Source organism: Paenibacillus phyllosphaerae, assembly GCF_014192105.1.
GTDB classification, from domain to species: domain Bacteria; phylum Bacillota; class Bacilli; order Paenibacillales; family Paenibacillaceae; genus Paenibacillus_Z; species Paenibacillus_Z phyllosphaerae.
On sequence record NZ_JACHXK010000002.1, the window covers coordinates 68,784 to 183,281 of the forward strand.

Below are 114,498 nucleotides of genomic sequence, written 5' to 3' on the forward strand. Positions count from 1 at the left end.
TTTGGTATCAGGTGCTCGACCAGGGCGGGCGCAAAGGCAACTATTTGGAAGCTTCCGCTTCCTCTATGATCACGTTCGCCATTGCCAAAGGGATCCGGCTCGGCGTGCTCGACGCTTCGTGGAACGAGACGCTGAATCAAGCGTTTAACGGCCTGATCGCGGAATTCGTGATCGAGACGCAGCAAGGCTGGATCAACCTGAACAAGAACTGCCAGGTTGCGGGCTTGGGCGGCGAAGACCGCCGGGACGGAACATACGCGTACTATCTGAGCGAGCCGATCATCGTCAATGACCAGAAAGGTCTCGGCGCATTCCTGCAGGCGTGCGCGGAGGTTGAACACGGTCAGGTGTTGCGGCGTCCGGCACAGGAGGCTGGCCAGGCATGAGCAGGTACTTGATTACCGATTACGGCGCCGCCCCGGACAGCGAGGCGCTGGCGACGGCAGCTATTCAAGCGGCGGTCGAGGCTGCTTCGGCCGCTGGCGGCGGTACGGTCGTCGTCCCGGCCGGCGTGTTTCGGACGGGGCCGATCCGCCTGCGCAGTTATATCGAGCTCCATCTTAGTCCCGGCGCGGTCCTTGCGTTCAGCTCGGACCCGGCCGATTACGCGCCGGTTGATTCCAGGTGGGAAGGCGTACGCCGCCAAGTCTATATGTCTTGCATCTACGGCGAGAATCTGGAGCATATCGCCGTCACCGGCTTCGGCAAGCTCGATGGAGGCGGTGAGCCTTGGTGGCAGCTTCAACGCGACCACCTCGAGCGGCTTGCTTACCCGCGGCCGAAGCTGATCAGTTTCGACCGCTGCCGCCATGTGACGCTGCGCGATCTGACGCTCGTGGACTCCCCGAGCTGGACCGTCAATCCGATCGCGTGCGAGGATGTCACGATCGATAATTTGCGGATCTTCAACCCCGCGGATTCCCCGAATACGGACGGCATCAATCCGGAATCTTGCCGGAATGTGCGGATCAGCAATTGCCACATCGACGTCGGCGACGATTGCATCACGATCAAATCGGGCACCGAGGATACGGAAGAGCGCATCCCGTGCGAGAACATTACCGTCACCGGCTGCACGATGCTGCATGGCCATGGCGGCGTCGTCATCGGCAGCGAGATGAGCGGCAGCATCCGGCGCGTGACGATTGCCAATTGCATCTTCATGGGGACCGACCGCGGCATTCGGTTGAAGTCCCGGCGCGGACGCGGCGGCGTCGTGGAAGATATACGGGTGAGCAACGTCGTGATGGAGGACGTCATCTGTCCGTTCGTCCTTAATCTCTACTACTTCTGCGGGCCGAAGGGCAAGGACCAGAAGGTGTGGGACAAAAGTCCGTATCCCGTCGATGAAGGTACGCCGAACTTCAGGCGCATCCACTTCAGCGGCATCACGGCGCGAGGCGTGCAGGCCGCAGCTGGTTTCCTGTACGGTCTAGCCGAGCAATACATCAGCGAGATTACCTTCGATCATATCGACATCTCGATGGCGCCGAACCCGGAGCCGGCCTACCCGGCCATGATGGACGGAATCGAGAAAATGAGCCGCCGCGGCTTCTATCTCGGCAATGTCCGGGATATTCGCTTCAGCCATGTTACGATCGAGGATCATGACGGGCCGGCGTTCTACCTTGAGCAGGCCGAAGGGGTGGAACTGGAGGGCTGCCGCTCCGTTCGGATGCGTACGCCGGAGCAGCTCGTGTATCGGGCAGAGGCGGCGAAAGGATCGGTACGGGAGTTTGCGGAACAGGGACATGAGTAGAGGGGGGCCTGCGATCCAACAGGATGAGCGGCTGGAGAAGCATACTGCCCATGCAGGAGGGGACTAACGCATGAATACACGAATGGAGCTGCTACGGCTGCTTGGCATCGAGGAAGAGCTGCGGTTAGCGGGCTCGCCGATAGTCGGTGCTGCTGGTGTTGACAGTGGCGAGGGCCTGCGCGTACCGCCGCGTCTTGAGCTGCTGCGCAGCGAAGAGCGAGCTGGGTATCGACTGGAGACGCTGCTGATGGACGTCGGCGACGAGCTGGCCCCGGTTGATTTGGCGCTGCCGCTTGAAGGCGATGGTCCGTACCCGCTCGTCATCGTGAATCATTCCCATGGCGGCAATTACGACCGCGGCAGACGAGAACTGACGGATAGCAGCTCGTATTTGCAGCAGCCTTCTTTCGCCGAGGCGTTAACGTCGATGGGCTATGCGGCATGCTGCATGGATATGCGGCTGTTCAACGACCGGAGCGGGAAGACGGAGAGCGAGCTGTTCAAGGAGCTGCTGTGGCACGGGAAAGTGCTATGGGGCCAGATGGTGAAGGATACGATTCGCTTAGTGGATGCGATGGCGGCCAGGGAGGATATCGATGCCGCGAGGATCGGCACGCTCGGCATGTCCATGGGCGGCCTCATGTCCTGGTGGTTGGCGGCGTTGGATGAGCGGATTCAGGTGACGGTCGATATATGCGGGCAGGTAGAGGCCGCAACGCTCATCGCGATGCGGGGACTTGATCATCACGGTCTGTATTCGTACGTTCCCGGACTGTTGCGATCGTTCCGGACACTCGATATTCAGCGGCTTATCGCGCCTCGGCCGCGCATCAGCCTGAACGGGCGGAGCGACCGCCTCTGTCCGATCGAAGGCGTGCAGCTGCTCGATGAAGGCCTAAGCGAAGCGTATGCCTCGCTTGATGCGGCGGCAAGCTGGCAATCGGTGCTGACGGGCGCCGGTCACCGCGAGACGGCGGAGATGCGAGCCGCCTGGGAACGATTCCTCTCGCGGCGTCTGTAATTCAGGCAAACGAAAGGAGTCGTGCAAGTGATTGTTGTAGGTCCATACCCCGGCTGCGATTATGCCCGGATTCAAGAGGCGGTTGATGAATTGGAGCGCCGGGAAGTGCAGCAGGCGGAGCAGCTCGTTATTCTGCCCGGCGTCTATGAGGAGAATGTCCGCATCTTCCGGTCCGACCTGCATATCGTCGGCCTCGGGCAGGTGGAAATTACGGGATGCCTGTCCGCGAACATGCTGGATGAACACGGCGAACCGCTCACCACCTTCGGAACGCCGACGTTGTTCTTGGGCGGCAGAAGGCTGCTCGTAGAGCATGTAACGATTACGAATGCGGCCGGCTGCGGCGATCTCGTCGGTCAGGCGGTCGCGCTGTATGCCCATTGCGATGAGGCGGTGTTCCGGCACTGCACGTTCAAGGGCTACCAGGATACGCTCTGCACCGGCCCGCTGCCGCCGGCCCAGATCACCGGCGCGCCATTCGGGGGCATTCCGATCCGCGAGCGGCATGAGCGATGCCGTCAGCGCTATGAATACTGCTCGATTGAAGGCACGGTCGATTTCATCTTCGGCGGCGCAATGGCGATGTTCGAGCAGTGCCAGCTGCATGCGCGGAAACGCATGAACGGAGGGCCGATCTACGTGACGGCCGCCTCCACGCCGGAAGGGCAATCGCATGGCTATCTGTTCCGGGATTGCATCGTGACTGCGGATACAGGCGCGGAGCCGATCTATCTCGGCCGGCCTTGGCGGGATGCGGCCAAGACGGATTTTGTCCGCTGTACCTATGCCGCATCTGTCCATCCTGCAAGGTGGGATGATTGGGAGAAGCCGCATGCGCGGCAGACGGTCCGTTACCGGGAGTTCGGCTGCAGCATCTTGGGCGAGGCTCAAGGCGATAACGAGGCAGGCAGCAATTGGGGAGAGCAGCATGCGTACGTTCCGGCCGGGCTGGAGGCGGAAGCGTTGTTCGAAGACAGTGAATTCGTAATGACGAGAGGAGAGGGGTTCCGACATGGCTGAACCGAATGGGGTAACAAGGAATGACAGCGCCAAGGCACAAGGCGTGATCGTCAATCCGGTGCTTCGCGGCTTTAATCCCGATCCTTATATGCTGAGGGCGGAAGGCAAATATTATATCGCGGTATCTTCCTTCGAATGGCTGCCTGGCATCCGCGTATATGAATCCGATGATCTGGTCAGCTGGCAGCACTGCGCCGATCTGCTGACCGACCAGGTGAACCTGCGCGGCAATCCGAAGAACTGCAGCATCTGGGCGCCCCAGCTCAGCTGGTCGGATGGACTGTTCTATCTGGTCTATACCGATGTGAAGAGCACGAAACGACCTTTCAAGGATAGCCACAATTACGTCATAACGGCCGCTAGCCTGCAGGGGCCGTGGTCCGAACCGGTCTACCTGAACAGCAGCGGATTCGACCCTTCGCTGTTCCATGATGACGACGGACGCAAGTGGCTGCTGAACGAGCTGTGGGATTACCGGATCGCAACCGGCAACAAGTCGGTCGGGGTCGTCATTCAGGAGTACGATTCGGATCGGCAGGAACTGATCGGCGAGGCTGTCAAGCTGTTCGACGGCACGCATCTGGCGAAGACGGAAGCGCCGCATATCTATAAGCGCGGCGGCTGGTATTACTTGATTACCGCTGAAGGCGGAACGGGAGAGGGCCATGCCGTTACGATCGCGCGGTCGCAGCAGCTGCTCGGTCCGTACGAGGTAGACCCGCGATTCCCGATGATGACGGCGAGCGATACGCCGGATTGGCCGCTGCAATGCGCCGGGCATGGAAGTCTGGTCGAGTCGCCGGAGGGCGAATGGTATATGGCGCATCTCTGTACGCGCCCGGCGGAAGGGGAGTATGCCATACTCGGCCGGGAGACCGCCATTCAGAAGGTGGAGTGGACGGAAGACGGCTGGCTGCAGCTGGCTGGCGGCGGGAAGCTGCCGCTACTGGAAGTTCCGGCTCCTGGAAGGAATGCGCACAATTCTGCAGATGCCGAAGCTTGCGTGTCTCCAGATGCAGACGGATTAAGCTCATCTGCACCAGGGGCAGCCGTTTTCGAGGACCGCTTCGATGGTCCTGAACTTGCCCGTAACTGGAATACGCTGCGTATTCTTCGGGATGAAAGCTGGTGTTCCTTGCAGCAGCGCCCCGGCTTCCTGCGGATGTCGGCGGGCGAGTCCCCGCAGACGCTGTTCGAGCATCATATGATCGCGATCCGGCAGACCGAGCTGGCCTTCCGGGCGGAGACCGCGCTTGATTACCGTCCTGTCTCTTACTTGCAGATGGCGGGTCTGCTGCTGTACTTGAACGATGAGAATTATTTCTATGCCTGCGTCACTCAAGACGAAGACCAAGGCCGCGTCGTCAGACTCATGTATTGTGAGGAGAACACGTTCACGCTGCTGCCGGAGATCATCGCGGTGAACGGTGAAGCGGAGGTGCAGCTCGCCGTAGAGGCTGACGGTACGCGAGCCCGGTTCTTCTGCCGGGCCGGCATCGAGCAGGAAGTATGGCAACCGCTTGGCAAAGAGATGTCCATCGCGTTCTTGAGCGGCGGATTCACGGGCAACTTCATCGGCATCGGGGCGCATGATATGTACCGCACGGCCGGCAGTTTCGCGGATTTCTCCTTCTTCCGGTATGAGGGTCGGAATTGAGGACAGCAGCCAGAGCGATATTCTCGAGCTGGCGCTAATGTTCGTCGTATTTTGAACGGGTAATGTCATCGGATTCATACGATTGAGGAGCAGGCCGTTCGGCTTGCTCCTCTTTTGTTATGCTTATTCGCGGAATGCCTTAATGGACATGATTTCGTTTATGTAGCGGTACACGCCGTTTAATGTCAAAGGATTAGGTATGGTTTGTTGCAGGCGAGGGGACATTACAACCAGAATTTTGAAGAGGGGAAGGATAAGGATGGATTTCAAGCAAGTAACGGTAGCCGGCAGCGGCGTATTAGGCAGTCAAATTGCGTTCCAAACGGCTTACAAAGGATTCCAGGTGACCGTGTACGATATTAACGATGCAGCGCTCGACAAAGCAAAGGAAAGAATTCAGGCGCTGAAGCCGCATTATGTGCACGATCTGGGCGCAGCCGAAGCAGATCTGGAAGCAGCTTATAATCGCATTGCTTTTAACAGCGATTTGGCGCAAGCGGTATCCCAGGCGGATCTCGTCATCGAAGCGATCCCCGAGGTCGTCCCGATCAAGACGGAATTCTACGCGAAGCTGGGACAGGCGGCACCGGCGCATACGGTGTTCGCTTCGAACTCGTCGACGCTGCTGCCAAGCCAATTCGCGGAAGCGACCGGCCGTCCGGCGAAGTTCCTGGCGCTGCATTTTGCCAACGAGATCTGGAAGAACAACACGGCTGAAATTATGGGCCATCCGGGAACGGACGAGCAAGTTTTCAATCAGGTCGTCGCCTTCGCCAAGGCGATCGGCATGGTCGCGCTGCCGCTGCATAAGGAGCAGCCAGGCTATATCCTGAACTCCTTGCTGGTACCTCTGCTCGAAGCGGCCCAACAGCTGCTGGTGAAGGAAGTCGCCGATCCGGAGACGATCGACAAGACGTGGATGGTCGGCACCGGCGCGCCGCTTGGTCCGTTCGCGATTCTCGACGTCGTCGGCATCAATACCGCCTATAATATTGGCAACGCCAAAGCGCAGGCGACAGGGAATCCGCTCTATGAAAAAGTGGCCAACCTGCTCAAGACCGAATATATCGACAAAGGCAAGCTCGGCCGGGAGACCGGAGAAGGGTTCTACAAGTATCCGAATCCGAGCTTCGCGAGCCCGGATTTCTTGAAGCCTTAATGAAATATAAGAATGACCATGCCGGTAAACAACCAGCATGGCCATTTTATTTTTTAATCTTTAAGTTAAGCGTGTCCACAAAGTGGACGTCAAGCGAGAGTCAGCACGTTGCTCCGCATTCACCTTCTAAACTCCAGGTCACCACCAAGAGGCATCAAAGCCGCGAACGAAGCTCGAACATGAGCTTTGTCCCTTTTGAGGATTGCATCAAGCAATCCTCAAAAGGGACAAAAGCGGGCCCAGCTCGAAAGGACCCATCAACGACGGCCGCGTCACGTATTTAGCCCCTTACGGGTGTCCAGAGGGCGGTTGCCCTCTTGTTCCCCTCCGATGGAGGGGGAAGGGGCGAGGCGACAGTGACGTTAAAGGGTGGTAGCATCATTGGGGGGTGGATAAAAGCGGTTCGTGAAGGGCGCAGCCCTTACAACTTAAACCTCCCCATATGTTCATCCAACTCAGACGCAATCTGGCGCAGCTCGCCGGCGCTGCTCGCAATATCCTCCATCGAAGCGGCCGTCTGCTGCACGGCGCTCGACGTCTCTTGCACGCCGGCCGCGGACTGCTCGGAGACGGCCGCAATGTTCTCGATTGCCGCGTTCATCGTTGCGCCGGTCGAGGAGATGTGGGCCAGGTGGGAAGAGATGTCCTTCACCTGCTGCGTCATCGAGACGATGGAGCGTTCGATATGCTCGAAGGCTTCGCTGGTCGACTTCATCTGCTGCGCGCCGTGTTCGACAACGTGGTAACCATGGCTGAGCGAATCGCGCATGAGCGTCGTTCCGTCCTGCATATCGCTGACGATGCGCGTAATATCCGTTACGCTGCTATCAACCTGCCCGGCCAGCTTGCGGACTTCGCCTGCGACGACCGCGAATCCTCGGCCGCTCTCTCCTGCCCTTGCCGCTTCGATCGAAGCGTTAAGCGCGAGCAAGTTCGTCTGTGCGGCGATGTCGCGGATCGTCTGAATCAATGCGGTAATTTGGCTGGATTTTCGGTCAAGCTCCTGGCTTTGGCCGACTGCGGCTTGCACCAGGTTCGAGATCTGCGCCATTTGCGACATCGACTGCGCCATCTGCTGCGCGCCGTCTTCAGTGATCTCGAGGATTCGATCCGAATGGGCAGACAGATCCGCGCCGCCTTGGGCCGCTTCAGCAAGCTTGCCAGTGAAATCGTTCATGAGCGTTGCAAGCTCGGTTGCGCTGCCTGCTTGCGATTCGGCGCCGACTGCCAGTTCATGCATCGTACCCGAGGCCGTCAAGCTGGCCTGCTTCACTTGATCGGCCGTATCCCGGAGCGTCAGGCTTTGATCATTCACCTGCCGTGACGCTGCCGCAAGGTTGCCGATGATGCCGCGGAGGCTTATTTGCGTCCGAATGACGGACTCCAGCAGCTGCCCCAGCTCATCTTGGCGCTTGCCCCGTGCGACAGTGGTGCTTAAATCGCCTTCAGCCAGATCGCTCATCGCCCGTCCGGCATTGCGGACGACCGATACGATGCTGCGGCTAATGAAGGTGGAGACCAGTCCTGCAACCAGCAGCGTGACGGCGGCCAGAATAACCGCGGCTATGACCGTATTCCGATTCGCTACATTCACCATGCGGGTATCCTGATCGATCTCGATGGCGCCGATCACTTCTTGCCCGGTCGGGTCGTACATCGGAATATAAGATTTCTCGGCTTCTTGATGAGAGAGGAGGAATTGCTCGCCGCGCATAAGGCGTTCCAGCACGGACGGGGCGAGCTGCTGGGTCTCGGTCTGCTGAACGGAGGAATACGCGAGTTTGCCTTCGCCGTCGTATAGCATCAGTTGGACGCCCGACAACGTTTCGGACAGCTCTTGCAGGAAATCGCCGTTCACGCCGGTTTGCAGCGTGCCGACCACTTCATTGCCTACGCGCAGCGGGGCGAAGGCCCGTACTGCCAACCCGCTGCTGCCGAATTCGAAGCCGGCGACCGTCTCGCCGTTCAGCGCGGCTTGAATCGACGGCTTGCCGCTCTTGTCATCGCCGAATTTCTCAGGATTATGGCCGCGGTAGAAGACCACGCCGTCTTGACCTCCGAATTCGAACACCTCCAGATCATGCTCACGGGACAGCCGTTCATATATAGGGGCTGCGGCAGCGCTGAGCTTGTCACGATCTCCGCTTTGGTAAGCGCGGATAAGATCGGGATTCTCGCTGTACATGGCCGTTATATCCTGCAGATCGCCGGCAACCTGCTTGATCTGGGCTTGTACGGTCTTCGTGACCGAATCGTGGCTGTCGCGGAGCAGGGATGTGAAGCCTTGATTCGTAATGGATAATAGAATGACAACCGTTGCGGCTACGGGAACGATCGCGAATAACATAAACAAAACGAGCAGTTTTGCGTGTAAGCTACGCCTCATGTTGAATGTGCACCTCTGGAGTATTGGAATGGTTAACGGTTCCAGCCAAAACGCTATGCCATCAAAGACGACGCAGCACTTTACCAGGATTATCGGTACCTAAGCCCTATTTTATTAACGAAAAATTAACATAGCGTTCGACAAATGTTAAGGGAATGTAAATTATTGCGGTGCAGCGAAGCAGCAGCAGGGGGATTCTGCATGAAGTGGAAACGATTAGGGGAATCTAGCGTTGTGAATGAGGATCGTGGAGGGAACAGCCGTGGAGTTTTTCAAAAGCCAAGAGTCCTTGACCACGCTGCAGTGGATCTTGCGCAGCATTGTCGGATTCGTATTCCTGCTCATTGCGGCGAAAATGCTCGGACAGCGTTCAATATCGCAGCTGCGCTTTTTGGACTTTATTATCGCGCTGACGCTCGGCAATATTATCGCCCACCCGTTGTCCGATGAGCATCTCGGCTTGAAGGGATCGATGATTACGACCGTCGCGCTCGTCATTCTGTATATATCGGCGATTTGGCTCAGCTTGAAAGTTCCGATGCTGAAGCAATTTTTCGATCCGCCGGCGCTCACGCTGATCCGCGGCGGCAAGCTCGATTACCGCAATCTCGCAAAGGCGAAGCTGCCGATCGAGTTCCTGTATGCGGAGCTGCGCAAGTCGAACGTCGAGGACATTACCAAGGTCGCTTTTGCCGCATGGGAGCCGGGCGGGACGCTCTCCGTGTTCGTGGACACGCCTTATCAGCCGGTGACGCCGTCAGATTTGAAGCTGCCGACGCAGACCTTTAATTTAACGAGGCCGATCGTGACGGACGGACATATCGATCATGATATATTGCGTGAGATTGCCCAAGATCGTGCTTGGCTGGAGCGGGAAATTCAGCCTGCTGACTTGCATGACGTCATACTGGCGACCGTCGACGGCAAGCATACGGTGCAGGTGCATGCGGTTAAGGAGAACAACCGCGATTAGTCGCCTTATAAAGAACAAAACACTGCTCCTTAGGCTAAGGAAGCAGTGTTTGTGTTGTTAATGCGCGCTCTCCGTATAAACCTGGAACGTAACGCCGAACTTGTCGGTGACGATGCCATAGCCGGGGCTGAAAAAGGTTTCTTGCAGCGGCATCACGACTCTGCCGCCTTCTTGCAGGGCCTCATAGAACTGCTGCGCCTGCTCCTTGTCATCGGTCGACAGGCAGATCGTCACCAGCGACCCGCTCTGATACGGCTGGCCGGGGAAGGTATCCGAGAACATGATATCCGTCTCGCCGACTTTGATCGTGGCGTGGGATACCCGGTCTTTGGCCTCGGCCGGCAGCGGGAATTCCGGATTCTCCGGCATCTCGCCGAACGTCTGGCAGAAGAGCAGCTTGCCGCCGAGCGCCTTCTCGTAGAAGTCGATCGCTTCCTTAGCGGTGCCGTCCAGCATCAGGTAGGGAATACAGCGCAATGTCATAAGTCTTGTTACAGCTCCTTTGAGATTGAAGTTTCACTGCCAGTATAGCCCGGATCGGCATCAGCGAAACGGTGATCTTCGATCAAATTGAACGACCCGTCTCGAGGCACATGCCGACGGGAGTTAGCTGCCGGCGAGTTCCCTTCGCCAGAAGTCCCCGCTTGGGCTAAAGCCCCACAGCTCTTCTTCCGATGTCGCATAGGTATGCTTAATCTCCAGAATCTCCAGTTTGAGCGGGATCCATGGTTTCTTGCCATCGGTATTGTTGTTGTCGTTGTTCATCGCTTCCATCTCCTTGTTCGCTTCGTTTATGAAGGGCTGTTAATAGGAGCCTGCTCCAGTGAAGGTTCCTTGCGCGAAATCCATGACGTTCATCGAAGTCTCCGTATTCCCGGCGCGGTCTGTGCTGTAATATTCCAATTTCAACGCATTCGCGGCATAAATCTCGAACGGCTTCGTATATTCCGTCCATGCGCCGCTGTTGATCCGATATTGAAGCGAGCGAATGCCGGATAGATCGTCGGCCCCTTGCAACGATACGGTGAATCCTTTTATGTAAGCGCGTCCCTTAGGCGTCGTGCCGTTGATCGGGTCAAAATGATACTTGGTTACGGGAGCCGATACATCCCTCACCGCCTGTACTTCCTGATCGGACAGATAGCGGTTGTAGATCCGCAGTTCGTCCTGAACGCCTTTGAACAGACCGTCAGAGCTCCAGTTGCTCTTGGCGATAGTAGCATTCGACCTGGTGATCGCGCGCGGAAGGTTCGTGCCGTCGCTGGCGTTGCCGTAGCCGTCGACCGTCTGCTGCTTGATGCCGTTAATATAGAACTCGGTCTTATAGCTGCCGCCATCCGGCTTCGCCCGAACGAGAATATGATTGAGCTCCCCGTATTTGATCCCGCTGCGCACTTCTACCTTCTGCGTATAGGTGTTCCGCGTGCTTGAAGGGCTATAGACCTCGAAGCAAAGAGTAGAGCTGTAGCCGTCCCTGGCGAGCAGAATGTTGTCGCTTCCGGCGCCGTTGCCCAGATCGACGATGCGTGCCCAAGAACCGGAGCCTTGATCGAAGCTGGCCCATACGCTGATCGTAATGCCGGCCGAGAAATCCTCCGTGAATTTGTCGAGCTTCACATAGCCATCGGTTCCATTCAGTTGCAGGGCTTGGCCCGAAGCGCCTTTCACATAGGCCAGCTTGCCGTTTGCAGTGCCGTCGTGGCTATTAGCTGAACTGTCCTCGAGATGCCCGTCGAATGTATAGTGGGCGACAAGTCCTTCGTTCAGATCAATTGCCGGCGCAGCCGACAAGTTAGAGCCCAGGAGCAAGCTCGCCGCTGCGACAGCGGTTGTCAGATTACGTTTTACAGTTGTCACGATAAAGACCTCCGATAGATGGCACGACGAATAAACGCGCGTTTTTAGTCATGCGCAATAAGATAGGATGTTGGAGTGGGAATGCAGCATTGAGGACAGACAGTGGTTTGCGTTCACAATCGTAAGGGATTTCGGAATGAGAAGAGAGGTGAAACCGAAGGAAAAGCGTCAGAATGCGGTGATGATGCGGGAAAGTACGTCGAGACCTCCTATTCGAGAGCGTGGTCGATATATGGGAGAGGAGAACGATTTTTATTATAGGGATTTAGATACATTTTGTAAACTTAAATTTTGGAAGTAGGATACGTTTCGTTTTAAATCGCCCCATACTTATTTTGCGCTCCTTATGTTGACTTAATCCTCCAAATTCCGATGGTAATTATAGACTATAGGCGGGATTAGCGCTATAGTTAGGTTAATAAGGCTTAGCAGAAATGATAGGCGCATAAGCGGGAAGGAGAGCGCGAATGAATGTAAATACGAGAAGCTGTTGCTCGGTCAGCCGGAATGAGCAGCCTGCGGATATCGCGCAGGTTGATGAGCGAATCGTCAGCGGGGACAAGGCTATTGCCGACGCTGCGGTCTCCGGCATGGTGTATTTGTCTGGCGGGACATTCCTGATGGGAACGGAAGATGAGGAGGGTTTTGCCGCTGATGGAGAAGGCCCGATCCGTCCGGTGACGATAGATCCGTTCTATATCGATGCCTATGCGGTGACGAACCGGGAATTCCGCGCCTTTACGGATGCAACGGGCTACAAGACGGAGGCCGAACGGTTTGGCTGGTCTTTTGTGTTCCACCTCTTCGTATCTCCGGAAACGGCGGAGCATGTGACGCAAGTGCCGCAGCAAACCCCGTGGTGGTGGAAGGTCGATGGGGCGAATTGGGCGCATCCCGAAGGTCCGGACAGTTCGATTGATGAGCGTCTCGACCATCCGGTGATCCATGTGTCCTGGCATGATGCCATGGCGTATTGCGCTTGGAGCGGCAAGCGGTTGCTGACCGAAGCGGAATGGGAGTACGCTGCTCGAGGGGGACTCGTCCAGAAGCGGTATCCTTGGGGCGATCTGCTGAAGCAGGACGGCGAGCACCGATGCAATACGTGGCAAGGCAAGTTCCCGGTCAAGAACAATGCCAGCGACGGCTATGAAGGCACAGCTCCGGTGAACGCCTATGCTCCGAACGGTTTCGGTCTGTACAATATGTCCGGCAACGTCTGGGAGTGGTGCTCCGACTGGTTCAGCCCTACTTTTCACGTGAAAGGTCCTCGGGATAATCCAGCAGGACCGCCGAGTGGACAGGCAAGGGTTATCCGAGGTGGTTCTTATCTGTGTCATAAGTCCTATTGCAACAGGTATCGCGTCGCCGCGCGTAGTTCCAATACGCCGGACAGCTCGACAGGCAATATCGGCTTCCGCTGCGCGAAGTCTGTCTAACCAGTTTCATACCTTCTTAGTGCCAGATGTTCGGTGGTTGCCGGCAGCTGGCACTTTTAAATTTACGCTAGAAGTTAGCGTATTTACTAAATTTTGCTTGTTTATATGGAACCATTAAAATAGTACAATATACCCATAAGACTCGAAAAATGTCACATTTGTCATCAAGAGATCTTCTGATTGCGATTAGCGGAGGAATACACGATGAAAGGACAACAGATCACGAGCAGAAGCGCCACGCTGTTGGAGGATAAGGAGTATAAGCATCTTGTCTGCCGGCTTCGTCTCCAGGTGGACGAGAGGCTGAGATTCTCGATGCGGCTATGCCGGAACATTGTCATGGAGAGTCTTTGTCTGCCGCTGCAGTTCACCTATTCCGAAGAAATGAACGATTTAAGCATGGGGATTGTTGAAGTTACGAAAGCTGTTCCTTATGATCAGCCGCTAGAGACGTTCAAGCAGGAGGTTGAAGCTTCGCTCCGCTCGAACTCGAAGCTGGCTTCCTACGAGATTCTCTTATTCGCAGCCTACAGAAGAGAATACTGGCTGCTGGAGCTTGGAGGAATGGGAACGATCGTGAACCGGTTTAATCCATTAGAAATGGTGGAATAAGCCTTGCGCTGATACCGGCAGCGCGCAGAGATGGCGTGACCCCATTGGCGGTCGCGCCATTGTTGCGTATATAACGTATTTTGATTAAGTTTGTAGCGAATTATTCGCTGATTGAATTCCGCGCGGAGTTTCTGTCGGATGCATATTTTTCAAACGCCACCTAGCCGGGTATAAAAACGGGGACGAGAAGGGAAGTTAAGAACGTTCAGGAAACGTCTCACCATTCAAACGAAACGAGAGGTGGTTCGTATGGGTAAGATCGCGTTAACGTTAGTCATCATCGGAGCCGTGAACTGGCTGCTTGTCGGCTTGTTCGAGTGGGATCTTGTCTCGGCACTCCTTGGCGGAGAGGTTCATCGCGAGTCCTCGATGCTTAGCCGAATCGTTTATGCTTTAGTTGGCTTATGCGGGATTTACTGCATCAGATATCTCGTGGCGGACGACAGACGCGCCAGGGTTTAGCGAACGTGTCTGCTTTTTCGATCGTACGCGAAAGAACGGCTTTGGACATCCAGAGCCGTTCTTTTTTTTGTTTGTCGAAGCAAGCTACGATATTCGATACACGTACGGTTCCTCGGGAGTTTCAATCTCTTTCCAATCGGCCACTTTGAGAACCGGAATGGTCTGCTTGAAAGGCTGATAGAATTCGAGCGCCATCGTACCGGACACCTCGACCCAAGTGTCGTCCGCTAGCGATACGTTATCCGGGAACTGCACCCGCATCCCGAACACGCCGGAATCGGCGACGCAATGGATGAAGCCGAACCGGAACACGAAGGCGTGGTAGGCTCCGGCTTGTTCGCCTTTATAGACGAAGCCATTGAAGCTGATCGTTCGGCCGACGAACAAATTCGGGTTGTTGTAAATCGACTCCAGCGCCTTCAAATAATTATCGTCGTTCAGCTTAACGTCCGCCAGCTGCTGAATATCATTCAAATCTTGCTTGGCGACTTCCATATAGCCTTCATCGCTGTAATAAACGCTCATATCCGGTTTTAGGAATTGGTGGAATCCCGGATTATCCGACGATATATCGATCTCGGGGAACGAGAAGCCCTTCGCTTTGACGAAGCTGGAATCCAACGTCTGAATCGGCAGGAAAATGCCCGTTGCGACCGGGAACAACAGAATCGCATAGGTGAAGGCGCGAGACATATTCGAACGTCCGCCATGGTTATGATCATGCCCATGTTCGTGATTATGATCATGTTCGTGCTCGTAATGACGCTCATGCGGATCCGCGTTGTGAGCCTGCGGATGCGCCGCTTCGTCATCGTGCCCGCAGCAGAACTCATCTGCCGATGACCAATTCCGTCGTGACTATGCTCGTCGTTAGAGCTCTCGCTCTCCTGCTGTTTCTTCCGGTCGAGCGCGTACTGCCGAATGAATTCGAAGATGAAGAGCACCAGCAAGAGGACGATGGCGATAATCGAAAGATAGGCATATTTCAAATTAATATATTTGTTCAGATTGCCTTCCAGATGAATGAGCGTGAACATTAACGCCAAACCTGCCAAGATGGCCATGCGAATCATCCGAATAACCTCCCGACTGCCAGCGAGGTGCCAAGCGTGCACAGCACGGTAAGCGCAATGAGCGCGATAACGAATTTGGCACGGAAGACGCCGAGCAGCATTAAAGTGTTCTTAATGTCGATCATCGGGCCGAAGACAAGAAAAGCGGACAGCGGGCCGACGGAGAACGTGCTACGGAAGGAGGAGGCAATGAAAGCATCCGCTTCCGAACAGAGCGACATGACGAAGGCAAGGCCGATCATAATGAGCGTCGCGGTCACCGGGCTTCCGCCCAGATGAAGCAGCGTCGAAGTCGGGACGAAGATTTGCAGGCAGGCCGCAATAAAGGCGCCGAGCACGAGAAATTTGCCTGACGAGAAAAACTCTTCGATCGCGTGCAGCATCACCTCATAGACCCGCATATACCAAGGCTGGCGCGGTTGCTGCGCAGGCGCGCTCATCATAGCTGCCGCGGCATGAGGGGCATTCGCGGCTTCTTTGAGCGGCAGCTCGCGGAACATATAAGATAGCGCCAATGCTACAATCGTAGCGACCACGACCGCCGAGCCCGCGCGAATGAGCGCCATCTCCCACGTGTTGCCGAAGGCGATGAAGGAGGCGTACAACACGATCGGGTTAATGATCGGTCCGGTCAGCATGAACGAGATCGCGGCTTGCAGCGGAACGCCTTTATGCAGCAAACGCTTCGTGATCGGTACAATGCCGCATTCGCAAGCCGGGAAGAACAAGCCGATGAAACAGCCGAGCAAGGTAGACAGGAAGCGATTCTTCGGCATGATGCGCGCGATGAACCGATCGGAGACAAAGGCCTGGATAAGTCCCGAGATGATGGCGCCGATCAGGATGAATGGGATCGCTTCCATGACCATGCTGATGAAGACGGTGTTCAATTGCAGGAATGTGGTCATCTCATCTTTCACCTGTTAGTTATAGAGTAGAAGATTTTTGTGCTTATGGTTAACTCTTCTATTATCCTCGATCTCCCTCTCAAACTCTAGCAGCAAGGCCATGACAAATTTATGAACCGGTTAACAGCTGACTGTATCGGCGGCTGATCGGACGGCTCTCGAATCCGGCCGCACGCTTCGCTTTTTTTGGCTTCGATACCCGTGTAGAATAGATACCAGCGCAAGCAACCTTAATCGAAAGTGAGGCTGTGACGGATGGCGGCTACAGAGAAGGATCTACGAACATGCAGCAATGTACATTCCTATTACAAAAGCAGCGACTGTCCGACCTGCCCGGACTGCGAGCAGGCGCGCAAGCCGGAATCCGGATTTCTGGCGAGTCTCTCGGCTCCGGCAAGGCGAGCGCTAGAGGGGCTGGGAATCTCTTCAATTCAGCAGCTAGCTACGTATATGGAGAAGGAAATTCTCCAGCTGCACGGCATGGGTCCTGCTTCGATGCCGAAGCTCAGGGCCGCTCTGCAGGAGGAAGGACTGTCGTTCAGAGGTGAGTGATTCCGCGGGCGTAGCCTATTAGAAGGAAGCGGGCAGTAATAGTTATGCCTAATTCAATTTCCTTTTAGTTCCATATTCCTGATTTCCCGGGAAATTGGTTTCCATATAGGCAATTATAGTAGAATATTGTCTGATTAGTAGAGATGCAAGTAGGAGAGAGGAGGATGCGGCATTGAACGAGAACCAAACAGACAACGAGTATCGTCCTAGATCGATGCGCAAGAACAAAAACCAAAACCAGAACAAGGTGCCGGTCAAAATGCTGCTGGCCCTGGTGCCGCTGCTGCTGATAATTGCCGCTGGAGCATATAGCTTGTTTTACGGACAGAACAGCGCTGAGCAACGGCTGACGTTGAGTGGGAATAGCCAAACCGAGGGTAATGCGGCGAATTCCGGCGAGGTTGAGGGATCCGATACTCCGAATGCCGATGGACAGGCAGCGACGGATGGGGATACGCCGGTTGTCTCGAATGATGAGCCGTCGAATGCGCCGACAGAAGGATCGGATCTGACTGAAGACGGGGCTTCCTCTGGTTCCGCCGTCGATTCCGATGAGGCAGGCGAGCAGGGACAAGCTTCTTCCGGAGCTGGGGCCGGTTCGGCGGCAGAACCGAGCGACGAGCCGAAGCAAGAAACATCGAAGCCGCAAGGGGAGAAAACGAGCAGCGGATCATCCTCTACAAGCAGCAAGACAACGGTGAAGCTTCCGACGACCTATAAGGTGCAGGAAGGGGATACGTTGTCGACCATATCCGAGAAGTTCTATCATTCGAAGGAACAAGTTTCTCTGCTGGCAGAGAAGAATAATCTCATCTTCATCAATGATCTGAAAGTTGGCGACACGATTACGATTCCTGCAGTATCGTCGGGTTCGGGAACCAATAGTCAGCAACAGATCGATTATTCCAAAATTTCGCTGCCGGCTTCTTATCTCGTGCGTTCCGGCGATACGTTATACCGGCTGTCGAAGCTCTTCTATAACAGCAGCGATTATGCCCAGTTGATTTCGGATGCGAATAAGCTGGATGCCGAAACGGCGCTCAAAGCGGGTATGATCTTGACGATTCCGGCTCGCCCGGCTAGCAATCAAGGCGATAGCGATAAGAGCAGCCAGCAGAAGGTCGTCGAGCATACGGTGAAGGAAGGCGAGACGCTGTCGAGCATCTCCCGCAAATACTACAAGTCGAGCGGTTATGCGGACAAAATCGCGTCTTACAATCATATCGCCGATGGCGATTCGGTGAAGGTCGGCGATGTGCTGCGTATTCCTCCGATAGCTTAATATCACGATAACAGAGCTGCTCGATTCAGAGCGGCTCTTCGTCAATGCGATGAAAGACGGTTTCAGCCGGTTCACCTTGTTCCGGTTACTAGCTTGGGGAAGTGGAAAAGCAGTCCCTCGAGGTGTTATGATGGGCACATGCGGCGGATTATGCCTGGTGCGTCCCGTCAAACATCCGATCTCAAGAGGAAAGAGGGAATGCGTATGCGACAGCGGCTCGAGGAATTCAAAGCACAGCTGATTGAGGAAAATCTTCTGGAAGGGCACGAGGATGTGCTTCTGGCGTTCGAACATTTGCTCGACGAGGTCGATGCCCACGAGAAGGAACATATCATTACAAGCGCTAAGCTCGGCATTGCCGGGTATAAGACGGACCGCAGCGCGGAGGAAACGTTCCGGGAGGACATGTCTTGGCTTAGGCAGGCAGCCTATCGCGTTATCGAGCGGACAGTAGCGGATCTGATCAATAAAGGGAATAAACATTGGCAGAAGTTTTATGACCAAGTGGAATAATAACAGCATATGGACCGCAGTAATTCGCAATCAAACTGCAGTGTAATACGCAAGAAGGCCGACTCATGGGACATGAGATCGGCCTTCTTGTCGTGGTTACGATTCGAACAAAATATCGCCAGTTCGCGTTAGATCATAGCCGGAGATGGCTCGCAGTTCACTTCGGAATGCTTCCGAACGCAGTATGGCAAGCAAAGTCGGGAGCCATGCGCGGGTGGACGCATTCTTCATGATGACAAGATCGTATCTCTCCTGAATTAAGGGAATGAATTCGACCTGGCCGACGATGGCGGCTGCCTTCTCGATGCCGACGCCGACATCTGCCTCGCCCGAAGCAACCTTCGAAGCTACGCCGAGATGGTTCGTCTGTTCGAAGTCATAGCCGGTCAATTGCTCGGACGCAATACCGTGCAGCCGAAGCTGCTCGTCCAATAGGACGCGGGCGCCGCTGCCGCGCTCCCGGTTGACAAGGCGTAAGCCCGGTTGGGCAAGATCCGACCAGGTGTGGAGCTTGCGGGGGTTCCCCGGCTGCACATAAAGGCCCGCTTGCCTTGCCAACAGATGGACGACAAGGTAGGAAGAGCCAATGAACAGTCTCCTAATATAAGGAAGGTTATATTCGCCGCTGTCGCCATCGAGCAGATGCGTACTGACGATATCGGATTCGCCGCGGTACATAGAGACAAGGCTGTCCATACTGCCTGCATGCGAGCGAAGAGGGCGGATGCCGGTCAGCTGCTTCTCCAGATGGCGGGATAGAATATCGAGGCTAATATCCTGCCCCGTAATCACGAGGGAGCCGGAATGAGCCCGGGCGCTTGGCGGCATGACGGGCTGCGCCGCTGCCGGAGACGGTATTTCGATTTGCGTGAGCCCCTTGGCCCGCTGCTTGTAGCGTTCCAGATCCGAGGCGTCCACGCGCATCTGCTTGCCGACGCGGTAGGAGGGCAGTTCGCCTTTCTTGATGAGGTCGTAGACGGTTAACTTCGATATTTTGAGCAGCTTGGCGATTTCTTCGGTCGTGTAGGACATATCGCTGGACATCAGCATCCTCCTAGTGGCAGTTCAATTAGATATTTCGGGTCAGCCGGTGTTACACCACGGCGCCAATTCCCCCATCGTATCATAGCGCTGCTGAATTGAGTAGCGTATCGTTCGATTGCGTATGGTTTCGTTATAACTGGCAGGCGGCATACAGTCTGCATGGACGAACGCCGACACCGCCTGTCATGTGCTGCTCATATAGTAAACCACCGAATACGAGCGTAAAGCGTGGTGATCATTTTGGGCCGAACGATTAGTAAGCCCGGTGTCTCGATTGTTGTGTGCACCAACCGGCCGCAGTTCTTCGATAATCTGATCGCGAACTTTCGGACTCAGCAATACAGTCGCAAAGAGCTCGTCATTATTTTGAACAAGGACAACATGAGCTTGAGCCATTATCGGGAGCGGACAAAGGACGATGGCAATATTGCCGTCTATCAAGTGCCGGAACGAATTTCGCTCGGGCAGTGCTTGAATGCGGGAATCCAGCGTACCCAATATCCTCTGATCGCCAAATTCGATGACGATGACTACTACTCGCCGTTCTACTTGAACGAGCAGGTGGAGGCGCTTATTCGGACGAAGAGCGATGTGGTCGGCAAGCATGCCTGTCTGGTCTACCTTGGGGCGAGCCGCCGTCTGATCATCCGTTCGCCGAAGGAGCAGCGCAAGCGCGTCATCTTCGTGCAAGGCGGTACCCTTCTATTCCGCCGGCATGTGCTGAGCAAGGTTCGATTCACAGACCGATCCGTAGGCGAAGATACGACCTTCTTGTGGCAATGCCGCAAAAAAGGGTTCCGTGCCTACGCGACCTCCCCTTATAACTACGTGTACCACCGTAGAGGCGACAAGAGCAGCCATACTTGGCGGGCGAAAGATGCTTTCTACTTAAAGGGGAGCGTACCATTAGCGGTGACCGGCGATTATCGGCACTATGCCGATCGGCGATCATAGCAAGTCCGACAAATCCGTGCGTGAGACACGGATTTTTATTTTTGCACCTGGCCAGACAGACGGTTCGCACAGATGTGGCCGGTACGCTTCCATTGCCGAAGGGGTTCACCGATATGGCAGGGCTTTTCAACGGCTTCTTCAAGAACTCGCCCGATCTGGCGAAGAAAGAATCATAGATGGATGGTAAGCGGCCCGTGCGAGCGGGCTTTTTTCGTATTCTTCATGCTATAATCGGAATAAATGTGTAGCGATCAAGCATGAAGAAGGGAGCGGGCGCCGTGCCGACGGTTACCTTTTATCGCGATGAGGCGATGCCTTTCCTGGAGGGCAAGCGTTGTCTGGCGAACGATTTCGCCTATCATAAGCATTTTCACGAGGAATATTCGATTGGCCTCATTGATTCGGGGGCAACGAACGCTTGGTGCGACGGGACGATGCTGCGCGTCGAGGCTGGGAATGTCATCAGCTTCCCGCCGCTTATGCTGCATGCCTGCCATCCGGAAGAAGGCGTTGAATGGCAGTACAAAATGCTTTTCGTCAAGCCGGACTGGTTCGAAGGGTTGGAGCAGCGGACGATCGATCAACTGCATATTCCGTATTTACTCGGGGGATTGAAGAATGAGTCATGCCGCATTCGGTTGAACCGGGTCATGGAGGCGCTCTCCGGGCATGCGGATCCGCTTGAGACGGAGACGGCATTGGTCGAGCTCATTCAGGCGCTGGTCCTCACGGATGCCGACGATCTGCGGCATGAGCGTCGCAATCGGCAGGATCGCAAATACGTTACTCTGATGCAAGAGTATATCCATGCTCATTATACCGAGCGCATTACGCTGGAGGAGCTGGAGCGGATCGCCGGCATCAGCAAATTCCACCTCATACGCATGTTCAAGCAGTGGAGCCATCTGCCGCCTCATGCTTACCAGAACCTGCTGCGCATCAACCATGCCAAGACGCAATTGGCCAAACAACGTCCGATCGCGGAGATCGCGGACGAAGCGGGCTTCTATGATCAGAGCCACTTCTCCCGAACGTTCTCGCGCATTGTCGGGACGACGCCTAACCGTTACGCAGCCACCAACTGAGCATAGAGCAATTTTGTACAATACGTACATTCCCGCGTGCAGGTATGCTAGAGCTACTTGAACGTTAGGAGTGGGTCTTGTGCTGCATGAGGACAAATCAATTGAACCGTTGTTCGCGGAGACGATGAAGTCGATCGCGCGCCGCGCCGATCTGAAGGCATACGTCGAACATAATCCGCAGCTCTATCAGCTGCTCCGCCGCGCCGCCGCCCGGTATGTGACCGGCGATGATCGCCGGGACGGCCTGGAGGCTGCCGCTAGTCTGACAGCTCAAGGCTATGACGTCTCGCTCGAATATATCGGGGAGAATACGGCGACGGAAGCGGAATGCGAAGCGGCGGTGCGAGAGCTCTCCGGACTGATTGCGGAATTGGCCGGGAACAGGAGAAAGGCGCGGGTGTCGTTCGACCTGTCGCATATCGGACTGTCGCTTCATACCGATCTTGCCCTGCGGAATCTGCTGCAATTGGCCGAGCAGGCTGAGCCTGCGGGGATCGAGCTGTTCATCAGCATGGAGGAATCGGCCAAGACGGACCGGGTCTTGGACGTATATGAGCGGTCGGTCGCGCGCTATCCGTCGTCGATCGGAATCACGCTGCAGGCGCAACTGCATCGGACAGCCGCGGATCTTGCGCAACGACTGCCGGGGAATTCGCTTGTCCGGATCGTCAAAGGAGCTTACCAAGAGTCCGAGCAATCCGCGCTGCCTCGTTCGGAGCAGCTCAATAGGCGGTATCTCGAACTGGTCGAGCATGCCATCCTCCAAGGCCACCGCGTATCGATCGCCACGCACGACCAGCAGATCATCGATACGATCCTTACGCGCGGCTGGCTGTCGGAAGGGGCAGCCGAGTTCGAGATGCTGTATGGCATTCGAACGGAGCTGAGCCGCAAGCTGAAGGCGGCAGGACATCCGGTTCGCATCTATTTGACCTATGGCTCGGAATGGTATCTGTACATCTGCCATCGAATTGCCGAGCATCCGCCGAACTTGTACCGCGCGGTGATCGATATGGCAAGCGGGGAGTCGGTCGATCCGGTGAATAGTTATGCGGTATCGCGCGATCGTTAGCAGATTGCGGGTATCAGGATTTAGGAGAACATAAACAAGCCCAGGGAGCGTCATCTCCCTGGGCTTGTTATGCATATGCCCTTGCATATGTTTCGATTAACGCCGGCGTTCGAGCACGTCCTTGATCCGGCGGAGATCCTTCTCGTTCGCCCGCCGCATCATGATCGCCATGAAAGGGGAGACGAAGGCGGAGAAACCGCTCGGATTGCCCCTATTGCGCAGCGTCATGCGCGTGCCTTCCTCCGCATCTTCCCACGTATAGGTCGTTTCCATCGGAAAAGGGCCGTCAGCCGTTCGCATCACCATCCGTTCGCCGGGCGTATAGTCGGAGATCTCGTACACGTAAGCGAGCTCGCGGCCTAGAAATTTTGCCTTGAAGGCGATCGTGGCGCCAAGCTGTACCGCATGACCGGATATCCATTCCGCCGAATCGATATTGGCGTACCACTCCGGGGCGTTCTCGGGATTGGCGGCGTAGGCAGCCGTTACATCCCGCGGACAGCGGATGACGATTTCGGTAAACACATTAACCATGGCCAAACCTCCCGTTCCTAGCATTCAAGCCATCGTTAAGGCTACTGTTAGCATGAGCGATCGCTGAATGCCGTATTCCCCATCTTACGATTGTGAACCCAAACCAATCCCCGAGGCGATTTGCTGGACAAGCTTGCTCTCATGCGGCATGCCTATCTTGCGCGCATACTGCATGGCGCGTTTCCTGTAATGTTGCGCTCGTCGACTATCGCCTTCTTGCAAAGCGACTGCTCCGGCATAAGCGTAGTAACGCGGGTACGCGATCGGGAATACTTTGGCAAAACTACGGAGCGCCTTCATGGCCTGCACAAGCTGCGTGCGATGAAGATCGCGATCCCTATCCTTCTGTGCTAGAAGCGTTAGCAGCGCTTCGACCAATGCGGCATATCCGTCGAACGCGTAATACGTGGTTGGCGACGATTGATCCATCAGCGTAAGGCCGAGCTGCACATAATGCTGCGCTACTTGCGTTTGGCCTAGCTTGCTATAGGCCAGCGCCAGCAAATTATAGGAACGAATTTCCTCGATCCGTCCGATCCCAATCGGGATGAGCGTCTCTGCTTCCTGGAGCAGACGAAGGGCTTCGTCGACGTGACCGGTATACAGTGCATTCTCCGCTTGCGCCAGCAGTCCCCAAGATTGCGCCTGCGCGTTGCCGCTGGATTGTCCGGAGCGGTAAATCGCCAATGCCAGCTCGCTGCTGGCCGCAAAATCGGCGCGATGGTAAGCGACCGACTTCACCATCAAGTAGGAAGAGGCTTCCCAGTAGCGCCGGTTGCCGATTCGCTCATAGATATCCATCGCTTGCTTGGCATAGTGCATTGCCTGCGGCCACTTTCCGATGCCAATGTAGTACAGCGACAGATCCATGTATACCCAAGCTTCGGCGCTCAGCTCCTTGACTTGCCCCATTACGGAGAGCGATTGCTTCATGTAGGCTTTCGCCAGGGGATGGAGCGACATGATGCCTGCGGTCACGCACATGTTGCCGGAGATCTGCGCGAGCTCGGCTGACGCGCCGGCTCGTTCAGCCAAATTCAACGCATGCAGCGAATGGTAGAGATTCTCTGAAGGTTTATTAATGAAAAAGGCAATCTCGGCTAATCGCCAATAGCATCGGGCCTGCTCGAGCAGTTCATCGGCGTTGCGCGCGCTGGATTGGAATAACCGGACCGGCAAGATGCGACGAGCGATCTGGCGAATCGCCGCGGCCGCAAGGTCCCGTTTGAACTGTCCCGGGCTTGCCGCGATCGGACGACCTGCCAGCGCGAGCGCCTTCCCGAGCTGTTCGGAGGCTTGAGCCATATCTCCGATCCCCATATAAGCTTCGCCCAGCATGCGACGCCATCTTGCCGAGTCCGATGGCGCAGGCGCGAGCAGCGGGCTGTTGACCAGCTCCGAGAATAGCCGTGCCGCCTCGCGATAAGCACCGGTCCGCTGGGCAGCCATTCCCGCTTTCTCCAGATAATAAGCCGATTTGCCGGGATGCTCGGCCTTCGACCAATGGTAGGCGAGCAAGGAATAATGCGGGGACAAGTCGTACACGTGGTTCTCGTACCACTCGGCGAGCGCGAGATGAAGCTGTTTGCGCTGCGAATGGAGCAGCATGTTATAGCTGACTTCTTGCGTAATGACGTGCTTGAACAGATAGGTTAATTCCGCTTCAGCCGGCTCCCGCAGCGTCAGATTGACCTCGGCAAGAGAGGTGAGCCGGTACTCCAGCTCCAGCTGCTGGGCTTGCGCAGGCATCGTGCCGTCCAGCGCCGCGTAGGTGAACCAACGCCCGATGACGCTGGCAACCTTCAATACGAGCTGCTCCTCGGCGGGGAGACGGTCGATGCGACTGCGGACGATGCCCTGGATGGTCGTGGGAAAATGCTCGTTCTGCAACTCCTCCAGCTGGGCAGCTGCGACGCACTCGCCTGCATGGATGGCAATAAGTCCGCGGTCACGCAGCGCATAGGCCAGCTCCTCGCTGAAGAACGGATGGCCTTCGGACTTCTCCAGAATGAAACGGCCTATCGGCTCGGGCAGCGTACCGACCTGCAGCCGCTCAGCAAGAAGCTCCAGCGTCTCCGAGGCTGACAGGGCATGCAGCTCGATGACCGCGGCATGCGGAAGCTGGAACAGGGGCAACTCGGTCAAGATAATCGGTTCGCTCTCCGGGCGCGCAGCGAGCAGAATGAGCACATGCGGGAGCTGCTCTGCCACTTTGTGCAGCAAGGTCAAGGAAGCCGAGTCGATCCAATGGCCGTCGTCAATGACCAGGACGGTTGGACGATCCAATAGGATTCCTTGCAGCAGCCGGATCATGAACTGATGGGTATTGTCCGCGCGTACATGTCCGGTCATCGGCGATGTCCATTCATTATCCGGCAGCCGGTATGGCAATACCGGAGATAGGAGCGGCAGCCAATGCTGCAGGTCAGGAACGGCTTCGCGGATCTTGCGGGTTATCCAACCAGACTGCTTGCCCATAGGAGCAGGCTGACGGTCAGACTGGAGCAGGGTGTGGAAGATACTTCTCCAAGGGTAGTAAGGCGTCTGCTGCTCGATGGCATCGGCCGCGCCTTGCAGGAGGGTGACGCCAAGCTTCTCGGCTTCGAGCTGCACATGTTGGAGGAGATGGGATTTGCCGATCCCGGCTTCTCCGAACAGGCCGATAACGCCGCCGTGCCCTTGTTGCGCCCGTTCCAGGCGAGACCGCAATTGTTCCGCTTCAGCCTGCCGTCCGATCAATGGCTGGATGGCTGCAGGCTCTTCGATCGTACCGCTCGGAATATAGACCGTTACGGCCTCGGGCAGTCCTTTCAGCAAGACACGCTCCCCATCATCAAACAGAATCTCGGCTGAGGCAGCTTTATAGGTAGCTTCATCGCATAGGACATGCCGGCCGGTCGACAGCTGCATCAGCCTTGCGGCGAGATTCATGGTATCCCCGATCATCGTATATTCGCGCTTCACGTGATTGCCGATGGACCCATAGAACACGACGCCGGTAGCCAAGCCGATGGCATGGGGAATCGCCTGGTCTTGCAAGCCTGCTTGGATGGCAAGCGCTGCCCGAACGGATCGCGCCGCGTCATTCTCATGGGTATAAGCCGGCATGCCGAAGGCGGCGATGACGGAGTTTCCTTTGTCATCGAGACTGATCTTGTGCACGGTTCCGCCATAGAGCTTCATCTGACGTTGAATGGTTGCGACGGTTGCTTGCAGACGGTCGGGATGAAGCGACTCGGCCGCGTCGCGGAGGTGAATGAACAACACGCTAATTAAACGCAGTTCGCAGGTCCAATCGACGGCTGCCGTCCGTTGTACGTCGTGCTCATTTCCTTCATAGGGCAAGCTTGCCGGCGCAAGGGACGGTTCTTGCACCTTTCGCAGAATGAACGCCTCATCGGAGGCTTTCGCCTGATCTGCTGAACAGTGCGCTTGAAGCAGCCGATAGGCTTCCTTCGACATGAGCACTTGCCCGGCTTCCGCAAAGGGGCTTGTCGCCCGAAGCTGGCTTATCGCCTCGCCGCCGAGTACCAGCTCGTAGCGTTCATCGACGCCGCCGGCCATGCATGCTTCGATCCGGCCTGCGCTTAAGGTCATGCGCAGGGATAGATGAAGGCCGGGGAGTATCGCTCGCTCGTGCAGAGCTTGCTGCAGGTGAAGCCCGCAGGCAGCTGCCTTGCGCAAGTTCGGCAGCAGGTTATCTTGTTGCCCATCCGCTTGCCATAAGGCCAACAGCGCATCTCCGGCAAAATTGACGACCTCGCCGCCGGCTTCGGTGATCGCCGTTATCATGCTGTCAAAGCAGGCGTTGAGAATAATGGAGACTTGCTCGACGCCGCCCGACCCTTGCTCGGTGAGCTTCTTGGTCAGGGAGGTGAAGCCGGATATATCTACGAAGAGGACAACCCCGTCAACAGCCGGTTGATGCGGATTGTATCGGAGCAAGGTGGCAGGATGTTGTGTCTGTTCGGGCATAGGTGTGTTCTCGACCTCTATCATTAGGATGTTAGAAGTCTATTATGACATCGATCGACATTTTTTGGGAGAGTTCACCTACCTGAATTGAAGCGACAAGCGTAAGAAAACGGCTGCCTTTACTTTACAGCCATCAGCCACAACGCATTCTGACAGGAGATTCGCGTTCGGATGACGGGTTGCCGTCATTTCCCTAGGGCAAATGAACCCGGCGCTCAGATACAATGGGCTAGTGATTCTCATAGGCAGCGAATGCGAAGGACAAGATAAATTAGAGGGAAGGGTGTCGTCAAAAGAATGAAATTCTCGGTAGGTACGAAACTTCAAGGCGGATTTATTGCCGTTGCGGCGTTGGTTGGTGTTATTGGATCGCTTGCCTACGTAAATTTGGGAGATGTAGACACCTCTTATTCCGATCTGACGGACAGGCGGAGCGTCATTTTGTCCAATGCGAAAGATCTCCAGATTAACGCCTCACAGGAAATATCAGGACTGCGCGGCATTCTGCTGGAAGAAGATGATTCGAATGAGGTCCTCGCTACGGCGATGACCGAATTGGACACGGCTATTGCGTCTATGTTGAAGCTGGTCGACGACGACAAGCATGTGCAGACACTCAATGAACTTTCTTCCAAAAACAAAAGCTTCAAGGAAGCGGCCGAACAGACGCTGGCCTTGTATGCAACGAATGAAGAGTCGGCCAAGCAGCATGCCATGAATGTGGCAATTCCCATAGCAAGAGAAATTCGTACAATGGCGGATTCGCTAGCCGAAGATCAATTGACGCTTATGCTTGACGGCAGCAAAGAAAAAACAGTGTACGTGAACGAATTAAAGAAGACGTTGGCTATATTAAGCCTATCAGCTATTGCGCTCGCGATTATTATCGGGTGGCTTATTACGCGTAGTATTACCAAACCCGTCATGGCGATTCGGCACGAGTCGCAGAAAATGGCGTCTGGCGATCTGACCGGTGACGCCATCCGGATCCATGCCCAAGATGAGATTGGCGAACTGACGGTATCGTTCAATCAGATGAAATCTAATCTGAAGACGCTGATCGGCCAAGTCACCGGCAATGCCAATCAGGTCGGCATCACTTCGGACGAGCTGGCGGCAAGCGCCGAACAGACTAGCCATGCGACGGAGCAGATCTCCGGTTCCATCCAAGAGATTGCACTCGGGGCCGAGCAGCAAGTGTCCCGTGCCGCAGAGTCGGCAGAAGCCGTGACGGAAATCACGCGCGGAATGGCGCAAGCAGCCGAGTCGATTATGCACGTGGCGAACCTGACGCAATCGACGAATGCCAAAGCAAAGCAAGGCAGCAGTGTGGCGAAGCAAGCGGTAGATCAGATGAATCTCGTTCAGCATTCGGTCAGCCAGACCGCTGATGTCGTTCATAGCCTTGGCGATAAATCGAATGAGATCGGCGAGATCGTGCAGATCATTACGGAAATATCGAGCCAGACGAATCTGCTCGCGCTGAATGCAGCCATCGAAGCTGCCCGCGCAGGTGAGCAGGGCAGAGGATTCGCCGTCGTAGCTGACGAAGTGCGCAAGCTGGCCGAGGAATCGGGACAAGCGGCTTCGCAAATCCGCACCTTGATTGAAGCGATTCAGCAGAGCACGAAGCAAGCGGTGCTCTCGATGAATGAAGGCACGTCGGTTGTGAGAAGCGGGATCGATATGGTACGAATGACAGGGGACGCTTTCGCCGAGATTGTGCAGGCGGTTGAAGAGGTTGCGGCAGAGTCGCAAGAAGTGTCGGCGATCGTGGAGCAGGTCTCCGCAAGTTCCAAAGGCGTGGCGACGATGATCAGCTCGGTAACGCGCACCGCCGAAGAATCGGCCGGCAGCACGGAGAATGTGGCTGCTTCGGCGGAAGAGCAGAATGCTTCCATGCAGGAAATCGCGGCTTCGGCAGAAGACTTAAGCCGACTGGCCCAAGAGCTGCAGGATACGGTACGGGTATTCAAGCTGTAATGAGCTGTAACGAAAGAAGGCAGACTGCAAGCTATAAGCTTGCGGCCTGCCTTTTTCGGCTATCTATCCGAGTGCGTTCGCGATTACCCTTGATTGCTTACGATGGCGCGGACAGCGTCGGCCACTGGGGTGCTTGGACGGCCGAGTACCTTCTCCAGATCGTCGCTGACGAGATTGAGCGCATCTTCGCGGATTGCGGATTGGATGGCGACGAGGATGGGCACGACGAAGTCAGGCACACCGGCTTGGCCCATGATGCTGGCGTAAGTCGCATCGTCCACCTGCTGCACCGGAACTTCACGGCCGATTGCATCGCTTAGCGCTGCGGCGAATTGCTCTTGCGTCAGCGGTTGGCCGCCGAACTCATAAACCTTGTTCTCGTGGCCTTCGCCGGCGAGAACAATAGCCGCAGCTTCCGCATAATCGCGGCGGTTAGCCCAGCCGACCTTGCCGGAACCTGCCGATGTGATCCATGGCGCTCCGCCAAGCACGGCGTTAATGGTGCCAAGCTCGTTCTCCGTATACCAGTTGTTGCGCAGGAAGGCGTAAGGAATGCCTGTCGCGAGAATGGCGTTCTCTGTTGCACGATGCACTTCCGCGAGGAACAGCGTACTCTCTTGCGCGTTGGTCGCGCTCGTGTATGCGATGAAACGAACGCCGGCGGCCTTCGCTGCCGCTACCGCAGCGGAATGTTGGCGGATGCGTGTCTCCGTATCGCCATCAGCGGAGATGATGAGCAGACGATCGATTCCCGCGAATGCAGCGGCAAGAGATTCCGGCTGATCGAAATCGCCGAAGCGAACGTCAACGCCTTGGGCACGAAGCGATTCCGCTTTCTCCGGATTGCGCACGCTCACAGCCAGATTCGCTGCAGGTACTGTTTTGAGCAAAGTTTCAACGACGATGGAGCCAAGTTGTCCAGTTGCGCCTGTTACGAGTAGTTTCATAAGGGAATCCCTCCGGTTAGTGGATGTACGTTTCTCATTCCTGTAACAAGTATAGTTACAAGTTGGCGGGGTGTCAATCGTCTATAAGCGATGCCGGTAAAAGTATTCATGATACCGTTTACATTTCCAGAGTCGCATGGTAACATGAATGTACGACAGTTGCGCAAACGTTTGAACAACATGGGCGTACGATTCACTGGGATCAGAAGGACACTTCTCGAGAATGGCGAAATAGACACAATTAAGTCGTCTGTTTCCCTCGAAAGCCGTCTATTTATTGCGCTTATTTGTGCAAACGTTTGTGCAACTGTAAGAAGCTATCGAATTATGGGGAGGAAAGCTAGCACATGGGGAAAGGGTATCGAAATCAGCTTCAACGTAAACTGTCATTTGTAACCGCTATCATTTTATTGCTCCAGCTGTTGTCCGGCATTGGGGCTGTGTATGCGGAGGATGCTGGAAACGTGACAACCGCGGAACAAGCGGACGGCGGGACAGGCGTGCAGACTGAGGAGGGAATCGGCGACGAACCCGCTGCAGACGGGATTCCAGCCGAAGAAGGCACCGTGGATGAAGGAACTTCTGATGAAGGAACTTCTGATGAAGGAATCGCAGGAGCGGAAAGTGCGGAGGATGGTAATGCAGCTGAAGAAGGTTCGGCTGAAGATGACGCACCGGAACTCATCGCCGATGCATTGGTCGAACAGCCCGGAGGCCTCACCCAGTGGGTCGTAGCCGGCAGCTTCCAAGGCTGGAATCAGAATTCGCAGGAGACGCGGTTGAAACATCTGGTCGGAGGCTTCTACCAATACTCCACGGTGCTTCCGAAAGGTCAACACGAGTTTAAGATCGTGAAATCGGACTGGAGCGGGTTCTCGAACAACGGGGGCAACTTCAGCTTGAATCTGGAGGAAGCGAAGGTCGTCAATTTCTACGTGAATGAAACGACCGGCGCAGCGCGCATCAACGTGAAGGGCGTGGAAGGTCTTCCTTATTATGAACCTACGTTAACGGCGGCCAAATGGCCGAGACTGGTCGGCGATATACAGACCGTCTTCGGCGAGTCGGCATGGGCGCCGGATCAAGCGAAACAGCTGTTCGTCGACTACAATTTCGACGGTACCGTATTCAAGCTGCAGCGGACGCTTCCTGTCGGCAAGTACGAGGCAAAGGTTGCGCTCGGCCCGAACTGGGATGAGAGCTACGGCAATGCTCAGGGCGGCAATCTGCCGGTCAATATTCTTGACCCGTCCGATGTGACGTTTACCTTCGCCAACACGGGCACAAAGCAGCTCGCTCACGATTACGTCGCGAAGAACGCTTCCTACGACGGGCTGATCGATAACAGCAAGATCGGCTTCGATAGCCGTTCGGTTACGTACAAGAAACCTTTCGGCGCGATTAAGCAGGGCGAGCAGGATCTGACGCTTCGCATCGCGGTGCTGAAGGGGGATGTGCAGACCGCGAAGGTCGAGCTGACGAATCCGGCAGGACTGGCGAGTTCCTTCACGATGAGGAAGGTAACAACGGTTGGCAGCCAGGATTACTACGAGGCCGTGCTGCCGAAGAGCGCTATGGGCCAGATCGGCATTTGGGGCTACAAATTCATTCTGATCGATGGCGCGACCAAGGTGGAATACGGCGATGACAGCGTGCGCGGCGGCGCGGGCAAAGTGTCGGCTGACGGCGCGGTTCCGTACGACCTGACGGTCTACGACCCGAATTACACGACGCCGGATTGGATGAAGAATGCGGTCGTCTATCAGATCTTCCCGGACCGCTTCTTCGACGGGAACGAGGCGAATAACCGCGCCAAGACGGTCGACGGCTACCGCGGGGCGCTTGACGAAGATACGGCCACGAGCGCGGGCGGGCAACAGCTGCAATATTTTGACGGCGGCGTAAGCAATGATCCTACGCCGGAGCAAGTATGGGGCGAGTGGTCGGATACGCCTGAGAATCCGGATCGCTCGACGCCGGAGAACAAGCCGTACTATCCGAATGCGAAGACGGACGGCGCGTGGACGAACGAATTCTACGGCGGCGATATCGAAGGGATCCAGCAGAAGCTGACTTATTTGAAATCGCTTGGCGTGAACACGCTTTATTTGAACCCGGTATCGTGGGCGGCATCGAACCACAAGTACGATGCTACCGATTATGAGCACCTCGATCCGATGTTCGGCGAGCCGGTCTACAATACGCCGGGCGATCCGGATTCGGGCTTGAACTATGAAGAGACGCGCGCGAAGTCGGACCGCATCTATCAGCTGTTCGCCAAGGAAGCGCGCACGCTTGGCATGCATCTCATTAACGACGGCGTGTTCAACCATGTCGGCGACGACTCGATTTATTTTGACCGCTACGGCAAGTATCCGGAGATCGGCGCTTACGAGTATTGGGCGCAAGTCTACGATACGATGAGCGAGCAGAACGTGACGCAGCAAGCGGCGGAGACAGCCGTTCGCGCCGAGTTCGCGGCACAGATCAATCCGCTTACCGGCAAGAACTATGCGTATCCGGATGATTACATGTACACGACGTGGTTCACGATCGGCCAGGACAAAGTAACCGAGGACGACGGCACTTCCCATTACCGCTATGACGCATGGTGGGGCTATGACTCGCTGCCGGTTATGGATGCCAAAGAGCCGCAAGACGGCGATACGGAGGCCATCGAAGGCTTGCACGAGTGGAACAACGTTCATTACCGCGATACGGTTATCGGCCACGATCTGACTGGCCTGTCCGATGCGGAGGCGAGCGCGGCGATGCAAGCGACGAACTCGCAGCGCTGGATGTGGATGGGTTCGAGCGGCTGGCGTCTGGACGTTGCGCCGGATGTATCGAACGGCACGTGGAGCAAATTCCGCGAGGCGGTCAAATCGGTAACGGGCCGCACCGATGCGAACGGCAATCCGATCGAAGAGCCGATCATTCTCGGCGAAGAGTGGGGCGTAGCGACGAAGTATCTGCTGGGCGACCAGTTCGACTCCGTCATGAACTACCGTTTCCGGGGCGCGATTCAGAGCTTCTTGATCTCGGGCAACGCGCAAACGATGGATGAGACGCTGGAGTCGATTCGCGAAGACTATCCGGAGGAAGCATGGCAGGCGATGCTCAATCTGGTCGATTCCCATGATACGATTCGTTCGATTACGAAGTACGACAATCCGAATTATGAAGAAGAGCATCTGGTCATCGCGCCGGAAGCGACGGATAAAGCGCTCAAGTTGCAGCAGCTGACGGCGATTATGCAGCTGACGTATCCAGGCGCGCCAACGATCTATTATGGCGACGAAGTAGGCGTTACCGGAACGAAGGATCCGGACTCGCGCCGCACCTTCCCGTGGGAGCGGGTAACGGAAGGCGAGAATGGCGAGTTCAGCGCCGTCGGTCGGTACAGCGATCTGTTCAGCACGTACCAGAAGGCAGCGCAGCTGCGTAACGAGAACGAAGTGCTGCGTACGGGCGAGATTCAGACGGCGTATGCGCAGGGCGATGCCATCGTCTATGCACGCAAGAGCGATACGACCGGCGCGCTTATCGCGATCAATCGCGGCAGCGAGCCGCTTACGGTCGAAGCGAATGTAGCAGGCTTCCTGCCGGATGGGCTGGAGTTGACCGATCTGCTGCCGATGAGCGGCGGTACGGGCGCAACCGTATCCGGAGGCAAGGTTAAGCTGACGATTCCCGCACTGAGCGGCATGATTCTGCTGTCTGGCGCTGAGCTATCCGAAGTAGCGCCGATCGAGGGACTTAAGGCAGTCGGCGGCAATAAGAAGGTTGATCTCAGCTGGGATGCGGCTGAAGGCGCCGAAGGCTACGGCGTCTATCGTGCAGCTATCGAGGGCGGTGCCGTCGAGCTGATCGGTACAGTAACGGAGCCAAGCTACACGGATACGAACGTCACGAACGGCACCAAATATTATTACTCGGTAACCGCTGCAGTAGGCGCGAGCCAAAGCGCGCTGAGCGATATGGCGGCAGCAACGCCGTCGTTCCCGGTAGCGTCCGTTGCCATCACGCAGCAATCGACGCCGGTAACGCTTGGAGTCGGCAACGTCACTTCGGAGATTCAAGTCTCCATTGACGTGCCTGGGCTGACGGACGATCCGGCGCTGGCAGGCAAAGAGGCGACCGGAATTGCCGTGAAGTTGATGTACTATAAGGAAGGCACTTCGAAAGAAGCGGCTCTGGAAACGAAGCTTAGATATCGCGCGGACGGACAGAATGGCGACAAAATTTATTGGGCGCAATTCGAACCGACGGGAAGCGGCGCTTATTCCTATTTTGCCCTCGTGTCGACCGATAACGAAGAGACTTACACGGAATCTGCCCAGAGCTATGTCGATGTCTATGCGAATCCGGATGATACGACGCCTCCGCAGGCGGTGACGCTGTCGCCGATCGATGTGGAATCGAACATGGTACAGCTCAAATGGGCGCTGCCGGAAGATAAGACGGGGATCACGGGCATCGAGATCTACCGGAAGGAAGGCGCAGGCCAATTCCTTCTGATCGGAACCGCGGCAAGCAACGCTGTAACCTACATTGACTATACGGTCAGCAACGATACGGCCTATGAGTACAAGGTCGTCACCTATGACAATGCCTATAACCGGGCGGAGTCCGGCATTCAGGCCGTAACGCCGAAGCTCGTCATGGTCGACGTTACCCTGCGTCTGCATCTTCCGGCTTATACGCCGACGACGGACAATATTTATTTGGCCGGCAGCTTGAACGGCTGGAGCGCGAACGGCAATCTGTTGACGGTGCCGAGCGGAGCGACCGACCGCAGCGTGGTCGAGTACAGCTTCAAGATGATGGCTGGCAAGTCGATCGAATACAAGTACACGCGCGGCAATTGGTCAACGGAAGCATTCACCAGCCATGAACGCAAAGCAAACGATGATACCGATATGGGCAACTGGGCGTACAGCTCCACCAACACGAATATGCAGCTGACGATCAAGAATCAGGGCGGCAACAAAATGCTCGTCGACGATTACGTGCTGCGTTGGGTCGATATGCCGATGATGATCTCGCTTCCGCGGACATCCTATGGCGACAACATCGCCTATACGACAGAAGACAGCACAATGGATCTTAAGGCGGTCGTGCCGTTCGGCGTATCGTTCACGATTAACGGGCAGCCGATCCCATCGGAAGCGATGGACGCAAGAGGCAATGTGCTGCTAAGCGGTATTCCGCTGAGCGTAGGCGTCAACACATTCGAGGTTCACATCGAGCCGACGCAAGAGACGCTTAATCTGCCATGGTATGAAGACAAAGGCCGCGCTAGCCAGGCCACGAAGACCGTTACGATCGAAGTGACGCGGACAGGGGAGACCGATCCGGATGACGGCGATGGCGACAACGGCAATGGAAATGGAAATGGAAATGGAAATGGTTCGAATAGCGGAGGCACGACGACGCCTGCTCAGCCTGCCGGGGTGCAGCAAGCGACCATGGATCAGCTGAAGCCGAATGCGCAAGGCATCGCTGTCGTGGCGCTCGGCCAAGGCATCAGCGAATTGCAGCTTCCCGTGCAAGCAGGTAACGGGCAAGGTGCGGCAGACCTTGAAGTCAAAGCCGGTGCCGTAACGGTCGCTATACCGCAAGAAGTGTTGCAGGCGTTAGCGAACCTGCTTCCGGCTGAACTTCGTGAGGGCGGGCATCTGTCCTTGTCGGTGAAGAAGCTGGATCAAGCGGCATCCGATGCGGCGATCCAAGCCGTACAACCGCAAGGCGGCAGTACGTTATCGCTGGCTGGGGAAATCTATGAGTTCGAACTTTCTGCCGTAACCAAAGACGGCAAGACTTCCAAGCTGTCCGCATTCGGCGGCACGCCAATCATGCTGAGCTTTACGCTGGATGGCAACGCGAATGCCGAGCTGGCAGGCGTCTACTACCTGGCGGCTGACGGCGAATTGGAATATGTGGGCGGAACGGTCAAGAATGGCGTCCTTACCGCGCAAGTGAGCCACTTCAGCCGCTATGCACCGTTGGAATATAAGGCGGTCTACAACGATCTGAAGGCAGGACATTGGGCGCTTGAAGCGGTAACCGCACTGAGCGCGAAACATATTGTCGAGGGCGTAGGAGGCGGCGCGTTCGCGCCTAGCGCACAGGTAACGCGTGCGGAATTCGCGGCGATGCTCGTCCGCGCATTCGGTCTCACGGCCGAAGCTGAGGCGCCATTCGCGGATGTAGCCAAAGGTGCCTGGTATGCGGAAGCGGTAGCCGCTGCATATGAACACGGCATCGTAACCGGCCAGACAGCAGGCAAGTTTGCGCCGGCAGCGGTCATCTCCCGCGAAGAGATGGCGGTCATGATCGTCCGGGCCTACGAAACTTTGACGGGCAAGGAGACAGCTGCTCGTATCGCGCTTCAGGTTCGCGACGCTGCGTCCGTCAGTAAGTGGGCAACGGAATCCGTCGCTGCTGCGGTAGAGCTCGGCCTGATGCAAGGTCAGAGCACGGGCTTCAATCCTAAGGCAACCGCTACCCGCGCCGAGAGCGCGCAAGTGATCTATAAGCTGTTAACCAAGTTTGAGCAATAGGATATAGCAAGATCGAACTACCCCTGGTCATTTTCTCTGGCTAGGGGTCGTTCATTTTTCCTGCAACTTTGACGATATAAAAAGAGGGGTTCTACTCAGGAAGCAGAATTAGGATGATGCACATTCTGCTAGCGATTTAGAAAGACGAGGGGAAACGTTATGAAAAAGAGAGCGGCGGCAGCAGCCGTCCTGGCTTCGCTGATCACATCTTCGATTGCCTTGAGCGGCGGGGATGCGTACGCGCAAGACGAGAATCAAGTGTACAAGAACGAGAACGGCGAGATCCACACGATTGTCGGCGATCTTCAGAAGCTGGCAGGTGCGACGCCCCAGGAGCGCGCATTCCGGGCGCTTGAGCAGGTGAAAGGCGACTACGGCATTCGCGATGTGTCCGAATTCGTCCCGGGCGAAGTTGTCCGGAACGGGGTTGTCACCTCTTCTTCGCCGAAATCCGCAAAGAGCTTCAGCGCGCAATCTCTCGGCGATGTGCACACCAAATTCGACCGTAAATTGGACGGCATTCCCGTCTATGGAGAGCAGCTGATCATGCATGAAAAAAACGGCCAGTTCACGGGCGTAACGGGTAAATACAAGGCGCTTAAGGAGACTGCTTCGGCTCCGGTAATCGGGCTCACAGAAGCGATTGAACGGGCCATCTCCTTCACGGGGTTCAGCGGTCAATTATCGGTCCCGGCAGCGGGAGAGCTGGTATACCTTCCGGTAGAAGACCAAGCCGTTCTAGCCTATAAAGTAACGGTCTGTTACTTGGACAGCGACTCGCCGGGCGATTGGATCCTATTCGTGAATGCGGTAGAGGGTGAAGTCATCCGAAGCCTCAACAAACTTGCCGGCGTGAAAAGCACGGCCGCAACCACCGCAGGGACCGGCTCGGGGGCTTCCGGGGCAGCCAAGCTGCACACGGTCAAGAAGGGCGCCGATTTCTACCTGGAGGACCGTTCCAAGGCGATGTATCTCAAGGGCGGCACCATCACTACGTACACCTTCAACTATGGGTCGATTTCCCAAACCTATGTAACGGACAAGGATAACGTATGGACGGACGAGGCGGCGGTAGACGCACACGTGAACGTCGGCAAAGTATACGATTATCTGCTTAAGGTGCTCGGGCGCGATTCCTACGATGGTCAAGGAACATCGATTGTATCTGGCGTCCATTATTCGAACGGCTACAATAATGCATTCTGGAGCGGCGCAATGCAGCAGATGGTCTATGGTGACGGAGACGGCGCAGAGATGTCCAGCCTGTCGTCGGGACTTGACGTTACGGCGCATGAGCTCTTCCACGCGGTGACCGAATACACGTCCGGACTGGAATATTACGGTCAATCCGGCGCGCTCAACGAGTCGTGGTCCGATGCATTCGGTGCGGCTGTCGACGGAGACGACTGGATGATCGGCGAAGATATCTGGACGCCTGGCGTTCCGGGCGACGCGCTTCGCTATATGGATGATCCGACAAAAGGGGACCCTCTATATGCGCAGCCGGGTCATATGGATGACTATGTGGACACGTATGAAGATAACGGCGGCGTTCATATCAATTCGGGCATCCCGAACAAGGCGTTCTACAAGTTTGCGACCAGCATCGGCTCTCGCGATGAGGCGATCAAGATATGGTATCTTGCAGCAACGGCTTACATGACGCCGACAACGGATTTTTCCGGCGCAAGAGAGGCGACGCTGCTAGCTTGCAAAGAACTGTACGACAAGAGCTCGTCGACTTACAAAGCATTGGAAGCAGCATGGACGAGCGTAGGCGTGAAATAGGGGGAGAAGAAGTTGAAAAAATGGAACAAGGCTGTCGCGCTATCAGCCATCATCACGACAATAACCGGCCCAATAGCGTTAGCAGCCGGACCATTGCCTGCCGCCTACGCGATTGAAGCGGGCTTCAAAGATCAGACGCTTGCGGCCGACTGGGCGCAGGATGCATTATTGCAGCTCAAGCAATCGGGGATTATGGAAGGCGATGACCAAGGGAATTTTCGTCCGGCGGACCGTCTTACGCGCGCGGAATTCGCCTCTGTTCTCGCGAAGCTGTTAGGGCTGCCTATCGTTGAAGGGGAAGTCTCTGCCTTCACGGATGTGCCGAAGAGCAGTTGGGCGCAAAAATATATCGCCCAGGTCAGTAAGCTTGGGCTGATGAACGGCAACGGTTCCAGCTTCCGGCCGCAAGATCCGATCAGCCGCGAAGAGGTGGCGGTGACGCTCGTGCGCGTGCTCGGCGTCGATGCCGAAGGCTACGGGAACAAGCTCGCCGTAACGGATGCGGACGATATAAGCAATTGGGCCAAGGATGCGGTGCAGTATCTCTTAGAAGCCGGGATCATGCAAGGCAATGGCACGGGTTTCGAGCCAAAACGCAGCGCAGCGCGCCAGGAAATTGCCGTTATCATCGCCAAGGCAATGCCATCGATCAATGTGATGGTCAACCAATCCATCAGCGAAGTGCGTGACGGCGGCATCGTCATCGGAGGTGCTGTTTATACGGTAGCGGAATCGCTGAAGGGCTTGTTCCTTGCCGCGAACGACGATGTATTGCGAGGTGCGGTTATCCGCTTTGAGAATACGGGCCGGACGATCACGAAGGTGACTCGTTTGGAGATTACCGCAAGCGGCAAAGCAGCGGCAGGCGGTGCATCCGAATTCAGCGGCAATTTGAGTCTGCAAGGCAACGGCGTTCAGATTGACGGCGATTTGGTGGTCGGCGGCGATTATATTTCGATTCATAACTTATCGGTAACAGGCAATTTCGAGCTTGCGAACAGCTTCGAGCATGATTTCTATGCGGAAGGTCTTCAAGTGGGCGGTATGACCGGCATTCATGGCGGAGACAGCAACACGGTCGTCTTCCAGGACGGCAAGCTGAACAAGGTGGACGTGAACAAGGCCGACGTCCATGTCGAGTTCAAAGGAAACGCTGCGGTCGCGGAGCTGAACATCCAATCGAACGCGTCGGTTACGGCGGACGGCGGAGTATCGCTGCCCAAGGTTTCCATTGCGGGAGAAGGTTTGAAAGTCGAGCTGAACGCGAACGTAGAACAACTCGATCTTGTCAGCACAGTCGGTCAAACGATAGCCGGAAGCTTGAATGCGAACTTGGTTAACCTCTCGGGTACGGGAGCCATTACTTTCTCTGGAACAGGAACCATTACGAAGCTTGCGGTAACGGGCAGCGGGACGACATTGACGCTCTCGCCAGAGATGACAATCGGCTCGTTGGCTTTGCCGGATAACGTGCAGCCGGGAGCGGTAATAACGAACTATGCTGACGTACAGCGGAACATCGGTTCCATTGGCGGCGGAACGCCGGTGATCGTCGGCGGCGGATCGTCCGTAGGCGGATCATCCGGTGGCGGTACCGTAGATTCGAACCATGCCCCGGAAGCCAAGTCACTGAATGAACAGGTGCATATCGACCAGATCGAAGGGGTCGCATACGCCGCGGATGAGCTGGCTACCGACGCCGACGGAGATACCGTAACACTGGTGCCGGACTCGGCCAAAGTAAGCGATGCCTCTCATGCCGAAGCGTGGATTGATGCCGGCAAACTGTGGATTAAGCCGCTAAAGGCCGGCGCGACGACCGTTACCGTGCAGGTGACCGACGGCGCCAAGAGAACGACAGTTTCGATTCCGGTGGACATTACGGATGACCCGAATTACTATTCGGTCACCGGCATTGGCGTCTATGGCGCACTATTAACGGAATATTCGGCAGGAACGGAAGCCGTCTTCAATCTTGCATATAAGGAAGGTACGCGGATCGTTGCGGCGCCGGAGGATGGCGATATCATCGTCAAGCTAGGTGAAGAGCTTTTGGTTCTAGATATGGACTATTCCATGGCAGATGGCCAACTTGTGGTCAGCATGGGTGTGCTGGATAAGCTACCGGTAGGGGTGACCTCGTTGTCAATTCGTATCGGCAATTACATCGGCACTGCCGAAGTAACCGTCTATGAGATGGATCCAATCCTCAAGATGGCAGTCGCTAGTCTGAATGCGGCTGCAGAAGAAGATGCTCGTGAAATTCTTGTCTCGGATGAACTGGGACTTCAGCTCACGCCTTTCAACTCGCTCCCGGCCAGCCAGCAGGAGTCGGCGATTAAGCTGCTGCTGGATTACAGAGCAACTGGGTATGTCAACAAAGCCGCAATTCAGGATAGCCTGGATCAGATTGTGTACGGACTCCAGATGGGAGGCACGGTCGAGGAAGCGGTGGCGGCTGTCAATAACGCTGCGTCCGTGCAGGAGATGCTGGATGCGATCAGTACGCCGCTTCTTCATCTGGATAACGAGGATTATTCGTCGTTGGAAGACTATGAGCTTGACATTGTAGCGCAATATCTAATCGATCATAAGAACGGCGGTTACGCTAATCGCGATGGCATACAAACGGCATTCAACGAAATCGTAAATCAAGTGATCGATGACTGGTATACCGTTTACTATGATTTGATGGCGCTAGAGATCGGATTTGCCGATGGGGACTCGGTGAACGGCGTAACTCAAGATCTGATCCTGCCTTCTGAAGGACCGCTGTATGGTTCCAGGATCGAATGGGCGTCCAGCCATCCGGATATTATTGCAGCGGACGGCAAAGTCGTTCGTCCGAACGAAGATACGTTGGTCACGCTGACGGTAACCGTTCTTTATGGGTATGAACACATTTCAGCGGGCGTCGAATTGCTCGTGAAGGCGGCCGGTGACAAGAATTAGTTGTAATCGAGTTCAGCATTAGTGAACGTATTAGGCAAAAAAGTAAAGGGGCGGCCAGCGGGCTGCTCCTTTACTTTTTTTTCCTGCCTATGAGCGTATCTTAGTTCATCAAAATGTTCCGTGCCGCCAGCGTCAGGTCGAGGAGGTCGATGACGTTGTCCTCGTTCAAGTCAGCGCTTGCCAGCCAACCCGGACTCGACGATGTCTCGCCATAGTGGGCGGCGATGATGCCAAGGTCGCCGATCGTGAAGCGTTCGTCCTCGTTCACGTCGCCTGGAACAGCCACGTTGACCGAGCTGCGGAAGACGCGGATAGCTTCTTGCAGCGCAGTAGTCGCTTGATCGATTTGCGTCTGCGTCGCATTCGTATCGGCCGCAATGGCGCTCGCCTCGTCGATCGCCGCTTGGAGCGCTTCACGCACGGCTTTCTTGTATTGGCCGGCCTTCGTGCCTTCGACGGCATTGTCGTGAAGCGTTTGCGCTTCGGCAATCAAGCTCTCAAGCGTTTGCTTCACGACCGCAGCGATGCGAACGTCATGTCTTGCGCCTGTGATCGATTGCTCCTGGCCGGTGCTTCCCGCGACGGTGACGCCGTTCACGGTAACGCTTGCGGCCGTGGATCCGGAAGCCGCCAATGCCTTGAACGTCAGCTTCACGAGCCCTCCGTTATCATCCGGCACCATACCGTGTTCAGGGTCGGTTGCGGCAAGCAGAATCCGCACGTTGCCCGGCGTATCCGTCTGCCCGGCGATTGCCGCCGTCTCGGTGGCAGGCTCTGCCTTCACCAACTCAAGCAGGGAAGGGTCATAGTTGATCGTGAAGTCCTGTGCATAGATACCGGCTTGATCGCCGCCCGCCTGACTGAGTCCATAGGTCAGATCGAACGTTTGGCCGGCAGCGGCCTCATTCGTGCCGCTCAGCTTGGCGGACGTCTTCTCGTCGACGATCATGATCCAGCTGATCTGCGGATCCGGAGAACCGGCCACGCGGCGTATCGTCACGTCGATGAGGCCGCCCGTCACATCGATATGTTCATAACCGAGCGAATCATAGGCATCGGTGAACACGTAGCCGCTCTTTTTGACCGCGCCATTAATGAGGATATTCGCTTTGCGGCTGCCATTGGTCGAGGAATACCATGGATCGTACAAGCCGACATAGACCGTGTAGCGGCCATTCGGCACGTCGAATTTGTACGTCAGGTCATCCCCGTTATTGGCCTTCAGATAGCGAAGCGCCGTGAACATGTTGCCGCCGGAGGTGCCCGCCGGGCTCGTTCCTGTTCCGACATAGCCCCATGTCTGGCCATTGGCAGGGTCGTAAGCCTGGTCAATGACCGACTTGTTCGCGAGCGAATGCTGCAAGTACGAATTCCACAGCTTGTAATCCTCCGTCTCCGCGCCGCCGGCATGGACGAGGTACAGGGCATTGTCCGGCAGCACCGTAAGCGAAGTCCGGACCTCCTTATTGCTCAGCTCCGGCAGACGGCCGACGACGATGACCGTTCCCGGCTGGGCAAAATCCGCTGCGTCCAGCGTCCACTCAATCGCGGTATTCCGCGCCTGACCGTTCGTATCCGTAACGTTCACGACAGAAGGAAGCTGCGGCAGCTGGCCGACGGACACTTTCTGCGGGAGGGAGGAGTTGACCGTCACTCGGCCCATCCGGTCCAAATCCGCGAGGCTCCACTCGTCATACCATCTCAGCGCGATCTCGTCCTGCTGGCCGAATTCGATCGGCAGCCAGATATAGCGGGAGTTCTTCAGGTCGCCCTCGTTCCAGCGGTCGCCCATGTAGATGAACTTGCCTTTCGCCGGATCGACCGGGATGACGTTCGTGCTCTGGGAATCAAAGGTTGTCGACGCTTTGTTGCCGATCGACGGATCGCGCATCGTCTTCCATTCGCCGAAGATGGAATCGGCTACCGTATACTGCGCCCGGTTCGGCGCCCAGCCCGTCGCTCCGGACGTGATGAGATAATATTTGCCGTCATACTTGAACATCGCCGGCGCTTCGCGCTGCGCGCCGGGGAAGACGCGGACGTAGTCGACGCCGTACTCGGCCTTGTAGGTCGTATCGCGCGTAGCCAGACCATCCTTATGCCAGCCGACGACGTCGGTGTACGAATCGTTCAGCTTCGAGATATAGATCGTCATGTTCTCTTCGCTGGAGTAGATGAGGTAGGCGGTGCCGTCATCATCCTTGAACAGGTTCATGTCCCGCGCCATGCCCGGCTGGTTCGGCTGTCCGTCATAGGTCGCGCCTGGCGGCACCCGGTCCATCCGGTTGCTGACGCCGTAGACGAACGGACCGGTCGGCGAATCGCTTAGCGCATAGCCGGCTTCCGCCTTCGCATAGTTAGCCGTGGACGTCTCGGACGGACCGTCCGTATGCAGCCACATGACGTATTTGCCCGTCTTGTCGTTATAGATGACTTTCGGACGCTCCATGATGCGCTGCGTGCCGATATCGTTGAAAATATCCGCCTTATCGGTCCGGTCGCCATACAGGGAGGAGATGAGCGGATCGGACGTGAACTGATCCATCGATTCGATGGCCGTCAGCGCCAGCCCTTCATCCTTCCAGTTGTACAAGTCCTTGGACGAATACACGCGTACGCCGCGGGCAGGCAGGTAGCCATTGGTCTTGTCTTCCCCGTACCAGTAATAGGTCCGGGTCGGCTCATCGTAGAGGATGCCGCCCCCATGGGCTTGGATCGGCGCGCCGTTCGTATCCGTCCAGACGGTCCCCGGCGTGAATGAGTCATACGTCGTCAATGGAGCGAGCGCGTCTTCTGCGGCAGACAGCTCCTGCATAACCGTCTTCATCTCCTCTTGCACGGTTGCCACGTCGACACCGTCTTCGGTGACGCGTTTTACCAACGCTTCGGCTTTGGCAATGGCGGTCCTGAGCTGGCCGACGGTATAGTTGGAGTAAGCGGGATCGTTAGCCTTCAGCTCTGCCGCGTCGATCCGGGCCTGCAGATCCGAGATCGGGATGACGACGTGCTTGCGGACGATAATGTAGCTGACGAGCGGATCGTTAAAATTCGTGAGCGCTGCGGTCGCAGGACCTTGAATGTCGACGTTCAGATCGCCGTCGGTCACTTCCTTGGCGGTGTAAGTGACTTCCTTCAGCGCGCCGTAGCTGCCGATTTCGTAATCGCCGCCGGAGACGTTGGTCCCTTCGACGAAGATATTGACGCTTCGTCCGCTCCACGGATTCTGGAAGCCAAGCGTAATGTCGTAGCGGTCCGTGGGCAGTTCGAACTTATACTGCAGCGCTTTGGTGCGAACTTGTGTCCCGTTATAGTAGCGAAGCGAGCCGTTCTTGGCTGCGGCATTCGAGACGCTCGTGCCTGTCGTGGTCGTCGTGTAGCCCCACTTCTTGCCGGTTACCGGGTCTGCCCCGTAAGGCTGCTCGGTCTTGCTGGCATAGAGGCCGAACTTGTCTCCGGCCTCGACGGTTGCGGGGGTAGAGTCACCGGCATTGACGAAATAGACGATATAGTCGTTGTTTTTTAACTCCTCATCAGTGAAACCGGTTTCACTAACGGCATCGGCATAGACGGCCGGCGTGAGAGCCGCGAAGGAGCCTGTCAGCAAGGATGAGGCCAGAAGCGTCGTAGTCAGCTTGTTTCGAATCAACACATTCCCTCCCTAATGAACGGCATGATTGTGATCCAATTTGTATCATCGTGTACATGGTTAAGGAACAACGATGCATTCTGCGCGACAGTAGATGCGATATTGGCGTAAATCGTGAAGGCTTGGGCTCAACAATCGCCCCCTCTCAAGATTGAATCCGCTTACATCGGTGTGCAGTTCGAATTATAAATAAAAAGCAGTCGGTTGAAAATAGAAAATTTTGTTCGGATCATAAAGATAAATGGCTTTGTTGATCCCATGCTTCTTGGAATTGCGAATATTCGCCCCGAAATCGTCATGAGGAAATAACACTTGCTCTATACATCTGTAAGTGCTTACACTAAAATAGGATTATATCAACCTTTTTCGATTGGGAGGTCTAATATCGATGTCCGTTTATAATGCAGCCTCAGATGTCGCGAATCCTGGCAAAGGACTGCGGCTTTGTGATATCCCTGTGCATGATCCTTTCGTTGTAGCGGATGCGCAGAGCGGCTTCTATTACTTATATACGAGCGGAGGCCCTCAGTTCAATGGCATGGAAAGCTGGGGCGTCATTGCGTACAAGAGCCGGGACTTAAGCGAGTGGGAAGGACCGTATGTCGTGTTCAAGATTCCGGAAGGCATTTGGGCTTTCCCGCAGCATGGTGTATGGGCGCCGGAGGTACATGCCTACAACGGCCGCTACTATCTGTTCGCAACGCTGCATAACCACAACCGGTCGCTGCCGGAGGCGAATGCGATTCCGCTGAAGAAACACTGGAGAGGCACGACGATCGCGGTCAGCGATTCCCTGGAAGGGCCGTTCGAGCTGCTGCGCACCGATGCGCCCGTCACGCCGTCTTCGCTGATGACGCTGGACGGCACGCTCCATGTCGACGAAGCGGGCAAGCCATGGATGGTCTATTGCCACGAATGGATCCAGGTGGTAGACGGAACGGTGGAGGCAGTCCCGTTATCGGACGACCTGTCCGAGACGATCGGGGAGCCGGTTCACTTGTTCCGGGCATCGGAAGCCGCCTGGGACAGCGCCGAACGCACGGATGGTTTCGACGGGGCCGTTTACATCAGCGATGGCTGCCAGTTATACCGCACGAAAGGCGACCGCCTCGTTATGCTGTGGTCGAGTTATGAGAAGGGCAAATACGTGCAGACGATCGCGCGCTCCGTCAGCGGCAAGCTCGAAGGGCCTTGGGAGCAGTTGGCCCCGCTTGTCAAAGAAGACAGCGGCCACGGGATGATGTTCCGTACGTTCGAAGGCGACTGGATGCTCATCTTGCATCGACCGTTCAAGATGCCGGATTCCCGCTGCAAAATTTACGAGATGGAAGAGACGGCGGACAGCTTCGAGGTTATAAGACCGCGTGAAGATTTGCACGGCGCATAGCCTGCGGGTGTACAAGATGTGTGCCAGATCAAGGACAACGACCGTTTAGCGTCTATCGCTAGCGGTCGTTTCTTTTTGACCCGTACATAAAAGTGTTGCGGGCGGAGGAAAATAAAGGGACGTATGTTAGAGCTGAACACCAATGTCGTTCATAGGAAGAGGTTCATCCATGTTGAATAAAGCGATCATGTGGGCATTCTGGCTTGTCCCGTTCGCCTCTCTGTTCTTCTTCAACTCGGTAACGCTGCGCCGCTATATGCCGGTCGCTTGGTTCGCGACGGTGCTCAATACGATCGTGTATCAGATGGCCTGGGCATATGGCTGGTGGAAATATAAAGAGACGCTGCTATCTTGGGACAAGGTCGCCCAAGTGCACACGGTATATGGCGCTTTCTTCGTCGGAACGCTGTGGATCTTCCGGTTGACCTTCCGCAAGTTCTGGCTGTATGCCGCGGTTAATCTAGGCGTGGATTTTGTTTATGCTTTCGGACTGAGGGCCTTGTGGAAGAGCCTTGGCATCACAAGCGGCGGGAAATTGCCGCCGATCGGCAGCGTGGCCATCATGACGGTGATGGCGCTCATGCTGTATGCGTATCAAATGTGGCAGGAAGGCGCTTTTACAGCTAAACGGTCGGAGCAAGGAGGCGGAACGGGGAAGGTTCGCGTGACTTGGATAAGCCGGTCCTTCGGCCGTCAGGTGAGGCAAGGGGCAAAGTGAGGGGTATATGATCATCCCGCGAACGGAACATGGGTTGCCTGAACATGGCAGCCTTTTTTGCGTTAGCAGTGAACAAAATCCACGTCTTAGGCGTCTAACCCTTGAAATGGAAGGGGGAAGATCCATGAATCGAATATCCGAATCTTTATGGAATCGTAAAAAATGGCTGGCAGTGACGCTCGCCGCTGGGATGCTGACGAGCAGCACGCCCACCTTGGCGACCGCTGCTTCAGGATCGGCTGCCAGTGAGCAGCTCATTCCGCTGCGAACCGCTGCGGAGCAGATCGGCGCGATCGTGCAATATGACGTTGCAGCGCGTACGGCTATCGTGCGATGGGCGGGCCACGAGCTCCGTTATACGCTTGGCAAGAGCGAAATGGTTGCGGACGGGAGAGAAATCCCATTAGCTTCGGCACTGGCTGCGAACGCCGAAGGCCGGATCGTCGTCCCGCTGCGCAGCTTCAACGAATCGCTCGGGATTACGACGGAGTGGAATATGAATGGTGGCTTGTTGCCGGACATCGAATCTTATGAAGCGCGAGGCGCCGCTTGGATCGAACTGCTCGAACGCGGCAATTGGCCCGCGGCGAGGGAGTCCTTCTCAGGCTTGCTGGCCGCGTCGCTGCCGCAGCAGCTGCTGGCTGCCTATTGGGCGCAGATAGCCTCGCAATACGGCAATTTAGTAGAGCTGAAGCAGACAACCGTTGAACGCAATCTCGTGCATACGACAGCCCAATTGGTCTATCTGACCGACCGCGGCGCCATGTTCACGATCGAGCTTCGTTATGATCAGCAAGGGGATCTGAACGACTTGTTTATCCCGCCGGTTGCAGAGACGTCGTATGAACCGCCAGCGTATGATCGGAAGGCGTCGTACACGGAAGAGCCGGTCGTAGTGGGTCAAGGGCAATTCGCTCTGCCGGGGAAGCTGACCGTTCCGGCGAACGGGAAGATCGCGGCCGTGGCCGTGCTCGTCCATGGCTCGGGACCCAATGATGCGGATGAGTCGATTGGCGGCGCCAAGATGTTCCGCGACTTGGCAGTCGGACTTGCAAGTAACGGCATCGCTACGCTTCGGTACGCCAAGCGTACCCGGGAGCATTCATTCCAATCGGTGACGCCTGATTTTACGGTGAATGAAGAAGTGATCGATGACGCTATCCTGGCAGGCGAACTGGTCCGTCAGGATAAACGTTTCCAAGGGCTGCCGATGGTGCTGGTCGGGCATAGCCAGGGCGGCATGCTCGTTCCGCGCATCCTTAACCAAGATACGCAGCGGCAATTCGATGCCGGCGTCATCATGGCCGGGCCTTCGAATCCGCTGGAGGACCTTATGCTGATGCAATACGAGGCCGCCGTGGAGCGGGCGCGGCAGCAAGGTGCGCCATTAGAGTTGATTGCGCAGCTGGAACAACAGGTTCAAGCTTGGGAGCAGACGGTTGCGATCATTAAGGATGAGCAATACACGGCCGAGAATTACCCTGCAACATTACCGCTTGCGAATGCGGCTTGGTGGCTGGATATGCGCAATTTCTATGGCGGGGAGATTGCCAAGAATCAGAATATTCCGCTGTTCATCGTGCAGGGAGACAATGATGTTCAGGTGCCGGCGTCGAGCCTGGACGGCTGGAGGGGAGCTTTGGCAGCCCGCACCAACGTGGAATACAAGCTATATCCGAAGCTGAACCATCTGTTCATTCCGTATGACCAACCTTCCACGGGAGCGGAATACATGCAACCGGGGAACGTTCCGCTCGAGGTTGTGACGGACTTGGCGGCATGGATGGGACGGCAATCGGCAAGGTAGCGCCGGGACATCTGCCGGGCATCTCGTCATGCAAAGGCTAGCCCGACGCAGGAATCCTTCCTCGCATGGAGAATATAGGGAACGAAGTAGCATGACATCTCCTCTTGGAAAGGGTTGGGATAGGATATGACGATCAAAACAGCCATCATCGGAACAGGGTGGTTCAGCAACGTGCATGCCGATCTGCTCTCTCGCATGGATGGCGTCTCCGTCGAAGCGTTCGTCGGCACTAGTCTTGACAAGGCAGAGCGTTCCGCCTCCGCTTATGCGTCGGCCCGGGCGTACGCGGACGTGGAGCAGATGCTGGATGCCGTTAAGCCGGATGCCGTTTATATTTGCGTGCCGCCATTCGCGCATGGGGACATCGAGCGTCAGTTGATTGAACGCCGTATCCCGTTCTTGGTGGAGAAGCCGCTCAGCACGAACCTGGAAGTGCCGCAGCAAATCGTGCAAGGCGTGAAAGACGCGGGGCTGATTACGTCAGTCGGCTACCATTTCCGCTATACGGATGCGGCTTTGAAAGCGGCCGAAGTGTTGGAGGGCCGCAAGATCGGCATGGCGCTAGGCTACTGGATGGGCGATATGCCGCAAGTGTACTGGTGGCGCAAGCAAGAGGGATCCGGCGGTCAGTTCATTGAGCAAACGACGCATATGGCGGATCTGCTGCGCAGGCTGCTCGGCGAAGTTGACGAGGTGTATGCGGCATTTGCCCAACGGGCGATGCACGATATCCATGAAGGCGTTACGGTTCATGATGTCGGCACGGTCACGATGAAGCTGAAGAGCGGCGCGGTCGCGACGATCTCCAACACCTGCCTGTTACCGGAAGGCGGTCAAGTCGGATTGACGATCTATACGGAGCAAGGGACGGTTGAAGTGAAACCGGATAAACTAGTCGTGGCGGACAAAGGGATCGTGACCGAATACCGCAATCGCGCGAACCCGTACCAGCGCGAGAACGAGGCGTTCATTCACGCTGTGCGCACCGGGGACACGAGTGGGATTTCCTCCAATTACGAGGATGCTTACAAGACGATGGAACTGACGTATGCTGCGCTGCGCTCGGCAGAGACCGGTATGCCGGTTAAGCTGGGATAGCGAAAAGTCGGATCAAGTCGATGAGAATGACGGATGGTTTGCCCTAGGCGAATCGTCCGTTTTTTTGTTGTAAGGAAATCGTAAGAATGGTTGTAAGCTCCTTTCGTTTGAGATGAAAGAAACCGAAGTCGCATTTGCGCAGGTATTGCATGTATGGGTCTATAGAGGGTTGAAGGCCGATTATATGACAAGTTTCTTTATGGAAAAGTGAAATGACTAGAACTATAGCGCTAATAAATGAGAAAAATAAGAAATTAATGTTATTTTCCGAGGTGCAAATGCGAGATTTATGTGATGTTTTGTCGTGTGAATAAATATATTTGATAAATTATTGTTAAGTAATATTACACGTGATACGATCTCCTCAGATAACTTGCTAGATTTACTCTTGCAAGCTAGATTGCCAGGCATAGTATTTTACATAATATTCCTGCAGCGATTGCCGGGCTCACCAACCAGTGAAAGGGTGCATGAGTCTGAGATCCACGCCATTCCTTACAAAAATGGTATCGATACCGCTAGCTGTCGCATTAACCGCCAGCATAGCCGTGCCGATCCCGACATCGGCTGCGACAGCGTCCAGCCTCACCGCGAAAGGCCTCTTAGAACTGCTTTCCTCGCAATCGCCAGGTTACGTCTCGCCAACCATTAACACCAAATCCGGCAAGCCGGTGCGCGTCATCTTGACGCTTAAGCAGGAGCCGGCAGCCGTATCGAAGTATGCCAGCAGGCTGGGCATTGCCTCCATGTCGGAAGCGGCCTCCAAGCGCGCTGTCGCATCGGAGCAGAATACGCTGATCAGCAAGGCGGAATCCACGGGAATCGATATGAAGGTCAATTATCGCTTCGATACCGTGCTCAACGGCATGGAAGTCACCGTGCCGGCTGATCAAATACCGAAGCTCGCCGCGCTGCCCGGCGTCGATTCCGTCTACGAAAATTTGACTTATTATAACTTGCCCGATCAAGAACCGCCTGCTGAAGGTTCGGAGGATCCTTACATCGATTATGAACCGCTCCAGCAGTTGGGCGTCGAAGCGGCGTGGGAAGCCGGTCTTACCGGCAAAGGACTCAAGGTCGGCGTTATCGACACGGGCGTGGATTACGCGCATCCGGATCTAAAGGACGCTTACGTCGGCGGTTATAACGCGCATACCCATTCGGATGACCCGTACGAAGAAATTCCGAATGCGGAGACCGGCAATGCCGGAACTTCGCACGGCACGCATGTCTCGGGTACGATCGTCGGACAAGCGAAGAACAGCGCATCCGACGTGCTGCAGCAGGGCATCGCTCCGGATGCGGAGCTGTATGCGTATAAGGTGCTGGCCTACAATGAGGAGACCGGACGGTCTTCCGGTTCTTCCGCGCAGGTCATCGACGGCATCGAACACGCGGTTGAGGACGGAATGGATGTGATCAACCTATCGTTAGGCGCCGACGGCGACAAGAGTCCGAACTCGCCGGATGCGATTGCGATCAACAATGCCGTGCTAGCTGGAGTTGTCGCGGTCGTGGCGAGCGGCAATGCCGCAGATACCGGACCTTATTATTACTCGATGGGCTCGCCGTCGACTTCGCAGCTGGCCATCGCCGTCGGTGCGGCAACGAGCTTGTCCAAGCGGTTCGAGGCAACGCTCACGACGGAGATCACGGAAGTGAAGCAGGCTGAACCGCCTGCCGAGGATGATGCTGCTGCAGTTGAAGTCGCGCCGGCAGTTAAAGCGGTTTCCGAAGCAGGAGAAGCGCCAGTAGCTGAGGCGGCGTCCGAAGCGGAGCAAGTGCCTGCAGCGGACGAATTAGCTGCCGCGGCAACAACTCCGGCCGAAGAAGCGCCGCCAAGTTCTGGCAGGGGAGCGGGGACCGTTGTTCCGGTTCCAGTGGCAAGCCCAATCAGTCTGATGGCTTGGAAAACAGGCCAAGAGGATTTTACCGGCCTGCTGGGAACGGACAAGCTTAGCGGCGTATACGTAGGGATTGGCGATACGGCCGATTATGAGGGCAAGGATGTCAAGGGGAAGGTTGCATTCATCTCCCGCGGCAGCTTGACCTTCGTGGACAAAATCGCGATTGCGAAGGCTCATGGCGCGATCGCTGCGGTCATCTTCAACGGCGTGAACAGCGGTACGGACGCCGATCTTAGCGAATCGATCCCGGGCCGCGACGACATCATCGGGCCGAATGGTTTCCTCGGCGACAGCTTGGAGTATATTCCGACCTTCGATATGGCAGGCGCGCAAGGGCGGGCTATAGCAAGACAGCTGGTTGCCGCTCCTGGAGCCGAGCTTAATTTTCAATTCGGCGGCGATTACGAAATGACGCAGGTAGCAGGCGACACCATGGCCAGCTTCAGCTCGCGCGGTCCGGACTCCGATGAGAATTTGAGCATCAAGCCGGATGTTGTCGCGCCTGGCGTCAATATTTTGTCGACCCTGCCTGCATACGGCAAGGATAATCCGGACATCTCTTATGCGGAAGCTTATGGCCGCAGCAGCGGAACGAGTATGGCGACTCCGCATATAGCCGGTCTTGCGCTGCTGCTTCAGCAACAGCATCCGGACTGGACGCCGTTCGATATTCGCGCAGCGCTTGCCAATACCTCGGACCCAATCTCGGATGAAGTAGGGACGCTGTATGATGTGTATTCGCAGGGCGCCGGCCGCGCGAATATCGCAAGCGCGATCAAGACTCCTGCGCTGCTGCAGACGGTGGAGAACATTACGATTCTCGATACGAACCTGAGGGAACGCGAGGTCGTTAATTATGGTTCGTCTGCAAGCTTCGGCTTGATGGAGGCCGGAAGCGGCGAGAAGTCGATCAAGCTTCAGCTGAAGAACTTCTCGGATAACGATCTGACGTACCAAGCCGCGGTCGTTATGCATGACACCGTAACGTCGGATCCGTATGAACCGGTCGAGACTCCCGATATCGACAATATTGACGTGAGCCTCAAAGGAACGTCGAGCGGGAAAATCAAAGTCGACGACGCGGATGACGGCAAGCCGGCCGTAGAGGAGTTCGAGCTGGTTCTACAGCCGCAAGAAGATGCCGGGAATGGCGTCTATGAGGGCGAGGTCGTGCTCACGAGCGCAGGATTGCCGGATCTGCATCTCCCGTTCGTCGTCCATGTCGGGACGGAGCGTCCGACCAATGGGTTCGGCGTACAGGATGTGTCCGCAGCGCCGGCCGTGTATACGCCTGACGGCGATGGCAAGAACGATACGACCGATATCGGCTATACGCTGACCGATCCGAACGTCGTATATACGGAACTGAATGCCTATGGGCTTGACGATGAGTATGTTGGCACGCTCGCGGTGAGGATGGAAGAGGACGAGAACGGCTATTTGAAGTTCTTGCCAACCGGCGCTCAATCATTCGAAGATGTGGGCAGCGCTTATCGCAAGCATGTAGGCGAGAGCGTAACGCAATTCGAGAAGGATGAGAATGGGCAGGATATCATCTACCATCTGACGCAGGGAACGTATCGCGTTGAGATTTTTGCGATCGCGCTGGATGATGAGGGGCTGCCGTACACGTATTCCGGATTAAGCCAGATTCGCGTTGAAGACGCCGCCCAGTATGAGGTCACCGAAGCGGTCACGAATTTCGAACCGCAGAAAGTGAATACGACATCGGTAGGCAAAACAGTGCTTACTTTGCCTGCGTCTGATACCGTGACCTACTCCGTTACCGGCAGCAGCAATGCGGAATACATCGCCGATAATGTACTGAAGAAGCTCCCGAAATCCGGATCAGACGACGTTACGGTAGAACTGACGGTCAAAGCGGTGAATAAAGCGAATCCGTCCTATTCAGCGACAACGACCGTTCCGGTCACCTTACAAGCGAAGCCGTCGAATTCAGGCGGCGGATACACGCCAATCACGCCGACACCGCCAACGCCGTCTACGCCGACGCCGTCTACGCCGACGCCTGAAGCAGACGATGCCTCGGCGCTTGCGTTAGTCGCGCAAGGTCAGCTGCAGAAGACGCTTGCCGCAGACGTGACGACCCAAGAGGGCGTTGCGGAAGCGACGGTGACAGATGCGGCGTGGAGCGAAGCGTTGGCTGCGGGTGGCACATCCCCTGTCGCGGTCATCGTTACCGCTGCTGCCGATCAAGGCCAAACGGTTCGCTTCACGCTGACGGCCGATCAGGTCGCGCAGTTCGTTAAGGCGCCGGCCGGCAGCACGATCGTGGTAACCGCAGGCGGCTCGTCGCTTGCGATCCCGGTGGAGCTAGTGCAAGGGCTGCCGGCTGGAACAGGCTTGACGGCAACGATCGCACCGAAAGCGGATCAGACGGCGGCTTTCGCGAGTGAAGCGGAAGGAACTACGATTATTGGCGAGCCGGTAGCCTTCGAGGTACAGGCGATCCAAGCTGACGGGGCGAAGCCGATTGCCGTACCGGCAGGACTCTTCGTGAAGCGTGCGTTCACGCTGCCCGGCACGATTCAGCCGAATTCGGCCGGCGTTCTCTATGAAGAGGGCGGCGCTGTCCAGCCTATCGCTTCGGTGTTCTTGCCGCAGAATAATGGAACGACAATCGTAACGGTAAGCCGCGCAGGGTTCTCGACTTACGCTGCCGTAACGCGCCTGGTCGCGTTCACCGATATTGCCGGCAGCTGGGCGGAGCCGCAGATCAAGGCGCTCGCGACGAAGCTGCTCATCAACGGGACGACCGAGACTACATTCTCGCCGAAACAAGCGTTAACTCGCGCGGAATTCGCTTCGCTGTTGACTCGCGCGCTTGGCCTGACGGCCACGGGTTCGGCTTCGTTCAGCGATGTATCGGCCAGCGACTGGTTCGCTAAGGACGCAGCCGCGGCCTATGAAGCCGGTCTCATTACCGGCATGCCGGACGGTACATTCCAGCCGGAAGCGCTTCTTACGCGCGATCAGCTAAGCGTTATTCTGGCCCGTGCGCTGAAACTGCTAGGCATTACCGCAGATACCGGCACGCCGTCGCGCCATGCTTACGGTGACGAAGGGCAATTCCCGGGTTATGCCAAGGAAAGCATCGAGGCGGTGACGGCCGCCGGCATCCTCCAGGGCGAATCGATTGACGGCAAATCCTACTTCAACGGCAATAGAGCGGCGACTCGCGATGTCGCGGCAACCGTGCTCTACAAGCTGCTGCAAAAAGCCAAACTGACGGATTAACCGTCTGAACGGCGGGAGAGAGTAACGATTGAGTAATAAAGGTATGAACGACAGCCCTGCCGGTATCCGGCAGGGCTTATTGGCGCTCGGCAAGGAAATGGTCTTCAACTTTCGAGTGAAGGCAGAAAGGCTATCAATATTTTCCACTCCAACTGTTCAATTTTCTCAGTGTGGCGGGAAATCGAAGTTGCCTACAATGATGATAACGCTTGCAAGAGAGGGGGAACCATACACATCACGGGAAGACAGCAGATGGCACCGATTTTCAACAAACAAGGAGGCAGATATTGATGTCAGGTTTAACGAGGCGCGTAAGGCAGACCGTCGCGCTGCTGCTTAGTTTTGCGCTCATGCTCTCGGTGGCGTATAACGTCCAGGTGAAGGATACGGAGGCCGCGGTGGCCAGCGATTTCAAGGCGGCCGTCATGGGGCCGCTCGCGCAGGTGACCGATTGGAACGCCTTCAAGGCGCAGCTGCAGACGCTGAAGAACAACAATGTCTATGCGATCACGCAGGATGTATGGTGGGGGCTGGTCGAAGCGGCCGGCGACAATCAATTCGATTGGAGCTACTACAAGCAGTATGCCAGCGTCGTGAAGGAGGTCGGACTCAAGTGGATCCCGATCATCTCCACGCACAAATGCGGCGACAACGTAGGCGACGCCTGCTACATCGAGATTCCTTCCTGGCTCTGGAACAAAGGAACGGCCGATGAGATGAAGCTGAAGAGCGAGACCGGCTACGTGAACAGCGAGGCCGTATCGCCGCTCTGGAGCGGGGTGGGGACGCAGTATTCGGAACTGTACAGCGCGTTTGCCGCTGCTTTCGCCGAGTACAAATCGATTATTCCGAAAATCTATCTCAGCGCGGGCCCTTCCGGCGAGCTCCGCTTCCCATCGTACTATGCGCCGGCCGGCTGGAGCTACCCGTCCCGCGGGAAATTCCAAGTCTATTCCGAGCATGCGAAACAGGCATTCCGCACGGCGATGAAGACCAAGTACGGCTCGCTCAGCGGCATTAACGCCGCCTGGGGCAGCAGCCTGACGAGCGAGAGCCAGATCAGCCCGCCGACGGACGGCGACGGTTTCTACACGGGCGGCGGCTATGCGTCGACGTACGGCAAAGATTTTCTCTCCTGGTACCAAAGCGTGCTGGAGAACCATCTGAGCGTAATCGGCCAGGCTGCGCATAACAGCTTCGACTCCGTATTCAATGTGCCGATCGGCGCAAAGGTCTCAGGCGTGCACTGGCAGATGACGAACCCGACGATGCCGCACAGCGCGGAGCACGCTGCCGGCTACTACGACTACAACCGGCTGATCCAGACGTTCAAGGACACGAACCTGGATCTCACCTTCACTTGCCTGGAGATGTACGATTCCGGCAGCGCGCCGAACTACAATATGCCGTCCTCGCTGGTCGATCAGATCTCGGCTATCGCCAATAGCAAGGGCGTGCGCCTGAACGGCGAGAATGCGCTGCCTGTCAGCGGCAGCGGCGGCTTCAGCAAGATCGAACAGAAGCTAACGCAGTACGGGTACACCGGTTTTACGCTGCTGCGCATCAATAATGTCGTGAACAGCGACGGTTCCGCAACCGGCGAGATGGCGAACTTCAAGAACTATGTGACCAAGTATTCGACGGCCGACAGCGGATCCGGAGGCGGAGGAACGAGCAATTCCGTCACGGTGTACTACAAGAAAGGCTTCGCGACGCCATACATGCACTACCGTCCTTTAGGCGGTTCGTGGACGACGGCTCCGGGCGTTGCCATGCCGAATTCCGATGTGAGCGGCTATGCTTCGCTTACCGTCAATATCGGATCGGCGACGCAGCTGGAAGTGGCGTTTAATAACGGCAGCGGCACGTGGGACAGCAACAACACGAGCAACTATGTCTTCGGCACGGGCATATCGACGTACACGCCGGGGACGAATGGTGCGGCAGGCACGATTACTGCCGGCAAGCCGGCCGTCGATACGGGAGGCGGCACAGGTACAGGGAGCAGTGCCGTTATTTACTACCAAAAAGGTTTCTCCACGCCTTATGCGCATTACCGCGTAGCTGGAGGAAGCTGGACGACGGTACCGGGTTTGCCGATGGCCGATTCGGATGTAAGCGGCTATGCATCCATTACGATCCAGCTCGGAAGCGCGGCGCAAGTGGAAGTGGCATTCAATAACGGCAGCGGCACATGGGACAGCAATAATGCGAGCAATTATTTCTTCGGCGCGGGAACATCGACGTACACGCCGGGAACGAACGGCGCAGCGGGCTCGATTACGGCAGGTAAGCCTTCTGGCAGCACGGGAACCGGCACCGATAACAGCGGTGGCGGCGTTACTCCGGTCGATCTCGGAGACTGGTCGTCGAAAAGCATCTATTTCATCATGACCGACCGGTTCGTCAACGGGGATACCAGCAACGACAACTACGGCGGCTTTAACAGCAACAAGTCGGATATGTCGAAGTGGCACGGCGGGGACTTTCAGGGCATTATCAATAACTTGGACTATATTAAAAACATGGGCTTCAACGCGATCTGGATCACGCCTGTACAGATGCAGCGCAGCGAGAATGCCTACCACGGCTATCATACGTACGACTTCTACGCGATCGACGGCCATCTCGGCACGATGGCCACATTCCAGGAACTTGTGAATACGGCGCACAACAAAGGGATCGCCGTTATGCTCGACGTCGTCCTGAACCACACGGGCGACTTCAACAACAGCGGTTATGCGAAGGCGCCGTTCAACAATGCCGATTGGTACCATCATAATGGCGACATTACGAGCGCGGATTACAATACGAATAATCAATGGAGGATCGAGAATGGCGATGTGGCCGGCCTCGATGACCTGAACCAAGAGAATACGGCCGTCATGACCGAGCTGAAGAACTGGATTGCATGGCTCAAGAACGAATCCGGAGTCGATGGCCTGCGCGTCGATACGGCGAAACATGTGCCGAAGTGGGCGCTCAAAGAATTCGATACGGCCGCGAATACGTTTACGATTGGCGAGGTATACAGCGGAGATGCAACCTATGTGGGCGATTACAGCAACTATTTGGATGCCGTGCTCGACTTCCCGATGTATTACACGATGAAAGACGTCTTCGCCAGCGACGGTTCGATGACGATGATCCACGATCGTTACGCGCAAGACAGCAAGTACCGCGACACGAAGTACAACGGTTTGTTCCTCGACAACCATGACCTGAAGCGCTTCTTGAACGTAGCGAGCGGCAATCCGAGCAATCGCAGCGACAAATGGCCGCAGCTGAAGGCGGCGCTCGGGTTCATGTTCACCTCGCGCGGCATTCCGATCCTGTACCAAGGAACCGAACTTGGCTATGCCGGCGGCGATGATCCGTCCAACCGCGAGGACATCGTGCCTAACGCGAACCATGAGCTGTACAAATATATTGCGAAGCTGAACGGCATCCGCAATAGTCACCCGGCGCTGCAGAACGGCACCCAAAAGGAAAAATGGTCGGATGCCAGCTTCTACAGCTTCCAGCGCTCGAAGGAAGGCGATGAAGTCGTGGTCATGATCAACAACTCCTGGAGCAGCCAGACGCGTTCGGTCGGCAATTTGGAGAATGTGCCGAACGGCACTCAACTGAAGAACCAAATGAGCTCGGACACGGCAACGGTGAGCAACGGGTCGATTACGGTCACGCTTGGACCGAAGGAAGTGAAGGTGTTTACGAAGTAAGTCGTTAGAAGGAAGGGCCATTCTACATCAGCGATGATGTTGGAATGGCCCTTTTGCGTTATGCGTTATGCGTGATGATCCAGAGATTAGTTGGCGATAGTTCACAATGATTCGACTTGGGAAAATTAAAAATGTAAGCGATACCACTTCCCATTTACAAGATTTTAATATATATTAACAAAATAATATATATATTACTTTAGTCGCATTATTCGTGCTTAATCTTCTAATTTCGATCTTTATCTACAACTTATCATCCGGGGGTATTTTATGTTTATGTTAATTAGAAGGTTGATTGAAAGGCTGAAAGGCCGCGCGGTTTCCGCTTCGGGATCGAAACGGGCGACGCTAGCGAATCATTCTCGCAAGCTATCGCTTCGGACCAAGCTGATCGCCACGTTTATTGTTATTTTGCTCGGACCGTCGATTGCCATCAGCCTATTGTCCTACCGCACGGCCAAGGACGAGGTTGCCGATCAGATGACGGGCGGGGCGCAGCAGAATGTGCAGCTGCTGAACTCCGTCATTACGCAATATACCTCGGCCGAGGTCGCGAATGTCGACTACTTGGCCTCGCTCATCACGGAAGAAACGTATACGGGACCGGATCAGACGCTGCAGCGCAAAATATTCGAGCCTTTCTACCGCTCGCATCCGATTCTGTCCAGCATCGAGTTCGGCAATGAAGACGGCTACTACCGGAATGTGCAAGGTACGCCTTGGGCGCTCGAGGAGGACCTTCGCACCCAGTCCTGGTACGTGGAAGCGAAGGATGCCACGCAAGCCATTGTGTCTCCGCCGTATGTCTCCGCGATTACGGGCGAGTTCGTCATCGGGATCGCCAAGGCCGTCGCGGACGGGAACGGCGTTATCCGCACCGAAGTGAAAATTAGCGATCTGATCAGCCTCGCGGATTCGTTGCACATCGGGAAGTCGGGATATGCCCTCATTGTCGACACTGAGCAGCGGATCGTGTTCGATCCTTCCCGACAGGCAGGGGAGCTTGCGGAAGGGGAATGGGTACGGCAGATGTTCGAACAGGAATCGGGCCAACTCGATTACAGCACGGACGGTGACGAACAGGTGCTTGCCTTCGCGACGAATCCGATTACCGGCTGGAAGATAAGCGGGACGATGTTCCGGTCGGAGATAGCGGAGGAAGCACGGCCGATTCTGAACCAGACGATGCTCGTGGTGGCTATAGCGCTCGTGATTGCGGCTGCGCTAATCTTCTTTATTTTACGCGGCATGTTCCGGTCGTTGCGGGTGATGATCAAGACGGCGGATACGATTGCGGGCGGGGAGTTGGCAGCGCGGATACCGATGTCCGGCGGCGATGAGCTGGGACTGCTAAGCGCTAGCTTCAACCGGATGGCCGATAACATCCATTACACGATCAGCAGCATGAACGAGGCTTCCATCTCCTTGGCGTCCTCTTCGCAAGAACTGAGCGCGAGCGCTGAGCAGGCGGCCAAGGCGACCGAGCATATCGCAGCCTCCGCGACAGGCATCTACGAAGGTGCGGACCAGCAGGAGAAGCTGCTGGGCGGCAGCCGCAGCGAGATTGAGGCAATAGCCGGACGCATGGGGCGCATCGGGGACTTCGTCGCCCAGCTGGAAGCGCTGACCGCCGAGGCGGAGGCGACATCCCGGACGGGCAGCGGCAACGTGCACGACGTCGTGGAGCAGATGGGCATCATCCATGATAATGCCCGGCAGCAATCCGGCATCATGGGCCAGCTGTTCAAGCAATCCGGCGAGATTGAACAAATCGTTAAAGTGATTCAGGAGATTGCCGCGCAGACCAATCTGCTTGCCTTGAATGCCAGCATCGAAGCTGCGCGCGCAGGAGAGCACGGGCGGGGATTCGCCGTTGTAGCTGCCGAGATCCGCAAGCTTGCCGAGCAGACGTCACGGTCGACGGGATCGATCAAGCAGATCATTGGCCAAATCCAATCGAGTACTTCCCACGCCGTATCCTCGGTAGACCGTACGATGGGCGAGATCGATAAAGGAATAGCGGTCGTCCGGCAGACGGACCGCCATTTCAGCGAAATTCTGCAGGCGATCGAGCCGCTCGCCGCGATGAGCGTAACGCTGCGGGATTATACCTCGGAGATTGCCGCGCAGACGGAGCGGATGCAGGCTTCGATCAGCAGCGTCATCCATATCGCCTCCGAGAATGCAAGCGGAACCGAGCTCGTCGCCGCTTCGGTGGAGGAGCAGCTGGCTTCGATGGAACAAATATCCGCTTCCGCTGCTTATCTATCCAAGACGAGCGAAGAGCTCGCGAAGCTCGTCGAGACCTTCAAGCTGTAAGGCTTAAGGCGCAATCAGATTCAAGCTGCCGTTGCCCTGGGCGCTGGCAGGGGCCCCGATGCTCTCGGTGCAGGAGACTAACAATTGGAACAGCTGCGGTTCGGTTAGCGCCGTTCCCGTCGTTGTCTCGAAGAGCTGGATCAGCAGAGCGGCGGCAGCGGATACGTGCGGCACAGCCATGCTGGTACCGGACATGTAAGCATATTGTCCGCGCGGATAGGTTGAGAGAATGCCGACGCCAGGTGCGATCAGATCCACCTGGCTATTCGTGTTGGAGAAGGCAGCTACCGTACCGCTGCTCATATCATAGGCTCCGACTTCCACAACCTCGGGATAAGCCCCGGGGTATTCAATCTCCGGTGTAAAGGCGTTGCCGTCTCCGCTGTTGCCGGAAGCGCATACGACAAGCACGCCGCAGTTGACGACGGCATTGACGATCGCGGCTTGCAGGTTAGGGTCGTTGCCGGGCCCGCCGAGGGACAGGGAGATGATGCGCACGCGCTCGCCGTGTGGGCCGCGCCAGCCGACAGCGCTGTTGATGGCGTTGACCAGATGGGCGGATTCGCCCTCGCCGCTGGCATTCAGCACTTTAATGACCAGCAGTTTCGCCTGCGGGGCAGCGCCTGCAACGCCGCTTCCATTCAATAACGCCGCGATGGTGCCGCACACATGCGTGCCGTGGCCGTGCAGATCCGTCAGATCGTTCGGCCCACCCTCAAGCGTATAGTTCCAACCGGCGATGATCTGCCCGGCCAAGTCGGGATGGAGGACATCGCAGCCCGTATCCAGCACAGCGATCACCTCGCCGCTGCCCTGATAGCCTTCGGTCCATATTTCCGGCGCATGGATATGGAAGACGCCCGGCGGGATTTCGCTGTAGGCAGCGGCATAGGTGTCGTATAGAGCGGTTAATTCATACGGAACCAATCGCATTCTCATTCACCGCATTCCTCCTTTAGTATTCTAACTCTGTTTCACTCTATGAAAATCGATGATGAAACTATTGGACAATCGCAAAAGTCGGGCTCCCGCGGCAAGGAAAGAGTAGACACAGCCATCCATACTAGAATAGCTCGCCTGACGCTCCGTGGATCGGAGCATCAGGCGAGCTATTCGGCGTTCTTATAAAGCCGCGGCCTTCGAGTCGTCTGGAACGAGCTTGCCTTTCACGATAAGGCGGTGCGTCGGATTTTTCATCGGATGGCAGGTAATGAGCGTAATTTCGCTGTCCTTCCCGTTACTTTCGAGGATGTCTACCTGCGTAGGACGAACGACTTGTTTGGACGTGACGATATACGTGTAAGTTTTACTATCCGTTATGCTCACCTGGATCGTATCCCCGATCTCCACTTCGTCGAGCCGGTTGAAGTTCTTGCCATAGGTCCGGTTGCGGTGGCCGGCAATCGCATAATTGCCGATCTCGCCTGGCTTGCCGGTATGCTTCATGCTTGCGACCGACAGCTTCAGGTGAGCGGGCGTTGCGTCGGTCAGAATCGGCAGCTTGAGCTCGATTTTATCGATCGTCAGCACCCCTTCAACAGGTTCGCCGTTCATCGGCTTGGCCAGCGTGCCGGCCGCAGGCGGTTCATCTTGTGCATCGGGGGAGGCATTCGAATCGGCGACAGGCGTCGGCGTTGTTGTATTTGTCGTAGCAGGAGGTGACTCAATAGGCTCTGAAGGCGCGTCCAACAGCTGGAGGTTCTGCTCCCATGCAGCCAGAATTTGCTCCTGTTTGTAGCTTTCATAGCGGTCGTTAATCGTCGGATAGAGGAAGATGGCCAGACCTGCCAATATACATAGGAAGGGCAACATACGTTTCCACATAAGGCGTTTTTCCCTGCTTTCTTCATGAATTATGGATAGATTTGGTTGTCGGACTGGCAAAAATACGATAAACTCAAAGGTGAGACTCTCTAAAGCTTACCGGATTGATAGAGGAATGGGAAGGGAATACCGACCAGGATAAGCCACATCTATAGAAGGGGTGCTACATTTTGTCGCAAAAGAATACGTACTTGAAGATGTTTAATTTGGTTATGGCGCTCATGATTACGCTGCAGCTTGCAAGCGGAGTAGCCCAGCTGAACGTGGCGAGCGCTGCCGCAATCGGCGACAATATCATCACTGGGGTGAAGCTCACCGGACCGGATGATAAGCCGATCGAAGACGGCGGTATCTATGAACAAGGATCTGAAGTGACCATCGACTATACATGGGCGCTTCCGAACGGCCACGGCTATGCCGCAGGAGACACCTTTACCTTCAGCATACCGGACCAATTTCTTCTTTTTAACGATATAACCGGGGATCTGAAACTTAGCGGCGACGAATCGGTCGGGACGTTCTCCGTTACCAAGGCGGACCATAAGGTTGTCCTGACGTTCAACGATTACATAACCTCCCACGATAACGTGCAGGGCACGATTCATCTGGCGACGGAATTCGATACCAAAGTCATTACAGGCAGCACGACGCAAACGATCGTCTTTCCTGTTGACGGCGGCAATGCTACCTATACGCTGAACTTCAAGCCCACAGTGCCTTCGACGATTGCGAAGAGCGGTACGCCTGAAGGTTTCAATGCGGAGAAGATTAACTGGACCATCGATGTGAACAAGAAGCTGGAGCAAGTGGAGAACGCGGTTGTGACCGACGCCATTCCGGCGGGGCTCTCGCTCGACGCTTCGAGCATTGCGGTCTATCGCCTAGACGTCAATCTCGACGGCTCCGTGACGGAGGGCGCATTAGTCGATGCCAATGAATACACGACTACGCTCGCTGCCGATATTCTGACGCTCAATTTCCTGAATAACCTTACGTCTGCTTACCGGATCAAATATGTAACCGACATTACAGACGTGACCAAGAATTCGTTCAAGAACGCTGCCAAGTTCGTGGGCAAGGGCGGTAAGCCGTCCGCAGAAGCGTCCGCGACGGTGGCGGTCAATTACGGCAAAATGCTCGAGAAGCCGAAGCCGGCTTACGACGCAGCCAGCCAGACGGTCAGCTGGAAGGTCAAATTCAATTACCGGGAGCAGCGGATCACTGCGGCCGAAGCGCTGCTGACGGACAGATGGAACAATTCGCAGGAGCTGGTCGCGGCTTCCTTCAAGGTTTATCCGGTTACACTGGACGCTGCCGGCACCGAGACTAAAGGGGCTGCGCTTGACGCAGCGCAATATACGCTGACGGACGCCTCCGATGCGGATCGCAACGGATTCGTACTGAAGTTCAATAATGATGTCGATTCGGCCTACGTCATTGAATATGATACCCGAGCGACGGAGCGGGTAGATGCCGATGAGAAGGTGACCAATACCGTAACTTGGCTGACGGAGACGGCATCGGCTTTTGCCGATATTCGCCAATTGATCCTGCAGAAGGCGATCGCTAGCGTAGACTATGCGAGCCAGATTGTGACATGGACGGTCACGGTGAATGCCGACAGCCACGCCATGGACAATGTCGTTCTTACCGATACGTTCGCCAAGGGCGGACTTAAGCTTGATCCAAGCTCGCTCACGGTAGATCCGGCAGTGCCTTACGAGCTGGACGCAACGGTAACGGATACGCAAGGATTCAAGCTGACGTTCAAGGACCCCCTCACAGGTCCTGTAACGATCCGCTACGCGACCTCGTACGATAACGAGTGGCTTACCGAGGATTGGTTGTCGACCGACGCGAAATTCCCGAACCATGCCCAGGTAGACTGGACGGTTGGCGCGGATGCGCACAAGGTTGAAGTGACGCGTACATTCGATCCGAATGCGCAGACGAAGAACAACGGATACAAGTCCGGCTCCTACAATGCGACCACGAAGCAGCTGTCATGGACAGTGGGGGTGAACTATAACCGCGATACGCTGGCGCAGGCAGTCATTCAAGATACGCTGCTAAGCGGGCAGACTTTGGTACCAGGCTCCGTTAAAGTATACGAGATGGTCATTCCGGCTGGCGGTTCGCCAAGCAAGGGAGCTGAAGTGGATAGCGCCAGCTACACGGTTACGGATGCAGCCGGCGAACTGCGGGTTGCTTTCTCGGCACCGATCGATGAAGCGTATATCTTAGAATTCAGCACCGAGCTTAAGGATGTGCTTATTGACGCTTCCGTCACCAACACGGCTGTTCTGTGGGATGGCGCCGAGCAGGCGTCCAAGTCGCTGACGGCGACGGTAACGATCCCGCATGGCGGGGAGTATGTCACGAAGTCAGGCGCGCAGGATGGCGATAAGGTGAAGTGGTCGATCGCGATTAACCGTGGACAATCGACCGTCCATGATGCGGTCATTACCGATACGGCAAGCGCGAATCAGCGTCTGATCGCAAGTTCCTTCCATGTCTATGCGACGACGGTTGCCAATAATGGCGATGTAACCAAGGCCGCCGAGCTGGTGAAGGACACGGATTATTCGGTTGCCATAACGACGAATGCTGATGGCACGCAGACTTTCGTAGTCACGTTCCTATCGAATGGTAAAGTCATTAAGAGCGCCTATGTGTTGGAATATCAGTCGCTTATCGTGGCCGAGAACGGAGAGGCTATCTCGAACGACGTGCAGTTCAGCGGCAACAATAAAGTGGAAGTGACGAAGGATACGAGCGAAGAGGTCATCGTCGGCGTCTCCGGCGGCTCGGGTACGGGAAGCGGCGTGCGCAGCACATTGAACGTCACGAAGACGGACGAGAAGGATGCAACAGAAGTGCTGAGCGGGGCGACCTTCGAGCTGTATCGCGTGTTCGGCGCAGACCGCATTCTGATCAATACGATTACGACTGGCGCGGACGGCAAGGCGGTCTTCACGAAGCTGCTGGCCGGCGACTACGTACTGATCGAGACCGTTGCCCCGGAAGGCTACAAGCTAGATAAGACGGAGCATCCGGTGGCGGTGGGGGCTTCTGCGACCGTGACTCTCGGCATTACGAATGAGAAGAAATCAACAGGATCGAACTATCCTTATCCGACCGATCCGACGGATCCGGAGCCGACAGACCCTACTGATCCGACTACTCCAATAGAGCCGACAGACCCAACAGAGCCAACGGAGCCAACCGATCCGGTGACAGAGCCCGGGGAGCCGTCGGACCCAACGGAGCCGACTGATCCTGTAGGTCCGACGAACCCAGAGCCGACAAATCCTACTCCAACGACACCTCAACCAGGAACGGATGGATCGGTCGATCAGGGCGGCGGCAATGAAGGGAACACGGGCAGCGAAGATGGAAGCGGCAACGGAACCGAAACGGGCGGATCGATCGATGAAGGATTCGGCGGAACGCTGCCGAAGACCGGCGACGGAAGCCACCTTCCGGTTCAACTGACGGGCTTGGCCTTTATCGTACTTGGATTTTTACTATTCAGATCTCGTTTCTACCGTAGCATCAACAAATAAATCGTATGGAATGAGTCAACGGAGACGTTGGCTCATTCTTTTTGTCGATGCTAGACAAGGTATATTGCCCAGGAAATGGCGACCGAGGAAGAGGAAGTCGTACATGACGGCGATACGCGCGCTTCGATCGGCGACCTTGCGATTGCTGCAACCGCTTATGGCTGACTTCGGCGGATCCGCAATGGAATCAATACAAGCAAGCCGATATGAACGACGACGGCGTCATCGATATTATCGATTTGACTGTCATCGCCAAGCGTATCCTGGACACTGAAGTTTAAGCGTAAACCTGTGATAAGGGCAGCTCCTAAGCGAGATTCGCGAAGGGAGCTGCCCGTTTGTCTATTTTGCGCCAATCCGCTGAATGTTGGTTGAAAACTCGCTGAACCCTGGCTGAATGTTGCCGATTTGCTCTACATCGTTTATTCGATCTCGCCGAACATAGTGGGGAAGCAGCCATTCATGCGGTTACGAAAGGGGAAAGCAACTTGGAGCAAATAAAGCAAAGGCAATTGCGGAACATCCTGCTCGCATTTGTCATTCTGATGTGGGGAACGATCGGTACGAATCCGGTCCTGGCCGCTACGTCGTCAGAGGATCTGTCGAAGCTGGTGTTGTCTTCGAACGAGCTTACGCTAGCGATTGGAGATTCGGCCGCGATTAGCGCTTACGGTATCTACGAGGATGGCACGAGTGAAGACTTGACATATTATGCGGATTGGAAAAGCGAAGACGGGTCGATCGCCTCGGTCTACAACGGGACGATAACGGCTAAGGCGGAGGGAAAGGCCACGCTTATCGCCAGCTACGGCAGCTACGCCCAGACGATCCAGGTCGAAGTGACGAAGAAAGTGAAGGCGCTGACGAAGGACAAGCAGACGCTGGAGCTGCGCAAGGGGACGACGGCTTCGATCGGGCTGACGGCGACCTACACGGATAACACGACGGAGTCCGTGGCGGCCAAAGCGGATTGGAGTTCAACGGATGAATCTATTGCAACGGTGCTCAATGGCACAGTGACCGGGGTGGCGGCCGGAACGGTAACGATTACCGGCACCTACGGCGGCAAGACGGTGACCGTCACCGCGAATGTCGAGGTAGCCAAACGTCTTGATGCGAGCCAGACTTCGGTCTCGCTGCTGCAGAATGAATCGCAGACGATAACCCTTACGGCCACTTATGCCGATGGCACCACCAAAGAAGTAACGTCGGATGCGGTATGGTCTTCCAGCAATGAGGCCGTAGCGGACGTGCTCAGCGGCACCATCAAGGGCTATAGTGCCGGAACGGCGACGATCACAGCTCAATACGGCACCAAGACGGTGACGATTGCCGTTGATGTGGACAAGACGCAGAAGCTGACCGTCGATGAGCAGAATGTGTTCCTGCGCGTGGACAAGACGCAGCAGTTGACCGTAACGGCGGTCTATCCGTCCGGAACGGCAGCGGATGTAACGGAAAGCGCCGTATGGAGCTCCAGCAATGAAGCGGTCGCGTATGTGAGCAAGGGATTGATTACGGGGATTGCTTCGGGTACAGCGACAATTACGGCCAAGTACGGGACGAAGACCGTCCAAGTGACCGTGAACGTCGAAATCGTCAATCTGCTGGAGGCCAGCAGCGAGGAAGTAACGCTCAGCGCAGGCGGCACGGGCAAAGTGACCGTGAAGGCTACATACATTGAAGGCACGACGGAAGACGTGACGAGCAAGGCGGTCTGGACATCGACCGATAGTACGGTTGCGTTTGCGGCCAAGGGGACGATTACGGCATACAAAATGGGGACAGCGCAAATTACCGGCACCTACGGCGGCAAGTCGGTGGCCATAAGCGTCAGCGTCGATGTGCCTTCCAAGGTGTCTACCTCCTCCAAGGAAATCAACATTCAGAAGGATGAGGTTTATTATGCGGATCTGATCGCAAGTTACGCCGATGAGAGCGAGAAGGTCATGACGGAGAAAGCGACCTGGACTTCGGACGATACTTCGGTCGTAACCGTGAATAAAGGCGTGCTCACCGGGGTTGCCTACGGCACGGCAACGGTAACGGCTGCTTACGGCGGCAAGAGCGTCGCGCTTACGGTACATGTCGAGAATGTAAGAAGAATCGAGGCCAGCTCCACGGACGTCGCGTTGTTCATCGATGAGAGCGAGACGATCCAGCTCATGGCTACGTTAACGGACGGCACCGTTAAGGATGTCGCGCAGGAGGCTGTTTGGTCATCGACCAATGAGCAGGTCGCTTATGCCGCCAAGGGCGTCATTACCGGTTATACTTCGGGCACGGCGACGGTAACGGCTGCTTACGCGAACCAGAAGGTCACGATCTACGTATCGGTTGACCAGACGAAGAAGCTGAAGGCTAGCGAGACGAGCCTGTTCCTGGACACCGATGAGACGTTCCGCGCGACGGTGACGGCTATGTATCCCGATGGCACGACGGCCGATGTTACGAGTCAAGCCGTATGGAGTACCAGCAATGGGGCAATTGCCACCGTCTATCAAGGACTGATTACGGCGGAAGCGCCGGGAACGGCATCGATCACGGCAACATACAGCAACAAATCGGTCACCATTACGGTGGACGTCGATGTTGCCCGCCATCTGGATCCAAGCGACGACCAGCTGGATTTGCGCGCAGGCAGCCAACATACGCTGACGGTCATCGCAACCTTTGCAGACGGATCGCAGGAGGATGTAACGAGCAAGGCGGAGTGGAGCTCGGATAACGAAGAAGTGGCCTATGTGGCCAAAGGCAGCGTGGCCGCCTACGCGATGGGCGAAGCCGTCCTGACCGCCTCATATGGCGGAGCGACGGTCGATATTCCGGTAACGGTTGATCTGCCTGTCAAAATACGCGCATCGGAAGAAGAGCTTCATCTCGATGTGAAAGAAGAAGCCGAACTGCTCATCTACGCCCGCTATTCGGATAACTCCGAAGCCGATATTACCGGCAAAGTGGAGTGGAGCGTTAAGGACGACGGTATTGCCGAAGTCATCAATGGCACGATTACCGGTATAGCGACAGGCTCCACGACGGTAACGGCGCAGTATGGAGAGAAGTCCGTTACGATCCCCGTCAAGGTCGGATTATCGGCAAGTTTGGAAGCCAACGTACCGCTTGTGACAATGGGCGTATCCGATACGTACCAGCTGGTCATTACGGCCGTAGATGAGGATGGCAACGAGACGAACGTAACCGATAAGGCCGTATGGAAATCGAGCAAGGCGGCAGTTGCCGGCGTGAAAAAAGGGTTAGTCACCGCCTACAGCAAAGGCAAGGCCAACATCACCGCTACTTATGGCGGGCAATCCGTGGTCGTTGCGGTAGAAGTGGATCAGGTCGCGCGGATCGAGGCGTCGATTACGAGTGCTTCCCTGAAATCCGGAGGCTCGGTGAAAGCGACCGTAACGGTCGTCTACAGTGACGGCAACAAGAAGGACGTGACCGCGCTTGCGGAGTGGAAGACCAGCAGCTACAAAATCGCAACCGTCAGCGGCGGTGTCATTACGGCCGTGGGTTCCGGCAAAACAAACATTACTGCCAAGTACGCCGGCAAGACGGTACGCATTCCGGTGGAGGTCGATCTGCTGAAATATTTGGAGACTTCTTACGTGAATATCGCGCTTAAAGTTGGCGAGCAGCTGCAGGTACAGTCGACGGCCACGTATAAGGATCTATCGGAGGTCGACGTGACGAAGCACGCATTGTGGACGACTTCGCGCGCGGCTGTCGCAACGGCCAAAGACGGTCTGATCAAAGCGACCGGTAAAGGAAAAGCATCGATTACCGTTGCCTATGGAGATAAAAAAGTGAAACTGAACGTGATCGTTTCCTAGCGGCAAACGAACGTTCGGCAAGCAGCATGGCGAGCAAATATACGAGCAGATGATCAGGGCAACCTTGACCATCTGCTCGTTTTGCGTGTAATAATCTTCCAATTGGGTGATTCCATCCGTATAGTAGAGAGAGGAGTTGCGAACATGCGTAAAGGGGGAGCGGCTATGACAATCGAATGGACATCCATTCGCTTCGGCGTGGAAATAGAGTATGTTGGCGGAACGCCGGACGAGGTGGAACTGCTGCCGGGCTGGACGATGGCGCGCGATGAGCTGCAGATCGATGATACGGGACGTGAATCCGGCAGCGAGCTTCAGACCCCGCCGCTAAGCTGGGTGGATCGCGAACAGCTTAGCATCATGCTGGAACGGTTGCAAGCGAGCGGGGCGGCCGCGAACTGGAGCTGCGGCCTGCACGTGCATGTCGATCTATCGGCATGGGGAGCGCCGATCGTGCCGGCCTTGATCGATTCGGCCATGCAGATGCAGGATGCGCTGAGGCAGCTGCTGCAGATGAGCCCGCACCGGGCGCTATTCTGCCCGCCGGTCATCGAGGCGATGCGCGGCCGGTTCAAGCTTGAGCCGGGACCGGGAGCCGTGCGCAATGCGGGACGTCCGCAATCCCACCGGTGCGGTATTAATGTAGCGGCATTCTACGATATCGGCACGGTGGAGATCCGTTACGCGAACGGATCGCTGGCGTATGACGAGGTCATCCGTACGGTGGAGCTATGCCTTCGCTTCGTAGCGGCTGTAGGGGCTGGAGCAGGCAACCAGCTTCCCAATGATCCTCTGCCGCTCGCACGGCGGCTCGGCGCTCCTGAAGCGGGTTATCCGCAGGCGTCCGAACCGCCGCGATGGTATAGGGAGCGGATGTGGCTTGAGGACGCGCTCATACCTGTTTTTGCGCCCATGATCCCGGAGCTGGTGCCGTCAGGGGAGATTCATCATATTCTCCCTGGATCGGAAGGGCTGATCGTCGCCATTGAGAATCCGGAAGGGCAGCTGTCCCGGTTTACCTTCCGCGCGACGGCCGAGGGGTGGGAGAAGGTGGTATAATGTCGGCTGTTGGTCTTGACCAATTTTCCACTTATTGACTATACTTCTACCTATGACCATAAACTGGTAAAGGTGGTAGACTTGAGTGAGAAGGTTGCGCGTGCATGGCAGGATTGCCTTATGTTTTGTTCTATTCATCATCGTGGCAAGCGTCGGGACAGCCATTCTGGGAGGGCAGTCAGCGAGCGAATTATCGTTGACCGAAACTATGCTGTTATCGTCGTTGGGCTTAGGCGGGTCGGCGCTCCTAGTATATTTTTCCTTTGATCGCAAGAGTCCATGGACGCTGGGATTCAACCGCACGCGAGCTATCCCGTATTTGCTGCAAGGCGCGATGGTAGGCCTTCTGCTCATGGCCGTGTCCTTCGGGCTGATCGGCATATTCGGCGGGTTCGCGATCGAATCGGCGAATAGCTTGAGCGGTATAGGGACGAAGCTCTTAACCGGCTGCATCCTGTTCATGATTGTGGCAGTCTGCGAGGAATTGTTCTGCCGCGGTTATTTGCAGGGGCTGCTGAAGCATCATTACGGCGTGAACGCGAGCATTCTCATTACTTCTCTGTTATTCTCCTTGCTGCACGCTGGCAATCCGGGCATCTGGACGACGCCGTTTACGTTAATCAACATCTTCTTAATCGGCTTATTTTTCGCGCTGACCCGCGAATTGACCGGCAGTCTGTGGATGCCGATCGGATTCCATTTTGCCTGGAATTTCTCGCAGGGACATCTCTTCGGCTTTGCTGTATCAGGAACGGATGCGGCTTCGGTGCTCACCATCACGCCTCAAGGGACAGCCGTGTTGTCCGGCGGAGAATTCGGTGCGGAAGGCAGCGTCGTAACGACGATCCTTATCCTCGCCGTCTGTCTGCTCGCAACCCGTACGATGCGTGCCCGAGCGGACAGTTCCCACTTTCCCGCCTAACAGAGGAAGCAGTCTCTAGCCCCTATTTCTCGCTGTACCCTAATCGCATAGGCTATAGGCAATACAAAAACAGACTGCGGCTCTTACAGCCCCAGTCTGTTTTGTTGCGCATGCGTTATTTCAAACCGACGGCTGTGCCGTCCACGAGCTTCGCCTTCAAGGCATAGCCGTATGCCCCGGTGCCATCCTGGCCGATATTCGTGTTGCTGGTCGTATCGATGCTGCCCTGCTTGGCGGCAATGCTGACGCTGCTCACCATCTGCGCATCCTTATAGAATTTGGCGGATCCGTTTCGATCATGAGTGATCGCAATATAATGCCAACTGCCGTCAGCGACGCCTGGAATTGTCACATCTGTGCGAGTCTGGACGGAAGGTGTATAATTCCATTTGAGCGAGCCGTTCGATTGAAGGGACACAATCCAACCGGTATTCGCACCGGATGCCCAGTTCTTGTTGCCGATAATGACGGGATCGCCGGTTACGCCGGAGGATTGCATCCAGAACGCGACCGTGTAATCCGTCGCGCTGCCGAAAGTGGTATTCGCTGTCTTGCCGAGATTCAAATACTGTCCGGCAGTCTTGAATTCGATCGCGCTGCCGACGCGCCCGGCTGTATAGGTTGGCGAACCGGCCGCAGAGACAGGCGTTAGGGCGGACGAACTGTCGGTTACGTTACCTTCGAACTTAAGCGATAAGGCGGAGTCAGCCGGAACCGCGGCTGCAGCCAGCGCAGTGCCGTTCATGGCGGGGAAGGATACGGACGGGATATGAGGAAGCGTCCATCCGAGCGCAAGCAGCGCCGATCCGATTTTGAAGCTCTTTTTCATTCATCATCCCTCCTTCTCGAGTTAAATCGCAATCAAAAACACGTCATCGTCTTGTTTTGTGTCAAGGTTTGTATGTTTTATCGCTTAATAGGAAGATTTAGGTTGTACTGTTTGCACATTGTAAGTTCAATGTGAAGAGAATATGTGTTTCAGCTGATTCTATAGCGGGTAAGTAAGGTAAAAACTCAGTTTTTTGTCTTCATTCTTATACAAAAAACATAAACGCGGACACCATGCTGTGGGATTGTGTGCGTTTTAAATGTATGCGCTGTAAAGTAGCAAGCCGTGGGAGGATCGTGAAAATGCAGCAGCCAATTGTTGACCATCAAGAATTATTCGAGCAAATTTACACGAATTTGCCCATTGCCATTACACTTTCAGCCTTGAACGGAGAATGGGCGAAGTTCAACCCCGCGTTCGCAGCGTGGCTCGGTTATACCCCGGATCAGGTCATGGAACGTGGTCTTGCGGGACTTACGCATCCGGAAGATATAGGCCTGGAGAAGCAGGCCGCGCGCCAATTCCTAGCAGGAGAGGGGTCGCAGCACCAATACGAGCAGCGGTTCTTGCACCATAACGGCCATTATGTATGGGCTTCCGTTCAGGTGAGCGGTATACGCAAGCCGGGTGAAGAAGAGGTGAGCGGACTTCTCTCCTCGATCGTGGATATCACCGCCTCGAAGGAAGCGGCGCTTAAACTGGAGCAATCGGAAAAGATGTTCCATCTCATCTCGGAGCATGCGCAAGAGATCATTTATCTGTCCTCACTGGATGGGATCTGCGAGTTTTGTTCGCCGGCCGCCGAGCGGCTGCTCGGCTATAAGCCCGAAGAGGTTATCGGCCGGAGCAATCTGGAGAATTACCACCCGGATGACTTGGAATTGTTATTACAGCTAGATCCTATGCATAACGGCATTGCCCGTTACCGTCTGCGCCATAAGCAGGGCCATTATCTGTGGTTCGAGACGACCTATTCCATTATTGGCGGGGCGGATTCGAATAAGAAGGTGCTAGCGATTGCGCGGGATATTACGGAGCAACGACGCAATGAGGAGATTCTGGCAGAAGCCGAGCGGATCGCCTCGATCGGCAGCTGGGAGTGGGACTTGACGACGGGCCAGTTCTCCTTGTCGGATCAGCTCTACACCATTTTCGGCATCAAGGAAAAAGAAAGTGCGCTCCGCGCGTGGCGGCTGCTCCGCTACATCCAGCCGGACGAACGGAAACGGCTGAAGGAAGGCATCCGTCAAGCCAAAGACGGCGAGATGCTAAGTTTCGAATTCCAGCATCTGGGCGAAGACAGCGTGCTTAAATACCTACATATGCGCGGGATCGTCACCGCCAAAGACGGCGACAAAACGATCAGGATGAATGGTACGGTTCAAGATATTACAGACCGCAAACAGGTGGAATACAAGCTTCAGGAATCGGTGGAACGGTATACGTCTCTGAAGGAATACAATCACGATACGATCATTTCGTTCGATTTGCAGGGCAGAATCATCAACTCCAATCGGGTGGCTGAGCAGCTCACCGGTTACACGGTAGCCGAGATGAAAGGTTCGAGCTTGTCGATGCTGATCGGCCATCGGAGCTTGGAATTGATTCTTCACGGAAATCATGAGGCCGCGGAGAAACTCATTGACAGTGTCTGGCACAAGAACGGGCATACGATCGAGGTACTGGTCACCATTGCCCCGATTATCATAAACGCCAAGAATGTCGGCTATTATGTCATCATTAAAGACATCACCGAACAGAAGAAGCTGCTGATTGCCAAAGAAACGGCCGAACGGATGAATCAAGCCAAGAGCGAGTTCCTGGCTATGATGAGCCATGAGATCCGGACCCCGATGAACGGGGTGATCGGTATGACCGATTTGCTGCTCGAGACGACAGAGCTGAATGAGGAGCAGCGGGATTTTGTCAGCGTCATTCATAAGAGCGGCGAAGTGCTGCTCACCATCATTAACGACATTCTGGATTTCTCCAAAATCGAATATGGGCAGACCGAGCTGCTGGAAGAACCGCTAGTTGTGGAGGAGGTCATTTCTGGGGTGCTGGACATCCTGTATCCGAAGGTGCAGGAGAAGCAGTTGAAGGTAGTGCATACCATCGCCGATGATGTGCCCAAGCAAGTCTATGGCGATGCCTACCGGCTGAACCAGGTGCTCATGAATATTGTGGGCAATGCGGTTAAGTTCACGACGCAAGGTACGATTACGATTGACGTGACCATCCCTCCGCTCGTGGATCGGGAGGAAGAGTATGTCACGCTGCAGTTCAAGGTTACGGATACAGGTGTGGGCATCCCTCCAGAGAAGAGGGATAAGCTATTCCAGCCTTTCTCGCAGCTCGAACCCTATATGGCCCGCAAGACCGGCGGAACAGGACTGGGGCTGGCGATCAGCCGGAAGCTCGTTCACTTGATGAGCGGCGAGATTTGGGTAGAGGATCCGAAGGGCGATACTGGAGCCGTCTTTGCTTTCAAAGTGAGGCTGAAGAAGGGCCGTATATCAAGTCAGGAGGACAACGAGCTGTTCGAGACCAATGCAGGCGAAGATGGAAAGCTGAACATACTTATAGCCGAAGACAATGCGATTAATCAACTGGTGTTGCGCAAAATGGTAGAGAAGCTCGGGCATGAGGTGGATCATGTAGAGTCGGGACTTGCTGCCTGCGAAGCGGTTAAGCAAAAGCGCTATGATATCATATTCATGGATCTGCATATGCCAGAGCTTAATGGCATGGAGGCGACCCGGATTATTCAGGAATCGATGCCGCCGTCACAGACGCCTTATATTATTGCCGTCACGGCCAATGCGCTTCGGGGAGACCGGGAAATCTGCCTTGCCGCCGGCATGGACGATTATATCAGCAAGCCGCTCAAGAGCGAGATGATTGTGAATGTGCTCGAGCAATACAACAAGAAGCCTAAAAGGATATAACCGGGAATAAAGCGTCAAGAACAAGAAGGAACTTCTTCTGTTCTTGACGCTTTTTGGTCATGGGAAGGGGATTGCTTGAAGGATAACTATGCTTACGGCATTCGAAGCAGCAGCTAGACGGGCAAGCCGGAGACCAGCAGGGCTAACTCTTGCTCCAATGACGAGGAGACCGATCCCATGGGCGGTCGAACCTGATCGGAGGCAATAAGACCTTGCCGGGCGAGCAGCCATTTGAGCGGTGCGGGATTCGATTCCTGGAATAGCTTGTGAATAAGCGGCAGCAGGGTGTGGAACAGCTCTTGTGCTTGCTCATAGGCGCCGGATGCCGCCAATCGACAGACTTGGGCGAAGGAATTGGTCTGCAAATTTGCCGATGCCAGCATACCTCCATGGGCGCCTTGCTGCAGCATGGCCAAGAGCAAGCGGTCTTCTCCGCATAGAATCGGCTTGGATTGCGCCTCAGCTAACGCCGTGCACAGCGATGTTCCGCCTGAGCTGTCCTTCAGGCCGATGACCCCGTCCAAGTCGAGAATACGAAGCAGGGTATCGGCGGATAAGGCCACGCCGGTACGTGCCGGGATCTCATAGGCTATGACAGGAACACCGACCTGAGCGACGCGGCGAAAATGCTCGACAATGCCAGCCTGCGAGGGCAAGCTGTAATACGGCGTTACGACCAGCACGGCATCTGCGCCGATCATCCCAGCCTGCTCCGTTCGTTTCACCGTCTCGGCGGTATTGTTCGTCCCCGTCCCGACGACAAGCGGAAGCTGCCGGCTCATCATGCATAGCCGGGTGATCTGCACCAACGTGGACACCTCGGTCCAAGTCACGGTTGGCGCTTCGCCGGTCGTTCCGTTCACGACGATCCCTTGAATATCCCGATTCAACAGCCCGCTTATATAGCGGTGGTAGGATTCCGGATCCAGCTCCTCATTAGGTAGGAAAGGGGTCACCACAGGGACATAGACGCCTTGCAAATCTTGCTCGTGCAGCATAACTGATTCCTCCTCGTGATTAGTTGCTGCCTTAACTGTATCATGGGAGCGAGCGTTCAATTAGCGAGAGTTACGAATAGTGCCGATCGATAATCTTGATGGTGAGAACAATGCCGGTACTGCGCTTATTGAAATCCATTGCAAATGCACCTATAATGAGAAAAAATGCGAGTAAGGTTGATTGCCAGTGGACAATAAAATCATCGATGTAGCCAAGCGGGCCGGCGTTTCCGCAGCGACGGTATCCCGTGTGCTGAACGACAGCTCGCTCGTGACCGAGAAGACGAAGCAGAAGGTGCTCAAGGTAATCGAGGAGATGGATTATCATCCGAATGCGGCGGCCAAGCATCTTCGTTCGCAGAAGACGGAGACGCTGGGCATCATCGTGCCGGATATTAACAACTCCTATTTTGCCGAGATTATTAAGGGCGTCGAGAATACGGCTTACGGCCACAAGTACAAGGTCATCATCTGCGACTCGGATAACCGTCCGGAGAAGGAGCTCGAATATATCGGACTCGTCCCGAACCGAACTGTCGATGCGATGATTCTCGTGGCGCCGTTCATGAGCGACGAGATGATTGACGACTTTGCGTCCAAGGGACATCTGATCGGGCTCGTCGGACGATCGGTGGACAATGAGAAAGTGCCTTACTGCACGACCGATAACGTGAATTTCTCCAGTCAAGTGGTGCAGCATCTCATTAAACAGGGCCATCGCCAGATTGCCTTCATCGGCGGCTATGCCGATTCCGCCGAGAATTACGAGCGGATGGAAGGCTATATGAAAGCGCTCAGAGATTCCAAAATCCCTTTCCAGCCGGGGCTGATCGAGAACGGCGATTTCGAGGAGAAACGCGGCTACGATGCGTTCATCCGGCTGCTCGACAAGAACCTTCCCTTCACCGCGGTCTATACGGCCAATGATGAGATCGCGCTTGGCGTCTACAGGGCATGCCGCGAACGGCAAATCCGCATTCCCGAGGATATGGCGGTGGTCGGCGTCGACAACAACCGGATCTCAGGCTATCTGCTGCCGCCGCTTAGCACAGTGGAACAGCCGAAGTATGCCATGGGCGCCCGAATTGCAGAGAAGCTGATCGGCATCCTGAGCAACAACGCCGAAGAAGCGCGCGAGACGGTGATCGAATCGACGTTGTTGATTCGAGGATCGTCGGATTACAACAAATCCAACTAGATAGACAACATGAAGTAAGCCATGGCTGCAATTAGCCATGGCTTTTCCTGTGTAACGTGAAATCGATGACATTCGGTTAAGTCTATCCGAGTATCTTGCGGGCTACTGCAGCGAGGTCGAGCAGATCGATAATGCCATCGTTGTTGACGTCCGCGAATTTGATTTGTGCCCAGCCTGCATCTTGTTCCGTCTTGCCGTAGTTGAAGGAGACGATGGCCAGATCGCCGACGCTGACTTTGCCATCTTGATTGACGTCTGCAGGGTTAGTTACCGTTACCGGCTTGATCGTGATAGCGAGTTCCGCCGGAGCGAGCTCGGATTCCGTTCCCATCGGACACAACGGCTGATTGTACCGCTATGGCGGTTGCCGTATTCTCGCCGACCGATGCGGCCTTGAACGTTAGCTCGAGCGACTCTTGCGTCCCGGTCAAATAATGGTCGGCGCCTTCGCTTGCCACGAGAAGGCGAATCTCGCCAGGCTTGACCTGCGCGGTTTCGAGCAGTTGAACATGATCCAGCAGCGACTTGGCGGATACGAATTCCGCTTTGCTCGGATCGTACTGGATCGTGACGTCTTGCGCATAAACGTGGCTTGTCATTTCCTTAAGCCCGAAGTTCACCGAGAATGTCGAGCCGCTAGTGACAGAGGAGCTGCCGCTTAATGTCGTCTGTTGAACCGTAACCGGTGGTTCCGTCTCGTCATTCTTCTGTTCGGACTTCAGGTTCGGCATCGTTTCTTCACCGTCCGTGCTCGCGGCCATCGCCTTGGTCAGTTCAGCCGATGCCGCATTCCCTGCGGCGTTCAACGTAATGTTCACCAGCGGCACGCCTGATGGGAGGAGGGAATCGGCTTTCAGGATGATCCGGGCTTTCCCGTCCTGCGCTTCATGTTTGATCACTTTAACGCCGTCTTGCGCCGCGGAGATGGACTGAATGTCCAAGTCGGCATAATCGAATTCGATATCCAGCGCTTTAGCCGCCGAATCATCGTACGACAATTCAAAACCGGTTGTCGCTTGCGTCTGCGCGTTGACGACTTTCGTTAACGTAAGGTTGCGCGCGCCTTGCTGTTGCTGCTCCTGCTGAGGGATGAACATGCCGTTCACGACTTTGGAATCTCCGATGTTCACATCCAATTGCAGCGCCGTGAGGACCGTTGCCGCCAGATCTTTCGTCGTTCCGCCTTCGAGTACCTTCTCCTTGTTCGTATCCGTCGCAACCGTTCTGCCGTTAGCGGCAATGAACATCGTTCTCGCCAGCGCGGAATCTTGGCCATGCGAGGTGGCGCTGCCGAGCGTCCCATCCGCATTCTCCGTGCCGCCGCCATGGTCGGCGATCATCAGAATGAGCGTATCATCGAGCAGTCCCCGGTCTTCTAACGATTCATGGATGCCTCCCACAAGATGATCCATCTCGTTCAGCTGCTCATAATACTTCTTCGTATAGAAGCCATACGAATGGCCGGCGCCGTCGAGTTCATCGAATTGGAAGAAGATGAGCGAAGAATCGTCTGCTTTCCCGTCCGCGACGTATTGCTGGAACGCTTCAAGATCTCCTTCGTCGCCAAGGGAATGGCCTTCTACCCCGAGCGATGGTTCAATATGGCCATTTATGATATTGCTCCATGTCGAGAAGGCCGCGATCTTGGCTGAAGGAATCGCTTCTCTCACTTTTTTGAACATGGAAGGGTAAGGCGACGTCTCGCTGTACGTATATGCGGCGCTGACATTGTTGTCGATGAGATGCTTGTTATAATCTACGCCATTGATCATCGCTCCCCAGTTCGGAGAAGAGCTGGAAGGCAAGTTCGTCTTGGCGGTGTAGGTTACTGCGCCATGATCGACCAGATTGCGTATGCTTGGGATGTTCAACCGGCTGCCGACGGTTTCCCGCTTCGAGCCGGCAGTCTCCCAGTATGGTGCGTCCGGCGAGATGGCTACTCCAGCGCCGTCGATCCCGATGACGACGACTCTTTTGTACGGCATATACTTGACCTGGTCGGCGATACTGCTGATCGTATCCGCTGGAAGCTTATCGGCAAGTGCGATGTCGCCGATCGTAATATGGCCGTCTTTGTTCAAATCCTGGTCGGCTTTGCTCATAATCTGGACGGTTTTTGGCTTTGCGCGGAACGACTCTTTGACATATTCGGTGCCATTGGTATAGAACTGCGCGTCGATAACGGCGATTTGACCCGCGCCGCTGCCGGCTTTCGTCCGGAAAGTCAGCTTGGAAACGGCGGATTTGGCAAACTCCAGCGGATCCGTAATGTTGTACACGCCGCTTGCGTTAATCGTAAGCTTCAATACGCCCGGAACCGAGCTGTCGATCTGGCTTGTTTTGGTTGCGGATACGAATTCGAACCGCTCGTGATCGTACATCACGGTCGCTTTCACCGCGGTGATGGCGCTGGTCATGTCAGGCGTTCGCAAATCGAGCAGTTCCGTGAATTCGGAGCCTTGCACCGTTTTGGCGGCGCCGACGAATGAGAGCGTGCCTTTGAACGTGTCGGAAACTTCGATCGGAGGGGCGGCATTGTAGAGCTCGGCGACTTCTTCGGCCGTCACGGCCCGATTCAGCACCGTCATGTCATCGAGCTGCGCATTCAATCGCGCGCTGTAGGTTCCTGTGCCGTCATTGCCGATGTTGGTCGTTAATCCGGAGTCAAGGGTGCCGGTTCTTCCGGCCAGGCTCATCGCGCTCGTACTATTATTGTAATAATTGCCGTTAATCTTCGTAATGGCGACAGGAGCGCCGTTCTTGTAAAAATCGACGCGGCCATTCTTGCGATCATGCGAGATGACGATATGCTGCCAGGTGCCGTTCACGACATCCGGAATGTCGGCATCCATTCGCGTGCCGCCGGCCGTATTGTAATTCCACTTCAGCGCGGTACCTTTCAAGGCCACGACATAGCCGACATTGCTGCCGCTGTTCCAGTCTTTGTTGGAGATGACGGCGGGGTCGGAGGTAACGCTGGCCGATTTGACCCAGAAGGACAAGGTGAAGTTCTGCGAAGTGCCGTATTGCAGTTGGTTGCCTAAGCTTACATAGGGCTTGGACCCGCCGCCAGCGGTCAAGGAGAGTGCTTGTCCAATCCGGCCGTTGACGTAAGCGGGATTGCCGACAGCGGTCGTCGTCAGTTTCCCCGGGGAACTGTCGGTAAGGTTATTCTCGAAATGAAGCAGCAGCGATTGATCTGCGCTTTCGACGGCAGCAAAGGCTTGCGAGCTGCTCCACGGCAGCAGGTTGGTACCGGACATGAGCATGACCGCAACGAGCGAAGCGGCGGCGGACTTAATCAATGAACTTTTCATCGTGACCTCCTGAAGGTAGCGGATTAGGCTCCGAATGGGTTTCCACTATGAAGTTTGTACTTGGATGCAAGTAGACGTTGAGACTCAGATCATTAACAGGGGCGCATCCCTCCAATCATTGGATAACAACACACAATCATCGTTTTATGCCGACTTATATATCTGTTATTAGTTGTGTTATATTGTTATTTATTGTAATTATGATAGATTTTAGTTGTTTTTCCTGTGTTTAGTAGGCGTGAAGATTATATGAAGTTAGGTTGTATTTGCCAAGAGACGGTAGTTTTCAAAGATGAAAATGGATGAAGAAGCAAGGGAAACAACAGTTTCAATCCAATTACCCCCAATTTAGCGTATAATAGGGTAAAATTGGCCTTGTTTCATTAGCGCTTCTATACACGCGGGAGGGATATTGGTGAGCCTTATCCGGAATTGGACCATGGTGGTGCTATGTCTAGTGATTGATATGTACATGGCGGCGGGGATTAAACAGAGCGTCTATGATGACAGAACCGTAACCCGGACGAAATCAGGATATTATGCGTTCGTTTTCACCGCCGCATTTATAGCGATCGGAGCTGTTGCGTGGCTCGGCGCGAAGATTTATTAATACGGATTGAAATAGATTGTATCGGTCGTTCCCCTGGTATTTGTCGTACACGAGTCGCTGCATATCATCGTCATTAACAAGAAAGACGATATGAGTTTAACGTACAAAGGGTTACATTTTTGGCTTCATACGAACGCCGTATTATCCAAAAGGAGGGAATAAGCTGGCCTCGGTTCATACTGGGCCGGCTTATTGCGTTAGATGCCATAATTATGATATCGATTTCAACACAAACCGACATGAACCATCCTGTGCAAATTCCCCGAAACCTCTTGTAGTAGTCTATTTATGGACTATCGCATGGCGGATCCAAAGAAAATTCTGTTAAAAAGATATTGTAATCGATTCCATTCAGTGATATGATCTCCATATAAATTCTAACCAGAAGAAAGTGATGCGATGAGTGAAAGCAAGATTGTTGATGTCGCCCGGAGGGCGAAGGTTTCGGTCGCTACCGTATCGCGCGTCCTGAACCGGAGCGAGCAGGTGAGCGAGAAGACGAAGCAGCGCGTCTTGAAGGCGATCGCGGAGATGAATTATACGCCGAATGCGATGGCCAAGAACCTGCGCTCCAAGCGAACGATGACGCTCGGGATCGTCGTATCGGACATCGAAGTTTCGTATTACGCCGAGATCATCAAGGGCGTCGAGAATATGGCCAACTCGCTCGACTACAAGATTATCATTTGCGATGCCCAGAATAAGCAGGAACGGGAGCTCGAATACGTATCGCTGCTGCAGAACCGGACCGTGGACGGGATGATCTTCGTGACGCCGTATATGACGAGCAAGGAGCTGATCGCGGTAGCCGAAGAAGGGTACAGCATTGCGGTCATCGGCCGATACATCGAGCATGAGTCGATTCCGTGCGCGTTCACGGACAACGTGAAGATCGCGAAGGACGTCGTGAACCATCTGCTCGAGCAAGGACATGAGCGGATCGCTTTCCTGAGCGGCTATGCCGATGCGATCGACAGCTACGAGCGTCTGGAGGGGTATATGAAAGCGCTTCGCGATGCGGGGCTGCCGTTCATTCCAGACCTGATCGACAACGGGGACTTCAATGAAAGCGGGGGGTTCCGCAGTTTCTTAAGGCTGCGAGAGAAGAATGACGCATTCACGGCGGTCTTCGCGGCGAATGACGAAATGGCCTTAGGCGTCTATAAAGCATGCCGGGAGCTCTCCATCCAGATCCCGAGCGAGCTGGCCGTAGTGGGCGTCGATAATATCCGGCTTACGAAATACGTCACGCCCAAGCTGAGTACGGTGGAACAGCCCAAATATACGATGGGCGCGCTGCTGACCGAGAAGCTGATCGATCAGATGAATCACAATGAGTTCAGCGATCGCAGAGTGTTCAAGGTCGATTCGAAGCTACTCGTTCGGGAATCCTCCTCCTACGCGATTGAGCGATCATCTAACCAAGGGGAGGCGAATACGAGCTGACCGCGTTTTTTTGCAGCAAATAGTAATCGATTACATTTCTCGTCAAGTCCACATTGACGCCATGGAGGTGCCCAAGACATGAAGAGCTTCTTCCAGGAACTGAACCAGAACAAGGTTCTGTTCCTCATGATTGCTCCCGTATTACTGTTCTTCGTCGTATTCTCGCTTGAAGATCAAAACCGAGAAATCGACGATCGTGTTCAACGTAATCGGCTATGGCATCATCAGCTTGCTGACGCTGTTATGCTTGCTACCTTTCCTGCTTATCGTCTCCGGCTCATTCACGAGCGAGAACGAAATTTTGGCCGAAGGATTCAAGCTGATTCCGGATCAGTTCTCCTTTGACGCCTATACGACGGTCTTCAGCAATCCGGACCAGATCATCGACGGCTACCGGGTGACGATTCTCATTACGCTCGCAGGCTCCATCTTGGGACTATTCCTGACCTCGATGGCCGGCTTCGTCCTCTCGCGCAGCAGCTTCAAATACCGGGATCAGCTGTCGTTCTTCATCTACTTCACGACATTGTTCAGCGGGGGCCTCATTCCATGGTACATCCTGATCGTGAACAATCTGGGGCTCAAAGATTCGTATATGGCGCTGCTTCTGCCGCCGCTCCTGAGCGCATGGAATATTATCCTGATGAAGAACTTCATGAAATCGATTCCGGAATCGATTACCGAATCGGCCAAAATCGATGGCGCAGGCGAATTCACCATCTACCTGAAACTCATTCTGCCGCTATCGACGCCGGGCCTTGCCACGATCGGCTTGTTCATGGCGCTCGGTTACTGGAACGACTGGTTCCTGGCGAACCTGTTCATTACGTCCGAGCATATGTATCCGCTGCAGTTCTTGCTGTACAAAATTCTCGCCAGCGCCGCCGTCCTCAAGACGAGCGTGGCCGGCAACCTATCGCCTGACTTCCAGCCGCCGGCGGAGACGCTGAAGATGGCTGCCGCAGTCGTCGCGACAGGCCCGATCATCTTCCTCTATCCGTTCGTGCAGCGCTTCTTCGTGAAGGGTCTGACGATCGGGGCGGTCAAAGGTTAGAACCGGTTAACCGGCTAACATATACGAGTTTCATCCACATGAAGGAGGCGTCACAAGCGTGAAGAGACAGATAAAGAACTCAAGTCTGCTGCTTGTCCTGGTTATGATGATGGTTGCGATTCTATCCGCATGCAGCGGGGGCAATTCGAACGGAGGAAGCGGCAACGACGAGCCCAACAATTCCGGTACGACGAACGGAGGCACATCGGGTAATGCCGGTACGTCGGGCGAATCGGCCGGTAAGCCGGACACGTCCAAGAAAGTGGAGCTCGTCTGGTATCTGCTCGGCGATCCGCATAAGGATACGGAGAAAGTCGTAGCCGAGTGGAACAAGATGTTGGAGAAGGACCTCAACACGACCGTGAAACTGAACTTCACGACGTGGACCGATTGGACGACGAAATATAATCTGCTGCTCGCGTCCGGCGAGAAGATCGATATGATTTTTGCCTCCTCATGGGCGGATTACTTCAAGTTCTCGAACCAAGGCGCCTTCATGGCGCTCGATGACCTGCTGCCGACCTATGCCCCGGAGACGTGGAAGAACGTGCCGAAGCAGGATTGGGAGGAAGCGACGGTCAAAGGCAAGATTTATGCCGTCCCTGCTACGTATCCGGAATATACGCCGGACGGCCTCGTGTACCGCGAAGACTGGAGACAGGAGCTCGGCTTGCCGGAGATTACGGACGTCGACTCGATCGAGGCGTATATGGAAGGCGTCAAGAAAGCGAAGCCGAACGTCACGCCGATCAACGGCAAAGGCTACAACGAGATTTTCACCATGTTCAAATCCTACTACGACTATCAGCAAATCGGCGGCGACAGCGGCGTTGTCGTAGCCTCTTCTTATGACACGCCAAGAGACATTATCGCTTATCCGTTCACGCAGGAGTTCGTCGACTGGGCGAAACGAATGAAGACTTGGGTAGACAAAGGCTTCTGGAAGTCCGATACGCTCTCGTCCCAAAAAGAAGCGGGCGACGCCATTAAAGTCGGCAACGGCGCGGTGTACTGGCGCAATGCGCCCGGCGCCGGCGGTTTCATCACGGGCATGGAGGACAGCAATCCCGAGATCAAGCTGGGCTACTTCCCGTTCAGCCGCTTCCATAACCGTACCATGCCGACGCTGTCGGTGAATAACGCAATGGCGATTCCGAAGAACGCAGCCAATCCGGAGCGCTCGCTCATGGTGCTTGATAAGCTTCGCAATGATCCGAACTATTATGATCTGATGAACTATGGCTTCGAGAACACGCACTATTCGATGGATGCAGACGGCAAGCATATCGTCACGCCGCCGAAAGGCATGGAAGGCAAGAAGGACTTCGTCGCTTACGGCATCGCCGGCTGGGGCTTCCGGGTCGAGTCGATGGAGCGCGTGAAACAAGCCGGCGGCTGGCCGGAATTCGATAAGCTGCTGGAAGAATTCAAATCGCAGAGCAAGCCGAACATCTTCGCGCCGGTCGTGATGGACTACGCGCCGGTGAAATCGCAGCAAGCGGCCGTGAACTCGGTCATTCAGCAATACGGCATGCCGATCATGATGGGCCTCGTGCCGGATGTCGACAAAGCGGTAGAAGCTTACCGCAAGCAGCTCGAAGCCGCAGGCGTGAACGACGTGCTCGCGTATGTCAAAGAACAGGCCAACGCCTACTTTGACGAGAAGGGCATCCAATAAGAAGCACCCGTAACGAGTAACAAGAGGGATGATGGTTACGTTGCCTGACGCCAAGCGAAATGACGAGCGCGGGAAGGGGCAACGGGGCATCATCCCTTTTTGCCACAGAATCAAGATAAGGAGAACAAGAAAACCATGCTGCAAACGACGTTATCGCTTCGCTTGATCGACGGGCACGATGTGCCGTTCCAGAACGGGATTCCCGTCCCGTCATTCGAACCTCAGGAGAGAACGGTCATCCCGCTCGCGGGCAATTGGCGTTCCCGGCGCTTCCAGGCCGATCATGAATTCTCGATGTCCGAACGCGGCGCGGCTTGGCTTAAGAGGCTCCAAGAATGTGAAGGCGAATTTATCGCCGCAAGCGCAGATACGGGCTGGGCGGAACATGGCCTGCCGCTGCCGGAGAACCGGCTGACCGGGGAGGAGACGGCCCATGCAGCGGAAACGTACGAGGACGGCGTCTGGTATCAGCGCACGTTCGTTGTCGACGGGCTTGCGGCCGGCAAGTCGTATACGCTCAAGTCGCTGGGCATCAACTATGTCGCGGATATTTGGCTGAACGGGCAATGGATCGGCTATCACGAGGGCGGGTTTACCCCCTTTGCCTTTCATGTGACAAGCTTTCTCCGGGAGGGCGTCAATGACATCCGCATTCGGGTGGATAACCCGCCGTGGGGCAGCCGCGATGACATCATACCGGCTGTGGCCGGGACGGATTTCTTCAACTATACCGGCGTCATCCAGGATCTGTATGTGGAGGTGACGTCAGCCGTTCATGTGGTGCGGGTGGATGTGGTGCCGATTACGACTTGCGGCAGGCTGAAGGTGCGCGCCGTCATCGAGAATCGCGGGCTTGTTCCGCAGACCGTCGATATCGCCGGCTCAATCTATGAGGCGAATGCGGGAGGCGCCGATTTCCTAACCTCTCCGCTTGCGGCATCGATTAAGGGGAAACTTGCCGTCATCGATCACCCGATGACCGATCGGCTGAAGCTGTCCGCAGGCGAGGTGCGCGTGTTGGGTTACGAGATCAAGGTGCTGAATCCGAAACTCTGGTCGGTCTGGCAGCCGCATCTGTACGTCGCTTCATTCACTGCGGCGTCGGCGACAACGGTTCAGCCGGACGAACCGCATGACCAGTTCTGCACCCAGTTCGGCATCCGCACGCTCGGCACGGATCAGACGCACATCTTGCTGAATGGCGTACCGGTATTCCTTGCCGGGATCGCGCGTCACGAGGAATGGCCTGACACCGGCCGAACGGCAGACTGGCACCGGATTCGGGCGGATCTGCTGCAGATGAAAGCCCTCAATGCCAATATGGTACGGACCGGCCATTATCCGAATCATATCTACACCTACTTGCTGCTCGATCGATTGGGGATGCTCGCCATGAGCGAGATCCCGCTCTGGCAGTTCGAGACGGCGCATTATGAGGCGCAGGAGCGCAAAGGGCTGGCGGACCAAATGTGGCGCGAGATGGTGTTCTCCCAGTACAATCGCCCGTCGGTCATCCTGTGGAGCACCCAGAACGAATCCAAAGACGTTGTGCTCCGCCTTGCTTATAACAGACGGCTGGTGCGGGATTTGCGCGAGCGCTATAACGACGGCCGGCTGATCACCCAGAGCTCGGCAGCCGATCAGCCCGGCCCGGCTGATCCGTCCATGGAGCCGCTGGACGTTGCCGCGTGGACGATGTATTTCGGTATTTTTCATGGCAGCACCTATTACGAAGGGACCCGCGCATTCCTGGAGGAAGCGAGGATGGCGTTCCCGGATAAGCCGATCCTCAATACGGAGTTCGGGCACTGGACGGGGCAGGACAACGGCGAAGAAGCCAAGCAGCTGGACACGTACCGCGATACTAGGCGCGCGCTCATGGAACATGCGGCCTTGCATGCCGACGGGACGTTTAATCCGAAGGGTTACTTGGCCGGAATCGACTTCTGGGTCATGTACAACTGGTACGTGAACCACAACCAATGGATCGATACGTTCGGCCTCTATCATATGAATCGCACCAAGGCCAAGCAGCTTGCGACGATCATCGCCGAAGATTACGGAAGAATGACCCGTCCGAACGGCGGTCTTGCGGCAGTGGTGGCGTCTGCCCGAGCGGAAGGAACGACGCTATGAAGATGGGCCGGCTGATGAAGTTGTGCGGCGTCTTCACGGTGCTCGGTGCCGGATTAGCGGCCTGTGCAGATACTGCGGAGGACTCCGATGCGAAGCAGCAGGCTGCCCAAACGTGGATTACCATGCCCGACAAGAGCAAGCTGCTAGAGCAGGGGGGCGACATCCAGGGGATACCGGCTGACGAGAATAGCGGCGAAACTAACGCCATTGCGATTGATCCGACGAAGACGTACCAGCAGATCGACGGTTTCGGCGCCTCGCTCACCGACTCATCGGCCTGGTTGATCGCCAATAAACTGAGCGGCGAGCAGCGCGCCGAGCTGATGATCAAGCTGTTCGACCATGACGAGGGAATCGGCATGAGTTACTTGCGGTTGCCGGTCGGGGCGTCGGATTTTGCCCTTAGCAGCTATACGTACGACGATGTGCCGGCAGGGGAGACGGATTATCCGCTGGCCCGCTTCTCCATCTCGCATGATAAGGAATACATCCTCCCTGTCCTGAAACAAGCGCGTACGCTTAATCCCGATCTCCGAATCATGGCCAGTCCCTGGAGTGCGCCCGCGTGGATGAAGACGTCGGAATCGCTGATCGGAGGCAGTCTCAAGCCGGAAGCGTATGAGGTCTACGCGAACTATCTCGCCTTGTTCCTCGAGGCCTATGAGGCGGAAGGAATTCCGATCGACGCGCTGACCCCGCAGAATGAGCCGCATCATGTGCCGGACGGCTATCCGGGCATGCGGATGGAAGCGTTCGAGCAGGCAACCTTCATCAAAACCCATTTAGGCCCGGTGCTGGAGGAGCGGGGACTTCATACGAAGATCGTCATCTGGGATCACAACTGGGACGAGGCTTATTATCCGCTGACCGTGCTGAATGACCCCGAGGCGAACCGCTATATCGCCGGATCGGCGTTCCACGGGTATGCCGGGGATGTAGCAAGCCAATCGCAGGTGCATGATGCGTTCCCGGACAAGGCGATCTACTTCACCGAGAGCTCCGGCGGCGAGTGGGCGACCGACTTCGGCGGGAATTTGAAGTGGGATATGCAGAATTTGATCATCGGCGCCACGCGCAATTGGGCGAGAACGGTACTGAAGTGGAATTTGGCGCTCGATGAGCAGCATGGTCCGCAGAACGGCGGCTGCCAGGATTGCCGGGGAATCGTAACGGTGAATCAGCAATCCGGCGAAGTGACGTTGAACGAGGAGTATTACGCCTTCGGCCATGCGAGCAAATTCGTCAAGTCCGGCGCCTATCGGATCGCTTCGAGCGGTATGGAAGAGGGAGCGCTGAGCCATGTCGCTTTCCGGAATCCGGATGGCGCAATCGTGCTCGTTGCCTTCAATACTGCGCAGACCGAAGCAAGCTTCGACGTCCGTTTGGGCGATCAAGCGTATCCGGTCCGTTTGCCTGCGGGAGCTGCCGCAACCTATGTGTGGCCGGCATTCTTGCCAACGGGTCTCTAGCGGGTCCGACCTAATCGATATATGGAAGAGGGAGTGACGTTACATGACCGAAACTGCGGCATCTACGAAAATAGCAGGTGATCAAGTCGAGGTATGGTGGAGCTCCGAGCAGTCGCCAGGCGACGCCGGTTGGTTCGCAGGGCCGATGCCGAACCGGTATGCGCTGGAAGCGCGGCCGGCCATTCCGCTAACGAAGCCTGCCGCCTCAAGCTTAGCGACGACGATTCTTGTGACGCCTGCGCACCACATGCAGGAGCTGCTAGGGATCGGCACTTCGCTCGAGGAGACGACGATCCATAATTTAGCCCGGATGAGTCCGGACGTGAGGCAGCGGATCATTCGCGAGCTGACCAATCCGGAGCATGGCATCGGCCTCAACCTCATGCGAATAACGGTCGGCACGTCGGACTTCACCGCGCAGCCGTTCTATACGTATAACGATCTGCCCGAAGGCGACACGGACTTTGAGCTTGCGCGATTCACGATCCAGCGGGACATTGACCTGGGCATCGTCGATACGGTGAAGGAGGTGCTCGCAGCTGCGCCCGATGTGCGTATCTTCGCCTCGCCTTGGAGCCCGCCGGCCTGGATGAAGACGAACCATTCGCTGAAGCGCGGCCGGTTGAAGGAAGGGGACGAATATACGCAGGCGCTTGCCCGTTACTATCGGATGGCGATCGGCGCTTACGCGGAGCAAGGGATCCCGATCTATGCGATGACGCTGCAGAACGAACCGTTGTTGGAGACGGATTATCCCAGCTGCCATATGCCGCCGGAACGGCAGAAGGAGCTGGCGATCGCGCTGAAGGCTGAACTTGCAGCGAATGGTCTTGCGACGAAGCTGTGGATCTTCGACCATAACTTCGAGGATGCATTCGCTTATGTCGCTCCGATTCTGAATGACGCGGCCGGCTACGCTGCGGTGGACGGGATCGCGCTGCACGATTATGACGGCTCGCCGTCGGTCATGAGCGAGCTAGCGGCCGCATACCCGGATAAACCGATCTATCTGACCGAACGCTCCGTATGGGGAACGGCTGGAGCGGCGCGAATCGCCGAATACTTCCGCAACTATGCAAGCAGCTATAACGCATGGGTTACGATGCTCGATAGCCGGATCGGCACCCATCAATGGCTAGGCACGCCGGGTCCGACGATGTTCATCCAGGACGCCGACCAGCCGGACCGGTATTGGCGGACGCCGGAATATGACTTGCTCGGCCAATTCGCGCGATTCCTTCGTCCTGGGGCCAAGCGCATCATGAGCACGGGCGGGGAACAGCCATCGGTCACGAACGTTGTATTCGCCAATCCGGAAGGGAATCTGGTCGCCACCGTCATCAATCAGACGGACGAGGAGCAATCTTTCCGTCTGCTCTGCGAGGGATGGCAGTTCACGGCAGCGCTGCCGGCGAAGACGGTCGGCACCTATCGGTGGCGATAAACAGTCTCGCCGATCAAGATAAATAAGAGGCCCGCTCCTCCATCATCGACTGGCGATGATAGGAGGAGCGGGCCTCTTAAGCGTTTCTATTTATTTCTATTATGATTTCTATTATTTCATCAACAGATTGGATAAGGCATAACCGGCGACATTCGCAATATTCGCCGCGCCGGCTTTCGTCGGATGCACGCTGATCGTCAGTCCCTTATCCGATATAATATCGCTTTGCGGATTAAAGTTCGCCGATGTCGGCAGCACATAGATATTGCGTGCCCGCAGCTGCGGCGTATCGAAGGTGTCGAGAAGCATTTGATTCCACAACTCCTGATTGGTCTTGACCTGCGCCGGGTAAGCGGCGCTCTTGCCGTAATTAATCAAGTAATTGTCATTGGCTTGCTGCGGCGTAAGCGTGTTGAGCAAGATCGCGATGTTCGGATCGTAGCGCTTAATCGAATTGACGACCTCGATGATTTCGTTCTGGCGCTGAGGCAGCGTACGCTTCAGCTCCTCGGTCGTAATCCAGATCGCGTCATTCAAGCCGACGAAGGAGACGACGGCATCGACATGCTTGCCTTCTTTGGCAGCCGGGACATAGCCCTTCTGGTATTTGCGCATATAGAACGAGAAGTCGAACTTCTTGGTGTAGGTATTGATGAACTGGTTGCGCGTCATGCCGTTCTTCAAATCCGAGGTAGGCCGGTCAGCCCGCCGATAGCCGTATGACTCCGTCGTATACCAGCGATATCCGTAGCCTCCCCAGGCATCGTCCATAACGCCGGGAATCGCGGACTTATTGACGCCGATCATGTTCAGATAGCCCTTTCTCACCGAGCCGTACAGCGCTTCGGATACGCCGTAGCTGTCAACGAAGCTGTCGCCAAGCGTTATGATCGTCGTGGTTTTGGACACGTAATTGGGCTTGATATGGAACGTCACTTGCTTCTGCGTCAATACATTCCCGTTCGTCTGATCGATCAGCCGGAATTCGATCACCATGTCGCGCGAGGCATACTTGACCTCCGGAACGTACATCCAGTTGTAACGGTTAGTAGCAGGCTGCCCATATGTATCATCGGTCACCTGCCGGGCAGAGACGAGATAATTGTCATTCGCTAAGTAAAGGTTGGAATTCAAGATAACGTTCCGATAGTAGATGGCAAACTTCTGGCCCTCGACCAGTTGAATCTCGCTCGGCAATTGAAATTTGAACTCAGGCTGGATCTGATACTGAGCATATGTCGTCGGACTGAATAATGTAGTTAGCAGCAATAGCGCAGACGTTAACAAGACTGAGAATCGTTTCAATACAGGCAAACCTCCAACATTCAAATCTAGTAAAACCCGATAGTGATATAGCCACTATATCGGCTGAGGCGGCCGAATTGTTTATGCCAACCTTAATATTGATGCGATTCACCCGCAGATTTTGTTGGAGGAAATGGCAGGAATTCGTCGAATAGGTCACTTCTGAGACTTAATACCTATAGGCAAGGGGAGTCACCATGATCGACAAAGTCATTCGCATCTTCAAAATCGTCAATGCCATTCAGGCAAATCCCGGCATCTCGGCCGCCGATCTGGCCTTCAAATGCGAGGTCGACATACGGACCATCTACCGTGATCTGCAGCTGCTCGACTCGTTCGCGCCGATTACAAACGACGGGCGGGGGACGGGCTATCGGTTCATGGGCAATTTCTACTTATATCCGCTTAATTTCTCGGAGCAGGAAGCGATGGTGTTCTCGCTGCTGCCGTCGCTGCTCGATAAGGAGAAGCTGCCGCCGGGCTTCGATTCGGCCTATGATAAAGTAATGGCTACGCATATGAGGGAGAAGCGGCGTCAGAATAATCTGATCGGGGACATTGCGGGGATTATTCAGATGGGCACGCCTGCTTACAAGAAGGAGAGCCCGAATTTCCTGCAGCCGATCATCCAGGCGATCATCGAGCAGCGCTCGATCGATACCGTCTACCATACGCAGTCCCGCAACGAGACGACGGAGCGGAGAATCGATCCCTATTATCTCGTGCCGCGGGACCAGCGCTTCTACCTTATCGGCTATTGCCATGCCAAGAAGGACATCCGCACCTTCCGAATGAGCCGCTTCCTGAAGGTAGAAGTTACGGGCGAGACTTTCGATAAAGGCGATTTCAGCATCAAGAAGCATCTGAAGAACACGTGGTCGATTGAGCAAGGGGACAAGAACATCACGTTCAAGGTTCGCTTCAATGCAGAAGTCGCTCGGTATATTAAGGAAGAGGAGTTGTTCGTGCATCCGCGGATGAAGGATAACCGGGACGGAAGCTTGACCTTCGAGGTGACGGTCAACAACGAGAAGGAGTTCATCCGCTGGATTCTGCAGTACGGGCCGGCCGCCGAGATTCTAGAGCCGAAGTCGGTGCGGGAATCGCTGAAGAATCAGCTGCAAGATTGGGCTCGTCTCTATCAGTAGCCGATTTCTGCCACATCGTTTACATATGCCAAAGGCGACGAATCCGCGGACTCGTCGCCTTTTCTAATGTCTTGCGTCTTAGGCTTGCCGTTTCGGGAAAAAAGGTTTCGACAGCGCTCCGAGAGTACGTTTAATGCGCGCGGGCTTGGCGGTTCTTTTTCGCGTATTCGTCACCTGCAGCGATTCATACGAATAGTTGGCATAACCGTTCCACAGCAGGAATTCATGTATGCCCTGGGATTTGGCGGCGCGAATTTGGGCTTGGAGCTCTTTGAGCCCGTATTTGGCCGTTGCGGAGGAGAAGTCCTGGAACCAAGGACGAATTTTTGCTGCGTGCTTGCCTTTCTTCTGAAGCAGCTGATTTCTTCTTTTGGCGTCGAACAAACCGCGTTGAATGATCTTGTAAGGCTCATTCTCGGGCTGTACGATCCGGTAGATGCCTTTGGGATACAGGGAAGGGTACATCATTGGGCTGATATAATCGACATGCTGCGCAATCAGATCCCACTTCTGGCCGATTCCCGAATCCGTCTTCGTGGACGTAATCGCGCCGTATACGCCGGCGGAGATAACGACGTCATGCGAGGAGAGCATAGATTTGGCGTAAGACAAGAAGTCCGCAATCGTCTGCGCTTGGCTTGCCTGCGTCAACTTTGTTGCTCGATCCTCTTGCTCTGGACCTACGCCGCGGTAAGGAAAACGGACATAGTCGAATTGAATTTCATCGAATCCCAGCCTGGCGGCCGAGATGCCAACGCCCACGACATAGTCCCAACAGGCGCGCTTATAGGGATCCAGCCAGCCCGCGCTCTCCGTTCCCCATGCGCTGTCCCGTCTGCGTTTGAGCGCCAAGGTAGGCCGCCGCCTTGCGAGCGCAGGATCCCGGAAGGCCGCTACCCGGGCAATTAGATAGAAACCGTTATCCTTGAATCCTTGCAGAATCTGCTCGAAGTTCCGGATGCGACGGCCGTTCACATTCCCTTGATCATCCTTCATATCGATAACCGCTGCATTGAGACCGGTCTGGAACATCAGATCGATCACTTTCGCGAGGCGCTCCTCGTTCATCAGTACCTCTGAGCTGATATAGATGCCTTTGACATGCGTGCTGCTTCCTCGCTTCACCTTTCGATTCATGTCAATCACCTTTCGTTCCTGATGTCATATAGGCTTCTAGTAATATATTCGGGCAAGGAGCGGAAAGGAACAGGCACGCACCTACTGGGCACGGAGGAAAATGGCAGTTGACATGAAACCAAAAGGTTTCGTATTATGTGAAAGGAAACCAAAAGGTTTCATTTTGAATGCGGCTGGCCGATACGCCGCTTCATAAATAGCTGGGCATCGTACAAGCTTATATGGGAGTCGTCTTTGCAGGTGTATGATGGATTATAATCTCATGACACAGAATGGAGCTGTCTTACATGACACAAGAAACATTACCGGATATTCGCAAAACATTGCTGCTGAACGCGCCAATCGAGAAGGTGTGGAAGGCCGTTGCTACTTCTGACGGCATCTCGGCTTGGTTCATGCCGAACAATTTCGAGCCGGCTCTAGGCCACGAATTCCATCTCGAAGCCGGGCAATTCGGCAAGTCCCCTTGCAAAGTAACGGTCATCGACCCGCCGAACCGTCTGTCGTTCAATTGGGGCAAAGACTGGACGTTAACCTTCGAGTTGGTCGAGCAGGACGGGAAGACCGAGTTTACGCTCATCCACTCCGGTTGGACCGCGAACCAAGTGACCGAGTTCGGCCAGCCGCACGAAGCGGTTCGCGATCATATGTCCCAAGGCTGGGAAGGAATCGTCCAGAAGCTGGGCGCGTATGTCGAACGCTAATTCGAAGGCTGCCGATGCCAAACCGGATGTATTCCAGGCCATATCCGATCCTACTCGGCGCAGTCTGCTCCAGCTGCTCGTTGATCAGGAGCTGCCGGTAACGACGCTGACCGGACATTTTCCGATGAGCCGCACGGCCGTATCCAAGCACTTGCGCATCTTGGCTGACGCCGGCTTGGTGAAGGAACGCAAGGTAGGCCGAGAACGGCGGTATCGGCTTGAGCCGGAGCCGCTCCTTGAGTTGAAGCGCTGGCTGGCTTACTACGATCGCTACTGGGATAACCGCTTGCTGCTGCTGAAGCAGCTCGTGGAATCGGACGAAGACGAGCCTTGAAGCTTCAATCTGGCTTTCAGGCGTCTGCATGTGGTTCCTGAAGATGGGGGAATCGCTCGCCTCTTTTTCTCTTCAAGTCAGGTCTAATTGAGAATTCATTGAGAATAACTCGGTGAATTGTGTTACAATTGGGTTGGATAATACGAGGGAAGAAGAGAACGGAGGACGACGATGGAACTATTCGAAGCGATTCGCAGCAGACGATCGATCGGCAAAGTAAAGCAGGAGCCGATCGCCAAGGAAACGATCGAACGTATTTTGGAAGCAGGCGTGTGGGCGCCTAACCATCGCATGACGCAGCCGTGGCAATTCTTCGTCATGACCGGAGAAGGGCGGTCGCGGCTAGGGGATGCCTATGCCCGTATCGCGCTTGCAGGAGAAGCCGAGCCTTCTTCGCCCGAAAGCCAGGAGAAGGCAGAGAATGCGCGCAAGAAAGCGTTCCGGTCACCGGTCATTATCGGCGTCGCGGTGACACCTGTCGATCGTCCCGGCGTCATCGAGATTGAAGAGTACGGCGCCGTATTCGCGGCGATCCAGAATATGCTGCTCGCGATTCATGGACTTGGGCTGGGCGCGGTATGGCGCACGGGCGAGCCCGCCTACCATCCGCTCATGAACGAGGCGTTCGAGCTTCGACCGGTGGACCGCGTTCTGGGACTTCTCTACATTGGCGAGCCGGATATGACGCCGCCTGGACCGCGCCGGGAAGAGGCGTCCGCCAAGACGGTCTGGATCGAATCGTAAGGCGATCGTTCTCCTATTTAAGGAAGAAACAAACACGGACTAGCTCCGCATCCGCCTCTGCCCGCATACGATAGCACATAAGCCTATTTCGATGCGAGAGGAGCTGCAATTATGTTGCGGCGAAGCGTGGATCTGCTCATCCTGATCTTGATCTTGTATGTGGTGCTCGTTGTCTTGTTATTAATGTCGTTATTCTGATTGAAGCCTCCGGATGTATGCCATTCGGAGGTTTTTTGTCTTTTTCCCGTCCCGAGGCCTTCGGCATAAGGAAAGTTATTTTAACAAATACTTGATTCAGGCTTTGCTTAACATCATGAATCCAACTAAGGGGGGATGACACCTACATGGCAACCAAAGCCGGCTCCAAGTATAAAAAGATGACGATGTCGCCGCAGGAGTACCAAACGTATGCCAAGACGCGCGAACCGTCCAGAGCTGTACTTCGTAACTGCCTGCGGGCCTTTCTTGTCGGCGGATTGATCTGTACGCTCGGACAAGTCATTCAAGATTTATTCGTCTATGCCTTCGGCATGTCGCAGCAGGAAGCGGGCAATCCGACCGTCGCGATCCTGATCTTAACGTCCGTCATTCTAACCTGTCTGGGCGTGTATGACAAAATCGCGCAATGGGCCGGAGCCGGGACGGCCGTTCCGGTCACCGGATTCGCGAATTCGATGTGCTCGGCGGCGCTCGAGCATCGCAGCGAAGGCCTTGTGCTCGGCGTAGGAGGCAATATGTTCAAGCTTGCAGGTTCCGTAATCGTATATGGGACGGTAGCCGCCTTCTTCATCGGGATCATCTACATGGCGTTCGGCGTGGAGGGACACTAAGATGCTGCGCGGCAAGCAAACTTGGTGGTTCGAGAAACGGCCTGTCATCATTGGAGCGGCTACCGTCGTTGGCCCGGATGAAGGCGACGGACCGCTTGCAGCCGATTACGATCTGGTGCACCCGGAACTGGACTTGCAGCAGAAGAGCTGGGAGAAGGCTGAACGCCTGCTGATGGAGCAGGCCTCGGATTTCGCGCTGAAGAAGGCTGGCGTGGATAAGCAGGAGCTCAGTTTCTACGTCGGCGGCGATCTGATGAATCAGATCATCAGCAGCACGTTCGCCGCGCGATCGATCGGAGCGCCGTATATCGGCATGTTCGGGGCATGTTCCACCTCGATGGAATCGCTAGCCATCGCTTCGCTCATGGTCAATTCCGGCGCGGCCAATTCGGTTCTGGCCGGCGTATGCAGCCACAATTGCACGGCGGAGAAGCAGTTCCGCTACCCGACCGAATATGGCTCCCAGAAGCCGCCGACCGCGCAATATACGGTTACGGGCGCAGGGGCCGTCGTCGTCGCGCCGGAAGGCAAAGGCCCTGTCGTCGAATGCGCGACGATCGGCAAGATCGTCGATCTGGGCATTAAGGACCCGTTCAATATGGGGGCTGCGATGGCGCCGGCGGCCGTCGATACCATCCAGACCCACTTTAACGATACCGGGCGCGAACCCAAAGACTATGATCTCATCGTCACCGGCGACTTGGCGACGGTCGGTCATGGCATCGCCAAGGACCTCCTCGTCCGGGACGGCGTGCCGATGAACGATACCGTGTTCACTGACTGCGGACTGCTCGTGTACGACGTCGCGCGGCAAAAAGTGCAGGCAGGCGGCAGCGGATGCGGCTGTTCCGCGGTCGTGACGTACGGGCATCTGCTGAAGCGGCTCGAGCAAGGCGAATTCCGGCGAATTCTTGTCGTGGCGACCGGAGCGCTCCTCTCGCCGCTGTCGTTCCAGCAAGGGGAGAGCATTCCCGGCATCGCGCATGCGGTAGCGATTGAACGGGCGCAATAAAGGAGGGAGTATCAAGCGAATGCACTTCATTTGGGCTTTTATTATCGGTGGGGCGATCTGCGTGATCGGCCAGCTTATGTTCGATGTCGTGAAGCTCACGCCCGCCCATACGATGGCCGCGTTGGTCGTGACCGGAGCCATCGTCGACGGGCTTGGCTGGTACGAGCCGCTCGTTGATTTTGCGGGGGCCGGCGCCACGGTGCCGATCACCAGTTTCGGCAACGCGTTGGTGCACGGCGCGCTGACGGAATATTACCGGGATGGCTGGATCGGCGTCATAACGGGGATATTCGATTTGACGAGCGCGGGCATATCGGCAGCGATTATTTTCTCGTTCCTGGCGGCCTTGGTCGTCCGTCCCAAAGGTTGAATATACGCACCGAACAAGCATTGGAGGATTCCCTGTGGGATTCTCCAATTTTTTTTGTAATCTATCGGCTGTACGGCACTAGCAAACTTTTTGTAAAATAATAACATAGGCTCAATTTCGATACTCCGGGAGGTATGCAGTCAATGGATAAGAATAAGGCAGAATACTCATTATGCAACTTGATACGCAGCAATTTGGAACGTTGTATCCTGGGGAAAAAAGTCGAGATCGACCGATTACTAACTGCGCTGCTCGCTGGCGGGCACGTTCTCATTGAAGATGTACCGGGTACCGGAAAGACTCAGTTGGTTAAGGCATTGGCCAAAACGATCGGCGGTCAGTTCCGCCGCGTGCAATGCAACCCGGATCTGCTGCCGACTGACATTACGGGCGTGGCGATCTATCATCCGCGCGACGAAGCGTTTATTTTCCGTCCGGGTCCGGTAATGACGAATCTGCTCCTGGTCGATGAGATTAACCGGGCAACGACCAAGACGCAGTCTGCCCTGCTCGAAGCGATGGAAGAGCGCCATGTGACGATCGACGGGGAGTCCTATCCGCTGCCGACGCCGTTCATTCTCATCGCAACGCAGAACCCGATCGAATTCGAAGGCACATACACGCTGCCTGAAGCGCAGCTGGACCGCTTCATGATGAAGCTGACGCTCGGTTATCCGGACGCTTCGACGGAGCGGATGATGCTGCTGGCGCCGGACTCTACCTCGCCGACGGATAAGCTCGCGCCGGTCGCGGACAGCGAGCAAATGGCCGCGCTGATGCAGAAGGTTCGCGGCGTTCATGTCGACGAAGCGGTCGGCGATTATTTAGTGCGCATCGTACGCAGCACGCGCGAGCATTCCGGCGTACAGCTAGGCGCCAGCCCGCGTGCCGCAATTTCGCTGCTGGCGGCTGCCCGGGCGGCGGCATTCCTGCAGGAGCGGGACTATGTCATTCCCGATGATATCAAGTCGCTGGCTCATGTCGTCTTGGCCCATCGGATCGTGCTCCATACGGAAGCCAGACTGAGCGGGCTGACGACGGAAGAGGTTATCGATACCGTCATCAAGCAGACCAATGTGCCTGTAAGGCTGGAACGGTAGCCTATGCTCTTACACCGGGCATTCACCAGATGGCGGGTCATTGGACTTCTGTATGCATCCTCGCTTCTGTTTCTCCTCTTCCAGGGCGGGAAAACATCACTTATGCTCTTTGGCATTTTCAATGTACTTTTAATCTATTTGCTGCTTGGCCGATTCAGCGGCATTAGCCGCGTGAAGGGGGCGAGGCGTCTATCCTTCGGCAACCAGGCCGCGGCCGGCGAGAAGGTGCTGACCGCCGGCACGCGTCTCGATGTCCAGCTGTCGGTCCATATTCCCGGCTTCTGGCCGGCGCCGTACGTGCTCGTGCGGGATCGAATCGTTCGGCAGAACGGGACGGAGTTGGCGTTCGAGTCTTCCTTCGTGCCGAATTACAAGCGTTCCGGCGAAGTTTCCTATACGACGCCGGGACTGACGCGCGGCATCTATCGTTTTGCCCCGACAGCTTGCTCGACCTGCGATATCTTCGGGTTGTTCGAGCATACGGGCAGCTTCGAGTCCGGCGAAGCGTTCAGCGTCTATCCGCAGACGGTACCGATCCGGCATTGGGCGCAGCTTCGGCATGGCGCCAAGGGTCCGTACTCGACTTCGGCTTCCCAGCGGGCAGCGAAGGAGACGACGCAGATCAACGGCGTGCGCGAATATATTTATGGCGACCGGCTGTCGCGTATCCACTGGAATGCGACGGCCAAGACGGGACAGTGGAAATCGAAGGAGTTCGAGCGCGAATCCCTTCCGCGCACGATGCTCATCCTTGACCGTTACGGCGGCGCCTACGAGACGGGCGAGCATTTCGAGCTAGCGGTGTCTGCTGTAGCCTCGATCGCGCAATTCTCCTTCCGCAGTTCAACCTCGATCGGTCTCTTATCGGCCGGACAGACCAAAGAAGGGATGGCGGCTAAGGCGTCACCCGATCAGCTCGAGCTCATGATGAACCATTTTGTCCGTGTTCAGCCCGATGGCGCAGTGCCGATCTATCGAACGCTCCGGCAATCGGACGCGATGCTGCCTTACGGCTCGTTCGCCGTCCTTGTTACGCCGCAAGGCGGGGAGGAAACGGTTCGTACGATGGAATGGCTGAGCAAGAGAGGAATTGTCCCGCTGCTCGTTCATATTCGCAGCCAAGCATCGGCGGGGCGCGCGCAGGATGACTGGCAGCGCCTGTTGCGCAAAGGCGGATTCAGCGTCCATTCCATCAGTACGCTGCAAGAGCTGCCGGCGGTGCTGGAAGGAGGCGGGGCTTCATGAAGCGGATACGACAGGCTGCTGCAGGACTGATGAGCGGCAGTTTCGATAAGCTGTCCACGCTGTTCTCGGCGGCGATCATCGCGCTCTGGATCCAATCCTTCGGCGATTGGTGGTGGGCGGAAACCTACGCGGTTATTTACAGCATGCTGATTTCTACCGTAATTCTAGCTTTCCTTATTCCTTGGAAGAAGGTCTCGATTCCGGTGCAGCTCGTCTTCGTCCTGCTGACGACGCTGATCTTCTCCGGGCTTCAGTGGCCGCAGCTGTACCCAAGCGGGACGACCGCCGAGAATCGTTGGATCCTATGGCTCCGGGAGCTGACCGAGCAGTTAAGTCCTTTTGTGTGGATTAGCCTTGGGGTATGGCTGGTCGTACAGGCCTCCGTCATCTTGAGCAAGCAGAGGAAGGGTCTTATCGTCGTGGTTGGCTCGGCCCTATTCTCGTTATCGGTAATCGACTCGCTGTTTACGCCGATCCGGCTGTGGCAGGAGGTGGCGTCGATCGTCTCGATCGGGCTGCTCTGGCTGGTTGTCAGCCACTTTGAACAGTTCCGCAAGAAACATCCGGGCAGCTGGCGGGACTTACTCGATTACCCGATTAGCTTGGTCGCCTCCGTGCTAGTGGTCATTGTCCTCGTCATGGCAGGCGGCATATTCCTGCCTTCGATCGAACCGGTAATCCGCGATCCGTATACGGTGTGGAAAGAATCGCGCGGCGAGGCCGTCCCTTCCATGATCGGCGACAAAATCGGCATAGAGGTCGTTACGCCGGCGGGACCGGGAGACAGCCGTTCCGGTTACAGCCGCAATGACGAGGTGCTTGGCGGCGGGTTTACGTTCGACTATTCGCCCGTCATGGAAGTTACGACGACCAGACGCAGCTATTGGCGCGGCGAGACCAAAGAAGTGTACACCGGCAGAGGCTGGGACGATACCCGCAATGAGATCGATCTTGATCCCGTAACGAGAATCAAAGCGGGAGATTTGCTGGAAGCTAGCGGTCAAGGAGCAGGGCCGACCACGCAGATTCAGCAGACGTTCACCATGCTGCGCGAGGAGGATCGATTCCCGGTACTGTTCGGCGCTTCGCCGATTTCTTCCGTCGTGATGATCGATGAGGAAGGCATGGCGCTGCCAGCGCTCCGTTGGCTGCCCAGCTCTTGGGAACTGCGGATGCCAGGCAACTCGCGGACATACCCGACCACGTATTCCGTTACCTCGGAAGTGATTCAGCTCGATGAAGCGGCCGTACGCAAAATATCCGCCGAACAAGCGGCAGGCGACATGAACGACGTGTACCTGCAGCTGCCGGCTAATCTGCCGCAGCGGGTCCGCACGCTCGCGGCCGAGATTACGAAGGATCAGACGACCGCTTATGATAAGGTCAAGGCGATCGAAGCCTACCTCCAGCAGAATTATACCTATAATAATGAGCCGGATCTGACGAAGAAGCTGAGCAAGGACATGGTGGACGGCTTCCTGTTCGAGATGAAGGAAGGCTACTGCGATTATTTCTCCACCGCTATGGCCGTGCTGACGCGGTCGCTCGACATTCCCGCCAGATGGGTGAAGGGTTACTCGCCAGGGGCGCTTCCGCCGAATCCGGCCATGCAAGGCTACTTCGGCGGAGATCCGGAAGCGATCATCGATCCGAATGGAGCGGGCACGTACACGGTGCGTAACTCCGATGCGCATTCTTGGGTCGAAGTTTATTTCGACGGTTACGGCTGGCTGCCGTTCGAGCCGACGACAGGCTTCGCCTATCCGTATGCGCTGCCGGAGACGGCCGACGCGCCGGAGACGGTCGTTGTCCCTGAAGACGTGACAACGGAAGTTGCCGCTGAAGAAGAGGACAACAAAGGTTTCAGCACGGGCTGGATCATCGGCTCCGCGGTAGCTGTCGTCCTGTTGTCTGCGACGACCGCCTTCATTCTCTACTATCGCCGCAACGGTCTCAGCCTGCGTCTGCAGAGAGGCGGAACGAACAATGCGAACGAACGGATTGTCAGAGAGACCGAGCGTCTCATCCGCTACTGCCGCCGCAAAGGACTCGACCGGAGCGAGCACGAGACGGTGCGCGAGACGATGAACCGCTGGTCCGGACATATGACAAGTCTGGAGAAGGAGTTCAAATCCGTCCAATCCGCGTTCGAAAAAGCCAAATACAGCGCTCAGTCGCTAAGCGACGAAGAAGTAGCGCGCTTCGAATCGAACGCGAAGGTGATTCGCGAACGATTGTCGTCATAGTAAAGTAAAGTAAAGTAAAGTAAAGTGAAGTTCAACCGGTGCAGGAGTTTCCTGCACCGGTTTTTACTTTTAAAAAGTAGAGCGTGTCCACGAAGGTCAAGCGAGGTTAGCAGCAATATCCGCAAGTAGCGTCAACGTAACAGATCTCAACCTCACCAAAAAAGCAAGCCTTGTCCGCAAGGCGGACAAAGCGCTCTAAGCAAGCGATCCCATCATCCTGCCAACAGAGGTCCATTCCACCCCAAGGCAAAAAGTAGCGAACGAAGCTCGAACAAGAGCTTTGTCCTGTATCCAATTTGCTGCAATGTCCGAAGGACATGTTCCAGCAAGCCGATAAGGACAACGCGAGCTACGACGAAAGGACAGATCGAAGACGGCCGCGTACCGAGTCACGCCGATTATGGGTGTCCAGAGGGTGATAACCCTCGGAACCCCCTCGGCGGAGGGGGCTTGGGGGAGGCGAAACGGTTTTAAAGAAACGATCGTAACGAACTTAAAAGAAGGGTTCAACAAGGGCAACGCCCTTTTCCGCCGCCGGAACGTACAAGCTTTGCATGAAATTCCCTTTGTATGGTATAGTTTCGATGATAGCGATAGCAGGGGAGTCGAAACCATGTTTGAACGGCTGATGCCGCATATGCGCGTCAATACCATATACGATATTGATCTTCACGCCCTTAAGGAACAGGGCATAATAGGGATTATTACGGATCTGGACAATACGCTTGTCGGCGCGAAGGTGCCGCTGGCAACACCGGAGCTTGTCAAATGGCTGGATGTTGTGCGCGATCTCGGCTTCAAGGTCGTCATCGTATCGAACAACAATCAGACACGGGTGGCCAAGTTTGCCGAGCCGCTGAATATCCCATCCATTCACGCTGCGCGCAAGCCGGCGAATAGGGCTTTCAAGGCGGCGCTGACCGTACTTGAGCTGCGTGCCGAACAGACGGCCGTTATTGGAGATCAGATGATGACCGATGTGCTTGGCGGCCGCAGAATGGGCCTGCATACGATTCTCGTGAATCCGATTACGCCGGCTGACGAAGGATTCGGGACACGGATCAACCGGATCATGGAGCGCTTCGTACTGTCCCGTCTTCGCAAAAAAGGGCTATGGCCCGAGGAGGATCGCAAGTGACGAATTCGCAACAAGAGAAAGTAAGATGTGCCGGCTGCGGCGTTAATCTGCAGACGAAGGATTCGGGCAAGCCCGGCTTTGTCCCGGCGGCAGCGCTAGAGAAAGAGATCATTATCTGCCAACGCTGCTTCCGGATCAAGAATTATAACGAGGCGGCTTCCGTCGCCATCGATCAGGACGACTTCCTAAGGCTGCTTGGCGGCATTGCCGCTACAGACAGCCTTGTTGTGCATATTGTCGACCTGTTTGATTTCGAAGGGAGCATCATTCCGGGCCTGCAGCGCTTCGTGGGCAACAACCCGGTGCTGCTCGTCGTGAACAAAATCGACCTGCTGCCGAAGGGCGTCAGCACGAACCGGCTGCGCAACTGGGTGCAGAAACAGGCGAAGGCGCAGGGCATCCGCTTGATGGATGTCATTCTGTGCAGCGCCAAACGCGGCACCGGCTTCGAGCATGTCATCGAAGCGCTGGCTCAGCATCGGGGCGACCGCGACGTCTATGTAGTCGGCGCGACGAACGTGGGTAAATCCACGCTGATCAACCGCCTCATTCGCGACTACAGCGACCTGGAGCGCGAGCTGACGACTTCCCGTTATCCGGGAACGACGCTCGATGCGGTTCATATTCCGCTGGACGACGGCCATGACATTATCGACACGCCGGGGATCGTCTATTCGCACCGGATGACGGAGATCGTGCCGCGCGACGTGCTGGGAGCGATTCTGCCGGAGAAAGAAATCAAGCCGATCGTATACCAGCTTAATGCGGATCAGTCGATTTTCGTAGGTGCGCTCGCCCGTTTCGATTTCGTTGAAGGGGAACGCCAATCCTTTACGTTCTATGTATCGAATGGCCTGAAGCTGCACCGGACGAAGCTCGAGCGTGCCGATGAGCTGTACGCGGAGCATAAGGGCGTCATGCTTGCGCCGCCGAGCGCCGAGCAGTTGGCCGACATGCCGGCATGGACGCGCCACCGTCTGAACGTGAAGCGCGGACAAGAGATGGACGTATTCATCTCGGGACTGGGCTGGATCCATGTGAACAGTACGGTGGGTGCGCTGATCGATATTCATGCGCCGAAGGGCATCCGCGTCATGCTGCGGGATGCATTGATTTAATTAGACGACACCACGGTACAAGTCACCAAGAGCAGCGATCGAACTCGAGGCATGGGAGCGTGGAGAGGTTTCATGGGGAACGTAATCGCTCAGCAGAGCATGGGCAATAGCGTAGACAGCAACACTTTATTGTATAGCGTCATCGGGGATCCGATCCGCCACTCCAAGTCCCCGGTCATGATGAACCGGGCCTTCAAGGAGACGGGGATTAACGGGATTTACACCGCATTTCATATTCAGAGCGAGCAACTGGGCGCTTTCGCCGCGGGTATAAGGGCGATGGGGATCCGAGGCGTGAACGTCACAATTCCGCATAAGCTGGATATTATGGCGCATCTGGATGAAATCGATGAGAGCGCGCGCGTCATTGGCGCCGTCAATACGATCGTGAATGAGGATGGCAAGCTCATCGGCTATAACACCGACGGCTTGGGCTATGTCCGTTCGTTGAAAGAGGAAGCGGAACCCCATCTGGCTGGGCGTCGGATTCTGATCGTCGGAGCAGGCGGGGCAACCCGCGGCATTCTGTACGCCTTGGCCAAGGAAGGCGTCGGGCATGTAACCATCGCGAACCGCACCGTCGAACGCGCGCAAGAGCTTGCTGCGGTTTTCCAAGGACAAGCAGACGTCCGGGCGATTGGTACTGACGAATTGGCTCGCGCATGCGGGGAGGCCGACATCATCATCAATACGACCTCCGTAGGCATGTATCCGAACGTGGAAGCCACTCCGCTTAATGCCGATTGGCTGCCGAGCGGCGCGATTGCAAGCGATCTGATCTATAACCCGCTTAAGACACGATTCCTGCAAGAGGCCGAAGATCGCGGCCTTAAGATCCATGGTGGACTTGGCATGTTTATTTATCAGGGCGCATATGCCTTTGAATATTGGACGGGTACAGCCGCTCCGGTCCAGGCGATGAGGCAGACCGTCCTCGAAGCGCTCGGGCATGCAGCGGCGAAGTAAGTTTTTTGACCAAACGAGAGAAGGAATGGACAACAATGCTAACAGGCAAACAAAAACGTTTTTTGCGCTCGCAAGCGCATCATTTGAACCCGATTTTCCAAGTAGGTAAAGGCGGCACGAACGATAATCTCGTCCGTCACATCGAAGAAGCGATTGAAACGCGTGAACTGATCAAAGTTTCCGTCCTGAACAACTGCCTGGACGATCCGAAAGAAGTCGGCGAGTGGATCGCCGAGGAGTCCGGCGCAGAGCTTGTGCAGGTGATCGGCAAAACCATCGTGCTGTACAAGGAATCCAGAGAGCATAAGACCATCGAGTTGCCTTAAGGCGTCGACTGAAGGAGGCGTAGGGCAGCGTGAGAATCGGATTAATGGGCGGTACGTTCGATCCCATCCATATGGGACATTTGCTTGCGGCGCAGGCTGCTCGCGAGGCGTATCCGCTTGATCAGGTGTGGTTCATTCCTTCAGGCGTTCCGCCGCTCAAAGGGCGCAATCCCGGAGCGGACAGCGTGGCCAGGTTGGAGATGACGATGCTGGCTACGGAGGTCGAACCCGCTTTTCGCGTATTGCCGCTTGAAGTGGATCGCGGCGGGGTCAGCTATTCCTACGATACGGTAACCGAGCTGATGGAGCGGCATCCGCAAGCGGAATTCGCCTACATTATCGGTTCCGATCGCGTGAACGATCTGGTCAAGTGGCACCGCATCGAAGAGCTTGCGGCCAAGATCCGCTTTATCGGCTTAGCCCGGCCCGGTGACCCGATGACGCCATTGGAGGAGCTGCCCGCCTTCATCGCTTCGAGGCTGACGATTGCCCGCATGCCCCAGATTGAATTGTCTTCGACGGCGATTCGCCAGCGGGTCGCGCAAGGGCATTCCATCCGTTTTATGGTGCCGGAGAGCGTCTATTCTTATATCCAAAGGAACGGTTTATATGAATCGTGATATGATGATGGAGAAAGTACAGGCCGAGATGCCGCAGAAGCGCTGGACGCATACGCTTGGCGTAATGGAGACTGCCGTTATTCTAGCGAAGCGGTACGGCGCCGATCCGGTGAAGGCGGACCAGGCTGCGATCTTGCACGATGTGGCCAAATATTGGCCCACGTCGCGGATGGAACAGATCATTCGGGAGCAGCAGATGCCCGAGGAGCTGCTTCGATTTGACAAAGAATTGTGGCATGCGCCGGTCGGCGCCTTCGTTGCGGAGCGGGATTACGGCATTGCCGATCCTGAGGTGCTGGATGCGATCCGCTTCCATACCTCGGGCAGAGAACAGATGACCCTGCTGGACAAAATCGTTTGTCTGGCTGACTATATGGAGCCGGGGCGAGATTTCCCTGGCGTGCATAAAATTCGTGAATTAGCCGAGCATAGTGTGGAGAAAGCACTAATCGCCGGATTCGATTCAACCATTTCTTTCTTGCTGGCACAAGGCAAGCGGATTTTCCCGCTGACCGTGGCAGCGCGCAATGATTTAATTTTTCAATTACGGGAGGCTGAGCAATGACGGTTAATGCGGACAAATTATTGCAGCTTGTGGTGAATGCGGCTGAGGACAAAAAGGCACACCAGATCGTAGCGCTTAACTTACAAGGAATTTCGCTGGTTGCGGACTATTTTGTCATCTGCCATGGTAATTCAGACACGCAAGTGCAAGCCATTACGACCGAAATTCGCAAGGTGGCGCACGAGCACGGCGTGTCATTACGCGGGATCGAAGGGATGGACGCGGGACGTTGGGTGCTTGTGGACATCGGCGATGTCGTGGTACACGTGTTCCACCGCGATGAACGCGAATATTACAACATTGAGCGGCTGTGGTCCGACGCGAAGGTCGTGGAGTTCGCATGACGTTGATTGCTGGTGAGGTTGTACGCTTAAGGGTGGCACGCGAAGTGTCGCCCTTCGGCTTTTTCTTGACCGACGGAACAAGCGAAGTGCTGCTCCACTATACCGAGCTGACCGGCCATAAGCCGATGATCGGTTCGGAGATGGAAGTATTCCTGTTCTTCGATACGGAAGACCGGATGGCGGCCACGATGAAGAGACCGCTCATCAGATTGGGCGAGATTAAGCGTCTCGTCGTAGCCGATACGCATCCGCGCATCGGCGCTTTCCTCGAGATGGGGCTTGGACGCCAGCTGCTGCTGCCGTTGTCGGAGCAGCCGGAACTGAGGACGCTGCGCCCGCAAGTGGGCGATGAGGTGTTCGTGAAGCTGACTCATGACAAGATCGGCCGTCTGGTGGCCTATTCCGCCACGGAAGAAGATCTGATGGGGCTTGTGTTCCGAGCACCGGAGTCCTGGAAGAATAATTGGGTTGAGGGCTGGGTGACCAAGACGCTGAAGATCGGTTCGTTCGTCTTGATCGACGGCGGCGTCCTCGGCGAAGGCGCATTCGGCTTCATTCCGGCAGAGGAGCGCCCCGAACCGCTGCGGATGGGCGAGCGCGTCAAGGCGCGCGTCACGTTCGTGCGCGAGGATGGCCGCGTGAACTTGTCCATGCATCAGCGCAAGGAAGTTGGACGCGTCGAGGATGCGGATAAGATCCTGTCCTTCCTTCAGTCCAGACCGGCTGGCTCGATGCCGTATTCGGACGAGACGCCTGCTGACGTCATCAAACAGAAGTTCGGCATTAGCAAATCCGCGTTCAAGCGCGCGATCGGCAAGCTGATGCGCGAAGGGATTGTGACGCAGGAAGGGAACTGGACGAAGCTCGCGCCGAAGGATGAGGTATCGGCGGACAAGCAGCCGTAATCGTGAACGCCTGGCACGGAAGTATTGGCAGAGTCGCCCTGGCGGGCGGCTCTTTTTTTAGAATAGAAGAATTGGAGAGAGATCAAGATGGAAGCATACCAGCAATTTGCCACCGTGTATGACCGGTTGATGGAAGATATGCCTTATCCGCAATGGCTTCAGTTCGCGCAAGATTGCTGGGAGCGTCTAGGCATGCCGAAGACGATCGCCGATCTAGGTGCCGGAACGGGAAGCATCGCCATTCCGCTCGCGCAGAAGGGGCATGAGGTGTACGCGATCGACCTTGCGGCGGATATGCTGACCATCGGGCGGGCCAAGTGGGAGTCCCAACCGCAGCGTGCGCTGCGTGCAGAGGGCGGCTCTCTTCACTGGCTCGAGCAGGACATGCGGGAATGGGAACTGCCGAAGCAAGTGGACGCCGTAATTAGCTTCTGCGACTGCCTCAACTACTTAACCGAGCCGGAGGATGTCGTAGAGACGTTCCAAGCGACGTGGGAGGGGCTTGCCCCGGGCGGAACGTTCCTGTTCGATGTCCATGCCAAGCGCCAGCTGGAGCGTTATGCGGCTGAGCAGCCTTTCGTATTCGATGAGCAGGATGTCGCCTATATATGGGTAAGCGATTATGATGAAGAGAGAGAAGAGATCGAGCATCACCTGACGATCTTCGCGCGGGAAGGCCAACATGGCGGTGCCAAATATACCCGTTTCGAGGAAGTGCATGTGCAGCGCGCGTATGATCCGCGATGGCTCGAAGCCCAGCTTCGCAAAGCCGGATTCTCCCATATCGAGCTGTATGCGGACTTTACGTTCGATGCGCCGAACCCGCAGAGCGAACGCCTCTTCTTCGTCTGCGTCAAATAACGACTTCGCTTGACAGGCGGCGCGCCGCTTCATTATAATCGAACTAACCATTTTTATGTAATGGCGTCGATAAGGAACAGTAGTTTCACGCGTGTTGGTGCAGAGAGACGGCGGTAGGTGCAAGCCGTTCCAGCATAGGAAGCGAACTCGCCTTGGAGCCGTATGCAGCGTATGTATGCCGTTCGTGCAGCACGCGCCCACGCATGCCGTAACACCTGCGTTAAAGGTGTCGAGTGAGCGTCAAGCCAGTAGGTGGGTGGGCGCTAACTAGGGTGGTACCACGGGAAGTTAATCCTCTCGTCCCTAGCGTTTATTACGCTTGGGCGGGAGGTTTTTTTATGTCGATCAGGAGGGATATCAATGGCACAAGAGCGCCAGGAGCAACAAGGCTATAATCCCCAGTCGATCGAGCCGAGATGGCAGAAGTACTGGGACGAGAACAAGACTTTCGCAACGACCGAGGATGCAGGCAAGCCGAAATTTTACGCGCTTGACATGTTCCCTTATCCATCCGGCGCAGGGCTGCATGTCGGCCATCCGGAAGGTTACACGGCTACGGATATCGTATCCCGCTACAAGCGGATGCGCGGCTACAATGTCCTCCATCCGATGGGTTGGGACGCATTCGGATTGCCGGCCGAGCAGCACGCGCTCGATACAGGCGAACATCCGCGCGATATTACGGTTAAGAACATCAACAACTTCCGCCGTCAGATCAAGTCGCTCGGCTTCTCGTACGACTGGGACCGCGAGTTCAGCACGACGGATCCGGATTACTATAAGTGGACGCAGTGGATCTTCATCCAGCTCTACAAGAAAGGCCTTGCGTATGTAGCGGAAGTGCCGGTGAACTGGTGTCCGGCCCTTGGAACGGTACTGGCGAACGAAGAAGTCATCAACGGCCTCAGCGAACGCGGCAACCACCCGGTAATTCGCAAGCCGATGCGCCAATGGGTACTGAAGATCACCGAGTATGCGGATCGCCTGCTCGACGATCTGGAAGAGCTCGACTGGTCTGAGAGCATCAAGGATATGCAGCGCAACTGGATCGGCAAATCGAAGGGCGCAGAAGTAACTTTCGCAATCGATGGTCACGAAGATTCGCTCGTCGTGTTCACGACGCGTCCGGATACGCTGTTCGGCGCAACGTACTGCGTGCTTGCTCCCGAGCATGAGCTGGTCGCAAGCATTACGACCGATGCCCAACAAGAAGCGGTCAAATCCTACCAAGAGAAAGCTTCGCATAAGAGCGATCTGGAGCGCACCGACCTGGCTAAGGAGAAGACGGGCGTATTCACAGGCGCTTACGCGATCAATCCGGTCAGCGGCGCTCAGGTACCGATCTGGATTGCCGACTATGTGCTCGCCGGTTACGGCACAGGCGCGATCATGGCTGTTCCGGGCCACGACGAGCGCGACTGGGAGTTCGCGAAGCAGTTCGATCTGCCGATCGTGGAGGTCGTATCGGGCGGCGACGTTACGAAGGAAGCTTATTCCGGCGACGGTCCGCACGTGAACTCCGATTTCCTGAATGGCCTAAGCAACGAAGCGGCGATCGCAGCAATGATCGAGAAGCTCGAAGCAACTGGCAAGGGTAAAGGCAAAGTAACCTACCGCCTGCGCGACTGGCTGTTCAGCCGCCAGCGCTACTGGGGTGAGCCGATCCCGATTCTGCATCTCGAAGACGGCACGATGAAGCCGGTTCCGGAAGATCAGCTGCCGCTGGTGCTGCCGGACGTAGACGCCATCAAGCCATCCGGTACAGGCGAATCCCCGCTCGCGAACGTAACGGAGTGGGTGGAGACCGTGGATCCGGAGACGGGCATGAAAGCTCGCCGCGAGACGAACACGATGCCGCAATGGGCGGGCAGCTGCTGGTACTACCTGCGCTTCATCGATCCGCATAACGATAAGGAAATTTGTTCGCCGGAGAAGCAGAAGGAATGGCTGCCTGTCGACCTGTACATCGGCGGCGCGGAGCATGCGGTCCTTCACTTGCTGTATGCGCGCTTCTGGCATAAAGTGCTGTACGATCTTGGCGTCGTGCACACGAAGGAACCGTTCCACAAGCTGGTGAACCAAGGCATGATTCTCGGTACGAACAACGAGAAAATGTCCAAATCCCGCGGCAATGTTATCAACCCGGACGACATCGTGAATGAATTCGGCGCCGATACGCTTCGGATGTACGAAATGTTCATGGGTCCGCTGGAAGCGACGAAGCCATGGAACACGAACGGCGTAGAAGGCATGCACCGCTTCCTCTCCCGCGTATGGCGTCTGTTCATTAACGAAGACGGCGCTGTCAGCGCGAAGATCGGAGCAGGCGAAACGACGGATGCCTTCAAACGCGTCTGGCACCGGACGGTGAAGAAAGTAACCGACGACTATGATCACTTGCGTTTCAACACGGCAATCAGCCAGTTGATGATTTTCGTCAACGAAGCCTATAAGACCGATTCGCTGCCGCGCGAAGCGGTGGAGAACTTCGTTCAACTGCTGTCGCCGCTTGCGCCGCATATCGCGGAAGAGCTGTGGTCGAAGCTTGGTTATGAAGGGTCGATCTCCTATGTGGCATGGCCGTCGTATGATGAAGCTTGGACAATCGATCAGGAGGTCGAAATTGTCGTTCAAGTGAACGGCAAAATTATCGACCGGATTTCGATCGCGGCAGAGACGGACGAGGAAGACATGAAGAAGCTGGCGAAGGAATCGGGGAAAGTGGCCGAGGCAATCGCAGGCAAGACGATCCGCAAGGAGATTGCCGTTAAAGGCAAGCTCGTCAATATCGTCGCCAATTAATAAACATCCGTACGAAGAGGTGGATGGCAGCTTAACGCAAAGCATGCGTTAGGTGCCATTCACCTCTTTGCCGTATAACTGGTCATGCACCTTGGTCAGATCCTCCTGGTACTTGGCATGCGTCGTGCGAATGACCGCATTAAATACGCCATTGAGCTCCGAGCTGAGCAGCGCAAGGGCTTTGGCCGTAATGCCGCCCGGGACGGCGACGCGCGTCTGCAGTCCTTCCGGCGACATGCCGCCATCGGTGAGCAGATGGCCGGTGCCGCGCAGCATGCTGCTGGCGATCGCGGTTGCTTCTTCACGTCCAATGCCGGTCTCTTCAACGGCGGCATCGATGAACTTCTGAAGGATGAAGGCCATAAAAGCCGGTCCGCAGCTGGACAAGTCGGAGACGATCCGGGTATGGCTCTCTTCGATCTGAAGCGGATCGCTGATATGGGAGAGCAGCGCGAGCAGACGTGTCCGGTCGGCGGCATTCAAGCGGCTGCCGAACATGCAGAGCGTAGCGCCGCACAGCATGTAATTGGTGATGCTGGGGATCACCTTGGCGACCTTGCATGGCAGCCAGTCCTCCAGCTGTGCAAGCAGGACGGGACTCGTGATCGAGATGACAAGCTGATGCGGCTGAAGGCTGCCTTTGATCTCGTCAATCACTTTTTTATATTCATGCGGTTTGACACAAATGAAGACAAGGTCCCGGCCCGCTGCAGCTTCTGCGTTCGAGGGAACGGCATTAAGGCCAGGATGGCGCACGGCTAACGATACGGCCTTGGCAAAGGTGCGGTTCGCAGCCGAAATTTGCGATGGGTCCAGCGCGCCGGAAGCGACGAAAGCATCGATCAGCAGACTGCCCATACTCCCAACCCCAATAAATCCGACATTCATGAATAATCCCTCCTAAGGCAC

General features: G+C 55.8%; 82 protein-coding genes, 1 pseudogene and 1 other annotated feature (1 of these 84 cut by a window edge). Of the genes and pseudogenes, 62 read left to right on the plus strand and 21 right to left on the minus strand.

Features of this window, described 5'->3' with window-relative positions; genetic code table 11:
- From FHS18_RS04455 to FHS18_RS04480, 6 genes are all read left to right on the plus strand, one after another.
- On the plus strand, positions 1–386 hold the final stretch of the coding sequence (locus tag FHS18_RS04455; protein ID WP_183597468.1) for a glycoside hydrolase family 88/105 protein. Its footprint begins 763 nt before the window's first position; the window shows 386 of its 1,149 coding nt (coding positions 764–1,149); its start codon lies off the left edge, out of view; its stop codon occupies positions 384–386.
- The gene (locus FHS18_RS04460) at positions 383–1,759 is read left to right on the plus strand and encodes a glycoside hydrolase family 28 protein (protein WP_183597470.1); all 1,377 of its coding nucleotides are present in this window, start codon (positions 383–385) and stop codon (positions 1,757–1,759) included. The genes FHS18_RS04455 and FHS18_RS04460 overlap by 4 nt, the downstream gene beginning before the upstream one ends.
- 70 nt (positions 1,760–1,829) lie before the next feature.
- Positions 1,830–2,780 (plus strand): dienelactone hydrolase family protein, encoded by a 951-nt coding sequence (locus FHS18_RS04465; protein WP_246427464.1) that lies wholly within the window; start codon positions 1,830–1,832, stop codon positions 2,778–2,780.
- Positions 2,781–2,807: 27 nt separating this feature from the next.
- Positions 2,808–3,800, plus strand: coding sequence for a pectinesterase family protein (locus FHS18_RS04470; protein WP_183597472.1), 993 nt, complete (start codon positions 2,808–2,810; stop codon positions 3,798–3,800).
- Entirely contained in the window at positions 3,793–5,457 is a 1,665-nt protein-coding gene (locus FHS18_RS04475) for a glycoside hydrolase family 43 protein (protein ID WP_183597474.1), read from the plus strand. Before FHS18_RS04470 ends, FHS18_RS04475 begins: the two co-directional genes overlap by 8 nt.
- A gap of 259 nt (positions 5,458–5,716) precedes the next feature.
- Complete coding sequence (locus FHS18_RS04480; RefSeq protein WP_183597476.1) at positions 5,717–6,616, plus strand: 3-hydroxyacyl-CoA dehydrogenase; 900 nt, start codon at positions 5,717–5,719, stop codon at positions 6,614–6,616.
- Positions 6,617–7,037: 421 nt separating this feature from the next.
- Here FHS18_RS04480 and FHS18_RS04485 read toward each other — a convergent pair whose 3' ends face one another.
- Positions 7,038–9,002 carry a methyl-accepting chemotaxis protein gene (locus FHS18_RS04485; protein WP_183597478.1) on the minus strand — a complete coding sequence of 655 codons (1,965 nt, stop codon included), beginning with the start codon at positions 9,000–9,002 and terminating at the stop codon, positions 7,038–7,040.
- A 262-nt stretch (positions 9,003–9,264) separates the two neighbouring features.
- Here FHS18_RS04485 and FHS18_RS04490 point away from each other — a divergent pair, with 262 nt between their 5' ends.
- On the plus strand, positions 9,265–9,975 hold the full coding sequence (locus tag FHS18_RS04490) for a YetF domain-containing protein (protein WP_183597480.1): 711 nt from the start codon (positions 9,265–9,267) through the stop codon (positions 9,973–9,975).
- A gap of 57 nt (positions 9,976–10,032) precedes the next feature.
- On the opposite strand, the gene FHS18_RS04495 is transcribed toward FHS18_RS04490, so the two are convergent.
- From FHS18_RS04495 to FHS18_RS04505, 3 genes are all read right to left on the minus strand, one after another.
- Positions 10,033–10,458, minus strand: coding sequence for a VOC family protein (locus FHS18_RS04495; protein ID WP_183597482.1), 426 nt, complete (start codon positions 10,456–10,458; stop codon positions 10,033–10,035).
- A gap of 123 nt (positions 10,459–10,581) precedes the next feature.
- Positions 10,582–10,740: a hypothetical protein gene (locus FHS18_RS04500; protein WP_183597484.1), complete on the minus strand. Its 159-nt coding sequence runs from the start codon at positions 10,738–10,740 to the stop codon at positions 10,582–10,584.
- Between the two features lie 39 nt (positions 10,741–10,779).
- On the minus strand, positions 10,780–11,832 hold the full coding sequence (locus FHS18_RS04505) for an OmpL47-type beta-barrel domain-containing protein (protein WP_183597486.1): 1,053 nt from the start codon (positions 11,830–11,832) through the stop codon (positions 10,780–10,782).
- Between the two features lie 467 nt (positions 11,833–12,299).
- On the opposite strand from FHS18_RS04505, the gene FHS18_RS04510 reads away from it, so the two are divergent.
- From FHS18_RS04510 to FHS18_RS04520, 3 genes are all read left to right on the plus strand, one after another.
- Complete coding sequence (locus FHS18_RS04510) at positions 12,300–13,268, plus strand: formylglycine-generating enzyme family protein (protein WP_183597488.1); 969 nt, start codon at positions 12,300–12,302, stop codon at positions 13,266–13,268.
- 204 nt (positions 13,269–13,472) lie between these two features.
- Complete coding sequence (locus tag FHS18_RS04515; RefSeq protein WP_183597490.1) at positions 13,473–13,880, plus strand: hypothetical protein; 408 nt, start codon at positions 13,473–13,475, stop codon at positions 13,878–13,880.
- Between the two features lie 249 nt (positions 13,881–14,129).
- On the plus strand, positions 14,130–14,342 hold the full coding sequence (locus FHS18_RS04520) for a DUF378 domain-containing protein (RefSeq protein WP_183597492.1): 213 nt from the start codon (positions 14,130–14,132) through the stop codon (positions 14,340–14,342).
- 84 nt (positions 14,343–14,426) lie between these two features.
- Here the strand turns inward: FHS18_RS04520 and FHS18_RS04525 are convergent, their stop codons facing one another.
- From FHS18_RS04525 to FHS18_RS04535, 3 genes and pseudogenes are all read right to left on the minus strand, one after another.
- Positions 14,427–15,035: a TIGR03943 family putative permease subunit gene (locus tag FHS18_RS04525; RefSeq protein ID WP_183598646.1), complete on the minus strand. Its 609-nt coding sequence runs from the start codon at positions 15,033–15,035 to the stop codon at positions 14,427–14,429.
- A gap of 203 nt (positions 15,036–15,238) precedes the next feature.
- Positions 15,239–15,415: pseudogene (locus FHS18_RS35335) on the minus strand (DUF1980 domain-containing protein); the annotation flags it as partial.
- The gene (locus tag FHS18_RS04535) at positions 15,412–16,323 is read right to left on the minus strand and encodes a permease (protein WP_183597494.1); all 912 of its coding nucleotides are present in this window, start codon (positions 16,321–16,323) and stop codon (positions 15,412–15,414) included. The gene FHS18_RS04535 and the pseudogene FHS18_RS35335, both read right to left, overlap by 4 nt.
- A 255-nt stretch (positions 16,324–16,578) precedes the next feature.
- On the opposite strand from FHS18_RS04535, the gene FHS18_RS04540 reads away from it, so the two are divergent.
- The 3 genes from FHS18_RS04540 (at position 16,579) to FHS18_RS04550 (ending at position 18,670) form a co-directional block, all read left to right on the plus strand.
- Complete coding sequence (locus FHS18_RS04540; RefSeq protein WP_183597496.1) at positions 16,579–16,875, plus strand: RNA polymerase alpha subunit C-terminal domain-containing protein; 297 nt, start codon at positions 16,579–16,581, stop codon at positions 16,873–16,875.
- A gap of 172 nt (positions 16,876–17,047) precedes the next feature.
- Positions 17,048–18,157 (plus strand): LysM peptidoglycan-binding domain-containing protein, encoded by a 1,110-nt coding sequence (locus FHS18_RS04545; protein ID WP_183597497.1) that lies wholly within the window; start codon positions 17,048–17,050, stop codon positions 18,155–18,157.
- A 198-nt stretch (positions 18,158–18,355) separates the two neighbouring features.
- On the plus strand, positions 18,356–18,670 hold the full coding sequence (locus FHS18_RS04550; RefSeq protein WP_183597499.1) for a hypothetical protein: 315 nt from the start codon (positions 18,356–18,358) through the stop codon (positions 18,668–18,670).
- 96 nt (positions 18,671–18,766) lie between these two features.
- Here the strand turns inward: FHS18_RS04550 and FHS18_RS04555 are convergent, their stop codons facing one another.
- Positions 18,767–19,714 carry a helix-turn-helix transcriptional regulator gene (locus FHS18_RS04555; protein WP_183597501.1) on the minus strand — a complete coding sequence of 316 codons (948 nt, stop codon included), beginning with the start codon at positions 19,712–19,714 and terminating at the stop codon, positions 18,767–18,769.
- A 228-nt stretch (positions 19,715–19,942) separates the two neighbouring features.
- Here FHS18_RS04555 and FHS18_RS04560 point away from each other — a divergent pair, with 228 nt between their 5' ends.
- The 3 genes from FHS18_RS04560 (at position 19,943) to FHS18_RS04570 (ending at position 22,825) form a co-directional block, all read left to right on the plus strand.
- Entirely contained in the window at positions 19,943–20,668 is a 726-nt protein-coding gene (locus FHS18_RS04560; protein WP_343060400.1) for a glycosyltransferase family 2 protein, read from the plus strand.
- A 257-nt stretch (positions 20,669–20,925) separates the two neighbouring features.
- A complete protein-coding gene (locus FHS18_RS04565; protein ID WP_221401199.1) occupies positions 20,926–21,753 on the plus strand; it encodes a helix-turn-helix domain-containing protein in 828 nt (275 codons plus the stop codon).
- Between the two features lie 79 nt (positions 21,754–21,832).
- Positions 21,833–22,825, plus strand: a complete 993-nt coding sequence (locus tag FHS18_RS04570) for a proline dehydrogenase family protein (RefSeq protein ID WP_343060401.1) — start codon at positions 21,833–21,835, stop codon at positions 22,823–22,825.
- Between the two features lie 96 nt (positions 22,826–22,921).
- Here the strand turns inward: FHS18_RS04570 and FHS18_RS04575 are convergent, their stop codons facing one another.
- Positions 22,922–23,359, minus strand: coding sequence for an SRPBCC family protein (locus FHS18_RS04575; protein WP_183597503.1), 438 nt, complete (start codon positions 23,357–23,359; stop codon positions 22,922–22,924).
- 84 nt (positions 23,360–23,443) lie between these two features.
- Entirely contained in the window at positions 23,444–27,334 is a 3,891-nt protein-coding gene (locus FHS18_RS04580) for an AAA family ATPase (RefSeq protein WP_183597505.1), read from the minus strand.
- A gap of 297 nt (positions 27,335–27,631) precedes the next feature.
- Here FHS18_RS04580 and FHS18_RS04585 point away from each other — a divergent pair, with 297 nt between their 5' ends.
- Entirely contained in the window at positions 27,632–29,317 is a 1,686-nt protein-coding gene (locus FHS18_RS04585; protein WP_183597507.1) for a methyl-accepting chemotaxis protein, read from the plus strand.
- A gap of 83 nt (positions 29,318–29,400) precedes the next feature.
- On the opposite strand, the gene FHS18_RS04590 is transcribed toward FHS18_RS04585, so the two are convergent.
- Positions 29,401–30,264, minus strand: a complete 864-nt coding sequence (locus FHS18_RS04590; protein ID WP_183597509.1) for an SDR family oxidoreductase — start codon at positions 30,262–30,264, stop codon at positions 29,401–29,403.
- A 464-nt stretch (positions 30,265–30,728) separates the two neighbouring features.
- Here FHS18_RS04590 and FHS18_RS04595 point away from each other — a divergent pair, with 464 nt between their 5' ends.
- From FHS18_RS04595 to FHS18_RS04605, 3 genes are all read left to right on the plus strand, one after another.
- Positions 30,729–36,830 carry an alpha-amylase family glycosyl hydrolase gene (locus FHS18_RS04595; RefSeq protein WP_343060402.1) on the plus strand — a complete coding sequence of 2,034 codons (6,102 nt, stop codon included), beginning with the start codon at positions 30,729–30,731 and terminating at the stop codon, positions 36,828–36,830.
- 159 nt (positions 36,831–36,989) lie between these two features.
- Positions 36,990–38,618: a M4 family metallopeptidase gene (locus FHS18_RS04600; protein ID WP_183597513.1), complete on the plus strand. Its 1,629-nt coding sequence runs from the start codon at positions 36,990–36,992 to the stop codon at positions 38,616–38,618.
- 12 nt (positions 38,619–38,630) lie between these two features.
- Positions 38,631–41,570, plus strand: coding sequence for an S-layer homology domain-containing protein (locus FHS18_RS04605; RefSeq protein ID WP_183597515.1), 2,940 nt, complete (start codon positions 38,631–38,633; stop codon positions 41,568–41,570).
- Positions 41,571–41,670: 100 nt separating this feature from the next.
- Here the strand turns inward: FHS18_RS04605 and FHS18_RS04610 are convergent, their stop codons facing one another.
- Complete coding sequence (locus FHS18_RS04610; RefSeq protein ID WP_183597517.1) at positions 41,671–45,216, minus strand: cohesin domain-containing protein; 3,546 nt, start codon at positions 45,214–45,216, stop codon at positions 41,671–41,673.
- A gap of 388 nt (positions 45,217–45,604) precedes the next feature.
- Between FHS18_RS04610 and FHS18_RS04615 the strand changes: the two genes are divergently transcribed.
- The 8 genes from FHS18_RS04615 to FHS18_RS04650 all read left to right on the plus strand — a co-directional run bounded on the left by FHS18_RS04615 (position 45,605) and on the right by FHS18_RS04650 (position 61,432).
- On the plus strand, positions 45,605–46,603 hold the full coding sequence (locus tag FHS18_RS04615) for a glycoside hydrolase family 43 protein (protein WP_183597519.1): 999 nt from the start codon (positions 45,605–45,607) through the stop codon (positions 46,601–46,603).
- Between the two features lie 169 nt (positions 46,604–46,772).
- Positions 46,773–47,321, plus strand: a complete 549-nt coding sequence (locus FHS18_RS04620; protein ID WP_246427465.1) for a hypothetical protein — start codon at positions 46,773–46,775, stop codon at positions 47,319–47,321.
- Between the two features lie 124 nt (positions 47,322–47,445).
- The gene (locus tag FHS18_RS04625; protein WP_183597521.1) at positions 47,446–49,128 is read left to right on the plus strand and encodes an alpha/beta fold hydrolase; all 1,683 of its coding nucleotides are present in this window, start codon (positions 47,446–47,448) and stop codon (positions 49,126–49,128) included.
- A 126-nt stretch (positions 49,129–49,254) separates the two neighbouring features.
- A complete protein-coding gene (locus FHS18_RS04630; protein ID WP_183597523.1) occupies positions 49,255–50,226 on the plus strand; it encodes a Gfo/Idh/MocA family protein in 972 nt (323 codons plus the stop codon).
- 470 nt (positions 50,227–50,696) lie between these two features.
- On the plus strand, positions 50,697–55,391 hold the full coding sequence (locus FHS18_RS34855; RefSeq protein ID WP_183597525.1) for a S8 family serine peptidase: 4,695 nt from the start codon (positions 50,697–50,699) through the stop codon (positions 55,389–55,391).
- Between the two features lie 28 nt (positions 55,392–55,419).
- On the plus strand, positions 55,420–55,731 hold the full coding sequence (locus FHS18_RS04640; RefSeq protein ID WP_183597527.1) for a hypothetical protein: 312 nt from the start codon (positions 55,420–55,422) through the stop codon (positions 55,729–55,731).
- Positions 55,682–59,113: a family 14 glycosylhydrolase gene (locus FHS18_RS04645; protein ID WP_183597529.1), complete on the plus strand. Its 3,432-nt coding sequence runs from the start codon at positions 55,682–55,684 to the stop codon at positions 59,111–59,113. Before FHS18_RS04640 ends, FHS18_RS04645 begins: the two co-directional genes overlap by 50 nt.
- A 270-nt stretch (positions 59,114–59,383) precedes the next feature.
- On the plus strand, positions 59,384–61,432 hold the full coding sequence (locus FHS18_RS04650; protein WP_183597530.1) for a methyl-accepting chemotaxis protein: 2,049 nt from the start codon (positions 59,384–59,386) through the stop codon (positions 61,430–61,432).
- A gap of 3 nt (positions 61,433–61,435) precedes the next feature.
- Here the strand turns inward: FHS18_RS04650 and FHS18_RS04655 are convergent, their stop codons facing one another.
- Positions 61,436–62,371 (minus strand): S8 family peptidase, encoded by a 936-nt coding sequence (locus FHS18_RS04655; RefSeq protein WP_183597531.1) that lies wholly within the window; start codon positions 62,369–62,371, stop codon positions 61,436–61,438.
- Positions 62,372–62,554: 183 nt separating this feature from the next.
- Positions 62,555–63,256: a class D sortase gene (locus tag FHS18_RS04660; RefSeq protein ID WP_183597532.1), complete on the minus strand. Its 702-nt coding sequence runs from the start codon at positions 63,254–63,256 to the stop codon at positions 62,555–62,557.
- Positions 63,257–63,426: 170 nt separating this feature from the next.
- Between FHS18_RS04660 and FHS18_RS04665 the strand changes: the two genes are divergently transcribed.
- The 5 genes from FHS18_RS04665 to FHS18_RS04680 all read left to right on the plus strand — a co-directional run bounded on the left by FHS18_RS04665 (position 63,427) and on the right by FHS18_RS04680 (position 72,642).
- Entirely contained in the window at positions 63,427–66,822 is a 3,396-nt protein-coding gene (locus FHS18_RS04665; RefSeq protein ID WP_183597533.1) for an LPXTG cell wall anchor domain-containing protein, read from the plus strand.
- Between the two features lie 206 nt (positions 66,823–67,028).
- The gene (locus FHS18_RS35340; RefSeq protein WP_409348575.1) at positions 67,029–67,103 is read left to right on the plus strand and encodes a hypothetical protein; all 75 of its coding nucleotides are present in this window, start codon (positions 67,029–67,031) and stop codon (positions 67,101–67,103) included.
- A gap of 207 nt (positions 67,104–67,310) precedes the next feature.
- Positions 67,311–70,661 (plus strand): Ig-like domain-containing protein, encoded by a 3,351-nt coding sequence (locus FHS18_RS04670; RefSeq protein WP_183597534.1) that lies wholly within the window; start codon positions 67,311–67,313, stop codon positions 70,659–70,661.
- 165 nt (positions 70,662–70,826) lie between these two features.
- Positions 70,827–71,720, plus strand: coding sequence for an amidoligase family protein (locus tag FHS18_RS04675; RefSeq protein ID WP_183597535.1), 894 nt, complete (start codon positions 70,827–70,829; stop codon positions 71,718–71,720).
- Positions 71,721–71,805: 85 nt separating this feature from the next.
- Entirely contained in the window at positions 71,806–72,642 is an 837-nt protein-coding gene (locus FHS18_RS04680) for a CPBP family glutamic-type intramembrane protease (RefSeq protein WP_183597536.1), read from the plus strand.
- Positions 72,643–72,757: 115 nt separating this feature from the next.
- Here FHS18_RS04680 and FHS18_RS04685 read toward each other — a convergent pair whose 3' ends face one another.
- Positions 72,758–73,471 carry a LamG domain-containing protein gene (locus tag FHS18_RS04685; protein WP_183597537.1) on the minus strand — a complete coding sequence of 238 codons (714 nt, stop codon included), beginning with the start codon at positions 73,469–73,471 and terminating at the stop codon, positions 72,758–72,760.
- Between the two features lie 302 nt (positions 73,472–73,773).
- Between FHS18_RS04685 and FHS18_RS04690 the strand changes: the two genes are divergently transcribed.
- Complete coding sequence (locus tag FHS18_RS04690) at positions 73,774–76,419, plus strand: PAS domain S-box protein (RefSeq protein ID WP_183597538.1); 2,646 nt, start codon at positions 73,774–73,776, stop codon at positions 76,417–76,419.
- Between the two features lie 113 nt (positions 76,420–76,532).
- Here the strand turns inward: FHS18_RS04690 and dapA are convergent, their stop codons facing one another.
- Positions 76,533–77,417 (minus strand): 4-hydroxy-tetrahydrodipicolinate synthase, encoded by an 885-nt coding sequence (gene dapA, locus FHS18_RS04695; protein ID WP_183597539.1) that lies wholly within the window; start codon positions 77,415–77,417, stop codon positions 76,533–76,535.
- A gap of 187 nt (positions 77,418–77,604) precedes the next feature.
- On the opposite strand from dapA, the gene FHS18_RS04700 reads away from it, so the two are divergent.
- Positions 77,605–78,615: a substrate-binding domain-containing protein gene (locus FHS18_RS04700; RefSeq protein WP_183597540.1), complete on the plus strand. Its 1,011-nt coding sequence runs from the start codon at positions 77,605–77,607 to the stop codon at positions 78,613–78,615.
- A gap of 82 nt (positions 78,616–78,697) precedes the next feature.
- Here FHS18_RS04700 and FHS18_RS04705 read toward each other — a convergent pair whose 3' ends face one another.
- Positions 78,698–78,946: a dockerin type I domain-containing protein gene (locus FHS18_RS04705; RefSeq protein WP_183597541.1), complete on the minus strand. Its 249-nt coding sequence runs from the start codon at positions 78,944–78,946 to the stop codon at positions 78,698–78,700.
- On the minus strand, positions 78,879–81,932 hold the full coding sequence (locus tag FHS18_RS04710; RefSeq protein ID WP_183597542.1) for a LamG-like jellyroll fold domain-containing protein: 3,054 nt from the start codon (positions 81,930–81,932) through the stop codon (positions 78,879–78,881). Before FHS18_RS04710 ends, FHS18_RS04705 begins: the two co-directional genes overlap by 68 nt.
- Positions 81,933–82,347: 415 nt before the next feature.
- Between FHS18_RS04710 and FHS18_RS04715 the strand changes: the two genes are divergently transcribed.
- The 7 genes from FHS18_RS04715 (at position 82,348) to FHS18_RS04745 (ending at position 91,769) form a co-directional block, all read left to right on the plus strand.
- On the plus strand, positions 82,348–82,542 hold the full coding sequence (locus tag FHS18_RS04715) for a hypothetical protein (protein WP_183597543.1): 195 nt from the start codon (positions 82,348–82,350) through the stop codon (positions 82,540–82,542).
- A gap of 399 nt (positions 82,543–82,941) precedes the next feature.
- Complete coding sequence (locus FHS18_RS04720) at positions 82,942–83,988, plus strand: LacI family DNA-binding transcriptional regulator (protein WP_183597544.1); 1,047 nt, start codon at positions 82,942–82,944, stop codon at positions 83,986–83,988.
- Positions 83,989–84,154: 166 nt separating this feature from the next.
- Positions 84,155–85,042 (plus strand): carbohydrate ABC transporter permease, encoded by an 888-nt coding sequence (locus FHS18_RS04725; protein WP_183597546.1) that lies wholly within the window; start codon positions 84,155–84,157, stop codon positions 85,040–85,042.
- Between the two features lie 58 nt (positions 85,043–85,100).
- Positions 85,101–86,720, plus strand: coding sequence for an extracellular solute-binding protein (locus FHS18_RS04730; protein WP_343060403.1), 1,620 nt, complete (start codon positions 85,101–85,103; stop codon positions 86,718–86,720).
- Between the two features lie 135 nt (positions 86,721–86,855).
- Positions 86,856–88,856: a glycoside hydrolase family 2 protein gene (locus FHS18_RS04735; protein ID WP_183597548.1), complete on the plus strand. Its 2,001-nt coding sequence runs from the start codon at positions 86,856–86,858 to the stop codon at positions 88,854–88,856.
- The gene (locus FHS18_RS04740; protein WP_183597549.1) at positions 88,853–90,325 is read left to right on the plus strand and encodes a glycoside hydrolase family 30 protein; all 1,473 of its coding nucleotides are present in this window, start codon (positions 88,853–88,855) and stop codon (positions 90,323–90,325) included. Before FHS18_RS04735 ends, FHS18_RS04740 begins: the two co-directional genes overlap by 4 nt.
- A gap of 43 nt (positions 90,326–90,368) precedes the next feature.
- Positions 90,369–91,769: a glycoside hydrolase family 30 protein gene (locus FHS18_RS04745; RefSeq protein WP_183597551.1), complete on the plus strand. Its 1,401-nt coding sequence runs from the start codon at positions 90,369–90,371 to the stop codon at positions 91,767–91,769.
- A gap of 111 nt (positions 91,770–91,880) precedes the next feature.
- Here FHS18_RS04745 and FHS18_RS04750 read toward each other — a convergent pair whose 3' ends face one another.
- On the minus strand, positions 91,881–93,074 hold the full coding sequence (locus FHS18_RS04750; protein ID WP_183597553.1) for an SGNH/GDSL hydrolase family protein: 1,194 nt from the start codon (positions 93,072–93,074) through the stop codon (positions 91,881–91,883).
- A gap of 197 nt (positions 93,075–93,271) precedes the next feature.
- On the opposite strand from FHS18_RS04750, the gene FHS18_RS04755 reads away from it, so the two are divergent.
- Complete coding sequence (locus tag FHS18_RS04755; RefSeq protein WP_183597555.1) at positions 93,272–94,222, plus strand: helix-turn-helix transcriptional regulator; 951 nt, start codon at positions 93,272–93,274, stop codon at positions 94,220–94,222.
- Positions 94,223–94,300: 78 nt separating this feature from the next.
- On the opposite strand, the gene FHS18_RS04760 is transcribed toward FHS18_RS04755, so the two are convergent.
- Positions 94,301–95,359: a putative glycoside hydrolase gene (locus tag FHS18_RS04760; RefSeq protein WP_183597557.1), complete on the minus strand. Its 1,059-nt coding sequence runs from the start codon at positions 95,357–95,359 to the stop codon at positions 94,301–94,303.
- 287 nt (positions 95,360–95,646) lie between these two features.
- Here FHS18_RS04760 and FHS18_RS04765 point away from each other — a divergent pair, with 287 nt between their 5' ends.
- The 19 genes from FHS18_RS04765 to leuS all read left to right on the plus strand — a co-directional run bounded on the left by FHS18_RS04765 (position 95,647) and on the right by leuS (position 113,589).
- Positions 95,647–96,063, plus strand: a complete 417-nt coding sequence (locus FHS18_RS04765) for an SRPBCC family protein (protein WP_183597559.1) — start codon at positions 95,647–95,649, stop codon at positions 96,061–96,063.
- Positions 96,050–96,397, plus strand: a complete 348-nt coding sequence (locus FHS18_RS04770; protein ID WP_183597561.1) for an ArsR/SmtB family transcription factor — start codon at positions 96,050–96,052, stop codon at positions 96,395–96,397. Before FHS18_RS04765 ends, FHS18_RS04770 begins: the two co-directional genes overlap by 14 nt.
- Before the next feature lie 171 nt (positions 96,398–96,568).
- Positions 96,569–97,141, plus strand: a complete 573-nt coding sequence (locus FHS18_RS04775) for a nitroreductase family protein (RefSeq protein ID WP_183597563.1) — start codon at positions 96,569–96,571, stop codon at positions 97,139–97,141.
- A gap of 344 nt (positions 97,142–97,485) precedes the next feature.
- The gene (gene spoVAC / locus FHS18_RS04780; protein ID WP_183597565.1) at positions 97,486–97,971 is read left to right on the plus strand and encodes a stage V sporulation protein AC; all 486 of its coding nucleotides are present in this window, start codon (positions 97,486–97,488) and stop codon (positions 97,969–97,971) included.
- A 1-nt stretch (position 97,972) separates the two neighbouring features.
- Positions 97,973–98,983: a stage V sporulation protein AD gene (gene spoVAD / locus FHS18_RS04785; RefSeq protein ID WP_183597567.1), complete on the plus strand. Its 1,011-nt coding sequence runs from the start codon at positions 97,973–97,975 to the stop codon at positions 98,981–98,983.
- Between the two features lie 19 nt (positions 98,984–99,002).
- A complete protein-coding gene (gene spoVAE, locus FHS18_RS04790; protein WP_183597568.1) occupies positions 99,003–99,353 on the plus strand; it encodes a stage V sporulation protein AE in 351 nt (116 codons plus the stop codon).
- A gap of 143 nt (positions 99,354–99,496) precedes the next feature.
- Entirely contained in the window at positions 99,497–100,453 is a 957-nt protein-coding gene (locus FHS18_RS04795) for an AAA family ATPase (protein WP_183597569.1), read from the plus strand.
- Positions 100,454–100,555: 102 nt separating this feature from the next.
- Entirely contained in the window at positions 100,556–101,698 is a 1,143-nt protein-coding gene (locus FHS18_RS04800) for a DUF58 domain-containing protein (protein WP_246427466.1), read from the plus strand.
- Complete coding sequence (locus tag FHS18_RS04805) at positions 101,695–103,944, plus strand: transglutaminase TgpA family protein (RefSeq protein ID WP_183597571.1); 2,250 nt, start codon at positions 101,695–101,697, stop codon at positions 103,942–103,944. Before FHS18_RS04800 ends, FHS18_RS04805 begins: the two co-directional genes overlap by 4 nt.
- A 400-nt stretch (positions 103,945–104,344) precedes the next feature.
- Positions 104,345–105,082, plus strand: a complete 738-nt coding sequence (locus FHS18_RS04810; RefSeq protein WP_183597572.1) for a YqeG family HAD IIIA-type phosphatase — start codon at positions 104,345–104,347, stop codon at positions 105,080–105,082.
- Positions 105,058–106,200: a ribosome biogenesis GTPase YqeH gene (yqeH, locus tag FHS18_RS04815; RefSeq protein ID WP_183597573.1), complete on the plus strand. Its 1,143-nt coding sequence runs from the start codon at positions 105,058–105,060 to the stop codon at positions 106,198–106,200. The genes FHS18_RS04810 and yqeH overlap by 25 nt, the downstream gene beginning before the upstream one ends.
- Before the next feature lie 72 nt (positions 106,201–106,272).
- Positions 106,273–107,166 carry a shikimate dehydrogenase gene (aroE, locus tag FHS18_RS04820; protein ID WP_246427468.1) on the plus strand — a complete coding sequence of 298 codons (894 nt, stop codon included), beginning with the start codon at positions 106,273–106,275 and terminating at the stop codon, positions 107,164–107,166.
- Positions 107,167–107,201: 35 nt separating this feature from the next.
- Positions 107,202–107,492 (plus strand): ribosome assembly RNA-binding protein YhbY, encoded by a 291-nt coding sequence (gene yhbY / locus FHS18_RS04825; protein WP_183597574.1) that lies wholly within the window; start codon positions 107,202–107,204, stop codon positions 107,490–107,492.
- A gap of 29 nt (positions 107,493–107,521) precedes the next feature.
- The gene (gene nadD / locus FHS18_RS04830) at positions 107,522–108,112 is read left to right on the plus strand and encodes a nicotinate-nucleotide adenylyltransferase (protein ID WP_183597576.1); all 591 of its coding nucleotides are present in this window, start codon (positions 107,522–107,524) and stop codon (positions 108,110–108,112) included.
- Positions 108,102–108,677, plus strand: coding sequence for a bis(5'-nucleosyl)-tetraphosphatase (symmetrical) YqeK (gene yqeK, locus FHS18_RS04835; protein WP_183597578.1), 576 nt, complete (start codon positions 108,102–108,104; stop codon positions 108,675–108,677). Before nadD ends, yqeK begins: the two co-directional genes overlap by 11 nt.
- Positions 108,674–109,021 carry a ribosome silencing factor gene (gene rsfS / locus FHS18_RS04840; RefSeq protein WP_183597580.1) on the plus strand — a complete coding sequence of 116 codons (348 nt, stop codon included), beginning with the start codon at positions 108,674–108,676 and terminating at the stop codon, positions 109,019–109,021. Before yqeK ends, rsfS begins: the two co-directional genes overlap by 4 nt.
- Positions 109,018–109,926 carry a CvfB family protein gene (locus FHS18_RS04845; RefSeq protein WP_183597582.1) on the plus strand — a complete coding sequence of 303 codons (909 nt, stop codon included), beginning with the start codon at positions 109,018–109,020 and terminating at the stop codon, positions 109,924–109,926. Before rsfS ends, FHS18_RS04845 begins: the two co-directional genes overlap by 4 nt.
- 87 nt (positions 109,927–110,013) lie before the next feature.
- Positions 110,014–110,787 carry a class I SAM-dependent DNA methyltransferase gene (locus FHS18_RS04850; protein WP_183597584.1) on the plus strand — a complete coding sequence of 258 codons (774 nt, stop codon included), beginning with the start codon at positions 110,014–110,016 and terminating at the stop codon, positions 110,785–110,787.
- Between the two features lie 57 nt (positions 110,788–110,844).
- Positions 110,845–111,095 (plus strand) — a binding site (T-box leader).
- A 52-nt stretch (positions 111,096–111,147) separates the two neighbouring features.
- Positions 111,148–113,589: a leucine--tRNA ligase gene (leuS, locus tag FHS18_RS04855; protein WP_183597586.1), complete on the plus strand. Its 2,442-nt coding sequence runs from the start codon at positions 111,148–111,150 to the stop codon at positions 113,587–113,589.
- 48 nt (positions 113,590–113,637) lie between these two features.
- On the opposite strand, the gene comER is transcribed toward leuS, so the two are convergent.
- Positions 113,638–114,477: a late competence protein ComER gene (gene comER, locus FHS18_RS04860; RefSeq protein WP_183597587.1), complete on the minus strand. Its 840-nt coding sequence runs from the start codon at positions 114,475–114,477 to the stop codon at positions 113,638–113,640.
- Positions 114,478–114,498 lie beyond the last annotated feature (21 nt).

What these genes read in the sequence shown, in the direction of transcription:
- FHS18_RS04625 (WP_183597521.1), top strand. Translation starts at nt 47,446, where the DNA reads ATGAATCGAATATCCGAATCTTTATGGAATCGTAAAAAATGGCTGGCA.
- yhbY (WP_183597574.1), top strand. Translation starts at nt 107,202, where the DNA reads ATGCTAACAGGCAAACAAAAACGTTTTTTGCGCTCGCAAGCGCATCAT.
- FHS18_RS04520 (WP_183597492.1), top strand. Translation starts at nt 14,130, where the DNA reads ATGGGTAAGATCGCGTTAACGTTAGTCATCATCGGAGCCGTGAACTGG.
- FHS18_RS04575 (WP_183597503.1), bottom strand. Translation starts at nt 23,359, where the DNA reads ATGGTTAATGTGTTTACCGAAATCGTCATCCGCTGTCCGCGGGATGTA.
- FHS18_RS04760 (WP_183597557.1), bottom strand. Translation starts at nt 95,359, where the DNA reads ATGAATCGAAAGGTGAAGCGAGGAAGCAGCACGCATGTCAAAGGCATC.
- FHS18_RS04600 (WP_183597513.1), top strand. Translation starts at nt 36,990, where the DNA reads ATGAAAAAGAGAGCGGCGGCAGCAGCCGTCCTGGCTTCGCTGATCACA.
- FHS18_RS04460 (WP_183597470.1), top strand. Translation starts at nt 383, where the DNA reads ATGAGCAGGTACTTGATTACCGATTACGGCGCCGCCCCGGACAGCGAG.
- FHS18_RS04515 (WP_183597490.1), top strand. Translation starts at nt 13,473, where the DNA reads ATGAAAGGACAACAGATCACGAGCAGAAGCGCCACGCTGTTGGAGGAT.
- FHS18_RS04555 (WP_183597501.1), bottom strand. Translation starts at nt 19,714, where the DNA reads ATGTCCAGCGATATGTCCTACACGACCGAAGAAATCGCCAAGCTGCTC.
- FHS18_RS04795 (WP_183597569.1), top strand. Translation starts at nt 99,497, where the DNA reads ATGGATAAGAATAAGGCAGAATACTCATTATGCAACTTGATACGCAGC.
- FHS18_RS04650 (WP_183597530.1), top strand. Translation starts at nt 59,384, where the DNA reads ATGTTTATGTTAATTAGAAGGTTGATTGAAAGGCTGAAAGGCCGCGCG.
- FHS18_RS04845 (WP_183597582.1), top strand. Translation starts at nt 109,018, where the DNA reads ATGACGTTGATTGCTGGTGAGGTTGTACGCTTAAGGGTGGCACGCGAA.
- FHS18_RS04565 (WP_221401199.1), top strand. Translation starts at nt 20,926, where the DNA reads ATGAAGAAGGGAGCGGGCGCCGTGCCGACGGTTACCTTTTATCGCGAT.
- FHS18_RS04755 (WP_183597555.1), top strand. Translation starts at nt 93,272, where the DNA reads ATGATCGACAAAGTCATTCGCATCTTCAAAATCGTCAATGCCATTCAG.
- FHS18_RS04775 (WP_183597563.1), top strand. Translation starts at nt 96,569, where the DNA reads ATGGAACTATTCGAAGCGATTCGCAGCAGACGATCGATCGGCAAAGTA.
- FHS18_RS04720 (WP_183597544.1), top strand. Translation starts at nt 82,942, where the DNA reads ATGAGTGAAAGCAAGATTGTTGATGTCGCCCGGAGGGCGAAGGTTTCG.
- yqeK (WP_183597578.1), top strand. Translation starts at nt 108,102, where the DNA reads ATGAATCGTGATATGATGATGGAGAAAGTACAGGCCGAGATGCCGCAG.
- FHS18_RS04770 (WP_183597561.1), top strand. Translation starts at nt 96,050, where the DNA reads ATGTCGAACGCTAATTCGAAGGCTGCCGATGCCAAACCGGATGTATTC.
- aroE (WP_246427468.1), top strand. Translation starts at nt 106,273, where the DNA reads ATGGGGAACGTAATCGCTCAGCAGAGCATGGGCAATAGCGTAGACAGC.
- FHS18_RS04615 (WP_183597519.1), top strand. Translation starts at nt 45,605, where the DNA reads ATGTCCGTTTATAATGCAGCCTCAGATGTCGCGAATCCTGGCAAAGGA.
- FHS18_RS04485 (WP_183597478.1), bottom strand. Translation starts at nt 9,002, where the DNA reads ATGAGGCGTAGCTTACACGCAAAACTGCTCGTTTTGTTTATGTTATTC.
- FHS18_RS04800 (WP_246427466.1), top strand. Translation starts at nt 100,556, where the DNA reads ATGCTCTTTGGCATTTTCAATGTACTTTTAATCTATTTGCTGCTTGGC.
- rsfS (WP_183597580.1), top strand. Translation starts at nt 108,674, where the DNA reads ATGACGGTTAATGCGGACAAATTATTGCAGCTTGTGGTGAATGCGGCT.
- FHS18_RS04540 (WP_183597496.1), top strand. Translation starts at nt 16,579, where the DNA reads ATGGCGGCTACAGAGAAGGATCTACGAACATGCAGCAATGTACATTCC.
- FHS18_RS04590 (WP_183597509.1), bottom strand. Translation starts at nt 30,264, where the DNA reads ATGAAACTACTCGTAACAGGCGCAACTGGACAACTTGGCTCCATCGTC.
- spoVAE (WP_183597568.1), top strand. Translation starts at nt 99,003, where the DNA reads ATGCACTTCATTTGGGCTTTTATTATCGGTGGGGCGATCTGCGTGATC.
- FHS18_RS04500 (WP_183597484.1), bottom strand. Translation starts at nt 10,740, where the DNA reads ATGAACAACGACAACAACAATACCGATGGCAAGAAACCATGGATCCCG.
- FHS18_RS04740 (WP_183597549.1), top strand. Translation starts at nt 88,853, where the DNA reads ATGAAGATGGGCCGGCTGATGAAGTTGTGCGGCGTCTTCACGGTGCTC.
- FHS18_RS04495 (WP_183597482.1), bottom strand. Translation starts at nt 10,458, where the DNA reads ATGACATTGCGCTGTATTCCCTACCTGATGCTGGACGGCACCGCTAAG.
- FHS18_RS04705 (WP_183597541.1), bottom strand. Translation starts at nt 78,946, where the DNA reads ATGGGAACGGAATCCGAGCTCGCTCCGGCGGAACTCGCTATCACGATC.
- leuS (WP_183597586.1), top strand. Translation starts at nt 111,148, where the DNA reads ATGGCACAAGAGCGCCAGGAGCAACAAGGCTATAATCCCCAGTCGATC.
- FHS18_RS04810 (WP_183597572.1), top strand. Translation starts at nt 104,345, where the DNA reads ATGGGTGTCCAGAGGGTGATAACCCTCGGAACCCCCTCGGCGGAGGGG.
- FHS18_RS04675 (WP_183597535.1), top strand. Translation starts at nt 70,827, where the DNA reads ATGACAATCGAATGGACATCCATTCGCTTCGGCGTGGAAATAGAGTAT.
- FHS18_RS04535 (WP_183597494.1), bottom strand. Translation starts at nt 16,323, where the DNA reads ATGACCACATTCCTGCAATTGAACACCGTCTTCATCAGCATGGTCATG.
- FHS18_RS04645 (WP_183597529.1), top strand. Translation starts at nt 55,682, where the DNA reads ATGTCAGGTTTAACGAGGCGCGTAAGGCAGACCGTCGCGCTGCTGCTT.
- FHS18_RS04585 (WP_183597507.1), top strand. Translation starts at nt 27,632, where the DNA reads ATGAAATTCTCGGTAGGTACGAAACTTCAAGGCGGATTTATTGCCGTT.
- FHS18_RS04765 (WP_183597559.1), top strand. Translation starts at nt 95,647, where the DNA reads ATGACACAAGAAACATTACCGGATATTCGCAAAACATTGCTGCTGAAC.
- FHS18_RS04655 (WP_183597531.1), bottom strand. Translation starts at nt 62,371, where the DNA reads ATGAGAATGCGATTGGTTCCGTATGAATTAACCGCTCTATACGACACC.
- FHS18_RS04525 (WP_183598646.1), bottom strand. Translation starts at nt 15,035, where the DNA reads ATGTCTCGCGCCTTCACCTATGCGATTCTGTTGTTCCCGGTCGCAACG.
- FHS18_RS34855 (WP_183597525.1), top strand. Translation starts at nt 50,697, where the DNA reads ATGAGTCTGAGATCCACGCCATTCCTTACAAAAATGGTATCGATACCG.
- dapA (WP_183597539.1), bottom strand. Translation starts at nt 77,417, where the DNA reads ATGCTGCACGAGCAAGATTTGCAAGGCGTCTATGTCCCTGTGGTGACC.
- FHS18_RS04630 (WP_183597523.1), top strand. Translation starts at nt 49,255, where the DNA reads ATGACGATCAAAACAGCCATCATCGGAACAGGGTGGTTCAGCAACGTG.
- FHS18_RS04710 (WP_183597542.1), bottom strand. Translation starts at nt 81,932, where the DNA reads ATGAAAAGTTCATTGATTAAGTCCGCCGCCGCTTCGCTCGTTGCGGTC.
- spoVAD (WP_183597567.1), top strand. Translation starts at nt 97,973, where the DNA reads ATGCTGCGCGGCAAGCAAACTTGGTGGTTCGAGAAACGGCCTGTCATC.
- FHS18_RS04550 (WP_183597499.1), top strand. Translation starts at nt 18,356, where the DNA reads ATGCGTATGCGACAGCGGCTCGAGGAATTCAAAGCACAGCTGATTGAG.
- FHS18_RS04690 (WP_183597538.1), top strand. Translation starts at nt 73,774, where the DNA reads ATGCAGCAGCCAATTGTTGACCATCAAGAATTATTCGAGCAAATTTAC.
- FHS18_RS04475 (WP_183597474.1), top strand. Translation starts at nt 3,793, where the DNA reads ATGGCTGAACCGAATGGGGTAACAAGGAATGACAGCGCCAAGGCACAA.
- FHS18_RS04735 (WP_183597548.1), top strand. Translation starts at nt 86,856, where the DNA reads ATGCTGCAAACGACGTTATCGCTTCGCTTGATCGACGGGCACGATGTG.
- FHS18_RS04510 (WP_183597488.1), top strand. Translation starts at nt 12,300, where the DNA reads ATGAATGTAAATACGAGAAGCTGTTGCTCGGTCAGCCGGAATGAGCAG.
- yqeH (WP_183597573.1), top strand. Translation starts at nt 105,058, where the DNA reads ATGGCCCGAGGAGGATCGCAAGTGACGAATTCGCAACAAGAGAAAGTA.
- FHS18_RS04850 (WP_183597584.1), top strand. Translation starts at nt 110,014, where the DNA reads ATGGAAGCATACCAGCAATTTGCCACCGTGTATGACCGGTTGATGGAA.
- FHS18_RS04745 (WP_183597551.1), top strand. Translation starts at nt 90,369, where the DNA reads ATGACCGAAACTGCGGCATCTACGAAAATAGCAGGTGATCAAGTCGAG.
- FHS18_RS04465 (WP_246427464.1), top strand. Translation starts at nt 1,830, where the DNA reads ATGAATACACGAATGGAGCTGCTACGGCTGCTTGGCATCGAGGAAGAG.
- FHS18_RS04805 (WP_183597571.1), top strand. Translation starts at nt 101,695, where the DNA reads ATGAAGCGGATACGACAGGCTGCTGCAGGACTGATGAGCGGCAGTTTC.
- spoVAC (WP_183597565.1), top strand. Translation starts at nt 97,486, where the DNA reads ATGGCAACCAAAGCCGGCTCCAAGTATAAAAAGATGACGATGTCGCCG.
- FHS18_RS04620 (WP_246427465.1), top strand. Translation starts at nt 46,773, where the DNA reads ATGTTGAATAAAGCGATCATGTGGGCATTCTGGCTTGTCCCGTTCGCC.
- FHS18_RS04480 (WP_183597476.1), top strand. Translation starts at nt 5,717, where the DNA reads ATGGATTTCAAGCAAGTAACGGTAGCCGGCAGCGGCGTATTAGGCAGT.
- FHS18_RS04580 (WP_183597505.1), bottom strand. Translation starts at nt 27,334, where the DNA reads ATGCCCGAACAGACACAACATCCTGCCACCTTGCTCCGATACAATCCG.
- FHS18_RS04660 (WP_183597532.1), bottom strand. Translation starts at nt 63,256, where the DNA reads ATGTGGAAACGTATGTTGCCCTTCCTATGTATATTGGCAGGTCTGGCC.
- FHS18_RS04685 (WP_183597537.1), bottom strand. Translation starts at nt 73,471, where the DNA reads ATGAAAAAGAGCTTCAAAATCGGATCGGCGCTGCTTGCGCTCGGATGG.
- comER (WP_183597587.1), bottom strand. Translation starts at nt 114,477, where the DNA reads ATGAATGTCGGATTTATTGGGGTTGGGAGTATGGGCAGTCTGCTGATC.